Below are 110167 nucleotides of genomic sequence, written 5' to 3' on the forward strand. Positions count from 1 at the left end.
GCGACGGGCACTTCCTGCAAGGTCTGCTGGCGCTTGGTCGCGGTAACAACGATGACGTTGCCGGTTTCGGTCTCGGGCTCGGCCTCGCCGATGTCGGCGTCGTCGCCGACTTCCTGGGCGCTCGCGGCGGTCGGAACGGCAAGCGCAGCGGCACCGGCCAGCAGAGCGGTACGAACGGTCGCAACGCGGCCGAAAGTAGTGAATTTCATGAACTGTCCTCTTCTCTCAAGACGTATTCTGGTCTGCTGCGCAGTTCCCAAAATCACGCAAGCGAGGCGGCGAATATTCGTATGCACGCGCCAGCTCAAGCATTTAGCCGGTCGCGAACATACGCGATTCCGCCACTGTGCCTTTCGCGTTACACCGCATATGCTTGCCGCATTGCAGCATCTGCGCTAGGGGCGCGCCCGAATTGCCAGGCGCATGGCGCGCCTGCCGCTACGGCATTCTAAACGAAAGCATACATCCATGTCCCGCGACCTGCGCAACGTGGCGATCATCGCCCACGTCGACCACGGCAAGACCACCCTTGTCGACCAACTTTTCCGCCAGTCCGGCACCTTCCGCGAGAACCAGCGCGTCGAAGAGCGCGCGATGGATTCGAACGATCTCGAAAAGGAACGTGGCATCACGATCCTGGCGAAGTGCACCAGCGTCGAATGGAACGGCACGCGCATCAACATCGTGGATACGCCCGGACACGCCGACTTCGGCGCCGAGGTCGAGCGCATCCTTTCCATGGTCGACGGCGTCATCCTGCTGGTCGATAGTGCCGAGGGCCCGATGCCGCAGACCAAGTTCGTCACCGGCAAGGCACTGGGCCTCGGCCTGCGCCCGATCGTGGTCGTCAACAAGATCGACCGCGGCGACGCCCGCCCGCAGGAAGTGCTGGACGAAGTATTCGACCTCTTCGCCAGCCTCGATGCGAACGACGACCAGCTCGATTTCCAGAGCCTGTGGGCCTCGGGCCGCGACGGTTATGCCAGCGAGGACGAAACCGCGCGCGACGGCAATCTGGAGCCGCTGTTCAAGCTGATCGTGGACCACGTGCCGCCTCCCGGCCTCGACACCGAAGCGCCCTTCAGCTTCCTCGCCACCCTGCTCGACCGCGACAATTTCATGGGCCGCGTACTCACGGGCCGCGTCCAGTCCGGCACGATCAACATCAACGACCCGATCCATGCGCTCGACAGCGAGGGTAATGTAATCGAGGTCGGTCGCGCGACCAAGCTGATGAGCTTCGACGGGCTCGACCGCGTTCCGGTCGAAACGGCGTCTGCGGGCGACATCATCGCGCTGGCCGGTCTCGAAAAGGCCACCGTGTCGAACACTATCGCCGATCCGAGCGTGAAGACGCCGATCGAAGCGCAGCCGATCGATCCGCCGACGCTGGCAATGCAGTTCTCGGTCAACGACAGCCCGCTCGCAGGCCGCGAGGGTAGCAAGGTCACTAGCCGCATGATCCGCGACCGTCTCTACCGCGAAGCGGAAACCAATGTCGCGATCCGCATCACCGAGAGCGACGACAAGGACAGCTTCGAAGTCGCCGGCCGCGGCGAACTCCAGCTCGGCGTGCTGATCGAAACGATGCGCCGCGAAGGCTTCGAGCTCGGCATCAGCCGCCCGCGTGTGCTGTTCCGCGAAGAGAACGGCCAGCGCATGGAGCCGTTCGAGACCGTCGTCATCGACGTCGACGACGAGCACTCGGGCACGGTCGTCGAGAAGATGCAGCGCCGCAAGGCCGAGCTTACCGAAATGCGCCCCTCGGGCCAGGGCAAGACCCGCATCACCTTTTCCGCCCCGTCGCGCGGCCTGATCGGCTATCACGGTGAATTCCTGTCCGACACGCGCGGCACGGGCATCATGAACCGCCTGTTCGAGAAGTACGATACCTATCGCGGCCCCATCGAAGGCCGCCAGAACGGCGTGCTGATCTCGATGGTGCCGGGCGAAGCGGTGCCCTACGCTCTGAACGCGCTCGAGGATCGCGGCGAGCTGTTCATCCGTGGCGGCGCGAAAATTTACGAAGGCATGGTGATCGGCGAGAACGCCAAGCCCGACGATCTCGAAGTCAATCCGATGAAATCGAAGCAGCTGACGAACTTCCGTTCGACCGGCAAGGACGATGCCATCCGCCTCACTCCGCCGCGCGTGATGACGCTGGAACAGGCCATCGCCTATATCGACGATGACGAGATGGTCGAAGTGACGCCCGAGAGCATCCGCCTGCGTAAGGCGATCCTCGATCCGCACGAACGCAAGCGCGCCAAGCGCGCCGCGCAGAGCTGACGCCTAGGGTTCAGGCCGAGACATGGTATGTCTCGGCCAAGACCAGACCGGCGTAGAGCACTGCGCCGCCAAGAAATGGCAGGAAAAAGCTTTTCCGGTTTTCCGGTAGCTCTTCCTTCAGCACCAGCAGCATCACGCCACCTGCCAGGAAAGCGAACAGGCAGCCGATGGCGATCTCGGGCAGTTCGATTACCCGCCCCAGTGCCCAGCCGCCGAGCGTCGCGGCGACCAGCACCCAGCGCCCCTTCGCATCGTAAAGTTCGGGGTGGTCGCTGCGCGAGCCGAAATCGGCCGTGACGAAGTGCAACAGCATCGCAGCGAAATAGAGCACCAGCCCGAGCGGCGATGTGTCTTCACGATGCGACAGCAAGTAGGTGATCACCAAGATCAGCAGGGCAGACGCGGCGATGTGCAGCCAGAACACGCCGTGGTGCGGCCGGTCGCGGCCTTCCGTCGCTCTTCGCTCGTCGGTCGACACCGCCAGAGCCCGTTCCAGACCATAGAACAGGGCCAGACCGGCCAGCGACAAAGTATATACCAAGCCCTCGGCCAGAGTCGCGTCGAAGCCGGTCGCCATCTCGAATGTCGCGGCATGCGCGCCCAATTCGGGCAACACATGCATGAACACATAACCGACCGCCACGCCGCCCGCGAAGCTCAACCACTTGCTACGTGGGGTGCGATCGAGGAAGCGCAGTTCGCCGACGAAGATATGCGTCGCCGCAAAGGCCAGCGCCATCGCCAGCGTGACGAGGACTCCAGCGCTCACTCGTCCTGAAATGCCATGAAGTTGGGCTGCCCGTTGCTGGCCGATAAGCCTCCATCGACAGCAAGGTTCACCCCGGTGACGAACCGCGCATCATCGCTGGCGAGGAACAGCACCGGCCCGGCGACATCCTCGGGCTCTCCGGGCCTGCCGAGCGGAATGCGGCGCATGAACGCTTCCATCAGGCTGTCGTTGTCGATGATGCCCGAACTCATTTCCGACCGGGTAAGGGACGGGCAGACCGCATTCACGCGGATGCCCTGCTTGCCCAGCTGCAGCGCCAGCGCGCGCGTAAGGTTCGTCACGGCGCCCTTGGAGGCATTGTAGATCGGCAGCACCCAGTCGCCGCCGGTACCCGACACGCTCGAAGTATTCACGATCGAACCCTTGCTCTTCGCTAGGTGCGGGATCGCCTCGCGACACAGATAGAGCAGGCCCTTCACGTTGATATCGATGACCTTGTCGATGTCCTCATCGCTCGCATCGGCGAGCATGCCGAAGGCACCCACACCGGCATTGTTGACCAGCACGTCGAGGCCACCGAAGCGGTCGACGGTCTTGCCGACGATGTCCTTGGCGAAATCGCTTTTCCCGACGTCGCCTTCGACGATCAGAGTGCGGTCACCGTCCAGGTCTTTCGCGACTTTCTCCAGATCGTCACGGCTGCGCGAATTGAGGACGACATTCGCGCCCTCTTCGGCAAAGCGCCGCGCGATGCCCTCCCCGATGCCCGAGGACGATCCCGTTACGATGACTGTCTTGCCTGCAAACCTCTGCACTGCCGAGCTCCTGTGTTGAATGTTCTCAGCCTCTCAATGAGCCGATCTGGCAATTGTGCCGCCTTACCGCCCCAACGAAGTTCAGTCCGCCGATACCGTTCGCGCCGCGACCAGGATCGCTGATGCAGCGGCACCGGGAGAATAGGGCGCGACTTTCTCTGGGCACCGAAGCGCGGTCGCGCTCCGATCTGCAAAAGCATTCGCCGCTTCAGCCATGGCCTTTGCCAGCGCGCTTGCGTCGTCCGCCGGCACCACGATCCCGCAAGACGATCCGGCCACCAGTTCCGGCACGCAGCCGCATCGGTCGGACACGATGACCGGACAGCCGTGATGGAGAGCCTCGTTCACGACCAGCCCCCACGGCTCGCTGCGACTGGGCAAGACGAGTGCCGTCGCGCCAAGATATTCCTTCTGCAGGGCGTCGTCTTGCATCGCACCGGGGAAGACGACCGAACCCTCGACGCCGCGCTCTGCGGTGAGCGCCTTCAGCGCCGCCTCTTCCGGCCCCGAACCTACTATCCGCAATTGCGCCTGCGGATCGACCGACCGATATTGCGAAAAGGCGTCGATCAGCGTGTCGATCCCTTTCTCCGGCGAGAGCCGACCGACGTAGAGAAATACGCGGTTGCCCGGATCTTCATGTTTCTTTCTCTGGGCCGGTATATGGCGAGCGTCGTACCCGGCTCGGAGATAGGCAGCCTGCGGCCGAACCAGCGCACGCTCCGCCCGGATGCCAAGCGACATGGCATAAGCACGCGAAAACTCGCCGTATGATAGCGTCCACGGCACCAGCTTGAAAAACAGTCGCTTTGCCAAGCGCCGCAGCGGCCTTTGCGGACGATCGTAACGAGTGGAATCGAAGAACACGGCCCGGTTGCGGCTACGAATCGCAAGAACCAGCGCCTGCAGCCAGTATTCTGGCCGATCGACCCCAGGTATGATCGTGACATCCGCCTTGCTCCGCCAACTTTTGCGCAGGACGCGGCGATACAAAGTCAGTCGGGAGATCTCTTCGTAGCTCTCGCGAAAGAGCACTTCGTGCGGATAATCGAACCGCTCCATCGCCACGTCCGACAGGGCCGCCCGCCGGCTGTCCGTGAGCGCAATCTGGGTAACATGCACATCGACGGCCGTATCGGCTCCCTGCCGCGCTAGCGCGGTGAAGACGGCGCCCTTGTATCGCGACCACGCCAGATTGTGCCAGATGTCGAGCTTCACCCGCTTCGCTTGCCCGCTCGAAGTGGCCCGCGCAACCCGTCGCTACCGTGGTTCGGAGTGGCGGTGGACCATCCCGGTTGCGTTTGTTACCAGCGCCCGCATGGAAACAGGAACACTCGTCAGCCTCGCGCTCTATTTCGTGCTCATGATCGCCATCGGCCTGTGGGCCTGGAAGCGCTCGACCGACACTAGCGAGGGCTACCTGCTGGCCGGACGCAATTTGCCGCCGGCGGTCGCTGCGCTGTCCGCCGGTGCCTCGGACATGAGCGGTTGGCTGCTGCTCGGCCTGCCCGGTGCACTTTATGCCAGCGGGCTGGTCGAGGCATGGATCGGCATCGGCCTGTTCGTCGGCGCGCTGGTCAACTGGGTCGTCGTGGCGCCGCGCCTGCGCGCCCAGACGGAAAGCTATGGCAACGCGCTGACGATCCCCGAATTCCTCGCCAACCGGTTCCCCGACAAGGCCGTCGCCCTGCGGGTCGCGAGTGCGCTGATCGTCGTCGTGTTCTTCTCGGTCTACACCGCTGCCGGCCTCGTCGGCGGGGGCCTGTTGTTCGAAACGAGTTTCGCAGGCATCCTGCCCGATGTCGGTATGAGCGATTACATGATGGGCATCTGGATCACCGCGCTGGTCGTTCTCGCCTACACCATGGTCGGCGGCTTCCTTGCGGTCAGCCTGACCGACTTCGTACAGGGCTGCATCATGGTGGTGGCGCTGGTCCTGATGCCAATCGTGGTAATGTTCGGCGCCGGTGGCGAAGGCGGCGGCTCGCTGTCCGATGTGCCGGTGGAAGGCTTCCTAAGTCTGACGCAAGGACTCACGCTGCTCGGTTTCATCAGCGCGGTGACATGGGGGCTCGGCTATTTCGGCCAGCCGCACATCATCGTGCGCTTCATGGCGATCGACACCATCGACAAGGTGAAGACCGCGCGCAACATCGGCATGACATGGATGGGCGTCGCGCTGCTGGGCTCCATCGGCATCGGTATCGCCGGCCGCGCCTATGTGGAGCGCAACGGGCTGGCGGTCGAGAATCCGGAGACGATCTTCATCGTGCTGGCGAACCTGCTGTTCCACCCGCTGATCACCGGCTTCCTGCTGGCTGCACTGCTCGCCGCGATCATGTCGACGATCAGCTCGCAACTGCTAGTGGCCTCGTCCTCGCTGACCGAGGATTTCTACAAACTGTTTTTCCGCAAAAATGCCAGCGAGCGCGAGAGCGTGAATGTCGGCCGCATCTGCGTCGCGCTGGTGGCCCTTGCCGCGATCCTGATCGCGAGCGATCCCGAAAGCGAAGTACTCGGCCTCGTGTCCAATGCCTGGGCCGGCTTCGGGGCAGCCTTCGGTCCGCTGATCATCCTGTCGCTGACTTGGGACCGGATGACCGGCGCCGGAGCCCTCGCGGGCCTTGTCACCGGCGCGGCTGTCGTCGTGGCGTGGATCGCGCTCGGCTGGAATTCGGAGCTGCCCGGTTTCGACGGCGGACTGTACGAGATCGTACCCGGCTTCATCGCCGCGTGGCTGGCGATCGTGCTGGTCAGCAAGGCAACATACCGCGAGCCGATGCCGACCACCGCCTGACCGAAAGCGAACGGGTTAGCCTTACGTTAACCATATTTGGCGATACTCGCAGGCATGCGTTCGCAACCTGCCATTCTTTCTCCTCTCCTCCTGTTGGTGGCAGGATGCGGCGCTATTCCCGATCGCGAGGCGCCCAAGCATGTACGCACTGAAAGCTCGGTGCCTGCAATCGCCCAACCCCGGCCGGAGGCGCGCCAGTGCCATGCCGAGCTGGGCAAGACCGGATCCAGCTTCGCGCCCCTCCCCGACCGCTTCTTCGGCGCAGGTTGCAGCAATCTCAACACGGTGAAGCTCGACGGGATCGGCGGTGACCAGAACACCTTCGCGATCACCAATCTCGGCCCGCTCGCCTGCCCCGCGGCCAATACGCTGGCCGGCTGGGCCCGCTTCGGCGTCGACCGGGCAGCGCGGCAGATCCTCGGCAGTCCTCTGGCGCGTATCGAGACCTTCGGAAGTTACTCCTGCCGCAATGTCGCCGGGACGGGCCGTCGCTCGGCCCACGCAAGGGCGGAAGCGATCGACGTTTCGGGCTTCGTCCTCGCCGATGGCCGCCGTATTTCGGTGAAGGACGACTGGCACGCATCGCCGCGCGAGCGCGAGTTCCTGCGTACGGTCCATGCCAGCGCCTGCAAGCGCTTCGGCACTGTCCTCGGCCCGGACTACAACGCCGCGCACCGCGATCACCTGCATCTGGAGTTTGGTAACGGGTCTTTCTGCCGCTAAACGGCCCGAGCGACTATCCGGTCGCCATCTGACCGCCCGGGTCGAGTTGCGCCTCTAGCCGCAAGCGCACGGCCTGGCTAGGATGCTCGGCGCCCAGCTTGGTCATCATGTTGGCGCGATGAATTTCCACCGTACGCGGGCTGATCGACAACTCGCGCGCGATCATCTTGTTGCTGCACCCTTCGGCCAGCCAGTCGAGAACTTCGCGCTCGCGAGGGGACAGCGCGGCGATGCGGTTGCGGGCCTCCACCATTTTGCGTCGCGCCTGCGCATAGGCATCGGCCTCGCCGCCGATGCGTGCGATAGCGCTGTCGAGGCGCTCCTCCTGCAAGGCCAGGCGCAAATAGTCGAGCGCGCCCGCCTTGATCGCCTCGACTACGCAGGTCGGCCTAGGATCGAAAGAGGTCGCTACGACCGGCAGCCATTTGCCAATCACCGACAGCGCCCGCAGCACGCGCGCTACGCCGCCTTCAGCGGGATCGTCGAAAGCGAGGATTATGCCGCTGTCGGGCACATGCTCAATTAGTTCGCCGACATTGGCGTAGACTTCGCAGTGGTGGCCGAGCCTATAGCCGAGATGGGCCTGCTCTGCGCGGGAGCGGCTGGAACCGCCGACGATGTGGAGCGTTTGACGCTGTTTCATGCGCTTAGGCATGGCGCGATGCGGGATAATGCGTAATTCGAATCACTACCTATCCGAAGTTTTACGAATACGTATTTTCTCGAGAAAGATCCCATATATCAATCATTTGCAAGAAGGTCGCTCGTTCAATCATCTCGATAAAAGCTGTAGTCGGGTAGTGAATGAAATGCATGTTTGAGAGCATCTCCCCACCCCGCCGAGATCGTCTGGAAGTACGAATCTTCATGAGTGATCCGGTGCTGGTGTTTCGGTTCAAAGGTGTCGCGCTCAATGACTTGCAGATCCAGCGGCAGTCCGACGGACAGATTCGCCTTTAGCGTCGAGTCGAAACTGACCATCAGCAATTTGACCCCGTCCTCCAGGCTCATCTCCCGATCGTAACCACGGATGATGATCGGTCGCCCGTATTTCGTCTCACCGATCTGGAAGAAAGGCGTGTCGAGGCTGGCCTCGATGAAGTTGCCTTCGGGATAGACCATGAACAAGCGCGGCTCCATGCCCTTGATCTGGCCAGCCACGATGATGGAAGCGGTGAACTTGCCCTGCCCGCGCGCGCCATTGGCCGACTGCCGCTCTCCGATAGTAGAGCGCAGCAGCCTGCCGATTTCGGTCGCGACATTGAACATGGTCGGCGCTTCGAACAGGATGTTCTCGCGCTCCCCCGGCTCCTTCATCCGCTCCTCGAGTTGGCTGACGACAGCCTGCGTCGAAGCGAGATTGCCGGCGGTCATCACGGTAATGATCCGCTCGCCGGGTTCCTGCCAGGTGAACATCTTGCGGAACACGGAGATATTGTCGACGCCCGAATTTGTCCGGGTGTCGCTCATCAGGACAAGGCCCTTGTCGAGCATCATGCCTACGCAATAGGTCATCGAAAATTACCCTCGGCAGCTATTGCTGCGGTATCTGCTGTTGTTCGACCGCGACATCGACTTCGAGCACGGTCGATGTCGTGCCGAAACTGATCCCTGTTACCGGCGCTGCATCGCGATAATCGCGGCCCGTTGCAACGCGGACATAGCGTTCGTCGGGACTTATCCCGTTGGAAATATCGAAGCCGACCCAGCCCAGCCCTTCGACATGCGCTTCGGTCCAGGCATGACTTGCTTCCTGTTCGATCCGGTCATTCATCATCAGATATCCGCTGACGTAGCGGGCGGGAATGCCCAGCGCGCGGGCGCAGCCGATGAAGATATGCGCATGGTCCTGGCAAACGCCGTGGGCCGAGGCGAAGGATTCCTCCGCGCTGGTGCGCGAATGGGTGGTCCCGGTTTGATACTCCACCCGCTCCAGGATCGTTGCCGACAACCGGTGGAGGCGATCGAGGCCGCTGTCCTCGCTCTTCTCGATCTCCTTGAGCAGCTTCTTCATGCCCGGCCCCGGACGCGTGAGATCCGTCTGTCCCTGAAAACTCCAGAGCGGAAGATGGCCTGCATGGCGCCCGATGACACCCGCATGATCATGCGTATCGACTTTGCCATGGCAGGTCACGCGCACTTCCTGCGATCCGCTTTCGACCGAGACGAGCGTCGTCGTATTGTGATGCTGGTCTTCGTAGGTCAGCTCGGAATGGGCGTTCTCATATTCCATTTCCCATTCGAGGATTTCCTGCCCCTGCGTTTCCTTCGGCGTCAGGCGCAAGCGCTGCAGAGCGTGCACGACGGGAGTGTCGAAGCGATAGCGGGTGGTATGGCGGATGGAGAGACGCACTAGGACCTGCCTGTGCCATTCTCATCGAGCAAGATCGCCCGCAAAAGGTCAGGGGGAAGGAGTGAGACGCAAGTCGGGCTTACCGCCCGGCCAAGCCGAAAGACGCGCCCGCTGGATTTTTGCGGGCGACCGCGAAGCGGCGGGCCAATTTTGACGCGATCCGGCGTCACTTGTCGATTTCGATGAATTGTCATCGATCCTCTCCTCGTTCCTTGGCTAGCGTCAAAATTGGCTCCGTCTTGTCGATGAGAATGGCACAGGCAGGTCCTTAGGCAAGGAACCGGTAATCTTGCGCGATCGCCTGGCCGATCGCTGCGTTGCTGGACATGAATTCGAGCAGGAATTCGTGCAGTCCTTGGTCGAAAACCTCATCGATGGTGAGGTCGGTGATGCGCGTATCCGCTTCGCGCATCAGCTCGTTGCTCTGGCCCTCTCGCCCATGGAGGCGGGCGAGCGCGGCAAGATTGGCGCGAAGTTCGGAATGGCAGAAGGCCAGGCTGCGCGGGAAGGCATCGTCGAGGATCAGGAACTCGCAAATACCCTTCGCGTCGATCTGTCCGGCGTTGAGCCAGCGATAGGCGCGGTCCCCGGACACCGAGCGCAACACTTGGTCCCACTGCCCGGTATCGAGGCTCGACCCGACATAGGACAGCGAGGGCAGCAGCAGGTAATATTTGATGTCGAGGATGCGCGCGATGCTGTCGGCGCGCTCGATGAATGTACCGGCCTGGGCGAAATGATAGCCTTCGTCGCGCAACATGGAGCCTTCCATCGCGCCGTGCGCCAGCGTCCCGGCGCGGCGGATGGTGGCCACCGTGTCGAGCACGCGGTTCTCGCCCACCGGCTTGCCCAGCTGTTTCTCCACGACCAGCCAGTTCTCGTTGATCGCTTCCCACAGCTCGCCGCTGATGGCGTTGCGGGCGAGGCGGGCATTCTGGCGGACCTGCCCGAACATCGACAGGATCGAGGCCGGATTGTCCTTGTCCCGCAGCATGTAGTTCCAGGCCTGCATACCGGTGTAGGTGCCGTGCTTGGCCTCGTAACCTTGCTTCTGCCCGGCCGTGGCCATGACCGAACGCCATTCCTCTTCGGCAGTCACTAGGTCGCGGGTCAACGCCATGCGCAGGCCCGCATCGAGCAAGCGCGCGGTGTTCTCGGCCCGCTCGAGGTAGCGGAACATCCAGAACAGTCCGTTGGCCGTTCTTCCCAGCATCAGTCTTTAAGCACCCAGGTATCCTTGGTGCCGCCACCCTGACTGGAATTCACGACCAGCGACCCTTCCTTCAGCGCCACGCGCGTCAGGCCGCCGGGTGTGATGTCGACCTTGTCGGGCGACACAAGCACGAAGGGTCGCAAGTCGACATGGCGCGGCGCCAAGCCCTTCTTGGTGAAGATCGGGCAGGTCGACAGCGAAAGCGTGGGCTGCGCGATGTAATTCTCGGGCTTTTCCACCAGCTTCTTGCGGAACTCGTCGATCTCTTTCTTCGAGGCGGCAGGACCGATCAGCATGCCATAGCCGCCGGAGCCATGCACCTCCTTGACGACCAGCTCCTCCAGATTGTCGAGGACGTATTTCAGGGTTTCTTCATCGGCGCAGCGATGCGTCTCCACATTGGGAAGCAGTGGCTTCTCGCCAGTATAGAACTCGACGATCTCCGGCATGAAGGAATAGATCGCCTTATCGTCGGCGACACCCGTTCCAGGCGCATTGGCAATGGTGACGCCGCCCGCGCGGTAGACATCCATGATACCCGGCACGCCCAGCACGCTGTCCTCGTTGAAGGTCAGCGGATCGAGAAATTCGTCGTCCACCCGGCGATAGATCACATCGACCGGCTGGAACCCGTGCGTGGTCCGCATGGCGACGCGCCCGTCGATGACCCTCAGATCGCTACCTTCGATCAGTTCCGCGCCCATCTGGTCGGCGAGGAAGGCGTGTTCGAAATAGGCAGAGTTATAGATCCCCGGCGTGAGGACTGCGACGGTCGGCTTACCCTCGGTGCAATCGGGCGCGCAGGCGGCGAGACTCTTGGCCAGCCGGCGCGGATAGTCGGAGACCTGCTCCACCGGCACGCGCATGAAAAGCTCGGGGAACATCGCCATCATGGTTTCGCGATTTTCCAGCATGTAGCTGACGCCCGACGGCGTGCGGGCATTGTCTTCCAGCACGTAGAATTCGTCCGGCCCGGTGCGGACCAGGTCGATGCCGACGATATGCGTGTAGACCCCGCCGGGCGGGGTGAAGCCGACCATGTTCGGCAGCCAGGCGGCGTTGTCACGGAACAAGCGTTCGGGAATGCGCCCGGCGCGGATGATTTCCTGCCGGTGATAAAGATCGTGCATGAAGGCATTGAGCGCCGAGACGCGTTGCTCGATCCCGCGGGTCAGCTTGCGCCACTCGGCCGCTGTGATCACGCGGGGCACCATGTCGAACGGGATCAGCCGTTCTTCGGCCTCGTCCTCGCCATAGACATTGAAGGTGATGCCGGTCTTGCGGAAGTTCGTCTCCGCCTCGGCATGCTTGCGCTTGAGCAGGCCGGTCTTCTGTTCGTCGAACCAGTCGCAGTATCGTTCATAGGCATCACGCACGCTGCCATCGGCACCATGCATCTCGTCGAAGAATTCGGCGTTGCCCGTCATTGTCCCCCGGGGATGTTCACGGCACAGAACATGCCGTGATCCTACAGGAACACAAGCTTTCAGGCGCTATCAAGTTCCGCGAGAAGCGCCGCCATCGCCTCATTGGTCATGACGAGGCCCATGTGCGAGCAGCGCACGGGAATGGCGCGGTCTCGTTCGCCGGGGCGGCCGCAGGCCGATTTCGGATGGACGACGCCGTCGCACGGGCTCCAGATAGCGACTGTCTCCACGGGCGGCTTCTCCGCGACGACGGTGTCGATTTCCGGCTCGTCGACACGGTGTCCCGCGATCGCCTGATAGGCCCGCCAGCCATTGTTCGCGCGCGGACTGCCGGAGAAGGGCGAGCCCATGGTGACGACCTTTGCGACCTTGTCGGGATGCTGCTTGGCAAGTTCGCGCGCCATCACCCCGCCGAGGCTCCAGCCGACCAGCACGATCGGTTCGCCATGCCGCTCATGCAGGGCGAGCAAGCGCTTCTCGACGCGCGCGAAGCGGTCGGCCGTGGCGCCAAGGTTGTAACCGAGGCCCCAGCGCTTGGCGGTATGCCCGGCCTCTTCCAGCCGCCGCGCCATCCAGCGCATGCGGATCGGATGGGCGCCAAAACCCGGCAGCAGCATGATGTGCTTGGGATCGGCAGCCGGAGCGATTTCCAGAGCGTCGCCAAGCCGTCTACGCAGCGGCTCAAACGGCCAGAGAAATTCGCGGAGCAGCAATTGCCAGCGCGGCCCACGGGCATCGTCGGGGCACGGCTCTTTCGCGAGCGCCCAGCGGCGCGCGAGTTCCTCGCCATGCTGGAGTGCGCTGTCTTTGAACGGTAACGTTGCCATCACCGCGTCATAATGCACGGGCGCGATTAACGGGTCCCGAATTTCAAACTGTCACCGAGATGTCATCAGCCCTCGGCCGGACAATCGCCGATACGTTCGTGGCTGGTATTCATGACCATCCTGCCTTCGCCTTGGCCCGGAATATTGCCTTCCATGGTCATGGTCATTTCGGAACTCGTCCGTCCGCCGCTGCCCTGCATGGTCATGCGCATCGTGCCCTCGCCCTGGCCGGAGCAGGTCATGACAGCGTCTATATCGCCACCATCGACATCGAACTTCTCGAACGAGCAATTCTCGTCCTGCGACTCGCGCGCCATTTCCTCGAAGCCCCGGTCGGCTTCTTCCTGGGTGAGGCAGTATTCGAAATTGCGGCTCATCATGCCGCGCATCATCTCGACCGCTTCCGGCGGTGCGCCGGGCGCCTCGAGTTCGACCAGTTCAGTGGTGGCGCGATACTGGCCGGCCTCGGGCTTGACCATTTCGTCGGCCATCTCGGCGACCTCTGCACCGGTGATCTCGCCATCGCCGTCCGCATCGGCACTGGTGTTTCCGCCGCATGCCGCGAGGCCGAGCGCCGCAACGCTTGCGAATAGATATCTGTGCATGGCCAATTCTCCCCTGATGAGCACCGCAAGCTAGCAGCCATGACGCCTCGCGCAACCGGGCGTTGATCGCCGCGCCGCCGTTCCCCATATGTGCGCGCATGGCCGAACTCGTTATCAGGCGCGGACTCGAAGAACCGGACACCACCGGCGAATTCACTCCGCACAAACCCGCCCGCCCCGAGAAATCGATGCCGGGCAAGAAGTTCAAGCTCGTCAGCGATTATACGCCGTCGGGTGACCAGCCGACCGCCATCGCCGAGCTGACCTCGGCAGCCAGGGACGAGGAGCAGACGCAAGTACTGCTCGGCGTGACGGGTTCGGGCAAGACCTTCACCATGGCCAAGGTGATCGAGGAATTGCAGCGCCCTGCCCTGATTCTCGCGCCCAACAAGATCCTGGCCGCGCAGCTCTATGGCGAGTTCAAAAGCTTCTTCCCGGAGAATGCGGTCGAGTATTTCGTCAGCTATTACGATTACTACCAGCCCGAAGCCTACGTCCCGCGGTCCGACACATATATCGAGAAGGAAAGCTCGGTGAACGAGGCGATCGACCGGATGCGCCACTCGGCCACGCGCGCATTGCTGGAACGGGACGATGTCATTATCGTCGCCTCGGTATCATGCCTGTACGGTATCGGTTCGGTCGAGACGTACTCGGCCATGATCTTCGACATCAAAAAGGACACCAGCGTCGACCAGCGCGAGTTGATCCGCAAGCTGGTGGCCCTGCAGTACAAGCGCAACGACGCCGCCTTCGCGCGCGGTAATTTCCGTGTGCGCGGCGACAACCTCGAAATCTTCCCCTCGCACTATGAAGACATGGCGTGGCGCGTCAGCTTCTTCGGCGACGAGATCGAGGACATCAGCGAGTTCGACCCGCTCACCGGCAAGAAGGGCGCCAGCCTCGACAAGGTCCGCATTTACGCCAATTCGCACTACGTCACGCCCGGCCCAACGATGAAACAGGCTTCGGAAGCCATCAAGTTCGAGCTGACCGAGCGCCTCAAGGAACTGCACGAGGAAGGCCGCCTGCTCGAAGCCCAGCGACTGGAGCAGCGCACCAATTTCGACCTCGAGATGATCGCCGCCACCGGCAGCTGCGCGGGGATCGAGAATTACAGCCGCTTCCTCACCGGCCGTCTCCCCGGCGAACCGCCGCCGACGCTGTTCGAGTACCTCCCCGAAAACGCGCTGCTCTTCGTCGACGAGAGCCACCAGACCGTGCCGCAGATCGGCGCGATGGCGAAGGGCGACCACCGGCGCAAGATCACACTCGCCGAATATGGCTTCCGCCTGCCCAGTTGCATCGACAACCGCCCGCTGCGCTTCAACGAGTGGGACGCGATGCGCCCGCAGACTTTCTGCGTCTCGGCCACGCCCGGCACGTGGGAGATGGAGCAGACCGGCGGCGTCTTTGCCGAACAGGTCATCCGCCCCACCGGCCTCATCGACCCGCCGGTCGAGATCAAGCCGGTCGAGGACCAGGTCCAGGACTGCATCGAGGAATGCAAGAAGACCGCGCAGAAGGGCTATCGCACGCTGGTCACTACGCTGACCAAGCGCATGGCGGAGGACCTCACCGAGTTCATGCACGAAGCGGGCGTGAAGGTTCGCTACATGCACTCCGACGTGGAGACGCTGGAGCGTATCGAACTCATCCGCGACCTGCGCCTCGGCGTCTACGACGTTCTAGTGGGCATCAACCTGCTGCGCGAGGGTCTCGACATTCCCGAGTGTGGGCTGGTCTGCATTCTCGACGCCGACAAGGAAGGCTTCCTGCGTTCGGAAACGAGCCTCGTCCAGACGATCGGCCGCGCCGCGCGCAATGTCGAAGGCCGCGTAATCCTCTATGCCGACCGCATCACCGGCAGCATGGAACGTGCGATCGCGGAAACCGATCGCCGCCGCGAAAAGCAGCAGGCCTATAACGAAGAGCACGGCATCACGCCCAAGACGATCAAGCGCAATATCGCCGACATCGTCGCGCATACGGCGGCGCAGGACGGCGTCACCGTCGACACGGGCGACGACGAGCGCAACAATCTCGTCGGCCACAACCTTCGCGCCTATATCGAAGACCTCGAAAAACGCATGCGCGCCGCCGCCGCCGACCTCGAATTCGAGGAAGCCGGACGCCTGCGCGACGAAATCCGCAGGCTGGAGAACGACGAACTCGGCCTCGGCGAGGGAGAAAAGAAAGCGCCTCGCGTCGGGCGCAGCGATGCCGGCCGTCCGGGCACGCGCAAGACCCGCTACGGCAAGACGCGCTACAAGCGGATGGGTGGTAAGCCTTAAGGTAAATACCTGATTAACCATCGTTTTTGGAACCCGAAGCCCTTCGCCCGAGTTTATCCGGCGAACAATTCGAAGATTACCATGCGTATCCTGCTTGCTTCCGTTGCTGTGCTGGCCCTAGCCGCCTGTGGCGATAGCGGTGAGGGCGAAGGCGATGTCAGCGAAGAAGCGGCCGCCATTGCCGAAAACCGCCCGATCGAAGGCCCGCGCTCCGGCGAGAATATCGAATTCGACGAGGAAGGCCGGCGCTGGTTCTACAAACCGTCGACCCGCACCGCGCTCTACGGCACGGCGGAAAGCGAAGGCGTGGTTTCATTCTCCTGCAACGGTGCGGTGACGGGCGAGGAGACGCTGGTCTTCCAGTGGATCGAGCAGGCGACTGCCGATGCGACCGAAACGCTCGCGATCCGCAATGGCGACGAAACTGCCGAAGTCGAAGTCGAAGGCGTTGCCAGCGTTCTCGGGCCCGACGCAATCTGGCAGGGCGATGTCCCGCAAGGCAGCGAGGCCTATGTGCTGCTGGCTGGCGCAACTACGCCGACCACGCTGACGCTGGGCGAGCGTTCGATCACCGTGCCAGCCTCGGAGCAGCTGACCGCCGCGCTCGATGCCTGCATGTCGGATTCCTGATGCAACGCCTCCTGGCGCTATGCCGAACGCATAACGCCTGAGGACATTTCTGCCACGCCGCTTGATCGTGCGATGCGCTGTGCCATAGCCGCTGCGATGGTTCGCACCCTTGCACCGCTATTCGTCCTCGCGCTGGCAGCCTGCAAGCCGCCGGCCTCGGACGAATATACCGAGCGCACGCGCATTGCGCCGCGCGCCGAGGCGCCGTCCGAACCGATCCGGTCTCCCGATACCGAAGGTGCGGTCTGGGCCGCGACGGACAATCCCGATCGATTGCTCTACGGCAAACCGGGCGAACGACCGTACTTCGCGCTCGAGTGCACCGACCAGGGCGGCCTGCCGCTGGTCGCCTACACGCGCTTTGCCAAGGCCGACGCGCATGCGAAGGCGATCCTGGCGCTGATCGGCAACGGCCACGTCTCGCGGCTCAAGATCGATGCGGTCGAGCGCGGCGACGTCTGGCGGTGGGAAGGCGCAGTCGAGGCCGAGGACCCGGCGCTCGACGTACTCACCGGCACGCGGCAGGTCGAAGCGACCGTTCCGGGTGCGGGAAGCCTCATCCTCAACCCAAGTGCATTGCCGGGAGAGCTGGTCGAGCGTTGTCGTTTACAAGACGACGCCCAACCCGAGAAAACTAGCGCGGAGCCTGCGCCTTCCGAACCAGAAGGTCCGGCGTAAGCACTTGCGGCAACTGCTCGGCATCGGCGCCGGGTTCGTACCACAAGTAAAGCGGCACGCCCGCCGCGCCCTGCCGCGTCAGGATGCGCGAGATTTCCTCGTCGCGCCGGGTCCAGTCGGCCCGGATGGCGACAACGCCTGCGTCCTCGAACGCAGCGCGTGTTGTCTCCCGTTCGATGGCGACGCTTTCGTTGACCTTGCAGGTGACGCACCAGTCGGCGGTGAACCAGACGAATACCGGCCGTCCGCTCGCCCGCGCTTCGGCGAGCGCGGCTTCGGAAAACGCGACGGGATCGAGGAGGCTTTCGGAACTGTTCGCCTGAGCTTGCGGAGCCGGCAAAAGCGCAGTCCCTAGCGCGAGAACTGCGACGAGAGCGACAGCGACGAAGCCCGCTCCGCTCCGCCCACGGCGCTGGAACAGGCCGACCAGCGCCAACCCGAGCACCGCGAAGATGCCGACAGCCCCGACCACCGCGAGGTATTCCGACCCACCTATGCGCCAGAGCAACCAGCCCAGTGCGAGCGCCGTCAGACCCATCGGTAGCGCCATCCAGCGGCGAAAGCGCTCCATCCAGTGGCCGGGCTTCGGCAAGCGCCTGCGGAGCGCAGGGACGAACCCGATGAGGAGGAACGGCAGCGCGAGTCCCACGCCGAGCGCCGTGAAGACAAGCAGCCCGTCGAGTGGCGGGATCACCAAGGCTGCGCCCAGCGCCAGCGCCATGAACGGCCCGGTGCAGGGAGTCGCGACGAAGGCTGCGAGCAGGCCTGTTGCGAAAGAGCCGCCGCGCGACGGGCCATGGCCCGATACGGCAAGACCGGGCACGTCGAACAGGCCGAGGAAATTGGCGGTTATCGCTAGAGCGAGCAGGAACAGCCCGACCAGAACGACCGGCTCCTGCAACTGGAAGGCCCAGCCGACCTGCTCGCCCGCCGACCGCAAGGCGAGGATCAGCAAGCCCAGCCCAGCGCAGGCCAGCACGACCCCCGCAGTATAGGCCAGAGCATCGGAGCGCGCCGAAGCTTGCTTCCCGCCTGCCTTGGCCAGCGCAAGCGCCTTCAGGCTGAGGATCGGGAACACGCAGGGCATGATGTTGAGCAGCAGTCCACCGGCCAGCGCGGCGAGCAACAATTGCCAAAGCTCCGGCGTGGCCGCGCTGCTGCGGATCGGCTTAACGCCTTCGAGCGGTACATCCGATGGTGTCGCCGTAAAGCTTACGCCGCGCCCGTTTCCGAGATCGAGGATGCCTTCGACGCGGCTCGGTGCGCCGTTTTCCTCGGCGAGCGGTGTTTGCTGCAAGGGAATTTCGGCAACCAGCAGATCGCCGTCGCGCACGAAGGTCTGGATTGCGGCGTAACGAGGCCGCTTGCCGCTGCCGAGATCGCTTGTCGCGAGGAACACGTGCACATCGCCAAGCTCGCTGTCTGCGGGAAGCGGTATGCCGATCCGCAGTCGATCCCCGGCGATCTCGAACCCGGCCTCGCTGCCGAGCGGCGGGACGACATCGGCGCGCCAGCGGTCGAGCGAGGCACCAATCCGCTCCGCCGTCAGCCGCACCTGCGCGGTCTGCGGCACGCAGATCACATCGGTGCAGGCAAGGTAGTCGACCGTCGCCTCGAGGGGGCCGAGATCGTCCAAGGCTACATCGGCCGGGATCGTTACCGGGTAGAGAACCGCATACTCGCCCTCGTAAACGTGGTTCATGAGGTCGGCGATGACGAGGCGCTTTGGCAGCGGATATTGCGCTTCGCCGAACCATTCCTCGGGCCAGGACCACTCGACCTGCATGCCGAGCCCGGCATCGCCCGGATTGGACCAATAGCCATGCCATTCCTCGGAGCGCGGCGTGAAGCGCAGCGCGACGGTCATCTGTACGGTTCCGTCTTCGGCGCGCTGCTGTCGGTCGGAGAATATCTCGACCGCAATATCGTTCGGTCCACCAGGCTGCGATTGCGCTGCGGCAGGCATGGCGAAAAGCGCCAGGACAGCTAAAAGCAGGGCAGCCAGAAAGGCGCGCAAACCGGTCATTGTCCTTGCTTCGTCCACGGATGCGCATCTAGGGCCATGACAGGCTATTCGCAACGAGGCGCTGAAACGTGACACAGGCAAACGACACTCGCGATCTGCTGATCCTCGGCGGGGGTCTGGTCGGGATGACGCTGGCGCTGGCCGCGGCGAGCAAGGGCATTTCGAGCCATCTCGTCGACCGCGCCGATCCGGCATCGCTGACGGCGGAGGGTTTCGACGGGCGGGCCTCTGCCATATCGACGGCCAGCTGGCGCCTGTTCCGCAAGATCGGGCTGGAGGACGTGCTCGAACCGCATGGCTGTGACATCGCCTCCATTGCAGTGGTCGACCAGATGAAGCCCGGCCAGCTCGATTTTCGGCCCGAACCGCATGAAGGCACATTGGGCCGCATGTTCGCCAATCGCCAGCTGCGCCTCGCGCTGCATGAGGCGGCCGCGAAGGAACCGCTCATTTCCTGGCACGCCCCGGTCGATGTCGTCGCGCGGGATCGCGGCGAGTTCGGCGTTTCGGCGACGCTGGGCGACGGGACGGTGCTGAAGGCCGCGCTGATGGTCGGCGCAGAAGGCCGCGGTTCGCCCTCGCGCGAAGATGCCGGGCTCAAGATGGCGAGCTGGGATTACAGCCACCGCGCGATCATTGCCGGGCTGGATCACACCAAGCCGCACGACAATGTCGCGTGGGAAATCTTCTATCCCGAAGGCCCCTTCGCGCTCCTCCCCATGCTCGACGGCCCCGACGGCACGCACCGCAGCGCGTTGGTGTGGACGGTGGACGAGAAGGATGCCGCAGGCGTCCTCAAACTGTCCGATCGCGCCTTCCTCGCGGAAACCCGCAAGCGCATGGGCGATCTGCTGGGCGAGCTCACGCTCAACAGCGGGCGTTCGTCCTATCCGCTCAGCTTCCAGCACACGGCGCGCATCGTCGACGACCGGCTGGCGCTGGTGGGCGACAGCGCCCATGGCATGCATCCGATCGCCGGACAGGGCCTCAATCTCGGCCTGCGAGACGTGGGAGCGCTCGTCGAGGTACTGGACGAGGCGCTGCGGCTCGGCCTCGATCTCGGCGATGCGCAGGTCCTGAAGAAATACGAGGAGTGGCGCGCGCTCGATTCGCTGATGGTCATGGGCGCAACCGACAGCCTTACGCGCCTGTTCGGCGTGCCCGGCAAGGCGGCGAGCGCGCTGCGCCGCTTCGGCATGGCCGGGGTCCAGCGGTCGAGCTGGCTCAAGCGCTTCTTCATGGACGAGGCGCGCGGGGTCTCCGGCGACCTGCCGGAAATGCTGAAGGCCTAGGGAAGGCTAGTCCTCGACCGGACTCGGCTGTTCGATCCGGTTGCCCGCCCCGTCACGCAGGCGGCGCGGCTCTAGCACGGCGGCCGTTTCGATCAGGTCGAGCGCTTGCTGCATGGCCGCGAACCGCTCCGCATCGCGGATCCAGCTGCGCGCATTCTGCGCTCCCGGCAAATTGCGCACCTCGGCGATGGCCGCCTCCGTCCGTCCGCTCTCGAGAAACAGTCGCGCGCGTTCTAGCCGCCGCTCGGGTTGCGGCGACGGGGCGCTTTCGCTGCGGATGATGAACAGCTGCGAGAGCTCTTCCTGAAACCGCTCGAAGCCGCTTGTTTGTGACGGTTCGGCAAGGCGCGGCGCGAGGCCTTCGAGCCGCGCGATCAAAACGTCGAGCGTTATTGGGCTGCGGCTGGTGCGGATCAGCGTGTCGACCGCATTGGGCATGGCATCGCCGAAACGCAGCCGCAGCTGGTCGGCAAGGAAACCAAGTTCCGCGCCTTTCTCCAGTGCGCGCCTCGTGGCGAATGCGATGAGCAGGCCCTCGGCGCGCGCGGCGTTGCCCGCCGCAGCCTGCGCCTGCAGGTCGAGCCGCGAAAGTCTTTGCTCCGCCGCGGCTAGCCGCTGGTCGATCCCGCCTTGTTGCTCTTCCACACGGGCGACGGCCCGCTCCGCCGCCTGGCTGGCCGTGGCAGACGGTGTGGGGGTCGGAGAGGCCGATGGAGCGGCGGAAGGTTCGCCGGCATTCGAGGGCGGAGGCAGCTGCACCACCTCTGGCTCGCGGTCCTGCATCTTGTAGACGGCGTATCCCGCCACGGCGCCGCCAAGCAGGAAAGAGGCAAGGACCGCTGCGAGCACGGGCCGTACGGACGGCCCCTTGCGCGAGCTGCTGGTGAATTCTTTCATCGACTTCCGTTCTACGACCCGATGCCCGGTGTTCCGGACCTATCCATCCCCGTCCGAGGATTCTTGGCACAAAGATTTCGCCAAGGCCAGCATTGCGCCATCGTCGGGCGTCCAGGCGACGTGGACCGAGGCCCAGCCGTCGCCGACCATTTCGGCAACGCGCGAACCGATCGCGACGACTATAAACTTCGTGCGATCGACCTTCAGCCGGTCGCATTCTTGCGTGAAACGTTCGGCAGCGGCACCCGAATGAAGGGCAACGACCGTCCCGCGCAGCAAGGGCTTGGGCAATTCCAGCGATTGCGGGACGGCGCGATAGACCACCCGCGCCTCGACACGCACCCCCTCGGGAGCCTTGAGCGGAACCCCATCTTCTCCCGCCAGCCGCAGCAGGCGCAGTTTGCGGCCCGCGAGCCGGTCGAGTACGGATTGAAGGCCGCCCTTGCCCACCTGCCCGACCATCAGTCCGGCCCTGCGTGCAGCATCGGCAGTCGCCTGTCCGACGACGTGAACCGGCAGCTTCGCATAACGCTTCAGGCTGTCGCCGGCATGGCGAAAGGCATTGGCGCTGCCGATCAGAAGTCCGTCGAACTGGTCCCGCTCCGGTGGGTCCCAGGCTACCGTCTCGATGTCGAACAGCGGCGCGCCGACCACCTCCATGCCCATATCGCGAGCGGTCTTCGCCGACACCGTCCAGCCCGGTTCCGGTCGCAAAAGAAGGAGTGGCTTCACGCCCCGCCCTCGAAGAGCGCGCGCACCGTAGGCGACGCCCGACCGAGCAAACGCGCCGCCAGCTCGCGCGGCGCATCGGCATCGCCTCTGGCAAAGCTGGCGCTGTACTCGATCAGCTCGCGTCCGTCGGCGCTGAAGATCGCCGCTCGCAGGACCAGCGTGTCGCCTTCGGTCGTGGTCAGCGCCGCGATCGGGCTGCTGCAGCCGCCGCCGAGCCCCTCCAGTAGGCGACGCTCGGCGAGGATTTCCGCATGGCTGGGCCCGTGGTCGATGGCTGCGAGATAGTCGCGAGCCTGCGCATTGTCGGTACGGCATTCGATCCCGATCGCCGCCTGTGCCGGTGCGGGCAGCCAGTCCTCGGGCTCGAGCCGATTGCCCACCTGCTCCTTGCCGAGGCGTTGCAGACCCGCTGCCGCAAGGAAGGTCACATCGACCTCGCCGCCCTCGAGCTTGGCCATGCGTGTCGCCACGTTGCCGCGAATGCCGACCACGCGGAGATCGGGCCGTCTGTGTAGCAACTGAGCCGCGCGGCGCGGCGCGCTCGTCCCCACCCGCGCGCTTTCGGGAATGGCATCGAGCGAAGCTGCGCCGAGCAGCACGTCCGCCTTGTCCGCGCGCGGAAGGATCGCGGCGATCGTCAGCGTTTCGGGCCGCAGCGTTTCCACATCCTTCATCGAATGCACCGCCGCGTCGATCCGGCCCTCCGCCAGCCAGATATCGAGTTCGCGCGTCCACAGGGCCTTGCCACCGATTTCGGCCAGCGGACGGTCCTGGATGCGGTCGCCGCTGGCGATCACCGGCACAAGCTCGACCGCCGCCTCGTCCCAGCCATGCGCTGCGCACAAGCGCGCGCGGGTTTCATGCGCCTGCGCCATGGCAAGCGGCGACTGGCGGGTTCCGAGGCGGATGAGCGGTGTGTCGGCCATAGAGGTTCGCTTGCCCTAGCGAGCGATACCGCTAAGGGAAAGCGCGATGGTACTCGTGCTCGGCATAGAAAGTTCCTGCGACGAAACCGCCGCCGCTCTGGTCGATGGCGAGGGCGGCATCGTGGCGCAGCGTATCGCCTCGCAGGACGCGGAACATGCGCCCTATGGCGGCGTGGTGCCGGAGATCGCGGCGCGCGCCCATGCCGAGCGGCTGGCCCCGATGATCGAAGGCGTGCTGGCGGATGCCGGTGTAAGTCTGACCGATTGCGATGCCATTGCAGCCACAGCGGGTCCGGGACTGATCGGGGGCGTTATGGTCGGGCTGGTCAGCGCGAAGGCGCTTGCGATGGCGAGCGACACGCCGCTGATCGCGGTGAACCATCTAGAAGGCCATGCGCTGAGTCCGCGCCTTGCGGATAGCTCGATCGAGTTTCCCTACGCCCTTCTGCTCGTCTCGGGCGGACACTGCCAGATCCTGCGCGTCGACGGCGTGGGCCAATACAAGCGCCTAGCCACCACCATCGACGATGCGCTGGGCGAGGCCTTCGATAAGACCGCCAAGATCCTCGGCTTGGGCTTCCCCGGCGGTCCGGCGGTGGAGCGCGTGGCGAAAGAGGGCGACCCCACCGCGGTGCCCCTGCCCCGCCCCATGGTCGGCAGCGGCGAACCGCATTTCTCCTTCGCGGGTCTCAAGAGCGCGGTGCTGCGCGCCCATGAGAGCGGTAAGCACACCGCCCCAGATCTCGCCGCGAGCTTCCAGCAAGCGGCCGTCGACTGCGTGGTCGACCGGCTGCGGATCGCGCTCGAGAGCATGGATGATGTCGAGACGCTGGTAGTGGCCGGCGGCGTGGCGGCCAATGCGACCGTTCGAGCGGCCCTCGAAAGGCTCGCCGCAGACCACGGCATGCGCTTTGCCGCGCCGCCGCCCGCGCTGTGCACCGACAATGCGGCGATGATCGCCTGGGCGGGTGTCGAGCGCCTCGGGCAGTCCGACCCGCTCGACATTGCCGCTCGCCCGCGCTGGCCGCTCGACCCGGATGCGGAGCCCGTCCGCGGCGCGGGAGTGAAGGCATGACCAGCGTCGGCGTCCTCGGAGCGGGTGCTTGGGGCACGGCGCTCGCCCAAATGCTCGCCAGCGACGGGCGCGACGTGCTGATCTGGGCGCGCGAACCGGAACTGGTCGGGGAAATCAACACGCACCACACAAACACGTTGTTCCTGCCATCGGCAACGCTGGCGAAGACCGTGCGGGCGACTGGCGATCTGGCCGAAATGGCACAACTCGACGTCCTGCTCGTCGTCACGCCCGCACAGCATATGGGCAGCGTACTGGCCGACATGCCTGCGCACCCTGCCGACCTGCTGCTCTGCTCTAAGGGGATCGAGGCGAGCAGCGGTCGCTTGATGAACGATGTCGCGCGCGACGCGGCACCGGGAAGCGCGGTTGCGGTCCTCTCCGGCCCGACCTTCGCGCATGAGGTCGCGGCAGGTTTGCCGACCGCCGTGACTCTCGCCTGTTCTGGCGGTGAGGCGCAGTGGGATCGCATTTCGCCGGTCGTCGCGCGGCACACCTTCCGGCCATATTATTCCGACGACGTCACCGGCGCCGAGATCGGCGGGGCGGTGAAGAACGTGCTCGCCATCGCTTGCGGCGTGGTCGACGGGCTCGGCCTTGGCCAGAACGCCCGCGCAGCGCTGATCGCGCGCGGCTATGCCGAGATGCTGCGCTTCGGCGAGGCGCTGGGCGCGCGGGCGGAGACATTGGCAGGCCTGTGCGGCCTCGGGGACCTCGTGCTGACCTGCTCCTCTACCTCGAGCCGCAATTTCTCGCTCGGCAAGGCGCTGGGCGAAGGGCAAAAGGCTGAAGAGCTGATGGCCGACCGCCGCACGGTGGCGGAGGGCGCGCATACCGCACCCGTCCTCGTCGAACTGGCCGCGCGGCACGGCGTCGCCATGCCGATCGTCACTGCGGTCTACGGCCTCATCAAAGGCGACGATCCGCGCACAACCGTGTCTGGGCTGCTCGCTCGTCCGCTCAAGGCCGAACAGGGCAGCGCCGGGTGACAGCCGGACAAGCCGATGAGGACATGACCGCCCTCGCCAAGGGCGGACGGCAGAACTTCTTCGGGTTCCTGCTGCGCCTGCTGGCGCGCCTGCCCTTCCTGTTCATCGCGGGCCGCCTCTACGGGCCGGAAGCGCTGGGCGTGTTCGCATCCGCGCTGGTGGTGGTCGAACTGGTCGCGCTGGTCTGCGCGATGGGCGAGAAGCGCGGGCTGGCGCAACGCATGTCCGACGGTGAGGGCATTCATCCGGCCAACCTCGCATTCGACGGCATGTTGCTGGCGCTGTTCTTCTCGACCCTCGCCGCGATCTTCTTCTGGTTCGTCCCCGCGCCGCTTTTCCCGAGCGGGCAGTATTCCGAACTCGACCGGCTCATCGTCCTCGCCATCCCCGGCTATGCGCTGACCGAGGTGGTGCTCGCAGCGCAGGCCTACAAATACGATATCGCCACCACCGTGCGCGCCCGCGCTGTGGTCGAACCCTGGACGATCTCGATCATGGCGGGCGTGTTCTGGTTCGTGCCTTCCTTGCGAGAGGCGGGGCTGTCGCTGGCTTACCTCATTTCGATCTATGCGGGACTTGCGACGGGGCTGTGGACCTTCCTGCGCACCTATGGCCTACCGCGCCAGTGGCGGATCGAGCTGCCCTATATGGCCCGCACGACCGCCCGCGCGCTGCCGCTGGCGACCGCCGATGCGATCGAGTGGGGAACCCGGCGCGTCGACATCTTCATCCTCGGCCTGTTTGCAGCGCCCAGTGCGGTGGGTGTCTATTATGTCGCGCAACAGGTCGCGAGCCTGCCGCAAAAGCTCAAGACCAGTTTCGAGCCCATTCTCGGCCCGGTCATCACCAAGAACCTCAAAACGAAGAACTACGAGGCGATCGCCAGACAGGTTTGCCAGGTCGGCTTCTGGATCATCGCCATGCAGGCCGGCATCGCGCTGGCGCTCGGCGTGCCGGGCGAGGCGGTGATGGGACTCGTCGGGCCGGAATTCGTCGGCGGGACCGGGGCCCTCGCTCTATTGCTCGCTGCCGAAGTGGTGGCAGCGACGGCAGTGGTATCGGAAGCCGTGCTGATCTACGTCGCGCGCGTCCGCAATTTGTGGATTTCCATCGGCACGATTGCGTTCCAGGCCGTACTGACCGTCGTGTTGATCGAGGTCGTCGTCGCAGCGGACTATGGTGAGCCGTACAAGGCGGCTGCCGCTGCCCTCGCCCTCGCCATCGCGCTCGGCACGGCAAGCCTGATCAAGGCCGTTTTGCTGTCGAAAATTCTCGGCCATTCGATCAACAATTTCCGCTGGGCACTGGTCTACGCCGTCGCGCCTGCAGTGGTGGTCGGTTGGCTGGCCACGCAGTTGCCGGAATGGGCCGAGCTCGCATTCGGCGTGCCCGCGATCCTGCTGGTCTATGGCTGGATCATCTGGAAACGCGGCTTCGGTCCGGAGGATCGCGTGCTGTTCCGGCGCAATTTGGACGAGCCTTCTGACAAGCAAGCCTGAGGCAGCTCGTCGCTATAAATGAACGTTCAGTCGGCATTCACGCGCCGGCCATGTAATGTTATCTCTTGAGAAAAAGGGAGGACTGCCGATGCGTTTGAGGAACCTGTTCGCCACTTGCGCCGCCGCTGCACTGCTTGCCGGATGCGCCTCGCAGCAAGGGGGCGAGGAGATCGTCCTTACCGGTTCGAAAGCGTCCCCGAGTGCGGACCGGTCGGCACCGCCTCCGCCACCGCCGCCACCTCCTCCGCCCCCACCGACTGCTGGCTATGTCCAGTCCGCGCCGATCACGGTTACGGCTTCGCGGGTTGGTGCTCCTGCTGCGGAAGCGGCCGACGCAGCGACGACTACGAGCTCAGCGGACAGCAGCTACCGATATTTCCCGCCCGTCTTCGTTCCGACAGTGCCCCACCGTGACCAGTACGACGGCGAAGAAGTCTCGCCGGTGAAGCTCGTCGCGAACGAGCCGGTGTCCACCTTCTCGGTCGATGTCGACACCGGCGCCTATGCCAATGCGCGGCGCTTCATTTCCGAAGGCGAGATGCCGCCCAAGGCCGCAATGCGCACCGAGGAGTTCGTCAATTACTTCCGCTACGATTACGATCGCCCGGCGGACCGCTCGCAGCCGTTCACGGTCAATACCGATGTCGCAGTGTCGCCGTGGAACCCGGAGACGCGCCTCGTCCGGATCGGGCTCGCGGGCTACGAGATGCCCGAGGAAACGCGCCCGGCCGCCAACCTCGTCTTCCTGCTCGACGTATCGGGATCGATGTACAGCGCGGACAAGCTGCCGCTGGTGAAGACGGCCATGCGCCAGCTCGCCGGCCAGCTCACTGAACGCGACCGGGTCTCCATCGTCGTCTATGCGGGGGCCGCGGGCCTTGTGCTGGAGCCGACGAATGACGAGCGCAAGATGAAGGACGCGATCGAGCAACTGCAGGCTGGCGGATCGACGGCAGGCGGGGCCGGTATCGAGCTTGCTTACCGCGTCGCCGAAGCGAACCGGATCGAGGGCGGCATCAACCGCGTGATCCTGGCGACCGACGGCGATTTCAACGTCGGCACGTCGGACCGCGACGCGCTGGTCGAGCTGATCGAGGAAAAGCGCGAAACCGGCGTGACGCTGTCGGTGCTCGGCTTCGGACGCGGCAATCTGAACGATGCGATGATGGAGCAGATCGCCAACAACGGGAACGGCAACTATTCCTATATCGACAGCGCGCTGGAAGCCCGCAAGGTGCTCGGTGACGAGATGGGCGCGACGCTGTTCACCATCGCCAAGGACGTGAAAATCCAAGTCGAGTTCAATCCCGCCGTGGTCAGCCAGTACCGGCTCGTCGGCTACGAGAACCGCATCCTGCGCGAGGAAGATTTCGACAACGACGCCGTCGATGCGGGCGATATCGGCGCAGGCCACCAGGTGACGGCGCTCTACGAAGTCGTGCCGGTCGGCGCCAAGGGCTGGATCGGGCAGCGCCGCTACGAGGACCAGATCGACACGCGCGCTCGCGATCTTGCTGCCGAAGCGGCCTACATCAAGTTGCGCTACAAGATGCCCGATGGCGAGAAGAGCTCGCTCATCACCTATACGCTTCCGGCCCGCGCCCTGCAGACCGGCAGCCTGCCCGGCGGCGATTTCGCCTTCGCCAGCGCGGTGGCGGCGTTCGGGCAGAAGCTGCGCGGCGACCCGATGCTCGAAAGCTTCGGCTACGGGCAGATTGCAGGGCTGGCAGGCAATCCGCGCGATTTCTGGCGGCAGGAATTCGTCCAGCTGGTGAAGACCGCCGACTCGCTCGACTAGCGGCCTTGGCAGGCAGGGCGCATGGCGGCTAAGAGCCGCTCCATGTCGATCCGTCCCGCCCTCGCCATCGTCGCCGGAGCCGCGCTCGTTGCGGCGGCCGGCTATGGCTATGCCGCCAAGACCGACGAGGCCTTCGTCGTGCCGCTCGAAGAGAGTGCAGCGCAGGCGATCGCGGACAACGGCGGAGGCGGCGTGATCGCGCGCTTTACCGGGGCAAACGGCTCCCCGACGCGCCATCCGTTGCTAAGCAATGGCGAGGACCTGCCCGAACAGACCCGCGCCCGCGTGGCGCAGGCCGTGGCCGGGATGCCCGGCGTCGGCGGCGTGGTCTGGAGCGACGGGACCGCGCGCGCGGAAACCGACGCGCCTACTTTCGAGCCGCTGCATTGCCAGGAGGATGTCGATGACCTGCTGCGCAGCCGCTCGATCCGCTTCGAGGAAGCGTCGAGCGCGCTGCTGCCGGCCAGCCGCATCCTGCTCGACGAGGTGGCCCAAGCGTTGCAGCCCTGCCTTGGCGCGATTATTTCGATCACCGGCCACACCGACAAGTCGGGTACCGAGCCGGGCAATCTTGCACTGAGCATGGAACGCGCGCGGGCGGTGCGCGAAGCGCTGGTCAGCCGCGGCATCCCGCGCGACGGCCTCCGGGCGCGCGGGATGGGTTCGTCCGAGCCGGTCGAGGGCCTGGCCCCCGGCGATCCCGCCAACCGCCGCATCGAATTTGCCGTGATCCGCACCGAGCCACTCCGTCCCACCCCCGTCGATACGCCGGGAGCGCGCTGATGCCGATCTGGTTCGAAGTCGTGGTGTTGATGCTGGTCGGCTATTTCGCCGGCATCGGGATCGGCTGGGGCCTGTGGGGCCGCACGGAACGGGGCGATATCGAAACCGACGGAACCATGAAGGATCCCCAATGATCGAACTGCTCGAGGCCTATTGGCCCGCCATCGTGATCGCGCTCGTCATCGGGCTGGTCATCGCCTGGTACATTTTCCACGCCTCCCGCCGGACGCGCGTCACGGGAACGAGCAGGGACGTGCTCGACGAAGGCGCAGCCCCCGCGGAACGCAACAAGGCGCTGATCGACAGCGCGCCTGCCGCCACCCCGATGCAGCCGGCCGCCGCCGTGCCGCCGACTGCAGCCCAGGCGACCGGCGGTGACGATCTCACCCGCATTAAGGGCGTCGGCCCGAAGCTGGCCGCGCTGCTCCGCGAACAGGGGATCACCGGTTTCGCGCAGATCGCGGCGTGGACCGAAGAGGACATCGACCGGATCGACCCGACCCTGGGCCGTTTCGAAGGCCGCATCCGGCGTGACGACTGGGTCGGCCAGGCGCGCCTTCTCGCCGATGGCGACGAAAGCGGCTTTGCGAGCAGATATGGCAAGATCTCCTGATCGGGGAACGAATCCAAACCGGGCCTGTTGATCGAATGGGTCGATGGCTTGGGAGAGTTTCCTATGGGACAGCAAATGCGCATCCTCGTTGCCGAAGACGAGACGATTATCGGTGAGGATCTTTGCCAGACCGTCGCCGAGGCGGGATATATCGTTGAAGGTCCTTTCGTTGACATCCAGTCGACCATGCTGGCCTATCAGAAGCACAAGCCCGACCTTGCAATTCTCGATGTGCAGTTGGGCGATGGCATCGTCTATCCGCTCGCAGAGCAGATGATAGCCGAGGACGTCCCTGTAATCTTCCACTCGGGGCAATTGACGCCGGACGATGTCGCCAGCCGCTTTCCAAAAGCGCTGGCCGTCCAGAAACCCAGCCCACCGGCCGAGATGATCGCCAACGTGCAGCGCGCCCTCGCCCAAGGCTGACGCCAACACCATTAATACCCAAACCATTCGCCCATGCTATAGTGCGGACATGGGCAAACTCGGCACTCTCCTGGCGCTCGACCGCCACGATCGCGTAGCCACGTTCGAAGCGCTGTTTGCCTTGACCGTCGCGCAAGTCCTCGTGCGAATTGTGCCGCCCCGCAAATGGCGTGACAGGTTCGGCCCTTCCAGCTCCCTGTCGGCCAGCGGTGCCATCGGCAGGGACCAGCTAGAACCCGTGCGCCGCGTCCGCTTTGCCATAGCCCGCGCTGCCCGCAATCTGCCGACCGAACCCAACTGCCTGCCACAGGCCCTCGCAGCACGCCGAATGCTGGGGCGCCGCGGGATCGAGTCGACCCTGTTCATCGGCGCCGAACGCGACGAACAAGGGAAGGCCCACTTTCATGCCTGGCTGAAAGTCGGTTCCGAATGGGTGACCGGACTATGCGACGAGGAGCGCTACGCCCTGCTCTTGCCGGACGGTAGCGAAGCGGCCTGACGCCCCCTTGCAGAGCGCCCGCAAGCCTGCCATCGCACATCGGCAACTAAGGAGACCACATGGCCGGTATGGTGCCTTTCGCCTGGGACGATCCCTTCAATCTCGACGAGCAACTGACCGAGGAAGAGCGGATGATCCGCGACGCCGCGCACGCCTTCGCCCAAGGCGAGCTCCAGCCGCGCGTGACCGATGCCTATCGCGAGGAAACCGACGCACCCGAGCTCTTCCCCCTGATGGGCGAGGCGGGCTTGCTCGGAGCGACCGTGCCGGAAGAATATGGCGGCGCGGGCGCAAGCTATGTCGCCTACGGCCTGATCGCGCGCGAGATCGAGCGGGTCGATAGCGGCTATCGTTCGATGGCGTCGGTGCAATCCAGCCTCGTGATGTATCCGATCCACGCATACGGATCGGAAGATCAGCGCAAGAAATACCTTCCCGGCCTCGCCAGCGGGCAGCTGATCGGCTGCTTCGGCCTCACCGAACCCGATGCCGGCAGCGATCCGGCGGGCATGAAGACGACCGCGAAGAAGGTCGACGGCGGCTATGTGATCTCCGGCTCCAAGACGTGGATTTCCAACTCGCCCTTCGCCGATGTCTTCGTCGTCTGGGCCAAGAGCGAAGAGCACGGCGGCGGCATCCGCGGCTTCATCCTCGAGAAAGGCATGAAGGGCCTCTCCGCCCCGAAGATCGCGGGCAAGCTCAGCCTGCGCGCCAGCACGACGGGCATGATCGTGATGGACGAGGTCGAGGTAGGCGAAGACGCGCTGCTACCCGACGTTCAGGGCCTCAAGGGGCCCTTCGGCTGCCTTAACCGGGCACGCTACGGCATCAGCTGGGGTGCTTTGGGGGCGGCGGAATTCTGCATGCACGCCGCGCGCCAGTACGGCCTCGACCGCGAGCAGTTCGGCGTGCCGCTCGCCAGCAAGCAGCTGTTCCAGCTCAAGCTGGCCGACATGATGACCGACATCGCGCTGGGCCTGCAGGGCTCCTTGCGCGTCGGGCGACTGATGGACGAAGGCAAGTTCGCCCCGGACATGATTTCGATCGTCAAGCGCAACAATGTCGGCAAGGCGCTCGATATCGCGCGCAAGGCCCGCGACATGCACGGCGGCAACGGGATTTCGGAAGAATACCAGGTCATCCGACACATGGTGAACCTCGAGACGGTCAACACCTATGAGGGCACGCATGACGTCCATGCGCTGATCCTGGGCCGCGCGATCACGGGCATTGCCGCGTTCTGATGGTCCTGCTCGACCGCGTTCTGTCCTACATGGGTCAGTTGTGCGATAGGGTCCGGATGATCAGCACCCGCGCCCTTTCCGATGTCACTTTTGCCGCTTCTATCGGCAGTCGGGCTTTTTTGCGCCTGGACCGTGTAACATGCGGTCCATGTCGTGAACTCGCCCTCGGTAACTCCAACAGGAAGATGGTCGCGCCATGATTCGCCTTCACGGCTACTACCGCAGCTCCACCAGCTATCGCCTGCGCATCGCGCTGGAGCTTAAGGGACTGGACTTCGAATACATCCCGGTGAACCTGCTGGAGAGCGAACAGAAGGGTGTTGCTTTCACAAGCCGCAATCCCTTCGGATCGGTTCCGCTGCTGGAAGTCGACGGCAAGGATTACGTGCAGTCGATGGCGCAGATCGAGTGGCTGGACGAGGCCTATGCCGAGTGCCCGCTGCTGCCCTCCGACACCCACGATCGCTATATCGCACGCGAGCTGGCCTATGCCATCGCGACCGAGCTGCACGCGCCGCTCAACCTGCCGGTGCTGAAGTATCTCGCCAACGAATATGGCAAGTCGCAGGACGAGATCGGCGAGTGGTATCGCCACTGGCTCGCCCGCACGCTCGACCCGCTGGAAGCCCGGCTGGCGCAGCTCGGCACGGGCGATTTCCTGTTCGACCGCCCCGGCTTCTTCGAGGTCTGTCTGCTGCCCCAGGTCTACAATGCGCAGCGCTTCGGCTTCGATTTCAGCGACAAGCCGCAGATAGCGCGGATCGAACAGGCCTGCCTTGCATTGCCAGAATTCCAGCGCGCCCATCCGGATGCGCAACCAGACAATCCCGAACGCAAATAAGAGAGGACCACCCATGAAACTCGCCACGCTCAAGGACGGAACCCGCGACGGCAAGCTGGTGGTCGTGTCCAAGGATCTTACCCGCTACTGCGCCGCCGACAATATCGCGCCGACGCTGCAGGCCGCGCTCGACAATTGGGACGAGATCGCGCCGAAGCTCGAGGCGCTTTACACCGACGTCCAGCACGAAGCCGTGCCGTGCGAGCGGTTCCACGAACGCGAGGCGCATTCGCCGCTTCCCCGCGCCTATCAGTGGGCCGACGGTTCGGCCTACATCAATCACGTCGAACTGGTCCGCAAGGCGCGCGGTGCGGAGGTGCCGGAGAGCTTCTATCACGATCCGCTGATGTATCAGGGCGGCAGCGACGGCTTCCTCGCGCCGCGTGACAACATTCCGCTGAAGGACACCAAGTGGGGCTGCGACATGGAGGGTGAGATTGCGGTCGTCACCGACGATGTGCCGATGGGCGTGTCCAGTGACCAGGCCGCCGATCACATCAAGCTGGTGATGCTGGTCAACGACGTCAGCTTGCGCGGCCTCATCCCGGGCGAGCTTGCCAAGGGGTTCGGCTTCTTCCAGTCCAAGCCTGCCAGCGCTTTTAGCCCCGTGGCCGTGACCCCCGACGAACTGGGGGATGCGTGGAAGGGCAGCGTCATTCACCTGCCACTGATGGTCGATTACAATGGCGAAGCCTTCGGCCGCGCGAATGCGGGCGTCGATGCCACGTTCAGCCTGGCCGACCTCGTCGCCCATGCCGCCAAGACCCGCGATCTCGGCGCAGGCACGATCATCGGTTCCGGCACGGTCTCCAACCAGGGGCCGGACGGCGATCCGGGCAAGCCGGTGGCAGAGGGCGGCCTCGGCTACAGCTGCATCGCCGAAATCCGCATGATCGAGACAATCGCCGATGGCGAGGCCAAGACACGCTTCATGGCGCCAGGAGACACCGTCCGGGTCGAGATGAAGGACGAAGACGGACACTCGATCTTCGGCGCGATCGAACAGAGAGTCGTCGAGGCCTGACCATGGCCGCGCTGGCCGGCAAGCGGATCGGCCTGCTGACAGCCCGCGCCAGCCGCGCAAATGGCGGCGTGTTCGAAGCAGTCGTCGGGCAGGTCGGCTTGCTGAAGCGGCTGGGTGCCGTGCCGGTCGTAATTGCTGTGTAGGACGAAGCGCATGCCGCCGATGCCTGGCGGCTCGACGATGCCGAGGTGAGGCTTGCGAAGCAGGTCGGGCCGGACCAGCCCGGCTTCGCGCCGCAGCTTGCGATTCAGCTTAAGGAAGCAAAGCTCGACCTGCTCCACCTTCACGGCATCTGGACTTATGCCAGCCGTGCGGCGGCCCACTGGGCGAACAATAGCGGCGGCCCCTTGGTCATCAGCCCGCACGGCATGCTCGACCCGTGGATTACCGAACGCAATCGCTGGAAGAAGAACCTCGCGCGGTTCGCGTGGGAGAGAGATGCCTGGAAGAGCGCGACGGCCTTCCACGCCTTGACTTCGGCCGAGGCAGAGGACATCCGCCGCGAAGCCGGCGGGGCAGAGATCGGCGTCATCCCTAATCCCGCGCCAAAGCCATCGCCCCCGCGCGAGCGGATCGCGCCGCCCATGGCGCTCTATCTCGGCCGCATTCACGAGAAGAAGAACCTGATCGCGCTGATGGAAGGCTGGCTGGCAGCCCTGCCCGACTTACCGCCCGATGCGAGCCTGACCATCGCCGGCTGGGGCGACGAGGAGGGCGTTGCAGCACTCGAACGCTTCCTCGAGCCCGCCGGTCCGACGATCCAGTTCGTCGGTGCCGCGTTCGGATCGCAGAAGGCGGCGCTGTTCGATGTGGCACGGTTCACCGTGCTGCCCTCACTGAGCGAGGGCCTGCCGATGGCGATACTCGACAGCTGGGCGGCGGGCGTGCCGACTGTGATGAGCGACGCTTGCCATCTTTCCGAAGGCTACGAAGCCGGCGCTGCTCTCCGTTGCGGAAGCGACAAGGCAAGCATCGCCCGCTCACTGGTCAGCGGGTTCGCACTGGATGAGCTGGAATGGATATCGATGTCGCAATCCGCGCAGGCGCTGGCTTCCGGCCCGTTCGGCCCGGAAGAGGTCGCCAGGCAATGGGAGCAGCTTTACGGAAATTGCCTCAAGGGCTGACTCGTTCGAGTTCGACCCGATCGATCACCACCCTACCGCCGCCGGGCCGCAGCCAGAGGCTGAGAATCGCATCGTCGCAGTCGGGAGCGCGAACACGCTGTCCCTCGCGATCGATCCGCTGGCGGCTTGCCCGCGGGCGTGACGGCGTCATGCAATCGATCGTGGCCAGCACCCTCTGCCCGCCCGGCCCATCGACCTTGGTTTTGACGAGATAGCTTCCCGCGTCGACAGCCAGCGGCTGCGAGATCACCAGGCGCGTCACACTGGAGCGGTTTTCGATCTCGATACGCGCTTCGTCGCCCGACAGGCGGGTGACGCGCAAATCACCGGTTCGGTAACGCCGCCAGCCGATTGCCGCTGCCGGTCCCTCAGACCCGAAATTCTCGAACTCCGCATCTGCGAGAACGCCTCCGGGATCGGCCTCGGGACAGTGGCGCGTCGCGATGGCTTCTGCATCGGAACGGAAATTGCGGCGCGCCAGCTCGACGATCATGGGTAGCGTGGCCTCGCAGCCCAGCACGGCGATACCCCCGTCGGCGCGACCGAGGATTTGCGCGCGTGCCCGCAAGTCCGCTGTAGGCGCGCCGCTTCGGCGTAGATAGGCATCCGCCCAGCGTGGACTATCGGAAAGGCGGAGGGCGAGAGCTGAACGCCCTTCGGCGCTCCGTTCGAGCAAGGACAGCATGGCCTGCGTGACCGCATTCTCCTTGCCAGCCCGCAGCACCGCGTCCAGCCGGCCGGCAGCTCCAGTATAGTCGCCGCTGGCCAGCTCTCGTTCGAAGAAGTGGATTTGCGCCATCGGTTCTCGGCGGCTGATCCGCTCGGTCACGGAAAAGATCGCATCGGCGCGCGGCCCCTCACCCTGCAATGTGGCTGCTACACCGAGGAAGGAGAGTCCGCGGGGATCGAGCGGATCATGCGCTACCGCAAGTCGGGCAAAACGTGCAGCCGTTTCAGCGTTTCCCTCGCTCAGCTTCGCTGCCGCCGACCGCTTCGCTGCCCCGACCTGAAGCGAGGCCGGCACGAAGCGCGCAAAGGACTGGCGCGTCTCGCTCACGCGATCGAAGCCGCTGAGTAGAACGAGCGCGACGAAGAGAACGATACCTAAGGTCGCGGCGACCTGCAGGCGAGCGGCATTCATGCCTTGCTGCGGCGCTCGCCGCTCGAATACTGGTAGTAATCGTAGCCGTAATAGGCCGAGTATCGATTACCCGACCGCGTCGGATCGAACTTCGCAAGTACGGCGCCAAGCAATACCGGCTTCATCGAGCGCAACCGGCGCAGCGCTGCCTTCAGCGAACCACTCCGGCCACGCTCCGCCTCGACTACGAATACGGTGCCGTCGGCGATGGCAGCGAGCATCGGCGCATCGGCCAGGCCAAGTACCGGCGGGCTATCGACGATGACGACATCGTGGCTCTGCGCGAAATGTTCGAGCAGTTGCGCCATGCGCGGCGATGAGAGCAGCTCGGAGGGGCTCGGTGGAAGCGGACCGGCAGGAAGCAAGTCGATCTTGCGGCCCTTGACCTTCACCACAGCGCTCTTCGGGTCATCCTGCGATACCAGCAGGTCGGTCAACCCGCGCTCGCCTGCGATCCCCAGCACCTTATGCAGCGCCGGACGGCGCAGGTCGGCGTCGATCAGCAGCGGACGCATGCCGATGCGGGCGAAGCCGGTTGCGATGGCGAGGCTGGTGGTGCTCTTGCCCTCATGCGCTTGCGCGCTGGTCACCGCTATGATCTTAGGCAAGCCCTGCGGCGTCGAGTAGAGTAGTGCCCCGCGGAGCGAGTTATAGGCTTCCGAGATCGGCGATTTCGGCTCTTCCAGCGCCTCGAGCGGGGTCATGTCTTCGGCCCGCGGAACGACACCCAGCAGCGCAAGATCGAGCTTGTCTTCGACGTCTTCGGGCGTGTGGATCACATCGTCGAGCTGGTCGCGCAGGAACACCGCCATGCCCGCCAGGCCGAGACCGATCAGCAGCCCCAGCGCCAGATTGCGCGGGACATTCGGCGACGACGGTGAGGTCGGCGTTTCGGCGCGGTCGATAATCGCGATATTGCTCGACGCGATCCCCGCCGAGGCGTTGAGCTCGCGATAGCGCTGGAGCAGCCCGTCGTAGATCGAACGCGCCGTATCCGCCTGCCGGGCAAGCACGTTGTAGCGGACCTACTGGTCCTGTTCCGCCAGCGAATTCCCGCGGGCGCGGTCGACCTGACTGTCGAGCTGACTTTCCGCCGATTGCGCCGCGCGATATTCCGCGCGGATCGATTCGCGGACCTGTCGCGCAGTGGTCTCAAGCTGGCGGTTGATCGCTGCGGAGTCCGCTTCCAGCCAATTGATGGCAGGGTGATTGTCGAGATAGCGATCGCGCGCAGTCTGCAATTCGCTCTGCAATTCGGCGCGGCGCGTCATCAGCGCCTGAACGGTGGGGTTGTTGAGCACCGGTTGCGAGGCGAGCAGCGGCGTCCCCTGAATGGCCTCCCACCGCGACTGCGCGGCAATCCGGTCCGCCCGCGCGGCGATTGCGGCATCGTTGAGCTGCACGAGGCTGGACGCCGTTACCGTCCCGGTCAGCCGATCTCGCCCATCAGTGGTAAGCGCATCGTAGGTCCGGATAAGGCCGGCACTCTTGGCGTAATCATTGAGTTCGCGCTCGGAGTCTTCGAGATCGACACGGGCTTCCTCAAGCTGCTCGGCCACGAAGTCGCGCGCATAGGACGTGCTGTCGAAACGGCGCTGAAGATTCGCCTGGATAAACTCCTCGGCAAAGGCATTGGCGATGTTTGCCGACAGCGCCGCATCGGTCGAGGTGAAGCTGATCGTTGCGACACGCGTCGCCCGCGGCAGGTCTATTTCGAGATTCGACCGCAGGAGGTCCACTGCGAGGGAGCGATCCTGTGCCTGGTCACCGGCAAGCGCCGATGTCGGCACTTCCATCGCGCTGAAGAAGCGTTCGCTCGTGCCCAGTTCCAGCCGGTCTGCGACCCGTTCCGCAAGGCCGCGACTCTGCAGCACGTCGAGTTGTGTGTTGAGAAAGCGGTCGATGTCCCAGTCGGACGGGCCGGTGGCATTCGCGCCTTCGAACTGGCTGCCGAGCACTTCGTCGCTCTGGTCGTTGATCTGGACGCTGGTGTCGGCGGTGTAACGCGGGGTGTCGAGCAGCGTGGAAATCAGGGCGAGCACTACTACCGCCCCGACGATCGCCAGCGCCATCCACAGATGGCGGCGGACCGCGGCAATGGCCTGACGGATATTGGCACTGATCGGATTCTCGCCAACCGCGAGATAGGCCGCTTGGTAGCGCCCTTGTGCATTCATGCCGGTTTGCGGCTGGAAGGCTGGCTCGGTATTCATCAGAACGGCCGGAACACGCCGAGCACCGGAAGCGCCCGCACTGCATCCAGGAAGGCTGCACGGCTGCTGGAGAAGCCGACGACAACAGTGTCACCAGGAAGCAGCGCCACATCGGGCATGCGTCCGCCTCTGATCGCCAGCGCATCGAAGCGGCCGGCCATGCGCTGTCCGCCAATCATGCGGAAAATCATGATCTCGTCGAGCTTGGCTTTTTCGGTGGGGCTGCGGGCAAGCGCCAGCGCGGTAAGCAAGGTCTGGCCCTCCGCGAACGGGTAGACACCGGGAAGTTCGACTTCACCTTCGACCGCGATGGTGCGGGTCTGCGCTTTCTTGACGAGGACGCTCACACGCGGATCGCGCAGATACTCGGCAGCGTAAGCCGCCTCGACCGTGCGGGCCAGCTCGGTCGCGGTAAGACCGCGCGCCGTCACATCGCCGATCAGGGGCAGGCTGACGGATCCCGGCGTTGTCGACCGCGATTTCCTCGACGCTCAGCTCAGGTTCGTCGTAGACGCGCACGGACAGGATATCGCCGGGCTGGAAGGTGTAGCGTTGCGTCTGCATCGCGCCGCTGGGCATCGCGATCGCATCGTAACCGGCCTGCCCCGCAGGCACGACAGGATCGGCACCGCGCTGGCAAGCCGACAGGGCAAGTGCGGCGCACACGGCGACCGTGGCCGCAGGGCATCTACCGGTCCATGCTGGCATCATTGCTTCCCGTCCATTGCGCGACCATCCGGTTCTTCTCGTGCCAGTCCGCCGAGCAGACCGGCGGCCACCCCTGCCAGGCACGCTAATGCCATGGTCCGCAGGGGATAATCAACAAGGCTGTGCAGGCCGATCACCATCAAAATGCCTAGCGCAAAAACGGTCGTCGGCCGCCGCTCGGGGCTTGTTTGCCAAGCCTTGCGTGCCAAGATCGACAGCAGGGTCGCTGCAGCAAGCAGGATGGCCGCTCCGAACAGACCCGCCTCAAGCAGGAACTCGAGATAGTCGTTGTGTGCGCGGTTCGGGAATCTTTCGTCGATAACGGCAAACCGTTCGGACGGGAGAAAGGCTCTGGAGAAGCTGCCAAGACCGCTGCCGACCGGCCAGAAATCTCCAATCGCGGTCAGCGTGTCTTGCCACAGATCGAAGCGCGTATCGCCGCTCGCATCGAACCGCGCGAGTACCGCTCCGATCCGTGCATTGCCGGCGAAAGCCAAAGCGCCTGCGGCGACGAGCGCCACCAGCCCCCCGACAGCCGCGATGCCGTTCGACAGCTCTCGCGCTACACCAGCGACGCGCAATATCGCGAATTGCATCAGGAGAGCGAGGGGCAACAAAGCGATGCCGGCGCGCGATCCCGTGAGAACGACGGCGAGCAAAAGAAAGACCTGAAGGATTGCGAAAATGCCAATGTCGGACCGAACGAGCGGTCGCCGGCGCGCAACGCTCGTCAGCCATACTGTCAGCGCCATCATCCCGATCAGAAGGAAGTCGACCGCCGCGTTCCGGTTCGCATAAAAGGCTGTCAGCCAGTAATCGTGGCTGATCTCGTAGAGCCGGAAAGCACCGGGACCGCTCGCCATCTGGATGACGCCAAGCGCCGCACCGGCCAGAGCAAGAGCGGCGATCAGGGCGATCAGGAAGCGCTGGTCCTTGCGGTCCAGCGTGCTCACCGCAAGCATGGTCCCGACTGCGGTGAGCATTGCCAGTAAGGCCGCGAGCGTCGCGAACGGCGCCACTGACAATGCCCGCCAGCTCTGCGCCTCATCGACTTGCGCGAGAGCGTCGGCAACAAGGTCCCGGCCCGGAAGCGACTGCCACAACGATGGCGGTAAGGGGATCAGCTGAAGGATGGGCAGGACGATGATGAGACCAGCGAGCGCGATGAGCAATCGCGGGACGCGTCGAACTCCGGCGCCGCTATCCCGTGCCCACCAGATCCATAGGATTATTGCCCCGGCAAAAGCGAGCTGCACGACGATCTCGGCGATTGCGCTCGGCGTGCCCCCGCCCCCGAGAACCAGCGCAACCGCAACGAAGGCCGCGACCAGCAGCCCGCGACGCGTTTCGGGCAGGCGATGCTTCAGGCCACGCATGATCCTCCCTTCCCGATCCTCGTCGGGACCGGCTTAGGCAGATCGACCTACCCAGGGGAAGCGCACCATACGCGCCTTCCCCGATATCGTGCCTACATCGAGCGGGAGATCACCATCTTCATGACTTCGTTCGACCCGCCGAAGATGCGGGTGATCCGGCTGTCGCGATACATGCGCGCAATCGGGTAGTCGTTGATGAAGCCTGCGCCGCCATGGAACTGGAGGCATTTGTCGACGACCTCGCCCTGCAGCTCGGTGACCCAATATTTGGCCATGCAGGCGGTCGGCACGTCGAGCTCGCCCTTCAGGTGCTTCGCGATGCAATCGTTCACGAACACCCGCGCCGCCGTACCGCGCGCCTTGAGGTCGGCCATGACGAATTGTGTGTTCTGGAAGTCCCAGATCGTCTGCCCGAACGCCTTGCGCCCCTTGACGAATTCCATCGTGGTTTCGAGTGCCTTCTCGATCCCAGTCATCGCGCCCATCGCGATAATGAGGCGCTCCTGCGGCAATTCGCCCATCAACTGATAGAAGCCCTTGCCTTCCTCTCCGCCGAGCACGTTTTCCGCGGGGACGAAAACATCGTCGAAGAACAGTTCCGACGTATCCGCCGCATCAAGTCCGACCTTGTCGAGCTTCTTGCCGCGCTGGAACCCCTCCGCGCCCTCGGTTTCCAGCAGCATGAGCGAAATGCCCTTGGCCCGCTCCTTGGGATCGGTCTTGGCGACGACGATGATGAAGTCGGCGGTTTGGCCATTGGAAATGTAGGTCTTGGCCCCGTTGATGCGATAGCCGTTGCCGTCCTTGAGGGCCGTCGTCGTTATGCTCTGGAGGTCGGAGCCGACGCCCGGCTCGGTCATGGCGATTGCGCTGACGAGTTCGCCGGTGACCAGCTTGGGGAGGTATTTCTTCTTCTGCTCCTCGGTACCGTGGCGCACGAGGTATGGCAGGATCACCGTATTGTGCAGGCTGGCCGCGAAACCTTCGACATTGTGCTTCGCTTGCTGGTCGATCACGACCATGTCGTGGCGGAAATCCCCGCCATGGCCGCCGTATTCTTCCGGTACCGACACGCCGAGCAGACCGGCTTCGCCCGCCTCATTCCAGAACTCGCGCTCGACCTGGCCGTTCTCGCGCCATTTCAGCACGCGCTTTTCCGGCGCGTGCTGCTGGTAGAATTTGCCGACGGCATCGGCGAAGATCGAGATTTCCTCGTCTTCCATGAACTCGGGCGGGGCTACGTCGATAACGGGCATTGTCTGGGTCCTCTCCGGTAAGTCTGTGTGCTGGCGGGCTTACTTGCCCTTCCAGTTCGGCGCGCGCTTCTCGGCGAAAGCGGCGGCGCCTTCACGCGCATCCTCGCTGACGAAAACGGGCGCGATAAGCTGGGTCTGGCGCTCGTAGCGCTCGTCCATCGGCCAGCCGCGCGATTCCTTGATAACGGCCTTCGAAACCTTTACGGCGAGCGGACCGTTGGCCACGATCTTGGCGGCCAGTTCCTTCGCCCCATCGAGCGCCGAGCCATTCGTCACGCGGTTGATCAGGCCGAGTTCGTAAGCGCGCGCGGCATCGATGAAGTCTCCGGTCAGCGCGAGTTCCATCGCGATCCGCTCGGGGATCTGGTCGGGCAGCATCATCACCCCGCCCGCCGCGGCAACGAGGCCGCGCTTCACTTCGGGAATGCCGAATTTCGCGCCGTCATTGGCCACCACCAAGTCGCACGCGATCATGAGTTCGAGGCCGCCTGCCAGCGCATAGCCATCAACCGCTGCAATCAGCGGCTTCTTGGGCGGAGCCTGCACAACGCCGCCGAAACCGCGCCCTTCGACCACCGGGCTTTCACCGCGCAGGAAGCCCTTGAGATCCATTCCGGAGCAGAATGTGCCGCCCGCGCCGGTCAAAATGCCGACCCGCAAATCGTCCTCGCTGTCGAGCCGGTCCATCGCCGCGGCAATGCCTTCGGCAGCGGCCTTCGTCATCGCGTTCTTCGCATCGGGCCGGTTGATCGTGACGACCAGAATGCCGTCGTCAACGCTCGTGAGGACTTCCTCGGACATCGGGTTCTCTCTCCAATTGCAAAATGAAACTTGCCTTGCGCCATTGCTGGGGTACGCTTACGCAAACGTCAACCGTTATCAGAGCTGAGAGGAAAAACCATGGCCGAAGCCTATATCATCGATGCAGTCCGCACGCCCCGCGGGATCGGCAAACAAGGCAAGGGCGCGCTGGCGCACATGCATCCGCAGCATCTTGCCGCAACGTGTCTTAAGGCGATTAAGGAGCGGAACGACCTCGACACCAGCACAGTGGACGACGTAATCTGGTCGGTCAGCACGCAGGACGGCATGCAGGCAGGCGACATGGGCCGCATGGCGGCGCTCGACGCCGGCTTCGACGTCACTTCGTCGGGCACCACGCTGGACCGCTTCTGCGGCGGCGGCATCACATCTGTCGCCCTGGCTGCAGCGCAGGTGATGAGCGGCATGGAAGATTGCGTTGTCGCGGGCGGCACCGAGATGATGAGCCTGACCGCGCAGATGTCCAAGGACAAGATGGCTGCCGGGCTCAAGCCGCCGATGATGGGCAGCTACAACCAGCGCTTGCAGGCGAGCCATCCGCAAAGCCATCAGGGCGTGTGCGGCGATGCCATCGCCACGATGGAAGGCTTTACCCGCGAAGAGCTGGACGAGGTCGGCTATCGCAGCCAACAGCGCGCGGCCAAGGCGATCGAGGAAGGCCGGTTCGACAAATCGGTGGTGCCGGTAAAGGACGACGAGGGCAATGTCGTGCTCGACAAGGAGGAATATCCGCGCCCCCAGACCACGCGCGAAGGGCTGGCCGAATTGGAGCCCGCCTTCGCCAAGATCGCCAATGTCCCGCTCGACAAGGACGGGACGATTTTCGCCGGACTGGTGAATGCTAAATACCCCGATCTCGAGATCAAGCACTTCCACCATGCGGGCAACAGCTCCGGCGTAGTCGATGGTGCGGCGGCCGTGCTGGTGGCCAGCAAGGACTATGCACAAAAGCATGGCCTGAAGCCGCGCGCACGCATCGTGGCAACGGCGAACATGGGCGACGATCCGACGCTGATGCTCAATGCACCCGTTCCGGCAGCGAAGAAGGTCCTGGAAAAGGCCGGAATGTCCAAGGACGATATCGATCTCTACGAGATCAACGAAGCCTTTGCGGTCGTCGCTGCAAAGTTCGTCAAGGACCTCGAGCTCGACTGGGACAAGGTCAATGTCAACGGCGGCTCGATCGCGCTCGGCCATCCCATCGGCGCGACCGGATCGATCCTTATCGGCACGATGGTCGACGAGTTGGAACGGCAGGACAAGCGCTACGGCCTCGTCACCATGTGCGCGGCGGGCGGCATGGCGCCTGCCATCATCATCGAGCGGGTCGACGATTTCGTCGACTGAGGAACTTGCAGGGCGGCAGCGTTATTATTCGCTGCGGCTCGCGAACAGGCGCCAGCCCCAGGCAGGCAATTCGATCGACTCGCCTTCGCCGATCGTCACTTCGCGGCGGAGCGGGAATTCGGCATAGGTCCCCACCGGCAAGCCGCTGGTCAGCGTCGCGCTGACCGGCTTGTCGCTCATGTTGAACAAGCCGAGGACCTTATTGCCGTCCTTCTGCCTCACCCATGCGAGCAGTTGCTCGGGCGCGGAATTCTCGACCTTCTGCATTCGGGCGCCCCATTGCCCGTTGTCGAGTGCGGGGTTCGACTTGCGGAACTCGATCAGCTGTTCGAGCAGCAGGCCATAGATGCAGCCGCGCCCTTGGCTCCAGTCGATCGCGTCCTTTTCGAAGAACTCAAGCCGCTTGGCGTTGCAGGCTTCCATGCCATTGTGGATCAGCGGCAGGCCCTCGCCCGTGAAAGACAGCCCGGTCATCGCGTAGAGCGCATTGCCGTAATTTTCGGCCATGGTGCCTTCCCACGCATTGCTGTCATGGTTCTCGATATAGGTCATGCGCATGGCCTCTTCGGGCCACAGGCTCTCGTTCTCGGCATAATAGCCGTAGAAGCTGGTCGCATTCCCCTTGCCCTGCGCGACGTTTTTGGTCGTGTTATGCCAATCCCAGGCATAGGTCGCATCGAACGCCTTCTGGTGGAACGCGGTTTCCTGCACCTCGCCCAGCATGAACACCGGGCGGATCGCGGTCAGCCGGTCGCGCATGGTGTTCCAGAAATCGAGCGGGACATATCCGGCCACGTCGGCGCGGTATCCATCGACACCGAACTCGCGGACCCAGTATTCCATTGCTTCGCCGACATGCTGGCGAACGCCGGGCTTCGTCCAGTCGAGGTCGATGATGTCCGACCAGTCCCACCACGGCGTCGGGCGGAAATCGCCCTTCCAGTCCTTTTCGTACCAGTCGGGATGCTGCTGCGCGAGCTCGTTGTCCCACGCCGTGTGATTGGCGACAAGATCGAGGATAACCTTGAAACCTTGCGCGTGCGCGGCATCGACGAAGGTGCGAAAGTCCTCCTTCGTGCCGAACTCGGGGTTTACGTCGTAATAGTCCTTTACCGAATAAGGGCTGCCAAGACCGCCCTTGCGATTGGCCTCTCCGATCGGGTGGATCGGCATCAGCCAGAGGATGTCGACGCCGAGCGCCTTCAGCCGGGGCAACTGCTTCTGCGCGGCGGCGAAGGTGCCTTCCTCGGTGAACTGCCGGGTGTTGATCTGGTAGAGCACCGCCTTGCGTGACCACTCGGGATGTTCAATCTCCACCACGCTTTGCGGCTGCCAGGGCGAAGCGACATGATCGTCGGCAAGAGCGGGCGACGAGATGATGCCGGTAGCGAGAAGGCTGAGCGCAGCTGCGCTCGCGAAAAGCTTAGGCATTGGCAATCTCCTGGAAATTTTCGCCGGGCACTTCGACCCGGAGCATGGCAAAGGCGGCGAGCGCCCAGGCGGCGGCGGCAAACAGCATCGTCCAGATCGGATCGCCGGGGAAGAGCGCCTTCATCACGCTACCCATGACGGTCGCAACCAGCAGCTGCGGCACGACGATGAAGATGTTGAACAGGCCCATATAGATGCCGAGCTTCGCCTGCGGCAGGCTGCTGGCGAGGATGGCGTAAGGCATCGCCAAGATCGAGGCCCAGGCGATACCCTTCAATATCTCGCAGACGATCAGCAGCGCCGGATCGCGCAGCACGAAATAGCCGAGGAAGCCTGCCGCACCGAGCAGCAGGCAGGTCATGTGCGTTTTCGCCTTGCCGAGTTTGCGGCTCATCACGGGCAGCAGCGCGAGCGCGGCGATGGCAGCCACACCGTTCTGCACGGTGTAGATCAGGTTCCACCAGTTCGCGCCCTCGTTATAAGCGGCGGTGGTCGGATCGGCACTGCCGTAGAAATATTGCGACACGATCGGGCCGGAATAGATCCACATGATGAAGAGCGCGGACCAGCTGAAGAACTGCACCAGCGCGAGCCGCTTCATCGTATCCGGCATACCCGAGAAATCGCCGACGATGCTCGACAGCATGTTTGCCGAACGACCCTGCTTGGCCATGGAAATGGCGATGAGGCTGAGCACGCCATAGGTCGCCAGCAGGCCGCCGAGCAGGTAGATTTCCTTCTCCAGCCCGAGCGGTGCGACCAGCAACGCGACGACCACACCCGCTGCAATCCAGAGCAGTGCGCTGCCGTAGCTCTTGGCGGCAAGCGCGCGCACTGGGGCTCCGGCCTCCACCGCGCGCTCCGCTTCGAAGCGGGCCATTTCCTCAGGAGAATATTCGCGCGTCGTCACCACCGTCCAGCCGATGGCGCAAAACAGCGCGACCGCGCCCGCCCAGAAGCTCCAGCGAACCGTGTCAGGGATCTGCCCAGCAGGGGCTACATTGCTGACGCCGAACTGTTCTAGCAGCCACGGAAAGATAGCCGCGACCACCGCGCCTGCGCCGATAAACGCCGTCTGCACCGCATAACCGGTCGCATGCTGCGACCTGTCGAGCATATCGCCCACGAAGGCGCGGAACGGCTCCATCGCGATGTTGAGGCTCGCATCAAGCACCCACAATAGCGCGGCAGCGAACAGCAAAGGCGCGGCGAAGGCTGGCGCAAGCGGCATGAGGAAGAGCGAGACCGCGGCCAGCAAAGCGCCGGTCATGAAATAGGGCCGCCGCCTGCCGAAGCGGTTCCAGGTCTTGTCCGATAGATGCCCGATGATCGGCTGCACGATCAGCCCGGTCAGCGGCGCTGCGACCCATAGCGCGGGCAGGTCGTCGAGCGAGGCACCGACCGTCTGGAAGATGCGGCTCATGTTCGAATTCTGCAGCACGAAGCCGATCTGGATGCCGAAAAAGCCGAAGCTGATGTTGGCGAGCCCGCCCCAGCCCATATGCGGCTTGCGTGCGGCGTCTACCGCCGGTGTCGTGGCCATCGATACGTATCCTCAGTCCCATGCGCGCGGATCTTGGCGTCCGCTCGACAATTCAAGGTGCTACGCTGGCATGGCGGCCCCTCCCCGCCAAGCACGTATACGAATACGTAGAGGGCCTTAGCGGGCGGCGCTGGAGCCGCGGACGATTAGTTTGCCCGGCAGCTTGCGCGGCGGCAGGTCCCGATCCTCGATCTGCGCGATCAGCGTCTCGACAAGTGCTTGCCCGGCACCGCGAATGTCTTGCATCACAGTGGTCAACGGCGGTGTGGTGAGGCTTGCGGCGGGAATATCGTCGAACCCCACTACGGCGACATCGCCCGGCACGCTGCGACCCGCCTCCGCCAGCGCGCGCATGGCTCCGATCGCGATAAGGTCGCTGGCGGCGAAGACCGCATCGAAGGCTTTGCCGCTCGCCAGCAGCGCCTCGGCTGCCGCATGACCAGCTTCCTCGGTCGTGATCGCGTCGAACTGCAGCGCGCGATCCGCCTCGATGCCCGCCTCGCGAAGGCCTTCGCACAAGCCCGCATAGCGCCCCGCGAATTCGGGATAGTGCTCGTCCGCATGGCCGAGAAAGGCGACCGCCTTGCGCCCGCTTTCCGCGAGGTGCCGTCCGGCTATCACGCCTGCAGCATGGTTGTCCGTTCCCACCGTCACGCCGCTACTGTCGGAGGAAACCGAGCCCCAGCGCGCGAAATGGGTGCCCTGCGCCTCGAGCTGGTCCAGCCGCTTACGATAAACCGTGTAGTCGCCGTAGCCGAGCAGGATCAGCCCGTCGGCGCGGTGGCTGTCCTGATACTGGACGTGCCAATCGTCCTCCATCCGCTGGAAGGAAATCAGCAGATCCAGGCCGCGATCGGCGCAAGCCCGGGTGATCGATCCCAGCATGGCGAGGAAGAAAGGATTGATCATGCTCTCGTCGGGCGTCGGGTCCTCGAAGAACAGCAACGCGATGGTGTTCGACCGTTGCGAGCGAAGGGACGAGGCATTCTTGTCGACGGTGTAGTTCAGGTCGCGAGCGATCTGCTGGATGCGCTCGCGAGTCTTGGCGCTGACCGCACGGTCGCCCCGCAAAGCACGACTGACCGTGGGCTGCGAGACCCCCGCCGCATAGGCGATGTCGAAGCTGGTCGGCCGACCTGTCGGCTTGCGACCCATCTCTCTCCTCCCGGCCTGTCCTGACAAGCCTTCGCCGCCGACCTTAGCAGGAGGCAGAGCGGAGGCAATCGCGACGCAGTTCCATTCGCCAGCTTTTTGCTTGTATGGCGGGCCGCGATGACCAGTCCACTTGCCCTTAACGCCAATGCGCGGATCGCCACGCGCCATTTCGGCGAGGAACGGCAGCCCCTGATCGAAGTGGACGATGCGCTGATCGACGCAGACCTCGTGATCGATATCGCCGCGCGTCATCGCTTCGCACGTCACGGAGAGTTCTATCCAGGAATTCGCGCGCCGGTTTCCGAAGCGATCTCAATGCCATTGGTCGAGCCGTTGTTACCACGCATTGTAGAGGAGTTCGCCCTCGCCCGCCCGCCCCGCTATCGCGAGTGCTATCTCAGCCTCGTAACCAGGGCCCCATCCAGTCTCGCACCGATCCAGCGCCTGCCGCATTTCGACGGAGTCGAACAAGATCGCATAGCAGTGCTGCTCTATCTCGACCGGGCGGAACGCGGGGGAACGAGGTTCTATCGCCAGCGGGCCACGGGCTTCGAGAGCGTCGATGCGACGCGGTTCGAAACCTATCGATCGAAGCTGGAGGACGGCATCGACAAGTCCGGCCTGCCAGCTGCGAACTACATTTCCGGCGACACCGAACTTTTCGAGAAGATCAACCGCATCGACGGGCGGTTCAACTCCATAGCGATCTACCGCGGCAACACCCTGCATTGCGCCGATCTGCCGGGCGATTTTACGCCCGATCCCGACCCGCGCACCGGCCGTCTGACGCTCAACCTATTCCTCTCCTGACCGGCGCGCAAAGTTGTGACATTTCCGCGACGCACCGACCCTGCCGCCGCATTGCGTATACGTATGCTCTCTAGCTGACCGCCCGATTTGCGACCTATCCAGACGATGAACAGGCTGCCGCTGAGCCGCCTGTCAAGATTAGGATTCGGTCCGGGACTGCACGAAAAACCGGGCCATTGGGAGAGAAATCATGGCATTTCGCAAGTCTCTTGCCGGGGGCATCAGTACCGGCGCCATTTCGATCGCGCTCGCAGCAATCGCTTCGCCCGCCATTGCGCAGGAAGCGACTATCGAGCCGGGTCAGGAATCGCAGCCCGAAGACGATGCAGTCGCCGCCGACAACGTCATCGTCGTCGAAGGCTATCGCCAGTCGCTGGAAACCGCGGTCGGCCTGAAGCGTAACACGCCGGTCATCGCGGAAGCGTTCAGCTCGGAAGATATCGGCAAGCTGCCGGACGTCTCGATCGCGGAAACGCTGGGCCGCCTGCCCGGTCTCGCCGTCCAGCGTGTCGACGGTCGCGCCCAGAGCCTTTCGGTTCGCGGCCTGGGTCCCGACTATTCGAATTCGCTGCTCAACGGTCGCCAGCTGGTTTCCTCGGGCGACAACCGCGCCGTCGAATACGACCAGTATCCGGCCGAGCTGATCGACCAGGGCGTCATCTACAAGGTGCCCTATGCCGGCCTCATCGGTCAGGGCCTGGCCGGTACCGTCGACCTGCGCACCATCCGCCCGCTGTCCAAGGGCGAGCGGATCATCTCGGTTTCGGGGCGCCTCGAATTCAACGAAGGCGGCTCGCTCAATCCCGATGTCGACGGCTGGGGCTATCGCGCCACCGGCACCTATGTCGACCAGTTCGCCGATGGCACGCTGGGTCTCGCCCTGGGCGCGGCCTACCAGTCCAGCCCGAGCCAGGTGAAGCGCTTCAACGGCTGGGGCTATCCGCAGATCAGCGAATCCGAAGCCACCGGCGATCCCGACGCCGACCCTGCAGTTCTTCCGGTTGCTCCGGAAGGCAGCGCCGGCACGACCGTGCTCGGCGGTATGAAGCCCTATGCGCGCTCGGTCGATCTCGATCGTCTCGGCCTGTTCGGAACGCTGGAATGGCAGCCGACCGCCGAATGGAGCGCCACGCTGGACGTGTTCTATGCCGATTATCGCGAACGCATTCCGCAGCGCGGCATCGAATTCCCGCTCTATCCGGGCTGGGGTGCTACGACCAACATCACCGACGTCAGCAATCCGGGCGAATTCTCGGACAGCGTGACGTTCGAAAACGTCCAGCCCGTCGTCCGTAACGACTACGATCGCAAGGACGTGGAAACCTTTGCCGTCGGCTACAATGCGAAATACGAGAACGACGATGTTATCCTGATGGCCGACATCGCCTATTCGCGCGCCGATCGCCGCTTGCAGCAGATCGAGACCAATTCCGGCCTCAACTTCGCTGCCCAGACCGGCGAAGGGTACAATCTGGGCGATGTCGTCACCTATACCCGCAACAGGGGTGGCTTCCCGTTCCAGTTCAGCAACCGCATCGATTATTCGGACACCAGCCTGATCCAGCTCACCGACCCGCGTGGCTGGGGCGGTGGCCGCGGCATCGTGCAGGCCGGCTTCATCAACGACACCAGCACGGACGACGAACTGTGGACCATGCGCGGCGAAGTCGTCGGCAAGGTGGACGATGAAACGATCAAGAGCCTTGTCGCCGGTTTCTCCTACGATCGCCGCGAGAAATCGCGCGACATCACGCAGAACTTCCTTAGCCTGGCCGGTCCGAACGGTGCCTTCATCGCCGATGGCGCGACGACCATCGCCCCGATCCCGGAGAGCGCCCTGCTCGATCCGATCGCCAGCCTCGATTTCCTCGGCTTCGGACCGCAGGTGGCATACGATCCGTTCGCGCTGCTGAACGACGGCACTTATGTGCTGACGAACATCGAAAGCTCCGACCTGCCTTATCCGGGCGACTGGACGGTGACGGAAGATGTCTACACCGGCTATCTGCGGATGGACCTCGACACCTATCTCGGATCGCTGCCGGTCACCGGTAACATTGGCGTCCAGACGGTCTTTACCACGCAAAGCTCGGACGGGTTCGATTCGCAGGGCGGTGTCGGCGCGGTTGCCGTGCCGGTTTCGATCGAGGAATCCTATTCGCACGTCCTGCCCAGCATGACGCTGAACTTCGAAATCGCGCCCGACATGAAGCTGCGCTTCGGTGCAGCCCGCACGCTGGCGCGGGCACGGATGGACTATCTCAGTGCTTCGTCCAACGCAGGCGTCAGCGACGTGATCGACACCGTGACCGGATCGATCTTCGGCGGCGGCGGCGGCAACCCGCGCCTGCGGCCCTATATCGCCAACGGGCTCGACCTGTCGTACGAATGGTATTTCGGCGGCGCGGGCTATTTCGCCATCGCGGGCTATTACAAATGGCTCGACGATTTCGTGAACCCGAATGCCTCGGTCGTGCGCGACTTCAGCTATCTGCGCCCGGTGATCTCGCCCCAGCAGCGTGCCCTGGCGGACGCCACGACCTATCTCGGCCTGGTCAGCGCACCGGACAACCGCGCCGACGGTTACATCCGCGGCGTGGAAGCCAGCCTGTCGCTGCCGTTCTCGAACTTCACGAGCGGCCTTGCCTCCGGCTTCGGTTTCCAGACCAGCGTATCGTTCACCGATAGCGAGCTGACGATCTATCCGCAGGAAGCCGATCCGTTCGTCAGCGACGTTCCCGGCCTGTCGAAATGGGTCGTCAACTCGACGGTCTATTACGAGAACAGTGGTTTCGAGGCACGCCTCAGCCATCGCTATCGCACGGAGTTCCTCGCGGAATTCCCCGGCATTTCGGCCAGCCGCGCGCAGCGCCTGACCTATCCGGAATCGATCTTCGATGCCCAGATCGGCTACCGCTTCGAGGACGGTTCTTCGCTGGAGGGCTTGTCGGTCACGCTGCAAGCGCTGAACCTCACCAACGAGCCGTTCATCAACTACACCGACGGCGACCGCCAGTTCATCATCGATTACGAAGAATACGGTCGCACCTATCTGGTCGGGGCGTCCTACCGCTTCTGACCAGCTGACTTGCGGGGCGGCCACCTCCTCCCGGCCGCCCCGCCCCCATTTGCCTGCCGCGTCATCGCTGCTGCTATGACCCGGCAATTGCATCACCCGAGGGGACCCAAGTCTTTCATGCCTGACGCCACGTCTGATCCACGCGCCATCAAGCGCTTCGTCATCGCCGGCGGCGGGACTGCCGGGTGGATGACGGCTGCCGCGCTCGCGCGCTTCGCACCGCCGGGCACATCGGTTGCGCTGGTCGAAAGCGAAGCGATCGGCACCGTCGGCGTAGGCGAGGCGACCATCCCGCAAATCCATCTGTTCAACGGGGCTCTGGGTTTCGACGAGGCCGACTTCGTCCGCGAGACGAAGGCCAGCTTCAAGCTCGGCATCGAATTCGACGGCTGGCACCGCGAGGGCGAAAGCTACATGCACGCCTTCGGTGCGGTGGGTCGCGGCGTCGGCCTGCTGCCGTTCCAGCACTACTGGCTACGCGCGAAGCAACTCGGCTTCGCCAAGCCGCTGACGCGCTATTCCATGAACGAGCTGGCAGCGCGAACGATGCGTATGCAGCGCGGGCGACGGGCGCAAGGCGCGCCCGAAATGCCCTATGCCTACCACTTCGATGCCGGACTCTATGCCGCCTACCTGCGCCGCTTCGCGGAAGAGCGCGGCGTGGTGCGGCACGAGGGCCTGATCGAGCGCGTCGCGCAGGATAGCGAAAACGGCGCGATCACAGCGCTCCATCTCGACGACGATCGCACGGTCGAAGGCGATTTCTTCATCGACTGCACCGGCTTTCGCGGCCTGCTGATCGAACAGGCGCTCGACACCGGTTACGAAAAATGGACGCAGTGGCTGCGCTGCGATCGGGCGATGGCGGTGCCTTGTGCCAATGGCGGCGACTTTACGCCCTACACCAAGGCGATCGCGCGCAAGGCCGGCTGGCAATGGCGTATCCCGCTGCAGCATCGTATCGGCAACGGCCTCGTCTATTCGACCGCGCATATGAACGACGAGGAGGCAGCAGATGCGCTGCTTGCCAATCTCGACGGCGAACCGCTGGCCGAGCCTCGCGCGATCCCGTTCACCACGGGAATTAGGCGGAATATGTGGCACAAGAACTGCCTCGCCGTGGGTCTCTCGGCAGGGTTTCTCGAGCCGATGGAATCGACCTCGATCCACCTCATCCAGTCGACCATCAGCCGCTTCCTCAGCGTGCTTCCCGGCGCCGAGCCCGATCCCGCAATCGTCGATTGGTTCAACGGCCAGTGCGAATTCGAATGGACCCGCATCCGCGATTTCCTGGTCCTGCACTACACCGCCAATTCGCGGGAGGGTCAGCCGTTCTGGGATGAGGTCCGCACAATGGATTTGCCCGATACGCTCCGCGCCAAGCTCGACCAGTGGCGCGCCACCGGCCTTATCCATCGCGAACATGAGGAGCTGTTCACCGATGTCGGCTGGTTCCAGGTGCTCGTCGGCCAGGGCGTGGAGGCACGGGAATACAACCCGCTGGCCGATGCCCTGCCCGAAAGCGACCTGCGCGCCCTGCTCGATGGCACGGAAGCCGCGCTGGTCGAGGAGGTGCGGCAGATGCCGCGCCATCTCGATTTCCTGCAGTCCATGATGATCTCCGCACCGACACCGGGAGTGCCCGCATGATCCGCCTTGCCCTGCCCCTACTCGCTCTCGGCCTGAGCGCCTGCGTCCATGCGCAAACGCCGACACCTACAGACACGCGAGATTTCCGCGAGCGCGAACCCTCCGAGGAAATCGTCTATTTCGTCCTCCCCGACCGGTTCGAGAATGGCGATCCGTCCAACGACACCGGCGATTTCACCGGTGGCAGGCTCGAAACCGGCTTCGACCCGACAGCCAAGGGCTTCTTCCACGGCGGAGACCTCAAGGGCCTCACCCAGCGCCTCGACTATCTCGAGAGGCTGGGTGTCACGGCGATCTGGTTTGCGCCGATCTTCCAGAACAAGCCCGTCCAGGGCCCGCCGGGCGAGGAAAGCGCAGGCTACCACGGCTATTGGGTCACGGACTTCACGCGCCCCGATGGCCATTTCGGCACGCGGGAGGAGTTCAAGACCTTCGTCGACGCAGCGCATGCGCGCGGGATGAAGGTTTATATGGACATCATCACCAACCACACCGCCGACGTCATCACCTATGCCGACGGGCCGGCGACCAACTTCGAATATCGCAGCAAGGGTGACTATCCCTATTCGACCGTCGGCGATGTGTCGGGCGCGCGGATCAACCCGGGCTTCACCGGCGACGCGGACAGCAGCGAGGCGAACTTCGCCAAGCTGGTCAACCCGAACTTCGCCTATCAGCCGGTCGTTCCCGATGCCGAGAAGGACGTGAAAGTCCCCGCCTGGCTGAACGATCCGATCTACTACCACAATCGCGGCAACAGCAGCTTTACCGGAGAGGACAGCCGCTTCGGCGATTTCGCCGGCCTCGACGACCTCTTCACCGAGCACCCGCGCGTGCGTGAGGGGATGATCGAGATCTTCTCCGGCTGGGTCCGCGATTTCGGTGTCGACGGATTCCGCATCGATACCGCCCGCCATGTCGATCCCGGCTTCTGGCAGGGATTTGTGCCCGCGCTGGGAAAGGTCGCGGAGGAAGAAGGCATCCCCAACTTCCACATGTTCGGAGAGGTTTACAAGGACATTCCCCAGAACGGCTACATCGCCGAATATACCCGCCGCGACAAACTGCCCGCGGTGCTCGATTTCGCCTTCCAGGCCGCCATGCGCGAGCTGCTCGGGCGCGACCAGGGCACGGTGGTACTCGCCCACATGTTCGACGGCGACGTGCTTTACGAAGGCGGCGAGGAAACCGCGCTCGGCCTGCCGACCTTCCTCGGCAATCACGACATGGGGCGGTTCTCGACGCTGATCAAATGGGACAAACCCGAGATTTCGCAGGACGAGCTCCTGGCTCGTGTCATGCTCGGTCATGCGATGATGCTGAGCCTGCGCGGCAGCCCCGTGATCTATTACGGCGACGAGCAGGGCTTTGTCGGAGACGGCAACGACCAGCTGGCGCGCGAGGACATGTTCCCCTCGCAAACGGCGGTCTACAACGACAACGACCTCATCGGCACCGATGCGACGACGGCGACGAGCAATTTCGACGAGAGCCACCCGCTGTTCCGCCTGATCTCCGAATTCTCCGCGATCCGTAAGGCGCACCCTGCCCTCACCCGCGGCAAGCAGGTCGTGCGGCATTACGAGCAGGAGGCGGGCATCTTCGCCGTCAGCCGCTTCGATCCCGATGACGGCACCGAATATCTTGCAGTCTTCAACACCACCGGAGCGGAACGCAGCGCGAATGTCGTGCTCGACTACGGGGCCCGCGAACTGGCGACGCTCGCCGGAAGCTGCCCCGCTGCCGTGACCGCCCCCGGGAGCGCAGCTTTCACGTTGCCCGCCTTCGGCTGGGCTCTGTGCCGTGTGTCGGAGAGCGCCGAGTGAACCGCCACGATCCCTCGATGCAGGCCGCTGCCGCCAGCGCTGCCATGCCGTGGTGGAAAGGCGCGGCGATCTACCAGATCTATCCGCGCAGCTTCCAGGATTCGAACGGCGACGGGATCGGCGACCTGCCTGGGATTACCCGGCGCCTGCCCTATGTAGCCTCGCTCGGCGTGGATGCGATCTGGATCTCGCCCTTCTTCGTCTCGCCGATGAAAGACTTCGGCTACGATGTCGCCGATTACTGCGATGTCGATCCGATCTTCGGCACACTCTCCGATTTCGACGCGCTGGTCGCCCGCGCCCACGAACTCGGCCTCAAGGTCCTCATCGACCAGGTCTATTCGCACACTTCGGACGAGCATCCGTGGTTTGCCGAAAGTCGCTCGGACAGAACCAATCCGAAAAACGATTGGTATGTCTGGGCCGACGCCAAGCCCGACGGGTCGCCTCCGTCGAACTGGCAATCCGTCTTCGGGGGCCCCGCGTGGACGTGGGACGCCCGACGCGGACAGTATTACCTGCACAATTTCCTGAGCAGCCAGCCGCAGCTGAACCTGCATAATCCGCAAGCGCAGCAGGCGATCCTCGACGTTATGCGCTTCTGGCTTGACCGCGGGGTGGACGGGTTCCGCATCGATGCGCTGAATTTCGCGATGCACGACCCGCAATTGCGCGACAATCCGCCCGCGCCTGCGACCGACAAACCGCGCACGCGCCCGTTCGATTTCCAGCTCAAGACCTACAATCAGAGCCATGCGGACATTCCCGCCTTCATCGAACGCATTCGCGCGCTGACCGACAGTTACGATGGCATCTTCACCGTTGCCGAAGTCGGCGGGGACGAGGCAGAGAGCGAGATGAAGGCCTTCACCCAAGGCGAAACGCATCTCAATTCGGCCTACGGCTTCAACTTCCTTTATGCCGAGAAGCTGACGCCCGGAGCCATCTGCGCCGCGCTGGCGCAATGGCCGGACGAAGAAGGCATGGGCTGGCCGAGCTGGGCCTTCGAGAACCACGATGCCCCACGCGCGATCAGCCGCTGGTGGAGCGAAAGCGACCGCGACGCCGCAGCGCGAATGAAGGCGTTTTTGCTGGCATCGCTGCGCGGCAACATCATCCTCTATTACGGCGAGGAACTGGGTCTCTCTCAGGTCGATATCCCCTTCGAGCAGCTGCACGATCCCGAGGCGATCGCGAACTGGCCGCTGACGTTGAGCCGCGACGGCGCGCGCACACCAATGCCTTGGAGCGCGGACCAACCGAACTGCGGGTTCTCGGAGGGCGAGCCTTGGCTGCCCGTGGGCGAGGACAATGTCGCGAGAGCCGTCGCAGCTCAGGACGAAGACGAGAATTCGCTGCTCAACCATACCCGCGCGATGCTCGCTTTGCGCAACGCCAATCCGGCGCTGCATCACGGGTCGGTTGAGCGATGCGAAACGCAGGTTGACATTTTCGTGATCGAGAGGCTCGCCGATGGGCAACACATTCGCTGCCTGTTCAATCTCGACCGCAAAGCTGCTTGCGTGCCACAGGACCTCGCGCGGGGCAGTGTCCTCGCTGCAGTCAACTCAGCCACCCTCCACGAACTTCCGCCCTTTGGCGCAATGGTGATCGAGCTATGAAACCCTTCGCAATCCTCTCCGGCCTCGCCCTACTCTTCGCCGCGCCCGCCGCGCTCGCAGAAGAGGTGGTCACATCCCCCGATGGCACCATCAGCGTCACCGTGGACGTGAATGGCGAAGGGCGCCCCTTCTACCGCGTCGCGAAGGGCGGCGAACCGGTGCTGACCGACAGCCGCCTGGGCTTCCTGCTGGCCGATCAGGACAAGCTGGAGCGCCGCCTTGCCGTGGTCAATGCCACTCGCGCCAGTCACGACGATACCTGGGAGCAGCCTTGGGGCGAGCAGCGCTTCGTACGCGATCATCACAACGAGCTGACCGTTCGCTTCGAGGAGGACAGCAACGAAAAGCGCAAATTCGGCGTCGTCTTCCGCGTCTTCGACGATGCAGTCGCCTTCCGCTATCTGTTCGACGACACCAGCGTCGGCAAGACGCTGCACGTTGCGGAAGAGCTGACCGAGTTCAATATCGCGCAGGACGGCACCGCCTGGTGGATCCCCGGCGGAGAGTGGAACCGCTACGAATATCTCTACGAAAAGACGCCGATTTCCGCTGTGTCGGTCGCGCATACGCCGCTGACTTTCCGCATGGAAAACGGCACGCATGTCGCGCTACACGAGGCGGCGCTGGTCGACTTCGCAGGCATGTGGATGAAGCGGACCACGGGCACGAATTTCCGCGCAACGCTCGCCCCGACCGGCAGCACACCGGCACGTGCCGTGCGCGATGTGCCTTTCGCAACCCCGTGGCGCACGCTCCGCATTTCGGACGATGCAGCCGGCCTCGCCGAGAGCCTGGTCGAGCTCAACCTCAACGAACCAAATAAGCTGGGCGACGTCAGCTGGTTCACGCCGCACAAATATGTCGGCGTCTGGTGGTCGCTCCATCTCGACGAAGAGACGTGGGGCTCCGGCCCGAAACACGGCGCGACGACCGCGAATGTCAAACGCTATATCGATTTCGCCGCCGAGCATGGGTTCGAGGGCGTTCTTGTCGAAGGCTGGAACGTCGGATGGGACGGCAACTGGTTCTTCAACGGGGGCGATTTCAGCTTCACCGAAGCCTATCCCGACTATGACTTTGAAGAGCTGGCCCGCTATGCCGCCGAGAAAGGCGTCCCGATCGTCGGCCACCACGAGACCAGTGGCGATGTCGGAAATTACGAAAGCCAGCTTGCTGCCGGTCTCGACCTGATGGCGGCGCGCGGGGTGAAGACGATCAAGAGCGGCTACGTCACCGATGCGTGCAATTTGCGCTACGTCCATCCCGATGGCCGCGAGACGCGCGAATGCACCGAGAGCCAAGTGATGCAGCGCCATCACCTCAAAGTCGTGACCGAGGCGGCCAAGCGGCAGATCGCCGTGAACCCGCATGAGCCGGTCAAGGATACCGGCCTGCGCCGCACCTATCCCAATTGGGTCAGTCGCGAGGGCGCACGCGGTATGGAATTCGCCGCCTGGGGCGTACCGACCAATGGGCCGAGCCACGTACCGACTTTGGTGTTTACGCGCATGCTGTCCGGCCCGATGGACTATACCCCGGGTGTCCTCAGCCTGCAGGGACGCGGCCAGCCGCTCGAGATGACGATGGCGCGGGCGTTGGCCGAATATGTGCTGATCTATTCGCCGATCCAGATGGTGGCCGACCTGCCCGAACATTATGCCGAGCATCCCGAGCCCTTCCAGTTCATCAAGGACGTGCCCGCCGACTGGTCCGAGAGCCGCATTCTCGACGCTGCCGTCGGCGAATATGTCGTCACGGCGCGCAAGGACCGGAACAGCGAGGAATGGTTCGTCGGCGGCGGCGCGGATGAGCAAGGTCGCGATGTACGGGTTTCGCTCGACTTCCTTGATGCCGGGAAGTCCTATCGGGCCGAAATTTATCGCGACGGTCCGACCTCGGACTATCGCAGCGATGCGCGGTTCGAGATTGTGATCGAAGACCGGACAGTCACCGCCGCCGATACGCTGGACCTGCGAATGGCGCCCGGTGGCGGCTTCGCGATCAGGCTGATACCCGTCGGCGGGTGAGCACGCCCACCCCTCCCCGCGTCGTCGTCCTCGGCGGCGGCAGCGCCGGCTGGATTATTGCCTGCCTGCTCCATCACGAATGGGGTCCACGCGGCGGATCGGTGACCGTGGTCGAAAGCCCCGAGATCGGGATCATCGGCGTCGGCAAGGGTTCGACGCCGCAGCTCAAAGCCTTCTTCGACCATCTCGGCATCGACGAAGCCGAGTGGATGACGGCCTGCGATGCGACCTACAAGCTCGGCATCCGCTTCACCGGCTGGAGCGAGCGGCCCGGTTTCGAAAGCTATTTCCACCCCTTCCCCGCACCCACAGACCTGCACAGCGAGCCGGGCTTCCTGCACAATTGCATGCTCACGCGCCGGGGGTTCACCGTACCGGCCCATACCGGCCCATCCCGACGACTGGTTCATCGCGGAGACGCTCGCAGATGCACGTAAAGCACCGCAGCCTAACGGGAATTTTCCTTTCCCGCCGAGCTACGGCTACCATTTCGACGCCCACAAGCTGGGCGTATTCCTGCGCGACTGAGCGGTAAATCAAGGGGTAGACCACAAGCCTCTTCGTGTAGACGAGGTAGAGCTTGCTGCAGACGGCGACGTGGCTGCGCTGCTCTGCGAAGGCGGCGCGCGTATCGAAGGGGACATCTTCGTCGACTGCTCGGGCTTCCACTCGCTGATCGCGCAGCAGGCGCTCGGTGCAGCAGGCGCTCGGTGCCGAATTCATTTCTTTCGCCGACAACCTCTTTAATGACCGCGCCGTTGTCATGCCGACCAAGCGTGGCGAACCGGTCAAGCCGCAAACCGATGCCGTCGCGATGAGCAATGGCTGGCGCTGGTCGATCCCGCTGACGAGCCGTGTCGGCAATGGCTACGTCTACTCGTCGAGATACATCTCGGACGAAGAGGCCGAGGCCGAGCTGCGGCGGGCCATCGGTATGGAGCACCAAGGCGAGGCCCGCGTCCTGCAGATGCGCGTCGGGCGAGTGGGGGATACTTGGACGAGGAACTGCCTCGCCGCCGGACTCTCGCAAGGTTTCATCGAACCGCTCGAGGCGACCGCGCTGCACATCGTGATTGTGACCGCGCTCGACTTCGCACGCGCTTTCGAAAGCGGCGGCTTCACTGCGCAAAATCGCGAGGCATTCAATCGCCGCATCGCCGACAAATACGAGGGCATTCGCGACTACATCGTGGCGCATTACCGGCTCAACCAGCGCAGCGACACGCAATACTGGCGCGACAATGCGGCCAACCACGCTCTGTCGGCTAATCTAAAGGACATGATGTCGGCCTGGTTCACGCATGAGGACATTGGCCAGCTCAACGCGCGCCAGCATGACGGCTATCCGCATTACGCGAACATGAGCTGGCACTGCCTTTTCGCGGGCTACGGCACCTTTCCGCCTTCAGCCAAGATGCAAGCTCCGCCCCCCGGCCTCGCTGTGGACGATGTGGAGCGGACCCGGGCCATGCTGGCCGCATGCGCGCGTAACTTTCCAGATTACGCGCCGGTGTGACTGGCACGGTAGCGTCCGCGGAGCCGATCCAAACTGACGAACCCTGCAAATACACGTATGACAACCAATCGCTTGACTAATCAAATTTCCTTTTGAAATGTTCGTTTCAATCAAGGAGAGATGATGGTCGATTACAGCGCACTTCCCGCCAACACCCCGGTTCTCGTCGGTGCCGGTCAGATCACCGACCACTGGTATGGCGATGATGCGGCCAGCGCGCCCTCGCCGCAGGATTTGCGCCGCGATGCTGCCCGGATCGCTCTCGAAGACAGTGGTGCGCCAAAGGCCGTGCGAGATGCAATCGACCGGATCGTCGCCGTGCGCACGACGCCGGATTCCATACCCGGCGCGCCGCAACCCTTCGGTCGGTGCGCAAATCCGCCCGCCACCGTCGCGACCGACCTCGCTATTGCGGACACCGAGAACATCTATTCCGAACTCGGCGGCAACCAGCCGCAGGAACTGGTCAACGAACTTGCAGCTGCTTTGCACGCTGGCGAATGCCGTGCCGCGCTGCTCGTGGGGGCGGAGGCGACACGCGCGCTCAAGGCGGCGGTGCGGGCCGGGATGACGCTCGACTGGAGCCGCTCTGCCGCCGGTCCGCAGACCGACCGCGGCTATGGCGGCGCGCTGCTCTCGCCTTACGAAATCCGCAACGGGCTGGGAGCGCCGACGCAGACCTATCCTGCCTTCGAACACGCGCTGCGCCGTCGCCTCGGCAACAGCCGTGAAGAGCATATGGCGCTGATGAGCGAGCTGTGGGCAGCCTTCTCGCAGGTCGCTGCGGACAATCCGCACGCCCAGTTTCCCACCGCGCGCAGCGAGGAGTTTCTCTCGACGCCCAGTGCGGAAAATTACCCCGTCGCCGACCCCTATCTCAAATGGCATGTCGCGCAGGATGCAGTGAACCAGGCCGCCGCCGTCGTGATGACCACCGTGGCCGAAGCCGAGCGAATGGGCATCGACCGCGCAAAATGGATCTTCCTCCACGGCCATGCAGAGGCGAAGGACGGCTTCGTAACCCGGCGGCAAGACTTGTCGCGCTCTCTGCCGATCGAAAAGACGCTGCACCAGGCGCTGCGCACCAGCGGCAAGCAGGCTAGCGACATCGCGCTGTTCGACATCTACAGCTGCTTTCCCTGCGCCGTGCTGCTCGCGACCGAAGCGCTCGGCATCGACTGGCGCGAGACACCGGCAACCTTGACCGGCGGCCTTCCGTTCTTCGGCGGACCGGGTAATAATTACTCGCTGCACGCCATCGCGACCATGACCGAGCGGCTGCGCGAACAACCGGGCGACTTCGGCCTGATACTGGCCAATGGCGGCTTTCTGACAAAGGAAGCGGTCGGCGTCTATTCAACCACGCCGCCTGAGAATTGGGCCCCGGTCTCCAGCGAAACCATCCAGCGCGAAATCAATGCCCAGCTGCTGCCCAAGCCGGAACAGGCCGATGGCGAAATCACCGTCTCGACTTACACCGTGGTCTTCCAGAAGGGCGTGCCGACCCGCGGATACATCATAGGCGACGGTGCGACGGGCCGTGTCCTCGCCCGGATTGCCAAGGGCGACGATGCGACGTTGAAGGCTCTTCTCACTGAAGATCCCATCGGAAAACGTGCCAACATCGAGGTGCGCGACGATACCAATATCATCGCAGGATTCGCCTGATCGTGGTGGGCGCCGGGGACAATCGACCGATGCTCGAAGGCATCAGGGTGGTCGATCTTACCAGCGTCGTCTTCGGTCCCTATTGCACGCAAATGCTCGCCGATCTTGGCGCCGAGGTGACCAAGATCGAGGCTCCCGGTATCGGCGACGCCTATCGTTGGGCAGGCAAGCCGGCGGCGAGCAAGGGGATGGGACCGGGTTTCTTCGCGATCAATCGCGGCAAGCGGTCGCTCGCGCTCGATCTCAAGCAGAACGATGATCGTGAGAGGATGCTCGACCTGCTGCGCGACGCCGACCTGTTCGTCGTCAATGTGCGCGGCAAGGCGCTGGAGCGGCTCGGCCTCGATTACGAAAGCCTCACAGCAATCAATCCGGAGCTGATCTACATCCATTGCGTCGGCTTCGGGCAGGACGGTCCCTACGCCGATCTCCAAGCCTATGACGATGTGATACAGGCCGCGAGCGGCGCCGCGAGCTTGCTGCCGAGGGTCGATGGCGACCCGCGAGCGCGCTATCTGCCGTCGCTCATCGCCGACAAGGTCGCGGGGCTTCACGCCGCCCACGCTGCCTTGGCAGCCATCGTCCACAAATTGCGTACCGGCCGCGGCCAGCATGTCGAAGTGCCGATGTTCGAAGCCTTCACCGGCTTCATCCTGCTCGAACACCTCGGCGGGCTCACCTACGATCCGCCGAATGCACCCGCGGGTTACGAGCGGCAGGTCGATCCCGACCGCCAGCCCTTCCCGACCAGCGACGGTTACATCAGCATCGTCCCCTATACCGATGCCAGCTGGCCCAAGGTGTTCGCCGTGCTCGGTGCGCCCGAAGTGCTCGACGACGAGCGTTTTTCCGACCCCGCGAGCCGCTTTGCCAATATCGGCGGGCTGTATTACGAAATGGCACGATTGACCCGCGACTTCACGACGCAGGAGTTGCTCGAGAAATGTCACGCCGCCCAACTCCCGGCACAGGCCGTGCGCGATCTCGACGACATGCTGGAAGAACCGCACTTCGCCGCGACCGGGTTCTTCCGTAGTCGGACCCACCCGACCGAAGGCGGCTACCGCGAGATGCGGTCGCCCTTCACGTTCGGCGATTACGAAATGCCCGAACTCGCGCCGCCACCGGCGCTTGGCGAGGCCAATGGCGAGGAAACGGAGGCGTGAGCGAACCGCGATCTAAAATACCGACCCGGCAGAAGATTATCGACGCCGCGCGCGAATTGATGGTGGAGCAGGACAGCCTGGAAATCTCGATCTCCGAGATCACCCGCAAGGCAAGCACCAACATCGCATCGGTCAGCTATCATTTCGGCGGGCGCGAGGGGCTGATGGTATCGATCGCCCGCGCCGATGCGGATTTCGCGATCGGCGAGCTCGACAGGCTGCTGGCCTCAGGCATGAGCCCGCCCGACAAGATCGCGCACCACGTCACCGGCATGGTGCGCGCCTATTTCCGCCGACCCTACCTCCACCGGCTGCTGCAAAAGCTGATCCGCGAAGGATCGCGCGAGGCGGCCACGCTGGTCACCGGGTTCTTCAGCATCCCCGTGGCCGATGCCCGCCGGACGATCATCGAAAAAGGCGTGGCGCAAGGGCTCTTCCGGCCCGTCGACACCAATCTGGTCGGCTATGCAATAGAAGGGGCATGTGCGAACATCTTCACCTCTGCCGCCTCGCGCCGCGCCTTGCTGGGCTCGGGCGAGCTAGATCGGGCGCTGGTCGAGCGTTTCGCCGTCAGCACCGCCGAACTCGTCGTGCGCGGCTTGCTTGCGCCTGGAGTCGAACGCCCGCTCAGTTGAAGCGAGCGCTTTCTCTCTAGAAGCCGACGCGCACCCCGGCCCAGACAGTGCGAGGTGCGCCAAGATCGATCGAGCCGCCCTGGTCGCGCGTGACAATGGTTTTGTCGGTCAGGTTCTCTCCGCGCAATACTACCGAGATACCGTCCGCCAACGGGATTTGCGCGAAAGCACCCAGCGTGGTCGCGGCAGGCAGCAGGTCAGTCTCGAGATCGTCCTCGAATTGCGCGCCGACATGGCGCAGTGTGGCCGACAGCAGCCAGTCCCGAGCCGGACACCAGGACAGCGTTGCACCTGCGACCCAGCGCGGCGTCTGCGCGGGGTTATTGCCGTCGAGCGCGGCCGCAGCGCCCGATCCTCGAGCCTCTGCATCGGTGTAAGCAAGGCCGCCATCGAAGCTCACCTCGCCCAGCGAAAGCTTCGCGTTCGCCTCGATCCCGCGCGCGCGGACCGCGTCGATATTGCGGCGCTGGCGCAGGTTCTCGGCGATCGTCACATTCGCGACCGCGTCCTTTACGCGGTTGTCGAAAGCCGTGAAGCCCAGCGCGATACGATCGGATGGCGCGAAATCGACACCCACCTCGAAACCTTCGAGCAGCTCGTTTTCGAGCGCGGCGTTCGCCTGCGTGACCACCGGAAAGACCACGAAGGGCCGGTAGAGTTCATTGAGCGTCGGCAGGCGAAGACCGGTGTAGGCCGCCGCGCGCAAGCTTGCACCGCCGCCGAGACGATAGAGCGCTCCGGCGCGGAAAGACGCCTCCCAGCCCGCGCGATCCGCGAACCGGTCGTCGATCTGGATCGCGCCCGAGGGATCGCGTTCGGTGAAGAAGCCGTTGCGGATCGTGTAGCGATCGAGCCGCGCTCCGCCGGTCAGCGTCAGCGCGCCCAGCGTCAGGTCGTTCTCCACGAACAGGCCGAGATCGGTGGTCGTCCCGCCCGCATTGCGCCGGGCGGTGACTTGCCCGCTGAAGGCGCTGATCGCTGTCTCGAACAGTTCGCCGTCGCTGCGGCGATAGTCGAGGCCGAGGCGCAGGACATTGCGCTCGCCCGTCGGTGGGCGGACTTCGATCTTGCCGCCGATGCCGGTCGAGGGCGTATTGCGCTGGTCGAGGACCGGCACGAAGCGGGTCGAGCTGATCACCCGGTTGGCGAAATTGCGCGCCTGGACATAGCCGAGCACGTCGAATTCCCAGGTCCCGCGACCGATCAGGCGCAGGCTCGCATCCTGCCCCTCGATCCGGCTGTCGCCTCCTTCGAAGCGCAAGGTCCGCTCGTCCTGGAAGATCAGGCCGCGTGCCTGCAATTCGATCGTCTCGGTCAGCGGAGCGACGCCGCGAACTTGCAGCGAATAGCCATCGAATGCTGCGCGCGCGGTGGCAGGCACGCGGTCGCCGACGGGCGTGGTGAAGAAGCCCTTCCCCCGGTCCCAGCGACCGGAAATCACACCGAAGCCAGCCCCGAGGCGCGACGCCAGGCTGGCGCTTGCCCCGGTTTCGCCGCGATCGTTGGCGAGCAGTTGCGCATCGAGCGTGCCGAGCGTGTCGATCCCCGCGCTCTGCAATTCGATCGTGCCGGCCAGCGCGCCCGCGCCGAACGGGCCGGATCCGCCGCCGCGCGTCACCCGGATGGCGGCGAGCCGTTCGGGGGCAAGCGCGCTGAAGGGGATGAAGCCGAAGAAGGGATCGGCCATCGGCACGCCGTCGAGCAGTACCAGCGCGCGGCTGGTCGCATTGCCGCCTAGTGCACGCAAAGTCGCTCCCTGCGCCGAGGGGTTCGCAGAACGACTGTCCGAACGGCGGAATTGCTGGAAGCCCGGCACGGCTGCCAGCGCATCCTCGATCCGGCCCGACGAGGTCGAGACCAGCGTCTCGCGCTCGATCACCTGGACAGCGTAAGCTGGTGCGGCGGGCGTTTCGGCAAGGCCTTCGCCGGTCACGACGATGACCGGTCCATCGTCGCTCTCCTGCGCTGCGGCAGGGGCTGCAAGCACAGCGGCAAGGGAGACGGTCGAAGCAAATATCGGCGATCGGATCACGGCGCGGCCTCTCGTTTCGGAGCGGCGCGATTGAGACATCGGCTGCGCGCGGTCAACCGCTGAAGCCGTCGGCGCGATCAGAAAGCGAGAGCCGAGACGATCGCTCCTGCTTGCTCGGCACCCGAGCCGGGAGGGCGGCGGATGAGCCAACGGGCATCCAGCAGGGGCGCCTGTGCACCGCTCTGCTGGTTTCTGAGCGGCAACAGGCCGTCAGCCCCGGAGGCAGCCCGAACGAAGGTTTCGCGCGAGCCTGTTTCCCCGAAATCGGCACCCAGCACCATCGGCATGAACGCCAGCTCCGAAGCTGCCGACCCCCCTTGCAGGCAGGCTAGCAGGGGCCGGAGAAACAAGCGCGCTGTGACCATGGCCGATGTCGGATTGCCCGGCAGGCCGAGCACCAGCTTGCCCTGCGCCATGCCGAACCACACCGGACGCCCGGGCCGGATCGGCAGGCGCGCGAAGACTTCTTCCAGACCGTGGTTCGCAAACATCGGCCGAGCGAGGTCGTAGTCCCCCACCGACGCTCCGCCGGTGACGACGACGCAGTCCGCCGTGTCCAGAGCCGCGCCTGCCAATTGCGACAGTTGTTCGAGATCGTCGCCGCCGCGCGCGGTGTACGTCACTTCGCCACCTGCAGCTCTCGCCATGGCAGCAACGCCATAGCTCGCACTGTCGGCCAGCGTAGCTTCATCCGCATAAGCATCGCCGGGCGCGACGAGTTCGTCACCCGTCGCAATGATCGCCACCCGTGGGCGGTGCCGAACCTCGACCTCTGCCCGATCGGTCGCAGCCGCAGCCACCATCGCTTGCGGAGTTAGCCGTGCACCCGCAGGAACCAGCAGGTCCCCGCGTCGGAAATCGCTCCCGGCTTCGCGCACATGGCGTGCCGGTCCGAAGCCCTCGCGAAACCGTATCCGGTCGCCGTCGCGCTCGGCATATTCCTGCATGATGACGCAGTCCGCGCCCTCCGGCAGGAAGGCGCCGGTGAAGATGCGCATGGCCTGTCCGGGCTCAAGTGCTTGCTCGGGCAATTGGCCGGCCCGCACCTCGCCGATGCAGCCGAGCCAGTCGCCAGCCTGCGTGCTCGCTCCCACTACGGCATAGCCATCCATGACCGAGCAAGCGCGGCGCGGCGCATCGCTACGCGCGGTCAGACTTTCGGCAAGGTAGCGTCCCGCCACGTGCTTAAGCGATAAGGTTTCCGTTTCGAGCGGCGAAACGGCTGCCTCCAGAAACGCTATGGCCTCGTCGAAATCCGGCACCGGCCCCTCGCCTATCCGCCGATCGATGCGAGATGCGGGGTCGCGCCGCTATCGCCTTCGCGCAGCCGGTGGCCCGCGGCCTTGTCCGGCATTGCGCGGCGAATGGCTGCGATCAGCTCCTCATGCTGGTCATCATGCTGGAGCAGCTGACGCAGGTCTAAACCGCCCTCCCCGAACAGGCAGAGGTGCAACTTGCCGCGGCTCGAGAGGCGCAGGCGGTTGCAACTGTCGCAAAACCCATGGGCGTAGGGCGCAATCAGGCCGATAGTCCCGGCGTAATCGGGATGCGCGTAATCGACCGCTGGACCGGCGCCTGCCTTACGCGGCATTGCAATCCACCCCTCGCGGGCCAGCCGCGTGCGGACCAGATCGCCCGACTGAGCTTCGCCCGCCTGCCACTCTGCATTGTCGTTGGTTCGCATTAGTTCGATGAAGCGCCATGCGACCGGGCGATCGGCCACGAAGGCGCGAATGCGGTCCCATTCGGCGTCGTCCAGACCGCTCATCAGCACGGTGTTGACCTTCACCGCGTCGAAACCGACTTCGAGAGCCTGATCAATTCCGCGCACAACGTCGGCTAGCCGGTCGTGCCCGGTGATGCGTGCGAACCCCGCCGGGTCGAGCGTGTCGATGCTGACATTGACCGCGTCGAGCCCCGCGTCCCGCCATTCCTGCGCTCTTTCGGCGAGTCGATAACCATTCGTGGTCATCGCCAGTCGGTGAATGCCCGGCACTTCCGCCAATGTGCGCGTGATCGCGGTAAAGTCGTGGCGCACCGTCGGCTCGCCCCCGGTCAGGCGCAGCTTCCACAGGCCGAGGTTCGCGAATGCGCGTACAGCGCGGGCCATCTCCTCCACCGTAAGCTCCGGTGCGAGACCTGCCTGCTTCTTGAAGCCGTTCGGCAAGCAATAGGTGCAGCGGAAATTGCAGCGATCGGTCACGGACAGTCGCAGATAGGAGAAACGCCGACCATGGCCGTCTGCCAATCCGGCGTGCTGAGTCGCAGGCACAGGCAGCGGGTTTTTCACAGGTTCGAGCGGCGGCATCACTTGGCGATACGCGGCCCAGCACACAAAAGCTACAGCGGGTCTGCCGCAACCTCCGCGTCGGTCACGGGGCCTTACGAGCGACGCGGGGCCGATATCGGTTACAGATCCGGTGCAGCCACCCGCCCAACGCATGGGTGGGCGGATGATACCTTAGTCGTGAAGAACAACTCCATTCGAAACATTCCGTCCCTTTCGCACGTTCACATGCGAACGGAGATTTTTGATGGCTGCACGAGCTTATTGGCAAGGACAGATACGGCTGGCCCTGGTTTCGATCCCGGTCGAAATCTATTCGGCGTCCAAATCCGGCTCGAGGATCAGCTTCAACCAGATCCACGAGCCGAGCGGCAAACGCATCTCTTACGAAAAGGTCGTGCCGGGTATCGGACCCATCGACCGCGACGAGATCATCCGCGGTTACGAGATTTCAAAGGGCAATTACGTCCTGCTCGAGGACGAGGAAATCGAGGCCGTCAAGATCGAGAGCAAGCGCACGCTCGAACTGGTCCAGTTCGTCGATGCCTGCGAGATCGATCCGCTCTATTTCGAGAAGCCCTATTACGTCGCGCCGCAGGACGAGCTGGCCGAAGAGGCGTTCATCGTGCTGCGTGAGGCGCTGCGAAAAGCCAAGAAGGTCGCGCTGGGCCAGCTATCGGTGCGCGGGCGGGAAAAGCTGGTCGCAATCAAGCCGTGCGGCAAGGGGCTGCTGCTCGAAACTCTGCGCTATGCCGATGAAGTGCGCGCGGGCCAGAGCTTTTTCGACGATATCGACGATGCCAAGCCGAAGAAGGAATTGCTCGACCTGGCCAATACGCTGATCGAACAGAAGAGCGCCCCCTTCGATGCAGGCGAGTTCGAAGATCGCTATGCCGAAGCGCTGAAGAAGCTGATCGACAAGAAGGCCAAATCGAAGAGCAATAAAGCAGTCATCGAGGATGTGGACGATCCGGACGCCCCGCCGGGTTCCAACGTCATCGACCTGATGGCCGCTCTCAAGAAATCGGTCGAGGGCGACAAGGCGAAGAAACCTGCAAAGCGCAAGAAATCCGCCTGATCTATGGCCGAACGCAAGGATCCTCTGACCGAGTACAACGCAAAGCGGGACTTCAAGCAAACGCCCGAGCCTGCGGGCAAGCCCGAGGCCAGCAAATCGGGCGACCTCTTCATCGTTCAGAAGCATGACGCGACCCGGCTGCATTGGGACCTGCGGCTCGAAGTGGATGGTGTGCTGAAGAGCTGGGCGGTGACCAAGGGACCTTCCCCCGATCCGGACATCAAGCGACTGGCGGTCCGGACCGAGGACCATCCCATGTCCTACGCGGAGTTCGAAGGCGTCATTCCCAAGGGGGAATATGGCGGCGGGACGGTCATGCTGTGGGACCGGGGAAGCTGGGCGCCTGTCGAGGGCAAGAGCGCGAAGGACCTCGAAAAAGGGCATCTCCACTTCACGTTGCAAGGCGAGCGGATGCGCGGTGAGTGGCTGCTGGTCCGCCTGAAGCAAAAGTCGGGCGAGAAGCGCGAGAACTGGCTTTTGCGCAAGCTGCAGGATGAGCACGCGGAAGCGGGCGATGCGCTGGTGCAACGCGAATTGACCAGCGTTGCGACCGGTCGTTCGATGGCGGAAATCGCAGCCAGGAAAGATGGCGCGCGGGCCATCACAGGCACTAAGAAATCCCGCAAGACGAAAACCGCTGCGCTGCCGAAGTATCGGAAACCCCAACTTGCCACGCTGGTCGACGATGTGCCGACGGGCAATCGCTGGATGCACGAGATCAAGTTCGATGGCTATCGCGCGCTGGTGGCGGCGCGCGGCAAGGATGTGCGCATCTATACGCGAAACGGCAAGGACTGGACGGACAAGTTCGGACCTCTGGTCGATGCCATTGCTGCGCTGGACCTGCCTTCGGCCCTGATCGACAGCGAAATCGTAGCCTATGATGACAAGGGCAATCCGGACTTCTCGACCCTGCAAAAGGTCTTGAAGCGAGGCTCCGGATCACAGCAGCCGTCCGATAAACTGGCAGTGCACACTTTCGACTTGCTGGAACTGGAAGGAGACGATTTAAGCGACCTTCCGAATATCGAGCGCAAGGAACGGCTCGAAGCCTTGCTCGCGAATGCGGAGGCGCCGATTCATGTAGCCGAACACGTCCTAGGGGCAGGCGAGACCCTGTACCGGGCGATGTGCGACGCGAAACAGGAAGGTATCATCTCCAAAACCGTGGACGGGAAATATTCCGGCCGCCGGTCGAAAGCCTGGGTGAAGGTGAAGTGCACCCGCAGGCAGGAATTCGTCGTCATCGGCTGGAAAGCTTCGAGCGCGAAGGGGCGCCCCTTTGCGTCTCTCCTGCTCGCCCAGCATGAGGGCGGCGAGCTTGTCTACAAGGGCAATGTCGGCACCGGTTTTTCTTCCGACGATCTCGATGAGCTCGCGGCGAAACTGAAGCGGCTGGAGCGCAAGACCCCGCCCGCGGAGGTGGAGAAGGCGTCGTCGCGCAACGTGACGTGGGTGACCCCGAAGCTCGTGGCGGAAATCGCCTTTGCCGAGTTCACCGCCGACGGGAACGTGCGCCACGGCAGTTTCCTCGGCCTGCGTGGCGATAAACCGGCGAAGATGGTCGTTCCCGAAAAACCCGCATCTGCCCCCGCGGAAGAGGAGGTCGCGATCTCCAGCCGCGACCGTGTCATTTTTCCAGACAGCGGTCAGACGAAGGGGGAATTGGCCGACTATTACGCAGCAATCGCACCGGTAATGCTCCCATTCGCCGCGCGGCGCCCCGTCAGCCTGGTCCGTTGTCCGCAAGGGAGGGCGAAGAAGTGTTTTTTCCAGAAGCATGACAGCGGTGCCCTCGGCGATGCCGTCCACCATGTTCCGATCCGCGAGAAAGACGGCGGGCACGAGGACTACCTCTATGTCGAGGACCAGCGCGGCCTCCTGCAGTGCGTCCAGATGGGCACGATTGAGTTTCACGGCTGGGGCGCGCGCTCTGACGATGTCGAGCAGCCCGATCGGATGATCTTCGATCTCGACCCCGACAAGGGGCTTGGTTTTACCGAAGTGAAGACAGCCGCGCGCGACATTCACGACCGGCTTGCCGACCTCGGGCTGACCAGCTTCGCCATGCTGTCGGGCGGCAAGGGCGTCCATGTCGTGGTGCCGCTCACGCCGGGCCACGGCTGGGGCGAGCACAAGGATTTCGCCCGGCGGTTCTCCGAAGCGCTGAGCCTTGCCGAACCCGACCGCTTCACCGCGAACATGAGCAAGGCAAAGCGGAGGGGCCGCATCTTCATCGACTGGCTGCGCAACCAACGGGGCGCGACGGCAGTGCTGCCCTACTCGGCGCGTGCACGGTCCGGCGCGCCAGTCGCGGTTCCTGTTACATGGAACGAACTCAAGGGGATGGATGATGCCAAGCCATTTTCCATCGATCAGGCGGACACGCTGTTGCGGCGTGCTTCATCGAAAGCGTTGCATGGGTGGGGTTTCGCCGACCAGCGCCTTCCAAACCTCTAAAAATTGATTTTCGGACACCTTTTGACCCGCGATGGTTCTACAGGGACAGGAGGTGCGCTTGGCTGATACAATTACCGTAAACGGAACCGCTTATCCCATTCCCGACGATCCGCGTGTCAGTCTTCTCGACTTCCTGCGCCAGCACATCGGCCTGACCGGCACGAAGAAGGGCTGCGACCATGGCCAGTGCGGCGCTTGCACGGTGTTGGTCAACGGCGTCCGGATCAACAGCTGCCTGACGCTCGCGACCATGCACGATGGCGACGATGTGACGACCATCGAGGGTCTTGGCACACCCGAGGAGCCTTCCGCCCTGCAGCGCGCATTCGTCGAACACGATGGCTATCAATGCGGCTATTGCACCCCCGGCCAGATCTGTTCGGCCACTGCCATGCTGGAGGAAATTGCCGCCGGTTGGCCCAGCGATGCGAGCGAAACATTGAACGGCAAGGTCCGCTTGTCCAGCGAGGAAATCCGCGAGCGGATGAGCGGAAACCTGTGTCGCTGCGGCGCTTATGCGAATATCGTGGCTGCGATCGAGGACGTGGCAGCGGGAGACCGCTCATGAGGCCGTTCCAATACACCCGAGCGCCTTCGCTGGCCGAAGCTTCGAATTTAACCGCGGGCGAAAATACGCTGGCCATCGCCGGCGGGACCAACCTGCTCGACCTCATGAAGCTGCAGGTGGAAACGCCGGGCCAGCTGGCCGACATCAATCGGCTGGGGTACGCGGATATCGAGGACACGGATGACGGCGGCCTGCGGCTCGGCGCGCTCGCCACGAATACCGAGACCGCCGTCCATCCGCGCGTGCGTTCCGATTATCCGGTACTCTCACGCGCGATCCTGGCCGGAGCGACGCAGCAATTGCGTAACAAGGCCACCAACGGCGGCAATTTGTGTCAGCGCACGCGGTGCTTCTACTTCACCAATATCGACCAGCCCTGTAACAAGCGCGAGCCCGGCAGCGGTTGCGGCGCGATCGACGGGATCGCGAAATTGCACGCGATCCTTGGCACGAGCGACCAGTGCATCGCCACCTATCCGGGCGACATGGCAGTGGCTCTGAGCGCGCTCGGCGCAACGGTCGAGATTTCCGGCGACAAGGGCGAGCGCAGTGTTCCGGTACGCGACTTCCATTGCTTGCCCGGCGATACGCCATGGATCGAAAACATCCTTGAGCGTGGCGAAATCATTACCGGCATCGTCCTTCCTGCTCCCGTGGGCGGTACGCAAATCTATCGCAAGGTGCGCGAGCGTTCGTCCTATGCCTTTGCGCTGGTTTCCGTAGCCGCCATCATAGAGCTGACCGACGGCAAGTTTTCGCGCGCGGACCTCGCTTTCGGCGGGCTGGCGCACAAACCGTGGCACGATCCGCGCGTCGGAGAATGCCTGCTGGGCCAGGTTCCTTCGGATGCACTGTTCGACAAGGCTGCCGACATCCTGCTGGAAGATGCGCGCGGGTTTGGCGAGAACGACTTCAAGATACCGCTGACACGGCGCACGCTTCACGCCGTCCTTTCACAGGCGACGGAGGACGCAGCATGACGGTCCATTTCAAACAGGACGAACCCGACAATTCCAACCGCCTCGACGGCATGAAGCAGGGTGTGCTGGGCAAGCCCATGCCGCGCATCGAGGGGCTGGCAAAAGTCACCGGAACCGCGCCCTACGCGGCCGAATATCCGGTCGAGAATTGCGCCGAAGGTGTCTTGGTCACAGCCACGATTACACGCGGCGAGGTCACGTCCATCGATCGTAAGAGCGTGCTTTCCATGCCCGGCGTGATCGCGGTGATCGACGACGAGAAGCTCTGCACCCGCGCGGCACAGGGAACGGCCAACGAAGCGCCCATGCAGGGACCGGCGCAGGTCTGCTACTGGGGCCAGCCGATCGCTCTGGTGGTGGCCAAAACCTTCGAACAGGCGCGCGATGCCGCCAAGCACCTCAATGTCGAGTATCGCGTGGAAGAGGGCGCCCCCCTCGATCCCGGCGAGGTCGAACCGGAGGAGCAGGAGGACGAGACGGTTCACCAGGGCGATCTCGCGCACGCGATGGCCGAGGCCGCGCACAGCATCGACGTGACCTACACCACCAAGGGCCACGCGTCCGCCGCCATGGAGCCGCACGCTGCAATCGCCGAGTGGGACGGCCACAAGCTGACCGTCCATGCTTCGCTTCAGATGCTCAACTACAACATCACCGAACTGGCCGATGCGCTCGATATGGAAGAGGACGATGTCCGCCTCATATCCCGCTATGTTGGGGGCGGGTTCGGTTCCAAACTGGGGATCAGCGAGGAAGTAGTCGCAGCTGCGCTGGCGGCGAAACAGGTTGGCCGCCCGGTTCGCGTCGTGCAGTCGCGCCAGCAGGTTTTCCAGACGGTCATGCGCCGGTCCGAAACCACGCAACGTCTGCGTCTGGCGGCCGACGACAATGGAAAGCTTGTCGGATTCGGTCACGAGGCCTTGGTCTCAAACCTCCCCGGCGAGAGCTTCGCCGAGCCTGTGCTGCAATCGTCGCACTTCCTCTATGGCGGCGAAAACCGCGAACTGATGCTCAATGTCGCCCGCATCCACCGCATGACGGCGGGGTCGGTGCGCGCTCCAGGCGAGGCGGTGGGCATGCCGGCTCTCGAAAGCGCGATGGATGTATTAGCGGAAAAGGTCGGGATCGATCCGGTCGAGCTGCGCCTGCGGAACATACCCGAAGACGATCCTGAAGAAGGTCTGCCGTTTTCCTCTCACAAACTCGCCGAATGCCTGAAACAGGGTGCCCAGGCTTTTGGTTGGGAGAATGGCCCGCGCAAACCGCGCCAGCGGCGCGAGGGCGAATGGTGGATCGGCATCGGCATGGCCAGTGCCGCCCGCGTGCACAATGTCTCAGAGGCGAAGGCGCGCGTGACGCTGAAAGCCGATGGGACGGCACTCGTCGAAACCGACATGACGGATATCGGCACCGGGACCTATACCATCCTCGCACAGATCGCCGGAGAGATGCTCGGACTCGATCCGAAGCGGGTTCTTGTCGAACTGGGCGACACGCGCCACCCGCGCGGGCCCGGCTCAGGCGGAAGCTGGGGAGCGGCTTCGATCGGCTCGGCGGTTTACGTCGCATGCAAGGCGATCCGCGAGGAACTGGCCACAAAGATCGGCACGAGCGAGGACAAACTCGAGCTAAACGAAGGCAGAACCCCTACCGGTGAATCCCTGACAGACCTTCTCGAAGGCAAGGACCTCGCCCGCGAGGGCCACTACGAGCCGGGCGATATCGAGGATGATTACACTGCCTCCGGCTTCGGTGCGTTCTTCGCCGAAGTGCGCGTCAACCACTACACCGGCGAAACCCGTGTTGACCGCATGCTCGGCGCATTCGGCTTCGGGCGCGTGCTCAACGCCAAGACTGCCCGCTCGCAATGCATCGGCGGCATCACCTGGAGCATCGGCCTCGCGCTGACGGAGGCACTGGAGTTCGATCCGCGCGACGGGCACCTCGTCAACTGCGACCTTGCCGAATATCACGTGCCCGTTCATCGCGACGTCCCCGATTTGGACGTGGTGCTGGTCGAGGAACGTGATGGCGCGGCCAGCCCGATCCAGGCCAAGGGCATCGGCGAACTCGGCATGTGCGGCGGAGCGGCAGCCATCGCCAACGCGATCTACAACGCCTGCGGGGCGCGGCTATACGATTACCCGATGACGCCGGATCGCGTTCTCGCAGGGATGCCCGATTGATGCTCGCCGAATATGCCGGTGAGACCGTGCGGGACGAGGATCACGTGGCGCTCACTGCAGCCAGTGAGCCGGGGGTCGGACTCTGCACTATCGTCGGGATCGAAGGTAGTTTCTCGCGGCAGAAGGGTGCGCAGCTTGCTGTGCGACCGGACGGTTCGACGGTAGGCGATCTGGCCGACACTTGCCTTGAGCGGCAATTGGCCTCCGACATCGAGGTTTGCAAAGACCGGCAAGTTGTCCGCTACGGACGTGGCTCTTCCACAATCGACTTCCGACTCCCCTGTGGCGGCGGTCTGGATATCTTGCTCGATCCCGCGCCGGATCGTGCGGAAATTCGTAAAACGTTGGAAACGCTGCGACAGCGCCTACCCGCCCGAATCCGCTATGCCTGTGATGACTATACGCTTCAGCGGACATACTATCCTTCGCTCAAGATCATTGCCATCGGTGAGGGCCCTGAGATCGAAGCCGTAGCCTCTCTGTGCGAAGCCATGGCGATAGAGACCGAAATCGTTCGAAAGGATGATCTGACGCTAGGTCGGATGCCGGACACCCTCTCTTACGATGCGTGGACTGCCTGCCTCTTGCTGTTTCATGATCACGAATGGGAATTGGCCCTGCTCAAGCAGGCTCTGACGAGCGCGGCCTTCTACATCGGTGCGCAGGGCGGAGAGATGGCGCGCGCGAATCGCCATCTGGCGCTCGTCGTACGCGGGCTTGGCGAAGAATGCGTCGCGCGGCTGACAAGTCCGGTGGGGCTCATCCCCAACTGCAAGTCGCCGCGGTCACTGGCGCTTTCGGCAGTCTCCGAAATCGTCGCCGGTTACGAGCAACTGCGTGCGTCGCCTTGAAAAAAAGACCGCCGCCGTGCTGCTCGCGGCCGGCCGGGGAGAGAGGTTCGGGGGCGGCAAGCTGACGGCCGATTTACGGGGACGCCGCCTGTGGGAGTGGGCAGCGGAAGCCGCCGAAGCGATCGACTTTGCGGAACGCATCCTCGTAGTCGCGCCGGAAAGCGCTCTACGCGCTCGTCCCGGCTGGATGAAGGTCGAAAACTCCGATGCAGCAACGGGAATGGGCAGCTCGATCGCGACGGGCGTGGCTGCAGTATCCGCATGCAAGCAGGTTGTCATAATGCTGGCCGATATGCCGTTCGTTACGCCAGATCACCTCGCGCGCCTGGCGGGTGCAGGCGGGCCTGCATTTTCCAGCTATGAGGGAGGCATGCCGGGCTGCCCTGCAGCTTTCCCACGATCGGCTTTCGCGCAGCTTCGAGGACTGAAGGGCGAGCGGGGTGCGCGCAGTCTCGAGCTTGGTGAGATCAGTCTCATCTCACCGTCGGACGGTCGCGAACTAGCCGATATCGACACGGTTCGAGACCTCGAGAAATTGGCCTCGGACACATAGGCTGTCGCGCCGACGCCGCTGTGCGATCCTTCCCACCTCGGCAACCATCGCTCGTAACTGGATAAAAGGTCTGCGCGGCAAGGCGACATGGCGGAGAGGGAGGGATTCGAACCCTCGATAGGCTTGCACCTATACTGCATTTCGAGTGCAGCGCATTCGACCACTCTGCCACCTCTCCGCATGTCGGGTGCGCTTCCGGGCGAAGGCCCGCGGTCGAAGCGAGGCGCGCCGATTAGCGGAGCCGCCCGGCCTTGCCAAGCCCTTTCGGGTGCGAATTTGGGGGATGGGCGGCCTCGCCCACCTTGTTTACTTGCCGCAGCGCACCATATTCTGCGGAGATATGGAACGCGCACAATTCTTCTCCGCCCAGGCCGGTCGCACGATCGAGGCACCGCGCCGCGCCAAGACCCGCTTTGCTATCGGCGATGTGGTCAAGCACAAGGTGTTCGATTTTCGCGGAGTGATCTTCGATATCGATCCGGTCTTCGCCAATTCCGAGGAATGGTACGCGGCGATCCCGGAGGATATCCGGCCCGACCGCGACCAGCCGTTCTACCACCTGCTCGCGGAGAGCGACGAGAACAGCTACGTCGCTTATGTCAGCCAGCAGAACCTGCTGAACGATGCGGTTAGCGGCCCGGTCGAGCATCCGGACGTGCACGTCTATTTCCAGCAGTTCGAAAGCGGTCGCTACCGCATGCGGCGCAGCCTGACGCACTGATCGCGACCGGGCGCGCAGCGCGCTTAATCAGCTTTTGATCTTCCAGCCGGATTTGAGCAGTTTGTAGGCGACTACCGCCAGCACGGCGTTCAGCGCCAAGAGACCCAAAGCCGCCCATGCGACGTGCGTTGCATCGCCGATATCGCTCTGGCCGAGAAATCCGTAACGGAAGCCCGAGATCACATAGAAGAACGGGTTAGCGCGGCTGACCGCCTGAAATGCAGGCGCGAGACGGTCGATGATGTAGAACGTGCCGGACAGCATCGCGAGCGGCGTGATGACGAAATTCGTGACTGCTGCGTTGTGATCGAACTTCTCCGCCCAGATCGATGCGATAAGGCCGAGTATCGCCAGCATCGCGGCTCCCATCAGGCCGAACCAGACCACCGCCCAGGGATGCGCCATGGCGAGGCTGACGCCGGGATAGAGCGCCATGGCTGCGGCCACGACGAAGCCTACCGCGATCGCGCGCGTGACGGCAGCGCCGACGATGCCGATCATCAGCTCGCCTTCGGAGAGCGGCGGCATCAGCAGGTCGATAATCGTGCCCTGAATCTTGCCCGACAGCAGCGAAAAGCTCGAATTGGCGAAGGAATTCTGCATCATTGCCATGGCGATCAGGCCGGGGGCGACGAAGGTCGGGAAGTTGACGCCCAGCACCTCGCGCCCGCCGCGCCCCAGGGCGACCGAGAAAATGACGAGAAACAGCAGCGTCGTGATCGCAGGAGCCCAGATTGTCTGGGTCTGCACCTTGAGAAACCGCCGGACCTCCTTAATATAGAGGCTCCACAAACCCACGCGGTTGATGCCGGTGATGACCGGCTTGCCACGTTCGGCGAACCGGCCTTTCGCAGCGCCGCCATCCTCGACGAAATTTGCGTCGGGTTGCTCGGCGCCCGCGGGGGCAGGATTGACTTGATCGGCCATGGCTGCGCGCCTAGGGCCACGTACCCCGTCTTGGCAAGCTCCGGACGGCCAGGACTATACAGGATTCACGAATGAGCTGGACCGACGAACGGATCGCAACACTCAAGAAGATGTGGGAAGGCGGATCGACTGCCAGCCAGATCGCGGAGGAACTCGGCGGCGTCAGTCGCAATGCGGTCATCGGCAAAGCGCACCGCCTCGGCCTGAAATCACGCCCCTCGCCGGTGAAAGCTAACGAGAAGAAGAAGCCAGCGCCCAAGGCGAAGGCCCCGCCAAAGCCGGCCCCCAAGGCCGCGCCCAAGCAGCCCGCCCCGAAGGCAGCTGCACCGGCAAAGCCCGCCGCTGCGCCGGCACCTGCGCCCAGCGCGGCGGTCCCGTCGCAACCGCTGCCCGACAAGCGGCCCGACTTGCCCAAGATCGTCTCCGTCGGACCCGGCGGCTTCCTGCGCCAGGGGCCGGGCGATCAGCAGCCGCCGATCCCGCCGGCTCCGCCGCGCCGCCTGGTGCCAGCAAAGCCCGATCCGTCCATCGCCGACAAGACCAGCCTGCTCGATCTGTCCGACAAGGTCTGCCGCTGGCCGATGGGCCATCCGGGCGAGCCCGATTTCCATTTCTGCGGAGAAGCCGTGAACCCCGGTTTCCCCTATTGCGTCGAACATTGCGGCCGCGCGTACCAAGCACAGCTTCCGCGCGGTGCGCGCCGTCCGCCTCCGCCGCTGCCGTTCGGCGGCCCGCGGGTCCGCTAAAATCCATTTTCCGATAGGCCCGGCAGTCACGCGACCGCCGGGCCTTTTCTTCAGACCGACCGGAGTTTGCCATGCCTCTTTCGCTTCACGCCGCCTATGTCCCAAATGCGCTGCAAATGTTGGGCACCGCGCGACACCTCGTCGACACGGCAGAGAAATGGTGCGGCGAGAACGGCGTTTCGGAAGCCGAGATCATCGGCGCGCGGATCATCGAGGACATGCTGCCGTGGTGCTATCAGGTGAAATGCGTTGCCGAGCATACGCAGGGCGCGATCGAAGGCGTACGCGCAGGCGTCTATTCCCCCGATCTCAATCCGCCGCCGACGACGTTCGATGCTCTGCGGGAGAAGCTGTCGCGGGCGAAGGACGCGATGGAAGCTCTGTCCGAGGACGATATGGAAGCCTTCATGGGCCAACCGATGCGGTTCGAGTTCAAGGATCGCCGCATGGACTTCGATGCCGAGGATTTCCTGCTCAGCTTCAGCCAGCCGAACATCTATTTCCACTGCGCGACCGCTTACGACATCCTGCGCATGAAGGGGGTCCCCGTCGGCAAGGGCGATTTCATGGGCCGCGTGCGGATCAAGGCCTAGCGCTTGCGGGCGAACCAGATCGTGTGGCGCGGCCCCTTGTTATTCGGTCGCGCGCGCACTTCGCGCACCTCCACATCGAAGCCGCTTTCTTTCAGGCGCACAGTAAACTTGTGGTCGGGCGCGGCGGACCAAACCGCCAGAATGCCACCCGGCCGCAGCGCGTCGCGCGCCTTGCCGAGCCCGGTCTTGCTGTAGATACGATAGTTGGCATCGCGCACGATCCCGTCGGGTCCGTTGTCGACGTCGAGCAAGATGGCATCGTACTTTTCGCTGGTGCCGTCATTGGCATCGTCGATCAGCGCGGCGACATCGCACAGTACCACTTCTCCGCGCGGATCCGCGAGACTCTCACCGGTAAGATGCGCCAGCGGTCCCTTCGCCCAGTCGAGAATTTCCGGCACGATCTCCGCCACAGTTACTGATCCACCTTCCGGCAGCCGGTCGAGCGCCGCGCGGTAGGTGAAGCCCATGCCGTAGCCCCCGATCAAGACGCGCGGTTTCGCCGCATCGAGCTCGGCCAGTGTCAGCACCGCCAATTGCTCTTCGGAGAACTGCATCCGCGTGCCCATCAGCTCGTCGCGGCCGAGCATGATGATGAAGTCACGGCCATGGCTGACAAGCGTCAGTGTTTCGCCGTCGGGCACTTCGGCGGTCGCCAGGGTTTCACGCGGCAGCATCGATGATCCCTTCGGATTGGGGAATGACCAGGCGCGCGATGGCACCCTTGCCATCTTCCCGGTTGGACAGAGTGAATTCGCCCTTCAGGCTACGGGCGAGGCTTGTGGCGATACGCAGACCGAGGCTGTCCGCCTTGTCCAGCGCAAAGCCGGGCGGCAGGCCGGTGCCTTCGTCCTGAATGCAAATGATGTAGCACGGCTCATCATCGGCTCGGTCCACGACCGTTACTTCAAGCGACCCACCTGCGTCGGCATAGCCATGCTCCACGGAATTGCTGATCGCCTCGGCTACGACCAGCGCGGTCGAAACCGCATGTTCGGTCGCAAGCTTACCGCTCGCCCGGGCATCGAAGAGATAGTGGATGTCATTGCGGCCCGAGGCGTCCAGCGTATCACGCGCGATACGGTCGATATAGCTGGCCAGCGACAGCTGCGCGCCATCGGCGCTGTAGAGAGTACGTTGCAGCCGCCCCACAAGGCCAAGCCGCCGGGCCGCGTCGGTCAGGGCCTGCTTGCCGTCGCCATCACTCAGTCCGCGCTGCTGCAGATTGAGTAGCGATGAGATCATCTGGATGTTGTTGCCGACCCGGTGCTGCAACTCGTTGAACAGCATCTCGCGCGTTTCCGCGAGCTGGCTGGTGAGTTGCTGCTCCAGCGCCAGCCGCGCATTGGCGATCTGCATCCAATGGACGAGCGCGATATCGACAACGACGATCCCGATGAAAAAGAGCAGCGCCACCACGGCGCGATAGTCGAGCGCAAAACTATCCAGCGGCGGGATGAAAAAATACCAGCTCAACAGTCCGCACAGGACTGCAGCGAGCGCCCCAGGGCCAACGCCGAAGAAGAAGGCAGTCAGAATGACCGGGGGGAAGAAAGTGATGTAGGGAAAGCCTTCGGGCAAGGCTCCACCAACCGCCCAGCGGACCAGCAATCCTGCGAAGCTGGCGACGATCGCGACGCCATAGCATATCCACGGGCGGCGCTTGGCGAGCGGCAATCTCTGCAGGAAGGTGAGACTGTCCGGTGGCAAGTCCCGCAGCGCCCTGAACATCGACCCTGGTATCTCCTCGCCCAAAAAATCAGGCCGCTAACGGAAGGGCCGCGAAGGTCTATACCCTCGCGGCCCCACATTGCCAAAAAGGCGTTGCAGATCAGTCCTTCAGGAAGTCCGGCACGTGGGCTTCGCCGCCCCCGTCCTTGTTCCCACCGCCGTCGCGATCGCGACGCGGGCCACCGCGACCGCCGCGACGATCGCCGCCACGGCCGCCGCCGCCACCGCGCGGACCGCGATCACCGCGCGGTTCGCGCGGCGGGCGGGTGTCTTCCAGCTCTTCGCCGGTTTCCTGGTCGACCACGCGCATCGACAGGCGGACCTTGCCGCGGTTGTCGATCTCGAGGACCTTGACCTTTACTTCCTGGCCTTCGCTGACAACGTCGGTCGGCTTTTCGACACGCTCGTTCTTCATTTCGCTGACGTGGACGAGACCGTCCTTGCCGCCCATGAAGTTCACGAATGCACCGAAGTCGACGATGTTGACGACCTTGCCGGTGTAGATCTTGCCGACTTCCGCCTCTTCGACGATGCCCTCGATCCACTTCTTCGCAGCTTCGATCTCATCGGCGTTGCTCGACGAAATCTTGATCACGCCTTCGTCGTCGATGTCGACCTTGGCACCGGTTTCGGCGACGATCTCGCGGATCACCTTGCCGCCCGTGCCGATCACGTCGCGGATCTTCGACTTGTCGATCTGCATCGTTTCGATACGCGGAGCATGCTTGGACACTTCGCCGCGCGAGGAACCGAGCGCCTCGGTCATCTTGCCGAGGATATGCGCACGACCGGCCTTCGCCTGCTCAAGCGCGGTCTGCATGATCTCCTGCGTGATGCCGGCGACCTTGATGTCCATCTGCAGGGACGTGATGCCCTTTTCCGAACCTGCCACCTTGAAGTCCATGTCGCCCAGGTGATCTTCGTCACCGAGGATGTCGGACAGCACGGTGAAGTCGCTGCCTTCGAGGATCAGGCCCATGGCGATGCCGGAAACCGGCCGCGCCAGCGGCACGCCGGCGTCCATCATGGACAGGCTTCCGCCGCACACCGTCGCCATCGAGCTCGAGCCGTTGGACTCGGTGATGTCGGACAGGACGCGGATGGTGTAAGGAAACTCCTCGTGATCGGGCAGGACCGGACGCAGCGCGCGGAATGCGAGCTTGCCGTGGCCGGTCTCGCGGCGGCTGGTGAAGCCGAAGCGGCCCACTTCGCCGACCGAATAGGGCGGGAAGTTATAGTGCAGCATGAAATTGCTGTACGACAGGCCTTCCAGACCATCGATCATCTGCTCGGCATCCTTGGTGCCAAGCGTGGTGGTGCAGATCGCCTGCGTTTCGCCGCGGGTGAACAGCGCCGAACCGTGCGTGCGCGGCAGCAGGCCGACCATCGCCTCGATCGGGCGAACTTCGTCGGTCTTGCGGCCGTCGATACGCTGGCCGTCCTTCAGGATCGCCTTGCGCACGATGTCGCTTTCCAGCTTCTTCACGAGCTTCAGGCGGCCCATGTATTCGGCCGGATCGCTCTCTTCCAGATCGGCGTAATGCTCGCGCGCCTTGGCACGGGCATCGTTGACCGCGTCCTGACGCTCGGCCTTGTTGGTGATCTTGTAAGCCTTCGCCAGATCGTCGCCGATGACGCCGCGCAGCTCTTCGAGCTTGGCGGTCTTGTCTTCGACCGGAGCGAGTTCCCACGGATCCTTGGCGGCCTGTTCAGCGAGATCGATGATCGCGTCGATGACCTTGCGGCTTTCCTCATGCGCGAACATGACGGCGCCGAGCATCTGCTCTTCGGTCAGTTCCTTCGCTTCGGATTCGACCATCATCACCGCGTCCTGCGTCGCAGCGACGACGAGGTCGAGATTGCCGTTTTCGCCCAGGGCATCGGCAACGGTCGGGTTGAGAACGTAATTGCCATCATTGTCGAAGCCGACGCGCGCGGCGCCGATCGGACCCATGAAGGGCAGCCCGCTGATGGTCAGCGCAGCCGATGCCGCGATCATCGCGACGATATCCGGCTCGGTCTCGCCGTCATAGGACAGGACCTGCGCGATGACGTTGATTTCGTTGTAGAAGCCTTCCGGGAAGAGCGGCCGCACGGGGCGGTCGATCAGGCGGGAGGTAAGCGTTTCCTTCTCCGTGGCGCGGCCTTCGCGCTTGAAGAAGCCGCCCGGGATACGGCCCGCAGCGGAGAATTTTTCCTGGTAGTGGACGGTAAGCGGGAAGAAATCCTGCCCTTCCTTCACACTACGCGCGGCGGTCACGGCGCACAGCACCACGGTTTCGCCATAGGTGGCCAGCACGGCGCCGTCTGCCTGACGGGCGATCTGGCCGGTTTCGAGGGTGAGGGTCTTTCCGCCCCACTCGATCGATACGGTTTTCTTGTCGAACATGTATTTTCCTAAATGACCCGCCGCGCCTGATTGCATCGGCGGGGCCTACTGTGCCGGGGATACCGTCCCGGTCCGGTTCGGGGCGCTGTTTCGGCCCCATTGTCCGCTCCGGAGCCGAATTGCCCAAGAGCCGGATAGCAAGAGGGGCAGCCCTTCCGAGCCGCCCCTCCCGAAACTCTTATTTACGAAGACCCAGCTTCTGGATCAGCGCGTTGTACCGCTCGACGTCTTTCTTCTTGAGATAGGCGAGCAGGTTGCGACGCTTGTTGACCATCATCAGGAGGCCGCGACGCGAGTGGTTGTCCTTGTGGTTGGACTTGAAGTGCTCGGTCAGGTTCTTGATGCGCTCGGTCAGGATGGCGACCTGGACTTCCGGCGAACCGGTGTCGCCCTTGCCCTGCGCATTGTCCTTGATGATCTTCTGTTTGTTCTCGGCGGTAACCGACATGCATTTTACTCCGCGACATCCGGTAGGTTGAAGCCCCGCACGACCTTGGCCGAGCCTCCGCTGAGTTCCATCAGCGCCACCGGCACATCGTGCAGTGTGGCGAGGTGGAGCCCGTCGGTATGGGGCAAGTCCGACAATACCCGGCCCTGGCGGACCGCCTGCGCGCTTGTCGGGTCGAGGGTGAGGACCGGGATGTCGTCCAGTCCGGCCTCCAGCGGCAGGAGAAGGTTTTCAAGGCCTGCGCCCTTAGCGTTTTTCTCCAGCGTGTCCAGCGAAATCGCCTGATCTTCGCGGAACGGACCGGCCTTGATCCGCCTGAGATAAGTCACATGCCCCAGCGTTCCAAGGGCGCGTGCGATGTCCCGTGCCAGCGAGCGGATGTATGTGCCTTTGGATACATGCGCCACAAGGGTCACGCTGTCGGCCAGTTCGAGTGGGGCTTGCGGATCGTAGGGATCGGGTCGACCGGCCGTGGTCGCGAAGACGGAGCGCAGCGGCGCGTCCTCCCGCTCGCCATCGAAGCCGAGTTTGTAGATCGTGACGCGGCGCGTTTTCATCTCCACATCCTCGCCCGCCCGCGCGCGGTCGTAAGCGCGTTTGCCGTCCACCTTCACCGCGGAATAGGCGGGCGGAACCTGCTCGATCTCACCGGTAAAATGCTCCAGCACGGCAGCGATGGCCGCCATCGGCGGGCGGCGATCGGTTCGCTCGGTGACCTCGCCTTCGGTGTCGAGCGTGTCGGTCTCCTCGCCGAACTGGATCGTGAAGGCATAGATCTTGTCGCTATCGAGCATGCGCCCGGCAAGCTTGGTCGCCTCGCCCAGCGCGATCGGCAGCACGCCTCCGGCCAGCGGATCGAGCGTGCCGCCATGGCCGACCTTGGTCTTGGCATAGCCGCCCTGCCGCAACAGTCGTTTGACCGCACCCACGGCCTGCGTCGAACCGAGGCCGCGCGGCTTGTCGAGCACTAACCACCCGTGCGGCGCAGGTTTAAGATCGCTCATCCGCCGACGATCCGGGCGATGCCGTCCGCAACCGAATAGAAGAGGCCACTGATCCATTCGACCGGCGGCAGGATCGTGTTCTCGATCCAGCGCGCATTGGGGAAAGCCCACGTCGCCGCGATCAGGACGACGAACACCAGCATGCCCATCGCTTGCAGCTTTTGCCACTGGTTCGCCCAACGCCGCGGCATGAGCCCGCCGACGATATGCGAACCGTCGAAAGGCGGGATCGGGAGGAGGTTGAAGAACGCGAGAAACGCATTGATTATCACGAAGGCACCGAACGCCGTCATGGCCCATTCGGGCAGCGCCGTTCCCCAGCTCGTCGCCAAGCCGGAAGCAAGGCCGATCACGATGGCACCGGCGAGCGCGAGCAGGAGATTGGTCCCCGGTCCCGCTGCCGCCACCGCCATCATCCCGAAACGCGGATTGTCCAGCCGCCTTGCATTGACCGGCACCGGCTTGGCCCAGCCGAAAATCGGCCCGCCGAACAATGCCAGTGCGCCGGGCACGATGATCGTCCCGATCGGATCGACATGGCGGATCGGGTTGAGGCTGAGCCGGCGCTGCTCTTTCGCAGTCGGATCGCCCAGCATCAGCGCCACCCAGCCATGCGCCACCTCGTGAAACACGATGGCGACGATAAGGCACGGTACGAGCACCGCCGCGAGGATGAGAGTGTCGATCATGCGGGTTAGATAGGGAGGCCGAGACTAACCCGCCAGCGCTTCGACGAAGTGTCTCCGACACATGGCAATATAGCGATCGTTGCCGCCGATCTCGGTCTGCGCGCCCTGACTTACGGCCTTACCGTTTTCATCGACGCGCAGGTTCATCGTCGCCTTCCGGCCGCAATCGCAGACGGCCTTCATCTCCACCAGCGCGTCCGCAATGCCTAGCAGCGCCGCGGAGCCGGAGAAAAGCTCGCCCTGGAAATCGGTCCGCAAGCCGTAACACAATACAGGAATGCCGCCATCGTCCGCCAAGCGCGCGAGCTGCCAGACCTGCTCGCGCGTTAGGAATTGCGCCTCGTCCACCAGCACGCAGGCGATGGGATTCTCGGAATGGTCGGCAAGCACGCGCGCTTCGATATCGGTATCGGCCTCGAACCGGTGCGCGTCGCTAGCCAGCCCGATCCGGCTGGAGATCGCGCCAAAGCCCGGCCGGTCGTCCAGCGCTGCGGTCCACAGCGAGACTCGCATGCCCCGCTCGCCATAATTGAACGCGGTCTGCAGCAGGGTCGAACTCTTCCCCGCGTTCATGCTCGCATAATAGAAATAGAGCTTGGCCATCGCCCCGCTCTAGCCTCGGGCGCGCAAGGTGTTAAGGAGGGCGTCAGACAGGATCGGGGATGACGCCCCGACGAAACAGAACAAGACGACAGGGATCTTTATGGCAAGCGCGGCAGCGACGGCGGGAAACACCCAGAGCGGTTTTCTGGGATGGATCGAGCGGACGGGCAACAAACTGCCGGACCCGGTCTTCATCTTCTTTTACCTGATCCTCGCCCTTGTTGCGATCTCGATGATAGCAGCGCTGGGCGGTGTGTCAGCGTTTCACCCCACTGCCATCGACGAGGCTACCGGCAGCGCCCAGCGGATCGAGGCGGTCAGCCTGCTCTCGCCGGAGAATATCCAGCGCCTGTGGGTCGAAATGCCCGCGACGTTCACGCACTTCCACCCGCTTGGCTACGTGCTGGTGGTGATGCTGGGCGCGGGCGTGGCAGAGCGCTCCGGCTTCTTCGCCGCGGGGATGTCCAAGACGGTCAAGGCTGCGCCGAAATCGCTGCTGACGCCCGTCGTGGCGCTGGTGGCGATGATCGGCAACCACGCGGCTGACGCGGGCTATGTCGTGCTGATCCCGCTCGCAGGCATTCTGTTCGCCGCTGCCGGACGCCATCCGCTGGCCGGTATCGCGGCGGCCTTTGCCGGGGTGTCGGGCGGCTTTTCGGCCAACATCTCGCCCGGCCAGCTCGACGCGCTGCTGTTCGGCATTACCGAGGAAGCGGTCAACGCAAGCGCGCTTGACCCCGCCTGGACCGCCAATATCGCGGGCAACTGGTATTTCATCGCTGCGATGACTGTCATCTTTCTGCCGATTATCTGGTACGTCACCGACAAGGTGATCGAGCCGCGGCTGGGCGCGTGGACCGGCGGCGCGCAGGCGGGGGCGGCCACCGCGAATGCGGATCACGTGACCGGCACGGCCAGCGTTACCGAAGACCTGAGCGACGAAGCGGCGACACACCATGCCTCCGACGGAGACGATCTCAGCCCCGACCCGAGCGATCACGAAGGCGCTCTGGCATCGAAGGGATTGCGCGCCGCCGGCCTCGCCGCTTTGTTCGTGGTGGCACTGTGGGCGGTCATGGTGTTCGCGCCCGGCACCCCGCTGGTCAACGAAGCCGCCTGCGAGGGCATTCCCGCCGCAGACTGCTCGATCCACGCCGAACTCGATCCGTTTTACAAGTCGCTGGTCGCGGCGTTCTTCCTGCTCTTCCTGTTGACGGGCTGGGCCTATGGCCGCGCGGTGGGCACGATCAAGAACCACCGCGATCTCGTCGAAATGATGGCCGAGAGCATGAAGGACATGGGTTATTACCTCGTCCTCGCCTTCGCCGCGGCGCATTTCGTGGCGATGTTCGGGTGGTCGAACCTTGGCCTGATCAGCGCGGTGCATGGCGCGGCGGCGATCCAGTCGACCGGCCTTCCCCTGCCGCTGGTGCTCGGTCTGATGGTGCTGTTCACCGGCCTGCTGAACCTGTTCGTGGGCTCGGCAAGCGCGAAGTGGGCGCTGCTCGCCCCGATCCTGGTGCCGATGCTGATGCTGCTCAATATCAGCCCGGAAGGCGCGACCGCCGCCTATCGCGTCGGCGACAGCGCGACCAATATCATCACTCCGCTGATGGTCTATTTCCCGCTGATCCTGGTATTCGCCCAGCGCTGGCAGAAGGACTTCGGTCTCGGCAGCCTGACCGCGATGATGATCCCCTATTCGATCTGGCTGCTGGTATCGGGCACGGTGCTGATCGTGCTGTGGTTCTACCTCGGCATCCCGCTGGGGCCGGACGCGCCGGTGGGATACGCGCTGCCCGAGATGGCAGCACCCGCAGCCCCGGCGATTATGGAGTAGAGCTTACTCGTCGTCGTCGAGGTCGCGGGCGACCTTGGGGTCGTTCAGCAGTTGCTCGATCCGGTCGGCCTCGTCGAAGCTTTCGTCCGGCTGGAACGACAGTTTCGGCGCGAATTTCAGGCCCAGCCGCTTGGCGACTTCCTTTTGGAAGAAGGCGGTGTTCGTGCGCAGTGCCTTCAGCACCTGCGCCTCGTCCTGGCCCAGCAGCGGCTTCACATAGGCTTTCGCATTGCGCAAATCGGGCGTCATCCGCACTTCGGTGACGGAGATATTCGAGGCGCGCAGCACATCGTCATGCGCCTCCCCACGCGCGAGCAATTCGGACAGGATATGCCGCACCCGCTCGCCCACCTTGAGGACGCGGACCGATTGCTGTTCGGGGGTGGAATGCTGGTGCTTGGCCATCAGGCGAACTCTTCCATTTTCGCAAGGATACGTTTGAGCGAGGTCATATTGCGCGCCGTGCCCCGGCAGCCGAGGCGTTTTTCGATGAAGCGCCCGGTCAGGTCCGACACGCCGACCCCATGGACGTAGTCGAGATAGAGCACGCGGTCGCCCAATGCGAGCCGCTCGGCGCCGCGATCGCGATGTGCGTGCAGCAGGGCTTCGAAGCCGCCCTCGTCCGGCTCGCGCGGCAGGAAGATGGTGTGGACCATCTTGTCCGACCCGTCGCCGTGGAAGGGGTTGTCCTGAATCGCCGAGCGCACCTCGGCGACGGTCCTGACGACGACGAAGCCTGCGATGCCGAACTCGCGCTCGATAAGGGTCGCGATGCGGGCGGCGAGATCGGCTTCACTGTCATCGCTCGACAGGATGACGTTTCCGCTCGCCGCCACAGTCTCGACCCGGCCGAAGCCATCCGCCGCCAGACGCTCGCGGAGATCGGCCATCTTGATACGATTGCCGCCGATATTGATGCTACCGAGCAGCGCGAGCCGCGTCGTCACGTCTCGCTTCCCGGCCTCAGCGTGGGAATCGCGGTGCTGGTCGATCGCGCCAGCAGATTGCCAGCTTCGTCGAACAATTCGCCTTCGAGGAAGATCACCCGCCGCCCGCGCCGGATGACGCGGCCCTTGCCGATCAGCGGCCCGGCCATCACCGGGCGGAGCAGCGTCATGGTGATGTCGAGGTTGAGCGGGGCCTCGCGCTGTTCCGTCGCCCAGACATGCGCCCAGCCCATCACCTCGTCGAGGAAGCCCGCGACCAGACCGCCCTGCACGCCCCCGCGCGGCGTGATGAAGCTGTCGGGTGCGGTGAAGCGGAGCGTGATTTCCTCACGCTCCGCATCGAAATGATCGAACTCGACGCCCATGAGATCGGCATGCGCCGCCCCATGGTTATGCGGTCTATCGGTATTCGCGTTCACAGCGTGCGTTCACGCTCCTCGACCTCGAACACCTCGAGTTGGTCGCCAGCCTGGATGTCGTTGGTATCGGCAAGCACAACACCGCATTCGAGACCGGCGCGGACTTCGTCCACGTCGTCCTTGAAGCGGCGGAGCGAGGCGATGGTCGTGGCCGAGACGATGACATCGTCGCGCGTGAGGCGTGCGTGCAGCCCCTTGCGGATGACGCCCTCTTCGACCAGCAGACCGGCCGCCTTGTCCTTCTTGCCCGAGCGGAACACTTCCTTGACCGCGGCACGGCCGACGACGTTCTCGATCCGCTCCGGACCAAGCTCGCCTGCCATCTCCTTCGCGATTTCCTCGGTCAGGTGGTAGATGACGTCGTAATACTTCATCTCCACGCCGTCGCGCTTCACCAGCTCGCGGGCCTTGGCGTTCGGACGCACGTTGAAGCCGATGATCGGCGCATTGGACGCTGCTGCCAGCTGGACGTCGCTCTCGGTGATCGCACCCACGCCTGCATGCAGCACGCGAACCTTGATGAGGTCGTTGCCGAGATTGTGCAGCGCGGTCGTGATCGCCTCGACCGAACCCTGCACATCGGCTTTCACCAGCACGGGGAATTCGACAAGGTTCGATGCGAGGTTGTTGAACATCGTATCGAAGCTGGTCGGGGCGAGCGCGGTGCGCTTCTCGGTCGCCTTTTCCTGACGATATTCGGCCACTTCGCGAGCCCGCTGTTCGTTCTCAACCACAGTCAGCACATCGCCTGCGCTCGGCACGCCGCCGAGGCCAAGGACCTCGACCGGCATCGAGGGCCCGGCCTTCTTAATCTGCTTGCCATGATCGTCGACGATCGCGCGGACACGGCCGCTCTGCGTCCCGACGACGAAGGTGTTACCACGCTCCAGCGTGCCGCGCGTGATGAGCACGGTCGCTACGGGGCCACGGCCCTTGTCCAGCTGAGCCTCGATCACGGTCGCCTCGGCCATGCGGTCGGGGCGGGCCTTCAGTTCGAGCAGTTCGGCCTGCAGTGCGATCTTTTCAAGCAGTTCGTCCAGTCCGGTCTTCTCCTTGGCGGAGATTTCCACGTCCTGCACATCGCCCGACATCTTCTCCACGATGACCTCGTGTTCGAGCAGGCGGTTGCGGATGTTGTCCGGATTGGCCTCCGGCTTGTCCATCTTGTTGATCGCCACGATCATCGGGACGCCGGCGGCCTTGGTGTGATTGATGGCCTCGATCGTCTGCGGCATGATGCCGTCGTCGGCAGCCACGACCAGCACCACGATGTCGGTCACATTGGCACCGCGCTGGCGCATTTCGGTGAAGGCTGCGTGGCCCGGCGTGTCGAGGAAGGTTACGGCATCGCCGCCCTTCGTCTTCACCTGGTAGCTGCCGATATGCTGGGTGATGCCGCCGGCTTCGCCCTTCACGACATTTGCGCCGCGAAGCGCGTCGAGCAGGCTGGTCTTGCCGTGGTCGACATGGCCCATGATGGTGACGACCGGCGGACGCGGCTTCAGCGTCTCTTCCGGATCGACGTCCTCTTCGGCCTGAATGTCGACGTCGGCCTCGGAGACCTTCTCGATATTGTGACCGAACTGCTCGACCAGCAATTCCGCCGTATCTTGGTCGATCGTCTGGTTGACGGTGACCATCATGTCGAGATTGAAGAGCTCCTTCACCAGATCGGCGCCCTTTTCGCCCATGCGCTTGGCGAGTTCGCCGACGGTAATCGCCTCGGGGACCACCACGTCGCGAACCTGCTTCTCGCGCGGCTTGTTGGAGCCGCCGCCCTGCATGCGGCGCTCCTTTTCGCGCGCACGCTTGAGCGCGGCGAGGCTGCGGGCGCGGCGGCCTTCGTCCTCGTTGAGCGCTTTCTTGACGGTGAGCTTGCCGGAGCGACGCTTGTCAGGCGTTTCCGCGCTGCGAGCAGGCTTGTCGTCCTTCTTTTTGCGCTCGGGTTTCTTGATTTCCGGGCGTTTGACGGGTGTGAATTTGCGCGGCGCAGGCGCGGGCGTGCCGCCCTCGGCGGGTGCCGCCTCTGCCTCGGCGGCCGCTTCCTCGGCTGGCGCGTCCTTCGGTGCCTTGGCCTCTTCCTTCGCCTTCTTCGCGGCTTCAGCCTCGGCCTTCTTGTTGTCTTCGGCGCGCTGCTTTTCTACCTCGGCAGCCTGCTTGGCTTCCTGGTCTTCGCGCTTGCGGGCCTCTTCGGCCAGACGCAGGCGCTCTTCCTCGGCCTCGCGCTGGAGGCGCGCGACGCGTTCCTGCGGCGTTTCGCCGGCCGGGGCTTTCTTGGGCGCAGGCTTCTTCGCTGCCGGGGCAGGCGCGGGAGCCGGTGCAGGCGCAGGCGCGGGGGCGGGAGCCGCCTCGGGCGCCGGGGTTTCGCCCGGTTTCACGAGCTTGCGGCGGCGCTTGACCTCGACCGCCACCTTGTTGGTGCGGCCGTGGCTGAAGGTCTGCTTGACCTCGCCCGGTTGCGCACCCTTCAGGGTCAGCGGTTTACGGGCCGGTTTCTTGTCGTCGTCGCTCATTCTTGCTCGTTTCTCTTCGATCTAATCGTTCAATTCGTCATCCGGCGTGCGCAGCCCGGTCAGGCCTCGGCGCGCCTGTATTCGGCGGGCACATCGTGCCCCATGTAAAGCATGAGGCGCACAAGGGGCTTGAGCACTCGCGCGGCCGCAGCATCATCGGCCAGCGCCAGATGGACGACATTGTCGCGGCCCAATGCCACAGACAATGCGTCGCGGTCCAGTGTCAGGATCAGCCCCCGCTTCCCCGAACCTTCCATAGCGCGCCCTACGCGCCAGGCCTGGTCCAGCTTCTTGCGCCCGTCCTCGCTCGCGTCGCTGGCGTGACACAGCAGCGCCACGCCCCCCGCCCGCGCCGTCTCGGCGATGCGTTGGGTGCCCAACATAAGGTGCCCGACGCGCATTTCGAGGCCCAGCCGGTCGAGGACGACGCGGGTCAGCGCATCTTCGACCATTTGCGGCAGCTCTTCGGGGATCTCGAGGTCGCCGGTCTTGAACGCGCGCGACAGTCCGGCCTTCAGCTTGCCGTTGCCTTGCGCGGCCTCGATCGCCGCGCGTTCGCTGCATACCCAGGCCCCGCGTCCGGGCGCCTTCTCCTGCGCATCGGGCAGGACGAGGCCGGAAGGGGAGACCGCCAGCCGCAGCAGTGAGGCGCGCGGCTGGGTCTCGCCGGTCAGGATGCAACGGCGTTCCGGACAGGTCCTACCGGGCTCGGAAGCGTTCCGTGCCTTGGGCGTGTCGGCGATGTCGGACGTCAGGCGCTCATTGGGTGGAGTCCGCATCGGCGGCCTCCTGGGTTGCGGTGTCCTCGACAGGAGCCTCTGCAGGTTCCTCGTCCTCGAACCAGTGCGCGCGGGCAGCCATGATGATCTCGTTGCCCTGCTCTTCGTTCAGGCCATACTCGCCCAGCACGCCGCCCTTGTCCTGCTCGCGCTGCGGACGGTCGCGCCGCATCGGCGGGCCATCGGCATTATTGCGGCGACGCGGAGCTTCGCGCTTCTTCTGGATGAGTTCGTCCGTGGCGAGATCCGCCAGATCGTCGAGCGTCTTGATGCCCGCCTTACCCAGCGTGACAAGCATGGCCTCGGTCAGGTGCGGCAGCTCGGCAAGATCGTCCTCGACGCCCAGCTCGCGGCGCGTTTCGCGGTGCGCGGCTTCCTGGCGCTCGATCGCTTCCTGAGCGCGGCTCTGAAGTTCCTCGGCGAGGTCTTCGTCGAAGCCCTCGATCGAGGCAAGTTCCTCGAGTTCCACATAAGCAACTTCCTCGAGCTCGACGAAGCCTTCGGCGACGAGCAGCTGCGAGAGCGTTTCGTCGACGTCGAGTTCTTCCTCGAACATCTTGGAGCGCTCGGCGAATTCCTTGCTGCGCTTCTCCGAGGCTTCTTCCTCGGTCATGATGTCGATCTGGTTGCCGGTCAGCTGGCTGGCGAGACGCACGTTCTGGCCGCGGCGGCCGATGGCGAGCGACAGCTGGTCATCGGGTACGACGACCTCGATGCGGCCCTCTTCCTCGTCCAGCACGACGCGGCTGACGGTGGCCGGCTGCAGTGCATTGACGATGAAGGTCGCACCGTCTTCGGACCAAGGGATGATGTCGATCTTTTCGCCCTGCAGTTCCTGCACGACGGCTTGGACGCGGCTGCCTTTCATGCCGACGCACGCGCCGACCGGGTCGATGCTGCTGTCGTGGCTGATGACGCCGATCTTCGCGCGGCTGCCCGGGTCTCGGGCGGCGGCCTTGATCTCGATGATGCCATCGTAGATTTCGGGCACTTCCTGCGCGAACAGCTTGCGCATGAAATCGGGATGCGCGCGGCTGAGGAAGATCTGCGGGCCGCGATTGTTACGCTCCACCTTGGTAATCAGCGCGCGGACACGCTCGCCGACACGGGCGGCTTCGCGCGGGATCTGCTGGTCGCGGCGAATGACGCCCTCGGCGCGGCCGAGGTTCACGATGACGTGGCCGAATTCGACCGACTTGATCACGCCGGTGATGACTTCGCCGGCGCGGTCCTTGAATTCCTCGAACTGGCGCTCGCGCTCGGCATCGCGGACCTTCTGGAAGATCACCTGCTTGGCGCTCTGCGCGTCGATGCGGCCGAGATCGACCGGCGGCAGCGGATCGACGATGAAGTCGCCGATCTTGGCATCGTCCTGCAGCTTCTGCGCGGCCTTCAGATCGACCTGCTTGAAGTAGTCCTCGACCTCTTCGACCACCTCGACGACGCGCCACAGGCGCAGATCGCCGGTCTGCGGATCGAGCTTGGCGCGAATGTCGTTTTCCGCGCCGTAGCGGTTGCGGGCGGACTTCTGGATCGCCTCTTCCATCGCTTCGATCACGATGGCCTTGTCGATCATCTTTTCCGATGCGACCGCATTGGCGATCGCGAGGAGTTCAGCCTTGTTGGCGGAAATGGCACTGGCCATCAGTCGTCTGCCTTTTCTTCTTCAGTTTCGACGATTTCGTCGGCACCGCTCGTATCGAGCGGCTGGGTGGCGGCAATCAGTTCGTCGGTCAAGACGAGCTTCGCCGAATGAATGAGATTGCGGGGGAAGCTGACCTCGCCCGCCTTGTAGTCCTCGATGACCACCATGTCGCCGTCCAGGCCCCGGAGCTCGCCCTTGAGGTTGCGATGCCCGTGGACTTTCTCGGTCAGCGATATTTTCGCCTCGTGCCCCGCCCAGTTCGCAAAATCCTTCGCGCGGGTCAGCGGACGGTCGATGCCGGGGCTGGAGACTTCGAGATGGTAGGCGCCCGGAACGAGGACCGTACCCTCTTCCTCGAGCGCATCGAGCCGGTCGGAGACGCGACGCGAAAGGGCGGCGCATTGTTCAATCACCAGCTGCCCAGTCTCCGGGTCTTCCGCCATGATCTGCAGGGCCTGCCCGCCATCGCCGGCTTCCGACGGCATCATCTTCACGCGCACGAGCTCGAATCCCAGGGCCTCGGCCTCGGGTTCGATCACTTCTGTCAGTCGCGCGATATCAGCCATCTGGTCTCCGGTACGATAGACATTGCGGCAACGACCTTTGGTGCCGGCCCCTCGCGGCGCCAGCCCGTCAGTGTCGCGACAATGTCGGGATGACGGCCATTTAGGTCGTCAGATACCGAAAAGCAATATGAGTCTTTGCCGAATGCCGAAATCGCTCCAGCCTAGGCGGCCCCCGTAGCCTAGCAGTAGCGATCCACCTGCCGCTGCAATTCGTCGATCCGTGCGGAATCGGCTTCCGTCGTGCCGTTTGCGACCGACCGATCCCACAACTCCTGCGACAGACGCGAGTATTCCGCGCACTGCATGGCATCGATCTCGGCCTTTTTTTCGGCCATGTGTTCATTGATCGACTGCCCACCAAGAGCGTCCATCTCCTGGTCCATGTAAGCGTTCGCATTGCGCGGCGCGGAGACCGAAAAGGCAACCCAGCCTGCGATGACGGCGGTGCCGACCAGCGAAAGTCCGGCTTTTACGATGTCCATGATCAATACCCCCAATGACGACGCAGTATTTGACCAGATGGCGGTAAATAATCCGCTAATCGGCTTCCTGCATCAGGCCATGCTTTTTGATGCAGTGTCTCAGCTGGTCGTAGCTTAAGCCGAGCGCTTTTGCGGTTTGACGCTGGTTCCAGCGGTGCTTGCCGAGCGCATGCTCGACAATCGCCTTTTCATGATCGTCCACCGCAGTGCGCAAGTCATCGATATGCTCGAAATCCGCACCGGCACCCTGCGCCGCATTCGCTCCGGCAGCGGCAGGGGCATCCTGAGGCGGGCGCTTGACGGGCGAGACCGGCTTCCACGGGCTGTCGAAGGGATCGAACTGCGCATGGCCGATCGGTTCGTGCCAATCGTCCCAGCGATAGACCGCGCGCTCCACGACATTGCGCAGCTCGCGCACATTGCCCGGCCAGTCGTGCGCCACCATCTGCTCCGTCACATGCGAAGCAAAGCCCGGCCAGCCCTCCCAGCCGAGCTCTGCGGCCATGCGGCGGCCGAAGTAATCCGCCAGCACCTCGACGTCGCCCTCGCGCACGCGGAGCGGCGGCAGGGTAATCACCTCGAAGCTCAGCCGGTCGAGCAAGTCGGCCCGGAATTCGCCCCGCGCGGCCTTGTCGGGCAGGTCCTCATTGGTCGCCGCGACAATCCTGACATCCACGCGGGCCGGGCGGCTCGACCCGATGCGCGTGACCTCGCCATATTCGACGGCGCGCAGCAGGCGTTCCTGTGCGCCCATAGACAGCGTGCCCAGTTCGTCGAGAAACAGCGTGCCTTTATCGGCTTCCTCGAACCTGCCGACGCGTTGCTTGGTAGCACCGGTGAAGGCTCCTGCCTCGTGACCAAACAGCTCGGCTTCGATGAGCGTTTCCGGCAAGGCGGCGCAGTTCATGGTGACGAGCGGTTCGTCCCAGCGGGTGGAGAGGCGGTGCAGGCGTTCGGCGATCAATTCCTTGCCCGTACCGCGCTCGCCGATGACGAGCACCGGCCTGCGCATCGGCGCTGCGCGACTGGCGCGCTCGACTGCGTCGAGGAAGGCGCCGGACTGGCCGATGAACTGGTTTTCCCGCTCCATGGCCAAGATATAGGAAATTACACCAAGGCTTGGCAATTAAAACCAACATGATGCTCGCAAAACGGTGAAAAACCCCAGATCTCCAGCCACTTTCGCGTTTTGGCACGGCCCTTGCTCAATATATCACAACAGCAATTTCGGTCCCCGGATCAGCTGGACGACCCCAAGGGAGGCACACCGCCATGTTCGATCGCAGCTTCTTCCGCACCCAATTGGGCCAGGCAGCGCTCGCCAGCATCGTCGCCATGTCGGCATTCGTAATGCTCAGCTCGCATATCACGGTCACGACGCCGGTCGCGGCGATCGCAACCTACGAGCAGGTCGAGATCGCATGACCCTGCCGCCCGACCACGATCCCCTTGGCCCGGAGCGCAACTCCCCCGACAGTCCCCAAGACGCTCCGGGCCGCCCCCGCACGAATTTGTCGCGGCTCGAGGAAGAGGTAGAACGGCTGCGCCGCTCGCCCACCCCGACTCGCGAAGGCGGACGCGCCAAGGATTCCCGGTTCGGATCGGACTTTTTTTCCACTGGAGCACCATTGATGGGCATTTTCAGCCGCACCCGCGATATCATCGCCGCCAATTTCAACGACATGCTGGACAAGGCAGACGACCCCCAGAAGATGATCCGCATGATCATCCTCGAGATGGAGGAAACGCTGGTCGAAGTCCGTGCGAGTGCCGCGCGCACCATCGCCGACCAGAAGGAAATGCATCGCCACACGGTCAAGCTGGACAAGCTGCAGGCCGACTGGGGCGAGAAGGCCCAGCTGGCCCTGTCGAAGGATCGCGAAGATCTCGCCCGCGCCGCTCTGGTAGAGCGCAAGAAGGCATCGGACATGTCCGACCAGCTGAAGCAGGAAATTGCGGTGCTCGACGATGCCCTGCGCGCCTATGAGCAGGACATTCAGAAACTGCAGAACCGCCTGCGCGAAGCGCGCAGCCGCCAGACCGCCATCGCGGCCCGGCTGGAAAGCGCGGAGAACCGCGTCAAGTTGCGCAGCCTGATGACCAACGAGCGGGTGGACGATGCGCTGAGCCGCTTCGACCAGCTCGAACGCCGCGTCGATTACGCCGAAGGGCGTGCCGATGCACTGCAGATTGCCGATGGCAACAACAGCCCGAACCTCGCGGACGAAATCGCCGCGCTGGAAGGGGCCGATGCCATCGACGACGAACTCGAACAGATGAAAAAGGCGCTGGGTAAAGGCAGCGATCCGAAGGAGGACTGATCAATGGACGAAATATTTGCAATCGTGGCGATCTTCATCGCCCTGCCGTGGATCGTCCTTCACTACATCACAAAGTGGAAGACCTCCGCTACCATCACCACCGACGACGAAGCCTTGCTGGAGGAACTCTACAGCCTCGCCAAGCGGCTCGACGACCGGATGGACACGGTCGAGCGCCTGGTCGCCAGCGACAATCCCGACTTCAAGCCGGCCCGCCTCGTGCATGACAGCGAAGTCGACAATCAGCAGCTGCGCGAACTCGAACAGCTGATGGCCGAGAAAAAAGGAGCATCCCAGTGAACAGCCCCCGCACCACCCTCTATCGCGACAAGCAGAACGCGAAGTTCATGGGCGTGCTGTCCGGCATCGCCGACTACACCGGGGTCAATGCCCTGTGGGTCCGACTGGGCTTCCTGATCCTGGCCATCAGCATGGGCTGGCCGATCCTTGCCTATTTCGCCGCCGGCATCCTGCTCAACAAGAAGCCGCCGCATCTCTACACCGATCAGGACGAGAGCAAATACTGGCAGCGCGTGCGGCAGAACCCGAAGCGCACGGCGCGCGAAATCCGCGCCAAGATGAAGGATGTCGATCGCCGCCTGGCCGAAGTCGAAACCTTTTACGTCAGCAGCAATCCGCGCCTCAACGCCGAAATCGAACGGCTTCGGTAAGCACCAGACAACAGGGGAAGATTTATGGAAGGCATTCTCGCACTCATGATCCCGCTGGCGCCCTTCATCATGGTCGTCGCCATCGTGTGGATTGCCAACCAGCGCAAGCTGGAGGAGAAGCGCCTCAACGCCACCGCCTCTCAGAGCGCCGAGGAAGCCGCTCGCCACGCGACCCAGGTCGCCGAGCTGGAGCAGCGCGTCCAGGTGCTGGAACGGATCGTGACCGACAAGGGCTACGACGTGGCCGCCCAGATCGAGGCGCTGCGCGACACTAAGAGCCATGAAGACGGCGCGGGCGTCCCGCTCGACATCAAGCGACAGGAGAAGGCGTGATGGATTGGGGTGGACCGACCTTCGTAGTCCTGCTGGTCGCGATCAGCACCGTGGGCTGGCTCGTCAACAACTGGATCCGCGCCAAGCATGGCTATTCGCTCGAAGACGAATGGGGCGGCAAGACCGAGCGCGGCGATACCGTCGAAACGAAAGCGCTCAAGGCAGAGAACCGCCAGCTTCACGACAAGCTCGACGCCATGCAGGACCGCATGATCGTGCTCGAGAAGATCGTCACCGATCGCGGCTACTCGCTCCATGACGAGATCGAAGCGCTGCGCGACCGCGACGAAGGCACCGGTGTGCCGCTGTCGCTGAAGAAAGGGGAGAAAGCGTAATGGAATTCCTGAGCGAAACGGCGATCATCGTCGGCGTTGCCATCATAACCGGTGGCTGGATCGTGAACAGCTGGATGCGCATGAAGATGGGCTACCCGCTGGAGAACAGCTGGGGCAAGGCGATCTATCCGAAGAACGACCAAGCGGTCGAGCGGGTGAAGCTGCTCACGCAGGAGAACGCCGAACTACGCGCCGAGCTCGGTTCGATGAAGGACCGGATGGCCAATGTCGAACGCATCGTGACCGATAGCGGTTATCACCTGACCAGCGAAATCGAACAGCTGCGCGACAAGCGGGAGGCCAATTGATGGACCCCGACCTGCTCCTGATCTTCGGCTTCATCCTTGTCGTCCTATCGATCGTCTTTCCCTTCGCTTACGCCATCAACAAGCGCGAGCACGAACACAAGGAGCGCAAGCTGGAGCTGCAGGCGCGCGCCGAAGAAGCGAAGGCTGACCAGGCCCGCTTCCAGAACGGCGATTACAGCAGGATGGAAGAACGCGTCCGTGTGCTCGAACGCATCGCCACCGACAGCAATCATGCACTCGCCTCGCAGATCGAGGAGCTGCGCACGCTCGACCGGATCGAAACCGGCAATCGGGAGATGAGCAAATGACCTGGCCGCTTGCAGTTGTCATCATCGTCATGATGGTGGTCGTGGGTAAGGTGATGTCTTCCCGTTACCGCGCCCAAGCCGGGATCATCGAAGATAAGCAAGGCAATCAGCAATGGGTCGGTAACAGCAACGATGCCGAGACCCAACGCGAGGTCGAGGACCTGCGCGAGCGCATCAAGGTGCTCGAGCGGATCGCCACCGAAGGCAACTCGCTCGACGCCGCCGAAACCAAGAGAATTTCCGCCGAGATCGAAGCGCTGCGCGACAAGCAGGCCGACTGAGGCGGCAGGATCAACACCGGTTCAAGGAGGACATGAGGGAACAATGTTCGAACCATCCATCATCATCGCCAGCGCGAGCCTGCTCGGCCTGGCCATCGTCGCCACCGCAATGCTGCGCGGCTGGCACGGCTGGCTTGAGCTGAAGCGCCGCGAACTCGAACAGGACGCTGCGCCGCGCCAGGACGGTTCGCCCATGGGCGCCGCCCGGATCGAGATCGCCGACCTGAAGGAGCGCATCCGCAAGCTGGAAGCGATCGCCAGCGGCGTGGACTTGTGAACCATTCCGCTCGTCGTTCGTCCTGAGCTTGTCGAAGGGCCGCATTTTCTTCTAGCGCCGCGCCGCGAAAGAAGGGCGACCCTTCGACAAGCTCAGGGTGAACGGAGTTCTAGTGCGAAACCTCGACGACATTGCCGAAGAATACGAGTTTCTCGAAGGCGACGAACGCTATCGCCTGCTGATCGAGCTTGGCCGCGAACTGGAGCCGATGCCCGATGCCCTCAAGACGGATGCAACGCTGGTGCGCGGCTGTTCTGCGGCAGTGTGGGTTTATCCTACGGGCGAAGCCGAAAAGCTCCATTTCCTTGCCGACAGCAATGCCGCGATCACCAAGGGCATCGTCGCGCTGGTCATCAGCGCGGTTCAGGACAAGCCGGCCGAAGAGGTCGCGCAAATGGACGTCACGGCCGCGCTCGAACCCTTCGACTTGAAGAACCAGCTGTCCAGCAATCGTACGCAGGGCGTGCCGAACATGATCTCGCTGGTTAAGGAACACGCGGCGCGGATCGCGGCGGGATGAAATGAAACGCCCGATCTATCGCGGGCTCGGCCTGCTGAGCGTCAGCCTCGCTGCGGTCGGTGCATTCCTGCCGATCATGCCGACCGTGCCGTTCCTGCTGCTGGCGGTCTATTTCTTCGCCCGCAGCAATCCCGAATGGGAGCAGAAGATCCTCGATCACCCGCACTGGGGTCCGCAGGTGAAAGACTGGCGCGAACGGCGCGCTATCAGTCGGCGCGCAAAGACCATGGCCATCGGTGCGATGAGTGTGGGCGCGGTCTTCACATGGTATACGCTGGGCCATCCATGGTACTGGATCTCGATCGCCATCCTCGTGATTTGCGGCGGCTGGATTGCGACCCGCAACGAGTGATACCGGGAACTGCGAGAGGGACGACCCGTTGATCGATCATACGACGGGAGGGTGAACGAAAGGACACTCTCAATGGCAATTCTGATTCTGATCGCGACCATTCTGCTGCCCCCGCTCGGCGTTGCGGCGAAGCATGGTCTGGGCACGACGACGCTGATCAACCTCGTGCTGACGCTGCTCGGCTTCATTCCCGGCCTGATCCATGGCCTTTATGTGAATTACGCCAGGTAAGTCACGCTACAGCAATTGAACCGGAAGCGCCGGGGCCTCTAGGCTCCGGCGCTTTCGCGTACGACGGCCTCGCCGGCCTCGCGCTGGCGTCGTAATTCCGCCTTGAGCTTCGCCGGGTCGCGCGCGAACACGAATCCGAAACTGACGCCGCCTTCCTTGCCGATCGTCGCGTGGTGCAGCCTGTGCGCCTGCACCAGCCGCTTGGCATAGCCGCGCTTGGGCACCCAGCGCCAATACCGCTGGTGGACCAATCCGTCATGCACCAGCGTGTAGATCACACCGTAGCAGGTGATCCCGAAGGCCACCCACCACAGCACGTCCCAACCCATGGCATAGCCGATGGCGAACATGCCGAACACGATCGTGCCGAAAGTGACGGCATAGAGATCGTTCTTCTCGAACACCTTGTCATGCGGCTCGTGATGGTCGCGGTGCCAGCCCCAGCCCCAGCCGTGCATGATGTATTTGTGCGCCCACCACGCGAACAGCTCCATGCCGAGGATCGACAGTAAGACGGTCAGGAGGATTGCACCAATACTCATGCTTTGGTCTCTTCGAGGGCCATGGCCTTGCGTGCGGCCGGTAGCTTCCACCACGGCACATGCGGCGCGCGGTGGTGTTCGTGATGATAGCCGAAATGAAAGCAGCTGGCGAGAGAGACCAGCGTGCCGAAATCGTCACTGCGTGCATTGTGCCTGTCGGCGAAACCGGCAGCGTCGTGCCGATGCGGGCGATAGGTCCCGAAATAGAACAGCTGCATTGAGGAAGCGATTGCGGGGGCGCCGTAGAGCAGGACGATCTTCTCTACCGGCACGCCGAAGAGCAGCCAATATGCAGTCACGACCGTGCTTACGAAGGCGATCGACTGCCATCCGAAATAGCGCTTCAGGAAGGTGCCGTACCACGGCCAGAACCGTGTCGGATGATCGACGCTAAAGTCCGGGTCGTCAGCTGTGCCCGGCGCCTTGTGATGCGCGAAATGCGCTTTGCGCATCCGCCTCCAGGCGAACCCTGCGTATACGAACAGCAGGAACCCGCCGACCACATCGTTGATGCGCTCGCCGCCGGGAACGAGCGAGCCATGCATCGCATCGTGGCTGGCGATGAACATGCCCACGGAAAGCCAGCACTGGACGATCGCCATCGCGAGAGCCAGCGGCAAGCTCGTCCAGGTCAGGTCGAACGCGAACATGGCGAAAAGATGGATCGTCAGCCACGTTGCAAAGATTGCGGCCGTCAGCGCAAGGCCCGTCAAAGCCTGGCGTATTCCGCCCGCTGCGGTTTCAGTACTGACCGAGGGTCGACCCATGTCTGCTATATAGGGTTGCGCAGCCCTCGGCGCAAAACCCTATTCCCCGGAAAAGGGCTGGCGGGTCTTAAGGCCGAAGAATTTCTCGGCGACTTCGCTGCTGATGCGCGCGGGGCGATGCGTTTCGCTATCGAGGCAGCACCACATGCTCTGCACCTCGGCGAGCACCTCCTCGCCGCGCTTGATCACAGTGTTGTAGAAGGAGCGCGCGCCCTTGATTTTTTCGAGCACCGTTTCGGCGATCACATCGTCATGGAGAAAGGCGGGCTTGCGATAGGTGATCTCGTGCTTGAGCGCGACCCAGGCCTTGCTCGCCACTTCTTCGGCCGGCGCGAGCTTCTGCCAATGCGCCAGCACCGTATCCTGCACCCAGTTCAGGTAACGCGCGTTGTTTACGTGCCCCATGAAATCGATGTCCGAGGGAATCACTTTGATCGGAAAGGCGAATGGCTTTGCTGACATAAGTGTCAGTAGAGCAGAGAAAGGTTAAGTTTGGAAGACTCTGGAATTGCCTTTTTGCGCTCGTGACATTCGTGCCGCAATTTCGCGCCATGGCCAGCAAACCGCGCACGCTTTACGAAAAAATCTGGGACGCCCATGTGGTCGAGCGCCGCGACGACGGCACCTGCATCCTCTATATCGACCGGCATCTGGTGCACGAAGTCACCAGTCCGCAGGCCTTCGAGGCGCTACGGCTGGCGGGACGTAAAGTGCGCCGCCCCGACCTGACACTTGCCGTTCCCGACCACAATCTGCCGACCACCCCGCGCATCGATGCGGCCGGGAACCGACTGCCGATCGAGGATCCACAGAGTGCCGCACAGCTCGCCGCGCTGGAAGCGAACGCCCCCGCCTTCGGTATCGATTATATCGACGCGGTCGCGCCCGAACAGGGCATCGTCCACGTGGTCGGGCCGGAGCAGGGCTTCTCGCTCCCCGGTGCGACGATCGTCTGCGGGGACAGCCACACCGCCGCGCATGGCGGCATCGGCGCGCTCGCCTTCGGCATCGGCACTAGCGAGGTCGAACATGTGCTGGCGACGCAGACGCTGCAATTGCGCCCGTCGAAATCGATGGAAGTGAGAGTCGAAGGCGAACTCGGACCGGGTGTCACGCCGAAAGACCTGATCCTGCACATCATCGGCGTGATCGGCACCGCAGGCGGCACGGGTCATGTGATCGAGTATCGCGGGGCCGTGTTCGAGCGCATGAGCGTCGAGGGCCGCCTTACCGTCTGCAACATGAGCATCGAAGGCGGCGCGCGCGCCGGGTTGATCGCGCCGGACGAAGCCGTGTTCACTTATCTGAAGGGGCGCCCCTATGCTCCGCGAGGCGAGGCATGGGACAAGGCGGTCGCGTGGTGGAAGACGCTGCACTCCGACCCCGATGCCGTATTCGACAAGACCGTCGTGATCGATGCCGCAGATGTCGAGCCGACCGTAAGCTGGGGCACCAGCCCCGAAGACGTCGTGGCAGTCGGCGGCAATGTGCCAGCCCCTGAAAGCTTCGCCGACCCCTCCAAGCAATCTGCCGCCCGCAAGAGCCTCGATTATATGGGTCTCGAACCGGGCCAGCGGATCGAGAATATCGCGATCGAGAACGTCTTCATCGGCAGTTGCACCAACAGCCGCATCGAGGATCTGCGCGCCGCCGCGGACGTGCTGAAAGGTCGCACGAAAGCTGCGAACGTGCGCTGGGCGATCGTCGTGCCCGGTTCCGGCCTCGTCAAGCGGCAGGCGGAAGCCGAGGGGCTGGACCGGATTTTCACCGCGGCCGGTTTCGAGTGGCGCGAGCCTGGCTGTTCGGCCTGCCTCGCAATGAATCCCGACAAGGTCCCGCCCGGCGAACGCTGCGCTTCCACCAGCAATCGCAACTTCGTCGGTCGCCAGGGCCCCGGAGCGCGCACTCACCTGGTCAGTCCGGCGATGGCCGCTGCCGCCGCTGTCACCGGTCGCCTTGCCGATGTCCGCACCCTCGCCCCTTGCCAAGCGGTCGATGCCTGACCATTGAATGGGGCATGACGAACAAGCTCAAGATCGCCGGGGCCATCGGCTCTGCCGCCATCGCCGCCGCGCTGCTCTATGCAGGCAAGCGTACCACCGACAAAAACAAGCCAGAGCAGCCCGGCAAAATCCCCTCGGGCGAGAAACCGGAGACCGATTGATGGACAAGGTATCGACGATCGAAGGCCGCGCGATTCCGCTGGGCCTCAAGAATGTCGATACCGACGTCATCATCCCGGCGCATTGGCTCAAGACGGTCAGCCGCGAAGGCCTCGGCAGGGGTGCATTCGAGACTATCCGCGAAGCGCCCAGCAATCCCTTCGACGTAGAGGATTTCGCCGGTGCCCCGATCCTGATCGCGGGCGACAATTTCGGCTGCGGATCAAGCCGCGAACATGCTGCATGGGCGCTTCTCGATCTCGGCATCACAGCGGTCATCGCGCCGAGTTTTTCGGACATCTTTTCGGGCAACGCGTTCAAGAACGGCATTCTGACGGTCGAACTGCCGCAAGATCAGGTCGACCGCCTGCTGGAAATCGCCGCGGACCACCCCATCACGATCGATCTCGAGAACCAAACCGTTACCACGCCCTTTCAAGACCGTTTCGCTTTCGAAGTCGATCCGTTCCGCAAGCATTGCCTGCTGGAAGGGCTGGACGAAATCGGGCTGACGCTGGAACGCAGCGCAGCCATTGAAACCCATGAACAACAGCGCGCGCAGGCCCTTCCCTGGCTCGACGCGCCGCAAAGGAGAGACGCAGCATGAAAGCAGTCCTGTCGAAGGAAACCGGCGGCCCCGAAACCCTGGTGGTCGAAGATATCGCCGAGCCCACCCCCGGCAAGGGCCAGGTGCTGATCAAGGTCGCCGCATGCGCGATCAACTTCCCCGACACGCTGATCATCCGCGACATGTACCAGTTCAAGCCGCCCCGCCCCTTCGCGCCGGGTGGCGAAATCTCCGGCACGATCGAGGCGCTGGGCGATGGCGTCGAAGACTTCGCAGTCGGTGACAGGGTGATTTGCGGCGTCGGCAATGGTGGCCTGCAGGAAAAGGTAGTCGTCGATGCCGCGCGCCTGTTCAAGGTGCCCGAAGGCGTCGACCTCGTGCAGGCCAGCGCCCTGCTCATGACCTATGGCACGACCATCCACGGCCTGAAGGATCGCGGCGACATCAAGGAGGGCGAAACCGTCCTCGTGCTAGGCGCAGCAGGCGGGGTCGGCCTCTCTGCCGTGGAACTTGCCAAGGCCTATGGCTGCCGCGTGGTCGCAGCCGTCTCGACCGAAGAGAAAGGTGAAACCGCCCGAAAGGCCGGCGCGGATGAAGTGGTGATCTATCCCCGCTCGCCCTTCGACAAGGACACTTCCAAGCAGCTCGCCAACGACTTCAAGGCCGCTGTCGGCGAAGGCGGCGCGGATATCGTCTACGACATCGTCGGCGGCGATTATTCGGAGCCGGCCTTGCGTTCGATCGCGTGGGAGGGTCGCTTCCTGGTGATCGGCTTCCCCGCCGGGATCGCCAAGATGCCGCTCAACCTGACGCTGCTGAAAAGCTGCGACATCCGCGGTGTGTTCTGGGGCGCGTTCACCGCTCGCGAGCCGGAGAAGAACAAGGCCCACATCGCCGAACTGTTCGACCTATGGAAAGCAGGCAAAATCAGCCCGCTGGTCAGCGAGACCTATCCGATCGAACGCGCCCACGAGGCAATTGCCAAGCTGGAAAACCGCGGCGCGATTGGAAAACTCGTCGTCACCATGGACTAGCGCCCTTGCGGGTGTGATTGGCCGCGCCTATCCCCCCCCGCTAGAGCTTTTCATTCCCGAGGGACACGACATGACCGACTTCAAGGATCGCGAACGCGGCGAGGAATCCAAATTCGCCTTCGACCAGGAAACCGCCTTCAAGATCGCGGCACGCCGCAATCGCCTTGTCGGCGAGTGGGCCGCCGGTCTGATGGGCCTGACCGAAGAAGAGACCGACGCCTACAAGAAAGCGGTCGTACAGGCCGATTTCGAGGAAGCGGGCGACGAGGACGTGATCCGCAAGCTGCTGGGCGACCTGACCGCAGCCGATTGCGATGTCAGCGAAGCCGACATTCGTGCCAAGCTGGAAGAGTGCGCCATTGAGGCCCGCCGCCAGTATATGAGCGAGAGCTGATCCGATGCCGATGGCGGCAGACGATATCGTCGAGGCGATCACATCGGCGCTTCCCGGCGCCGAGGTGGAGATGCGCGATCTGGCAGGCGACAACGATCATTGGGCAGCCAAGGTCACTGCCCCGCAGTTCGCGGGCAAGAGCCGCGTGCAGCAGCACAAGATGGTGTACGACGCGCTAGGCGGGCGCATGGGCGGCGAACTGCACGCCTTGCAACTGACCACCCAAGCCCCCAACTGATCCCCATCAAGTTTCTCAGATAAAGGACGGACCGCTATGTCCGACACCAATACCCGCATCGCCGACGTTGTCGGCTCCAACGATGTAGTCCTGTTCATGAAGGGCACGCCGCTGTTCCCCCAGTGTGGCTTCTCGAGCCGCGCAGTCGCGATCCTCGACCATTGCGGCGTTGCCTACGAGAGCGTCGATGTTCTGCAGGACATGGAAATCCGGCAGGGCATTAAGACCTATTCCGACTGGCCGACCATTCCCCAGCTCTATGTGAAGGGCGAATTCGTGGGCGGCAGCGACATCATGATGGAAATGTTCGAAGCCGGTGAACTTCAGACCATGATGGACGAAAAGCAGGTCGCCAAAGCCTCATAGTTTTCCGCGCCGACATCGGTCGGCTCATCCTTGCTGTACGTGCAGCAAGCTGCACCCGCTGCGGGCGGGCGGTCGCCCTTGCCGGGCCTCGGTCGGTCCGGTGCTCTAAGAGGGGTCGGCCCGGTGCTCTAAGAGGGGCAGACCCGCATATACCTATCTTCTCCTAGAGAACCGAGCCGAAGGCGAGGCAAGCGCGACCGCGCACCCGCAGCGAGGCGACCGCAGGTCGCATGAGCGACGATAGCCAAGGCGGCGGATGCAGCCGCCGGCGCTTGAGGCAAGACTAAACGGGAAAGGCCCGCCCGGGAGACAACCGGGCGGGCCTTTTTGTTCACGTCGAGGCGCTGCTAAAGAACCAGGGAGCGCGCGCCCCGCGGAAGACTGTGTCGGGACATCCATCGCATTGCACAGAGCATGCCAAACTAGACATTCTCAGCATTTGCAGCAGTTTCGATGGTTAATGCCGGGTCTTGACCCGAAGCATCTGTAAACTTCTCCGACACCGCTTCGGCGATTGCACTTGGCAAGCTGCACACTGCAAGCCACACATACCAACATGAACGCACCATCCGACCCATCTGCCGAAGGGATTCCCGCCGCCACTGTCGTGATCTTCCGCCGCGGTGCGGAAGATGGTCCGCCGGAAATCCTCATGACGATCCGGTCGCGCGAGATGGTCTTCGCTGGCGGAATGGCCGTGTTTCCGGGCGGGCGGGTCGATCCGGCAGATTTCGATCTCGGCGCGCGGATCGGCGGGCCGCTGGACCCGGACGAGGCTGCGCACCAGATTGCAGTCGTAAGGGAGACTCTGGAAGAGACCGGGCTCGCTATCGGGCTCTCGGGCGATATCGACGCTGCCAAGGCCCGCGCGGCGCGGGACTATCTGCAACAGACCGGCGAGCTCGCGCCAGTGCTCGATCATTTCGGCTGGGACCTCGATCTTGACCAGCTGACGCCCTTCGCCCGCTGGTTCCCGAAGAACGAGCGCATCCCGCGCGTCTACGACACGCGCTTCTACCTCGCCGACCTCGGTACGGGGGCAGTAGAGATCGAAGCCGATCTGTCCGAGAACACCCATTTGTTCTGGACGACCGCACAGGGCGCGCTGGATGCGGCAGAGCGCGGCGAGATCAAGGTCATCTTTCCGACCCGCCGCAATCTCGAACGGCTGGCCCTGTTCGGCAGCTACGCGGAAGCGAAAGCGCAGGCAGAGGCGATCCCGGTGCGCACGATCACGCCCTATATGGGTGATCGCGACGGCCAGACCTGGCTCGAGATCGGTGAGGATCTAGGCTATCCCGTGACCGGCGAACCACTGGACACGGTGGCGCGGGGATAGTCGCTTCCTCCCTCGGACAAGAAAATCGTGACCCTAGTTAGAACGGAAATCCGCGATCCGGGCCCAATCTCTATAAGTCCAATATAAGCACAAGCTGACCGTGGTCACGTAAACAAGAAGCAGTGACCGTGCACCATCAAAAAAATATCGGCTGGCTTTCGTAAGCCTGCCGATAATCAGTTTGTCGTTAGATTGCTACGGCTCAAGCAGCGAATTTCATTCTCGAATACTTCGCCCCGCTCCCAACCAAATGCAATTCGCTGGATGTCGTAATTTTTCATCATGGACCGTACCCTACGCGGATCAATCCGGTGCAACTCAGCAATCTCAGATGTTGCGATCAGACGTTTTGCAACACGTAAAACGGAGTGCCGGTTGGCGCGTAAACTGACGCCAGAGTTCTTGAACTCAATCAGGTTTTCCGCTCGCACACTTCGCATCTGCGGTGCGTCGATATTGAGAATATCTTCTGCGTCTTTCTGCGTGACATCGTTTGAGAACGGGAAGTCCGGGTAGTCTGTCTCTTGGAAGACTGACTCATCGAATTTTGCTCTGCCACCTGAATTTTGGACCGTTTCGGGTTAGAGTTTTCTGCCGTAAGTATCCTTGGCTGGGCGAGGAGT

The 110167-nt window shown here is 63.8% G+C and carries 112 protein-coding genes, 1 tRNA gene and 2 pseudogenes (1 of these 115 cut by a window edge); 66 read left to right on the forward strand and 49 right to left on the reverse strand.

Going from position 1 to position 110167, the window contains the following annotated elements; translation table 11 throughout:
• On the reverse strand, nt 1–209 hold the 5' portion of the coding sequence (locus ACSH0F_RS08990) for a TonB-dependent receptor (RefSeq protein WP_435201956.1). It extends 2470 nt beyond the left edge of the window; the window shows 209 of its 2679 coding nt (coding positions 1–209); the start codon lies at nt 207–209; its stop codon lies beyond the left edge, outside the window.
• Between the two features lie 259 nt (nt 210–468).
• Here ACSH0F_RS08990 and typA point away from each other — a divergent pair, with 259 nt between their 5' ends.
• Nucleotides 469–2289, forward strand: coding sequence for a translational GTPase TypA (gene typA, locus ACSH0F_RS08995; RefSeq protein WP_435201958.1), 1821 nt, complete (start codon nt 469–471; stop codon nt 2287–2289).
• A gap of 10 nt (nt 2290–2299) precedes the next feature.
• Here the strand turns inward: typA and ACSH0F_RS09000 are convergent, their stop codons facing one another.
• The 3 genes from ACSH0F_RS09000 to ACSH0F_RS09010 form a co-directional block, all read right to left on the reverse strand.
• A complete protein-coding gene (locus ACSH0F_RS09000) occupies nt 2300–3058 on the reverse strand; it encodes a hypothetical protein (protein WP_435201960.1) in 759 nt (252 codons plus the stop codon).
• The gene (locus ACSH0F_RS09005) at nt 3055–3834 is read right to left on the reverse strand and encodes an SDR family NAD(P)-dependent oxidoreductase (RefSeq protein ID WP_435201962.1); all 780 of its coding nucleotides are present in this window, start codon (nt 3832–3834) and stop codon (nt 3055–3057) included. Before ACSH0F_RS09005 ends, ACSH0F_RS09000 begins: the two co-directional genes overlap by 4 nt.
• A gap of 81 nt (nt 3835–3915) precedes the next feature.
• On the reverse strand, nt 3916–5052 hold the full coding sequence (locus tag ACSH0F_RS09010) for a glycosyltransferase (RefSeq protein WP_435201964.1): 1137 nt from the start codon (nt 5050–5052) through the stop codon (nt 3916–3918).
• Nucleotides 5053–5152: 100 nt separating this feature from the next.
• Here ACSH0F_RS09010 and putP point away from each other — a divergent pair, with 100 nt between their 5' ends.
• A complete protein-coding gene (gene putP, locus ACSH0F_RS09015; RefSeq protein WP_435201966.1) occupies nt 5153–6631 on the forward strand; it encodes a sodium/proline symporter PutP in 1479 nt (492 codons plus the stop codon).
• 54 nt (nt 6632–6685) lie between these two features.
• A complete protein-coding gene (locus ACSH0F_RS09020; protein WP_435201968.1) occupies nt 6686–7354 on the forward strand; it encodes an extensin-like domain-containing protein in 669 nt (222 codons plus the stop codon).
• Between the two features lie 13 nt (nt 7355–7367).
• Here the strand turns inward: ACSH0F_RS09020 and ACSH0F_RS09025 are convergent, their stop codons facing one another.
• From ACSH0F_RS09025 to ACSH0F_RS09055, 7 genes are all read right to left on the reverse strand, one after another.
• Nucleotides 7368–7997 carry a response regulator transcription factor gene (locus ACSH0F_RS09025; protein ID WP_435201970.1) on the reverse strand — a complete coding sequence of 210 codons (630 nt, stop codon included), beginning with the start codon at nt 7995–7997 and terminating at the stop codon, nt 7368–7370.
• 125 nt (nt 7998–8122) lie between these two features.
• Nucleotides 8123–8869 carry a peptidase gene (locus ACSH0F_RS09030; RefSeq protein WP_435201972.1) on the reverse strand — a complete coding sequence of 249 codons (747 nt, stop codon included), beginning with the start codon at nt 8867–8869 and terminating at the stop codon, nt 8123–8125.
• A gap of 19 nt (nt 8870–8888) precedes the next feature.
• Nucleotides 8889–9707 carry a transglutaminase family protein gene (locus ACSH0F_RS09035; RefSeq protein WP_435201974.1) on the reverse strand — a complete coding sequence of 273 codons (819 nt, stop codon included), beginning with the start codon at nt 9705–9707 and terminating at the stop codon, nt 8889–8891.
• A 268-nt stretch (nt 9708–9975) separates the two neighbouring features.
• On the reverse strand, nt 9976–10920 hold the full coding sequence (locus ACSH0F_RS09040; RefSeq protein WP_435201976.1) for an alpha-E domain-containing protein: 945 nt from the start codon (nt 10918–10920) through the stop codon (nt 9976–9978).
• Nucleotides 10920–12347 carry a circularly permuted type 2 ATP-grasp protein gene (locus ACSH0F_RS09045; RefSeq protein WP_305933103.1) on the reverse strand — a complete coding sequence of 476 codons (1428 nt, stop codon included), beginning with the start codon at nt 12345–12347 and terminating at the stop codon, nt 10920–10922. Before ACSH0F_RS09045 ends, ACSH0F_RS09040 begins: the two co-directional genes overlap by 1 nt.
• Before the next feature lie 59 nt (nt 12348–12406).
• Nucleotides 12407–13174 (reverse strand): esterase/lipase family protein, encoded by a 768-nt coding sequence (locus ACSH0F_RS09050; protein WP_435201978.1) that lies wholly within the window; start codon nt 13172–13174, stop codon nt 12407–12409.
• A gap of 65 nt (nt 13175–13239) precedes the next feature.
• Nucleotides 13240–13779 (reverse strand): DUF3617 family protein, encoded by a 540-nt coding sequence (locus tag ACSH0F_RS09055; RefSeq protein ID WP_435201980.1) that lies wholly within the window; start codon nt 13777–13779, stop codon nt 13240–13242.
• Nucleotides 13780–13877: 98 nt separating this feature from the next.
• Between ACSH0F_RS09055 and uvrB the strand changes: the two genes are divergently transcribed.
• The 3 genes from uvrB (at nt 13878) to ACSH0F_RS09070 (ending at nt 17381) form a co-directional block, all read left to right on the forward strand.
• Nucleotides 13878–16073, forward strand: coding sequence for an excinuclease ABC subunit UvrB (gene uvrB / locus ACSH0F_RS09060; protein WP_435201982.1), 2196 nt, complete (start codon nt 13878–13880; stop codon nt 16071–16073).
• Nucleotides 16074–16154: 81 nt separating this feature from the next.
• A complete protein-coding gene (locus ACSH0F_RS09065; protein ID WP_435201984.1) occupies nt 16155–16703 on the forward strand; it encodes a hypothetical protein in 549 nt (182 codons plus the stop codon).
• Nucleotides 16704–16799: 96 nt separating this feature from the next.
• Nucleotides 16800–17381, forward strand: a complete 582-nt coding sequence (locus ACSH0F_RS09070; protein WP_435201986.1) for a hypothetical protein — start codon at nt 16800–16802, stop codon at nt 17379–17381.
• Here ACSH0F_RS09070 and ACSH0F_RS09075 read toward each other — a convergent pair.
• Nucleotides 17338–19407: a protein-disulfide reductase DsbD family protein gene (locus ACSH0F_RS09075; protein ID WP_435201988.1), complete on the reverse strand. Its 2070-nt coding sequence runs from the start codon at nt 19405–19407 to the stop codon at nt 17338–17340. The two genes, ACSH0F_RS09070 and ACSH0F_RS09075, sit on opposite strands and share 44 nt — an antisense overlap.
• Nucleotides 19408–19475: 68 nt before the next feature.
• On the opposite strand from ACSH0F_RS09075, the gene ACSH0F_RS09080 reads away from it, so the two are divergent.
• Nucleotides 19476–20699 carry an FAD-dependent monooxygenase gene (locus ACSH0F_RS09080; protein WP_435201990.1) on the forward strand — a complete coding sequence of 408 codons (1224 nt, stop codon included), beginning with the start codon at nt 19476–19478 and terminating at the stop codon, nt 20697–20699.
• Between the two features lie 6 nt (nt 20700–20705).
• On the opposite strand, the gene ACSH0F_RS09085 is transcribed toward ACSH0F_RS09080, so the two are convergent.
• Genes ACSH0F_RS09085 through hemC form a run of 3 tightly spaced genes read right to left on the reverse strand, consistent with a single transcriptional unit; the run spans nt 20706 to nt 23254 of the window.
• Nucleotides 20706–21596, reverse strand: coding sequence for a hypothetical protein (locus ACSH0F_RS09085; RefSeq protein WP_435201992.1), 891 nt, complete (start codon nt 21594–21596; stop codon nt 20706–20708).
• Nucleotides 21597–21635: 39 nt separating this feature from the next.
• The gene (locus ACSH0F_RS09090; RefSeq protein WP_435201994.1) at nt 21636–22328 is read right to left on the reverse strand and encodes a uroporphyrinogen-III synthase; all 693 of its coding nucleotides are present in this window, start codon (nt 22326–22328) and stop codon (nt 21636–21638) included.
• Entirely contained in the window at nt 22325–23254 is a 930-nt protein-coding gene (gene hemC / locus ACSH0F_RS09095; protein ID WP_435201996.1) for a hydroxymethylbilane synthase, read from the reverse strand. The genes ACSH0F_RS09090 and hemC overlap by 4 nt, the downstream gene beginning before the upstream one ends.
• A 46-nt stretch (nt 23255–23300) precedes the next feature.
• Between hemC and tsaD the strand changes: the two genes are divergently transcribed.
• The 14 genes and pseudogenes from tsaD to ACSH0F_RS09165 all read left to right on the forward strand — a co-directional run.
• Nucleotides 23301–24329 (forward strand): tRNA (adenosine(37)-N6)-threonylcarbamoyltransferase complex transferase subunit TsaD, encoded by a 1029-nt coding sequence (tsaD, locus tag ACSH0F_RS09100; protein WP_435201998.1) that lies wholly within the window; start codon nt 23301–23303, stop codon nt 24327–24329.
• Nucleotides 24326–25318, forward strand: a complete 993-nt coding sequence (locus ACSH0F_RS09105; protein WP_435202000.1) for an NAD(P)H-dependent glycerol-3-phosphate dehydrogenase — start codon at nt 24326–24328, stop codon at nt 25316–25318. Before tsaD ends, ACSH0F_RS09105 begins: the two co-directional genes overlap by 4 nt.
• Before the next feature lie 23 nt (nt 25319–25341).
• Nucleotides 25342–26817 (forward strand): lipopolysaccharide biosynthesis protein, encoded by a 1476-nt coding sequence (locus ACSH0F_RS09110; protein WP_435202208.1) that lies wholly within the window; start codon nt 25342–25344, stop codon nt 26815–26817.
• 88 nt (nt 26818–26905) lie between these two features.
• Nucleotides 26906–28615 (forward strand): vWA domain-containing protein, encoded by a 1710-nt coding sequence (locus tag ACSH0F_RS09115; RefSeq protein ID WP_435202002.1) that lies wholly within the window; start codon nt 26906–26908, stop codon nt 28613–28615.
• A 21-nt stretch (nt 28616–28636) separates the two neighbouring features.
• On the forward strand, nt 28637–29398 hold the full coding sequence (locus tag ACSH0F_RS09120) for an OmpA family protein (RefSeq protein ID WP_435202004.1): 762 nt from the start codon (nt 28637–28639) through the stop codon (nt 29396–29398).
• Nucleotides 29398–29532, forward strand: a complete 135-nt coding sequence (locus tag ACSH0F_RS09125; protein WP_305933119.1) for a hypothetical protein — start codon at nt 29398–29400, stop codon at nt 29530–29532. The genes ACSH0F_RS09120 and ACSH0F_RS09125 overlap by 1 nt, the downstream gene beginning before the upstream one ends.
• A complete protein-coding gene (locus ACSH0F_RS09130) occupies nt 29529–30011 on the forward strand; it encodes a hypothetical protein (protein ID WP_435202006.1) in 483 nt (160 codons plus the stop codon). The genes ACSH0F_RS09125 and ACSH0F_RS09130 overlap by 4 nt, the downstream gene beginning before the upstream one ends.
• 63 nt (nt 30012–30074) lie before the next feature.
• Nucleotides 30075–30437, forward strand: a complete 363-nt coding sequence (locus tag ACSH0F_RS09135) for a response regulator (protein WP_435202008.1) — start codon at nt 30075–30077, stop codon at nt 30435–30437.
• 49 nt (nt 30438–30486) lie between these two features.
• Entirely contained in the window at nt 30487–30936 is a 450-nt protein-coding gene (locus tag ACSH0F_RS09140; RefSeq protein WP_435202010.1) for a lasso peptide biosynthesis B2 protein, read from the forward strand.
• Between the two features lie 59 nt (nt 30937–30995).
• Nucleotides 30996–32180, forward strand: a complete 1185-nt coding sequence (locus ACSH0F_RS09145; RefSeq protein ID WP_435202012.1) for an acyl-CoA dehydrogenase — start codon at nt 30996–30998, stop codon at nt 32178–32180.
• A 199-nt stretch (nt 32181–32379) separates the two neighbouring features.
• Entirely contained in the window at nt 32380–33021 is a 642-nt protein-coding gene (gene maiA, locus ACSH0F_RS09150; protein ID WP_435202210.1) for a maleylacetoacetate isomerase, read from the forward strand.
• Nucleotides 33022–33034: 13 nt separating this feature from the next.
• Complete coding sequence (locus tag ACSH0F_RS09155) at nt 33035–34045, forward strand: fumarylacetoacetate hydrolase family protein (protein ID WP_435202014.1); 1011 nt, start codon at nt 33035–33037, stop codon at nt 34043–34045.
• Between the two features lie 2 nt (nt 34046–34047).
• Entirely contained in the window at nt 34048–34188 is a 141-nt protein-coding gene (locus ACSH0F_RS09160) for a hypothetical protein (RefSeq protein WP_435202016.1), read from the forward strand.
• A gap of 33 nt (nt 34189–34221) precedes the next feature.
• Nucleotides 34222–35169: pseudogene (locus ACSH0F_RS09165) on the forward strand (glycosyltransferase); the annotation flags it as partial.
• Here the strand turns inward: ACSH0F_RS09165 and ACSH0F_RS09170 are convergent.
• The 7 genes from ACSH0F_RS09170 to ACSH0F_RS09200 all read right to left on the reverse strand — a co-directional run bounded on the left by ACSH0F_RS09170 (nt 35159) and on the right by ACSH0F_RS09200 (nt 42664).
• The gene (locus tag ACSH0F_RS09170) at nt 35159–36310 is read right to left on the reverse strand and encodes a hypothetical protein (protein WP_435202018.1); all 1152 of its coding nucleotides are present in this window, start codon (nt 36308–36310) and stop codon (nt 35159–35161) included. The pseudogene ACSH0F_RS09165 and the gene ACSH0F_RS09170 sit on opposite strands and share 11 nt — an antisense overlap.
• On the reverse strand, nt 36307–37323 hold the full coding sequence (locus ACSH0F_RS09175) for a polysaccharide biosynthesis tyrosine autokinase (protein ID WP_435202020.1): 1017 nt from the start codon (nt 37321–37323) through the stop codon (nt 36307–36309). The genes ACSH0F_RS09170 and ACSH0F_RS09175 overlap by 4 nt, the downstream gene beginning before the upstream one ends.
• Before the next feature lie 12 nt (nt 37324–37335).
• Nucleotides 37336–38523: a GumC family protein gene (locus tag ACSH0F_RS09180; protein ID WP_435202022.1), complete on the reverse strand. Its 1188-nt coding sequence runs from the start codon at nt 38521–38523 to the stop codon at nt 37336–37338.
• Nucleotides 38523–38972, reverse strand: coding sequence for a polysaccharide biosynthesis/export family protein (locus tag ACSH0F_RS09185; RefSeq protein WP_435202212.1), 450 nt, complete (start codon nt 38970–38972; stop codon nt 38523–38525). The genes ACSH0F_RS09180 and ACSH0F_RS09185 overlap by 1 nt, the downstream gene beginning before the upstream one ends.
• A 258-nt stretch (nt 38973–39230) precedes the next feature.
• Nucleotides 39231–40607, reverse strand: a complete 1377-nt coding sequence (locus tag ACSH0F_RS09190) for an O-antigen ligase family protein (protein ID WP_435202024.1) — start codon at nt 40605–40607, stop codon at nt 39231–39233.
• A 92-nt stretch (nt 40608–40699) separates the two neighbouring features.
• Nucleotides 40700–41863, reverse strand: coding sequence for an acyl-CoA dehydrogenase family protein (locus ACSH0F_RS09195; protein ID WP_305933125.1), 1164 nt, complete (start codon nt 41861–41863; stop codon nt 40700–40702).
• 39 nt (nt 41864–41902) lie between these two features.
• A complete protein-coding gene (locus tag ACSH0F_RS09200) occupies nt 41903–42664 on the reverse strand; it encodes a crotonase/enoyl-CoA hydratase family protein (protein WP_435202026.1) in 762 nt (253 codons plus the stop codon).
• A 99-nt stretch (nt 42665–42763) separates the two neighbouring features.
• On the opposite strand from ACSH0F_RS09200, the gene ACSH0F_RS09205 reads away from it, so the two are divergent.
• Nucleotides 42764–44032 (forward strand): acetyl-CoA C-acetyltransferase, encoded by a 1269-nt coding sequence (locus ACSH0F_RS09205; RefSeq protein WP_435202028.1) that lies wholly within the window; start codon nt 42764–42766, stop codon nt 44030–44032.
• A 24-nt stretch (nt 44033–44056) separates the two neighbouring features.
• On the opposite strand, the gene ACSH0F_RS09210 is transcribed toward ACSH0F_RS09205, so the two are convergent.
• The 3 genes from ACSH0F_RS09210 to ACSH0F_RS09220 all read right to left on the reverse strand — a co-directional run bounded on the left by ACSH0F_RS09210 (nt 44057) and on the right by ACSH0F_RS09220 (nt 48161).
• On the reverse strand, nt 44057–45463 hold the full coding sequence (locus ACSH0F_RS09210) for an alpha-amylase family glycosyl hydrolase (protein WP_435202030.1): 1407 nt from the start codon (nt 45461–45463) through the stop codon (nt 44057–44059).
• Nucleotides 45456–47006, reverse strand: a complete 1551-nt coding sequence (locus ACSH0F_RS09215; protein ID WP_435202032.1) for an MFS transporter — start codon at nt 47004–47006, stop codon at nt 45456–45458. The genes ACSH0F_RS09210 and ACSH0F_RS09215 overlap by 8 nt, the downstream gene beginning before the upstream one ends.
• Before the next feature lie 117 nt (nt 47007–47123).
• Nucleotides 47124–48161 (reverse strand): LacI family DNA-binding transcriptional regulator, encoded by a 1038-nt coding sequence (locus tag ACSH0F_RS09220; protein WP_435202034.1) that lies wholly within the window; start codon nt 48159–48161, stop codon nt 47124–47126.
• Nucleotides 48162–48278: 117 nt separating this feature from the next.
• Here ACSH0F_RS09220 and ACSH0F_RS09225 point away from each other — a divergent pair, with 117 nt between their 5' ends.
• The 12 genes and pseudogenes from ACSH0F_RS09225 to ACSH0F_RS09280 all read left to right on the forward strand — a co-directional run bounded on the left by ACSH0F_RS09225 (nt 48279) and on the right by ACSH0F_RS09280 (nt 64160).
• On the forward strand, nt 48279–48971 hold the full coding sequence (locus tag ACSH0F_RS09225; protein WP_435202036.1) for a DUF6445 family protein: 693 nt from the start codon (nt 48279–48281) through the stop codon (nt 48969–48971).
• A gap of 190 nt (nt 48972–49161) precedes the next feature.
• Nucleotides 49162–52050, forward strand: coding sequence for a TonB-dependent receptor (locus ACSH0F_RS09230; protein ID WP_435202038.1), 2889 nt, complete (start codon nt 49162–49164; stop codon nt 52048–52050).
• A 117-nt stretch (nt 52051–52167) separates the two neighbouring features.
• On the forward strand, nt 52168–53700 hold the full coding sequence (locus ACSH0F_RS09235) for a tryptophan halogenase family protein (protein ID WP_435202040.1): 1533 nt from the start codon (nt 52168–52170) through the stop codon (nt 53698–53700).
• Nucleotides 53697–55526 carry an alpha-amylase family glycosyl hydrolase gene (locus ACSH0F_RS09240; protein ID WP_435202042.1) on the forward strand — a complete coding sequence of 610 codons (1830 nt, stop codon included), beginning with the start codon at nt 53697–53699 and terminating at the stop codon, nt 55524–55526. The genes ACSH0F_RS09235 and ACSH0F_RS09240 overlap by 4 nt, the downstream gene beginning before the upstream one ends.
• 17 nt (nt 55527–55543) lie before the next feature.
• Entirely contained in the window at nt 55544–57148 is a 1605-nt protein-coding gene (locus ACSH0F_RS09245; protein ID WP_435202214.1) for an alpha-amylase family glycosyl hydrolase, read from the forward strand.
• The gene (locus ACSH0F_RS09250) at nt 57145–59175 is read left to right on the forward strand and encodes a glycoside hydrolase family 97 protein (RefSeq protein ID WP_435202044.1); all 2031 of its coding nucleotides are present in this window, start codon (nt 57145–57147) and stop codon (nt 59173–59175) included. Before ACSH0F_RS09245 ends, ACSH0F_RS09250 begins: the two co-directional genes overlap by 4 nt.
• Nucleotides 59172–59612 (forward strand): tryptophan 7-halogenase, encoded by a 441-nt coding sequence (locus tag ACSH0F_RS09255; RefSeq protein ID WP_435202046.1) that lies wholly within the window; start codon nt 59172–59174, stop codon nt 59610–59612. The genes ACSH0F_RS09250 and ACSH0F_RS09255 overlap by 4 nt, the downstream gene beginning before the upstream one ends.
• A gap of 151 nt (nt 59613–59763) precedes the next feature.
• Nucleotides 59764–59922 (forward strand): annotated as a pseudogene (locus ACSH0F_RS09260) (tryptophan 7-halogenase); the annotation flags it as partial.
• Nucleotides 59870–60691: a tryptophan 7-halogenase gene (locus ACSH0F_RS09265; protein WP_435202048.1), complete on the forward strand. Its 822-nt coding sequence runs from the start codon at nt 59870–59872 to the stop codon at nt 60689–60691. The pseudogene ACSH0F_RS09260 and the gene ACSH0F_RS09265, both read left to right, overlap by 53 nt.
• 123 nt (nt 60692–60814) lie before the next feature.
• Entirely contained in the window at nt 60815–62359 is a 1545-nt protein-coding gene (locus ACSH0F_RS09270) for a hypothetical protein (RefSeq protein ID WP_435202050.1), read from the forward strand.
• Between the two features lie 29 nt (nt 62360–62388).
• Nucleotides 62389–63525 carry a CaiB/BaiF CoA transferase family protein gene (locus ACSH0F_RS09275; protein ID WP_435202052.1) on the forward strand — a complete coding sequence of 379 codons (1137 nt, stop codon included), beginning with the start codon at nt 62389–62391 and terminating at the stop codon, nt 63523–63525.
• A complete protein-coding gene (locus ACSH0F_RS09280; RefSeq protein ID WP_435202054.1) occupies nt 63522–64160 on the forward strand; it encodes a TetR family transcriptional regulator in 639 nt (212 codons plus the stop codon). The genes ACSH0F_RS09275 and ACSH0F_RS09280 overlap by 4 nt, the downstream gene beginning before the upstream one ends.
• Nucleotides 64161–64176: 16 nt before the next feature.
• Here ACSH0F_RS09280 and ACSH0F_RS09285 read toward each other — a convergent pair whose 3' ends face one another.
• From ACSH0F_RS09285 to moaA, 3 genes are read right to left on the reverse strand one after another with little or no spacing between them, the layout of a single operon-like run.
• Nucleotides 64177–66231, reverse strand: coding sequence for a TonB-dependent receptor (locus ACSH0F_RS09285; protein WP_435202056.1), 2055 nt, complete (start codon nt 66229–66231; stop codon nt 64177–64179).
• A 38-nt stretch (nt 66232–66269) separates the two neighbouring features.
• Nucleotides 66270–67454, reverse strand: a complete 1185-nt coding sequence (locus ACSH0F_RS09290) for a molybdopterin molybdotransferase MoeA (RefSeq protein WP_435202058.1) — start codon at nt 67452–67454, stop codon at nt 66270–66272.
• 11 nt (nt 67455–67465) lie between these two features.
• On the reverse strand, nt 67466–68464 hold the full coding sequence (moaA, locus tag ACSH0F_RS09295) for a GTP 3',8-cyclase MoaA (RefSeq protein ID WP_435202060.1): 999 nt from the start codon (nt 68462–68464) through the stop codon (nt 67466–67468).
• Between the two features lie 262 nt (nt 68465–68726).
• On the opposite strand from moaA, the gene ACSH0F_RS09300 reads away from it, so the two are divergent.
• From ACSH0F_RS09300 to ACSH0F_RS09330, 7 genes are read left to right on the forward strand one after another with little or no spacing between them, the layout of a single operon-like run.
• The gene (locus ACSH0F_RS09300) at nt 68727–69557 is read left to right on the forward strand and encodes a Ku protein (protein WP_435202062.1); all 831 of its coding nucleotides are present in this window, start codon (nt 68727–68729) and stop codon (nt 69555–69557) included.
• Between the two features lie 3 nt (nt 69558–69560).
• Nucleotides 69561–72017 (forward strand): DNA ligase D, encoded by a 2457-nt coding sequence (ligD, locus tag ACSH0F_RS09305; RefSeq protein WP_435202064.1) that lies wholly within the window; start codon nt 69561–69563, stop codon nt 72015–72017.
• 31 nt (nt 72018–72048) lie between these two features.
• Nucleotides 72049–72585 (forward strand): 2Fe-2S iron-sulfur cluster-binding protein, encoded by a 537-nt coding sequence (locus tag ACSH0F_RS09310; RefSeq protein WP_435202066.1) that lies wholly within the window; start codon nt 72049–72051, stop codon nt 72583–72585.
• On the forward strand, nt 72582–73565 hold the full coding sequence (locus tag ACSH0F_RS09315; protein WP_435202068.1) for an FAD binding domain-containing protein: 984 nt from the start codon (nt 72582–72584) through the stop codon (nt 73563–73565). The genes ACSH0F_RS09310 and ACSH0F_RS09315 overlap by 4 nt, the downstream gene beginning before the upstream one ends.
• Nucleotides 73562–75751 carry a xanthine dehydrogenase family protein molybdopterin-binding subunit gene (locus ACSH0F_RS09320; protein WP_435202070.1) on the forward strand — a complete coding sequence of 730 codons (2190 nt, stop codon included), beginning with the start codon at nt 73562–73564 and terminating at the stop codon, nt 75749–75751. The genes ACSH0F_RS09315 and ACSH0F_RS09320 overlap by 4 nt, the downstream gene beginning before the upstream one ends.
• Nucleotides 75751–76602, forward strand: a complete 852-nt coding sequence (locus tag ACSH0F_RS09325) for an XdhC family protein (RefSeq protein ID WP_435202216.1) — start codon at nt 75751–75753, stop codon at nt 76600–76602. Before ACSH0F_RS09320 ends, ACSH0F_RS09325 begins: the two co-directional genes overlap by 1 nt.
• Complete coding sequence (locus tag ACSH0F_RS09330; RefSeq protein WP_435202072.1) at nt 76589–77155, forward strand: nucleotidyltransferase family protein; 567 nt, start codon at nt 76589–76591, stop codon at nt 77153–77155. Before ACSH0F_RS09325 ends, ACSH0F_RS09330 begins: the two co-directional genes overlap by 14 nt.
• Nucleotides 77156–77243: 88 nt before the next feature.
• Here the strand turns inward: ACSH0F_RS09330 and ACSH0F_RS09335 are convergent.
• A tRNA-Ser gene (locus ACSH0F_RS09335) sits at nt 77244–77333 on the reverse strand.
• A 162-nt stretch (nt 77334–77495) separates the two neighbouring features.
• Here ACSH0F_RS09335 and hspQ point away from each other — a divergent pair.
• The gene (gene hspQ, locus ACSH0F_RS09340; protein WP_305933147.1) at nt 77496–77876 is read left to right on the forward strand and encodes a heat shock protein HspQ; all 381 of its coding nucleotides are present in this window, start codon (nt 77496–77498) and stop codon (nt 77874–77876) included.
• A 27-nt stretch (nt 77877–77903) separates the two neighbouring features.
• Here hspQ and ACSH0F_RS09345 read toward each other — a convergent pair whose 3' ends face one another.
• A complete protein-coding gene (locus ACSH0F_RS09345) occupies nt 77904–78803 on the reverse strand; it encodes an ABC transporter permease (protein WP_435202074.1) in 900 nt (299 codons plus the stop codon).
• 71 nt (nt 78804–78874) lie between these two features.
• Here ACSH0F_RS09345 and ACSH0F_RS09350 point away from each other — a divergent pair, with 71 nt between their 5' ends.
• Together ACSH0F_RS09350 and ACSH0F_RS09355 are read left to right on the forward strand one after the other, a co-directional pair.
• Nucleotides 78875–79549 (forward strand): GcrA family cell cycle regulator, encoded by a 675-nt coding sequence (locus ACSH0F_RS09350; protein WP_435202076.1) that lies wholly within the window; start codon nt 78875–78877, stop codon nt 79547–79549.
• 71 nt (nt 79550–79620) lie between these two features.
• Nucleotides 79621–80142 carry a DUF1993 domain-containing protein gene (locus ACSH0F_RS09355; RefSeq protein ID WP_435202078.1) on the forward strand — a complete coding sequence of 174 codons (522 nt, stop codon included), beginning with the start codon at nt 79621–79623 and terminating at the stop codon, nt 80140–80142.
• Here ACSH0F_RS09355 and ACSH0F_RS09360 read toward each other — a convergent pair.
• The 7 genes from ACSH0F_RS09360 to ACSH0F_RS09390 form a co-directional block, all read right to left on the reverse strand.
• Nucleotides 80139–80819 (reverse strand): spermidine synthase, encoded by a 681-nt coding sequence (locus tag ACSH0F_RS09360; protein WP_435202080.1) that lies wholly within the window; start codon nt 80817–80819, stop codon nt 80139–80141. The two genes, ACSH0F_RS09355 and ACSH0F_RS09360, sit on opposite strands and share 4 nt — an antisense overlap.
• Nucleotides 80806–81873: a sensor histidine kinase gene (locus ACSH0F_RS09365; protein WP_435202082.1), complete on the reverse strand. Its 1068-nt coding sequence runs from the start codon at nt 81871–81873 to the stop codon at nt 80806–80808. Before ACSH0F_RS09365 ends, ACSH0F_RS09360 begins: the two co-directional genes overlap by 14 nt.
• Before the next feature lie 100 nt (nt 81874–81973).
• Complete coding sequence (gene pnp / locus ACSH0F_RS09370; RefSeq protein ID WP_435202084.1) at nt 81974–84262, reverse strand: polyribonucleotide nucleotidyltransferase; 2289 nt, start codon at nt 84260–84262, stop codon at nt 81974–81976.
• Nucleotides 84263–84440: 178 nt separating this feature from the next.
• Nucleotides 84441–84710: a 30S ribosomal protein S15 gene (gene rpsO / locus ACSH0F_RS09375; protein ID WP_278328052.1), complete on the reverse strand. Its 270-nt coding sequence runs from the start codon at nt 84708–84710 to the stop codon at nt 84441–84443.
• 5 nt (nt 84711–84715) lie between these two features.
• Nucleotides 84716–85714: a tRNA pseudouridine(55) synthase TruB gene (gene truB / locus ACSH0F_RS09380; protein ID WP_435202086.1), complete on the reverse strand. Its 999-nt coding sequence runs from the start codon at nt 85712–85714 to the stop codon at nt 84716–84718.
• Nucleotides 85711–86403 carry a site-2 protease family protein gene (locus tag ACSH0F_RS09385; protein ID WP_435202088.1) on the reverse strand — a complete coding sequence of 231 codons (693 nt, stop codon included), beginning with the start codon at nt 86401–86403 and terminating at the stop codon, nt 85711–85713. Before ACSH0F_RS09385 ends, truB begins: the two co-directional genes overlap by 4 nt.
• Before the next feature lie 24 nt (nt 86404–86427).
• The gene (locus tag ACSH0F_RS09390; protein ID WP_435202090.1) at nt 86428–87006 is read right to left on the reverse strand and encodes a thymidine kinase; all 579 of its coding nucleotides are present in this window, start codon (nt 87004–87006) and stop codon (nt 86428–86430) included.
• Between the two features lie 100 nt (nt 87007–87106).
• Between ACSH0F_RS09390 and ACSH0F_RS09395 the strand changes: the two genes are divergently transcribed.
• Complete coding sequence (locus tag ACSH0F_RS09395; protein ID WP_435202092.1) at nt 87107–88846, forward strand: AbgT family transporter; 1740 nt, start codon at nt 87107–87109, stop codon at nt 88844–88846.
• A gap of 3 nt (nt 88847–88849) precedes the next feature.
• Here ACSH0F_RS09395 and rbfA read toward each other — a convergent pair whose 3' ends face one another.
• From rbfA to pspF, 9 genes are all read right to left on the reverse strand, one after another.
• Complete coding sequence (gene rbfA / locus ACSH0F_RS09400) at nt 88850–89251, reverse strand: 30S ribosome-binding factor RbfA (protein ID WP_435202094.1); 402 nt, start codon at nt 89249–89251, stop codon at nt 88850–88852.
• Nucleotides 89251–89793 carry a DUF1697 domain-containing protein gene (locus tag ACSH0F_RS09405; RefSeq protein WP_435202096.1) on the reverse strand — a complete coding sequence of 181 codons (543 nt, stop codon included), beginning with the start codon at nt 89791–89793 and terminating at the stop codon, nt 89251–89253. Before ACSH0F_RS09405 ends, rbfA begins: the two co-directional genes overlap by 1 nt.
• Nucleotides 89790–90212 carry a PaaI family thioesterase gene (locus tag ACSH0F_RS09410; RefSeq protein ID WP_435202098.1) on the reverse strand — a complete coding sequence of 141 codons (423 nt, stop codon included), beginning with the start codon at nt 90210–90212 and terminating at the stop codon, nt 89790–89792. Before ACSH0F_RS09410 ends, ACSH0F_RS09405 begins: the two co-directional genes overlap by 4 nt.
• Nucleotides 90209–92725, reverse strand: a complete 2517-nt coding sequence (gene infB, locus ACSH0F_RS09415) for a translation initiation factor IF-2 (RefSeq protein ID WP_435202100.1) — start codon at nt 92723–92725, stop codon at nt 90209–90211. The genes ACSH0F_RS09410 and infB overlap by 4 nt, the downstream gene beginning before the upstream one ends.
• Before the next feature lie 59 nt (nt 92726–92784).
• The gene (locus ACSH0F_RS09420) at nt 92785–93504 is read right to left on the reverse strand and encodes a DUF448 domain-containing protein (protein ID WP_435202102.1); all 720 of its coding nucleotides are present in this window, start codon (nt 93502–93504) and stop codon (nt 92785–92787) included.
• The gene (gene nusA / locus ACSH0F_RS09425) at nt 93485–95149 is read right to left on the reverse strand and encodes a transcription termination factor NusA (protein ID WP_435202104.1); all 1665 of its coding nucleotides are present in this window, start codon (nt 95147–95149) and stop codon (nt 93485–93487) included. Before nusA ends, ACSH0F_RS09420 begins: the two co-directional genes overlap by 20 nt.
• Nucleotides 95149–95715 (reverse strand): ribosome maturation protein RimP, encoded by a 567-nt coding sequence (rimP, locus tag ACSH0F_RS09430; RefSeq protein ID WP_435202106.1) that lies wholly within the window; start codon nt 95713–95715, stop codon nt 95149–95151. Before rimP ends, nusA begins: the two co-directional genes overlap by 1 nt.
• A gap of 179 nt (nt 95716–95894) precedes the next feature.
• Nucleotides 95895–96197 (reverse strand): hypothetical protein, encoded by a 303-nt coding sequence (locus ACSH0F_RS09435; RefSeq protein WP_435202108.1) that lies wholly within the window; start codon nt 96195–96197, stop codon nt 95895–95897.
• A 55-nt stretch (nt 96198–96252) separates the two neighbouring features.
• Nucleotides 96253–97287 carry a phage shock protein operon transcriptional activator gene (pspF, locus tag ACSH0F_RS09440; RefSeq protein WP_435202110.1) on the reverse strand — a complete coding sequence of 345 codons (1035 nt, stop codon included), beginning with the start codon at nt 97285–97287 and terminating at the stop codon, nt 96253–96255.
• Between the two features lie 182 nt (nt 97288–97469).
• Here pspF and ACSH0F_RS09445 point away from each other — a divergent pair, with 182 nt between their 5' ends.
• From ACSH0F_RS09445 to ACSH0F_RS09505, 13 genes are all read left to right on the forward strand, one after another.
• Nucleotides 97470–97622: a hypothetical protein gene (locus tag ACSH0F_RS09445; RefSeq protein WP_435202112.1), complete on the forward strand. Its 153-nt coding sequence runs from the start codon at nt 97470–97472 to the stop codon at nt 97620–97622.
• Nucleotides 97619–98518 carry a phage shock protein PspA gene (gene pspA, locus ACSH0F_RS09450; RefSeq protein WP_435202114.1) on the forward strand — a complete coding sequence of 300 codons (900 nt, stop codon included), beginning with the start codon at nt 97619–97621 and terminating at the stop codon, nt 98516–98518. The genes ACSH0F_RS09445 and pspA overlap by 4 nt, the downstream gene beginning before the upstream one ends.
• A 3-nt stretch (nt 98519–98521) precedes the next feature.
• Nucleotides 98522–98818 carry an envelope stress response membrane protein PspB gene (gene pspB / locus ACSH0F_RS09455; protein WP_278328038.1) on the forward strand — a complete coding sequence of 99 codons (297 nt, stop codon included), beginning with the start codon at nt 98522–98524 and terminating at the stop codon, nt 98816–98818.
• Nucleotides 98815–99189 (forward strand): envelope stress response membrane protein PspC, encoded by a 375-nt coding sequence (pspC, locus tag ACSH0F_RS09460; RefSeq protein WP_278328037.1) that lies wholly within the window; start codon nt 98815–98817, stop codon nt 99187–99189. The genes pspB and pspC overlap by 4 nt, the downstream gene beginning before the upstream one ends.
• A gap of 24 nt (nt 99190–99213) precedes the next feature.
• Nucleotides 99214–99522 (forward strand): hypothetical protein, encoded by a 309-nt coding sequence (locus ACSH0F_RS09465; protein ID WP_435202117.1) that lies wholly within the window; start codon nt 99214–99216, stop codon nt 99520–99522.
• On the forward strand, nt 99522–99857 hold the full coding sequence (locus ACSH0F_RS09470) for a hypothetical protein (protein WP_435202119.1): 336 nt from the start codon (nt 99522–99524) through the stop codon (nt 99855–99857). Before ACSH0F_RS09465 ends, ACSH0F_RS09470 begins: the two co-directional genes overlap by 1 nt.
• Nucleotides 99857–100165, forward strand: a complete 309-nt coding sequence (locus ACSH0F_RS09475; RefSeq protein WP_435202121.1) for a hypothetical protein — start codon at nt 99857–99859, stop codon at nt 100163–100165. Before ACSH0F_RS09470 ends, ACSH0F_RS09475 begins: the two co-directional genes overlap by 1 nt.
• Nucleotides 100165–100473 (forward strand): hypothetical protein, encoded by a 309-nt coding sequence (locus ACSH0F_RS09480; protein WP_435202123.1) that lies wholly within the window; start codon nt 100165–100167, stop codon nt 100471–100473. Before ACSH0F_RS09475 ends, ACSH0F_RS09480 begins: the two co-directional genes overlap by 1 nt.
• Nucleotides 100470–100754, forward strand: a complete 285-nt coding sequence (locus ACSH0F_RS09485) for a hypothetical protein (RefSeq protein WP_435202125.1) — start codon at nt 100470–100472, stop codon at nt 100752–100754. Before ACSH0F_RS09480 ends, ACSH0F_RS09485 begins: the two co-directional genes overlap by 4 nt.
• Before the next feature lie 43 nt (nt 100755–100797).
• Entirely contained in the window at nt 100798–101031 is a 234-nt protein-coding gene (locus ACSH0F_RS09490; RefSeq protein WP_435202127.1) for a hypothetical protein, read from the forward strand.
• 112 nt (nt 101032–101143) lie between these two features.
• Nucleotides 101144–101551 carry a SufE family protein gene (locus ACSH0F_RS09495; RefSeq protein WP_435202129.1) on the forward strand — a complete coding sequence of 136 codons (408 nt, stop codon included), beginning with the start codon at nt 101144–101146 and terminating at the stop codon, nt 101549–101551.
• A gap of 1 nt (nt 101552) precedes the next feature.
• Nucleotides 101553–101903 (forward strand): YbaN family protein, encoded by a 351-nt coding sequence (locus ACSH0F_RS09500; protein WP_435202131.1) that lies wholly within the window; start codon nt 101553–101555, stop codon nt 101901–101903.
• A 72-nt stretch (nt 101904–101975) separates the two neighbouring features.
• Complete coding sequence (locus ACSH0F_RS09505; RefSeq protein WP_067788628.1) at nt 101976–102134, forward strand: YqaE/Pmp3 family membrane protein; 159 nt, start codon at nt 101976–101978, stop codon at nt 102132–102134.
• A 38-nt stretch (nt 102135–102172) separates the two neighbouring features.
• Here the strand turns inward: ACSH0F_RS09505 and ACSH0F_RS09510 are convergent, their stop codons facing one another.
• Genes ACSH0F_RS09510 through ACSH0F_RS09520 form a run of 3 tightly spaced genes read right to left on the reverse strand, consistent with a single transcriptional unit; the run spans nt 102173 to nt 103905 of the window.
• Nucleotides 102173–102676, reverse strand: a complete 504-nt coding sequence (locus ACSH0F_RS09510; protein ID WP_435202133.1) for a sterol desaturase family protein — start codon at nt 102674–102676, stop codon at nt 102173–102175.
• Nucleotides 102673–103443 (reverse strand): fatty acid desaturase, encoded by a 771-nt coding sequence (locus ACSH0F_RS09515; protein ID WP_435202135.1) that lies wholly within the window; start codon nt 103441–103443, stop codon nt 102673–102675. The genes ACSH0F_RS09510 and ACSH0F_RS09515 overlap by 4 nt, the downstream gene beginning before the upstream one ends.
• 39 nt (nt 103444–103482) lie before the next feature.
• On the reverse strand, nt 103483–103905 hold the full coding sequence (locus ACSH0F_RS09520) for an acyl-CoA thioesterase (protein WP_435202137.1): 423 nt from the start codon (nt 103903–103905) through the stop codon (nt 103483–103485).
• Between the two features lie 89 nt (nt 103906–103994).
• On the opposite strand from ACSH0F_RS09520, the gene leuC reads away from it, so the two are divergent.
• From leuC to ACSH0F_RS09560, 8 genes are all read left to right on the forward strand, one after another.
• Nucleotides 103995–105446 (forward strand): 3-isopropylmalate dehydratase large subunit, encoded by a 1452-nt coding sequence (leuC, locus tag ACSH0F_RS09525; protein ID WP_435202139.1) that lies wholly within the window; start codon nt 103995–103997, stop codon nt 105444–105446.
• 14 nt (nt 105447–105460) lie between these two features.
• Nucleotides 105461–105607, forward strand: a complete 147-nt coding sequence (locus ACSH0F_RS09530; protein ID WP_278328023.1) for an isopropylmalate isomerase — start codon at nt 105461–105463, stop codon at nt 105605–105607.
• Nucleotides 105607–106212, forward strand: a complete 606-nt coding sequence (gene leuD / locus ACSH0F_RS09535; protein WP_435202142.1) for a 3-isopropylmalate dehydratase small subunit — start codon at nt 105607–105609, stop codon at nt 106210–106212. The genes ACSH0F_RS09530 and leuD overlap by 1 nt, the downstream gene beginning before the upstream one ends.
• Nucleotides 106209–107207: an NADPH:quinone oxidoreductase family protein gene (locus tag ACSH0F_RS09540; protein ID WP_435202144.1), complete on the forward strand. Its 999-nt coding sequence runs from the start codon at nt 106209–106211 to the stop codon at nt 107205–107207. The genes leuD and ACSH0F_RS09540 overlap by 4 nt, the downstream gene beginning before the upstream one ends.
• A gap of 70 nt (nt 107208–107277) precedes the next feature.
• On the forward strand, nt 107278–107601 hold the full coding sequence (locus tag ACSH0F_RS09545; protein ID WP_435202146.1) for a DUF1476 domain-containing protein: 324 nt from the start codon (nt 107278–107280) through the stop codon (nt 107599–107601).
• Between the two features lie 4 nt (nt 107602–107605).
• Nucleotides 107606–107839: a BolA/IbaG family iron-sulfur metabolism protein gene (locus ACSH0F_RS09550; protein WP_435202148.1), complete on the forward strand. Its 234-nt coding sequence runs from the start codon at nt 107606–107608 to the stop codon at nt 107837–107839.
• A gap of 36 nt (nt 107840–107875) precedes the next feature.
• Entirely contained in the window at nt 107876–108205 is a 330-nt protein-coding gene (gene grxD / locus ACSH0F_RS09555) for a Grx4 family monothiol glutaredoxin (protein ID WP_435202150.1), read from the forward strand.
• Nucleotides 108206–108761: 556 nt separating this feature from the next.
• Nucleotides 108762–109544 (forward strand): NUDIX hydrolase, encoded by a 783-nt coding sequence (locus tag ACSH0F_RS09560; protein WP_435202152.1) that lies wholly within the window; start codon nt 108762–108764, stop codon nt 109542–109544.
• Nucleotides 109545–110167 lie beyond the last annotated feature (623 nt).

This window comes from Qipengyuania sp. 902 (genome assembly GCF_051195295.1).
Taxonomy (GTDB): domain Bacteria; phylum Pseudomonadota; class Alphaproteobacteria; order Sphingomonadales; family Sphingomonadaceae; genus Qipengyuania.

Excerpts from the sequence above, each read along its gene's own strand:
- typA (WP_435201958.1), top strand. The coding sequence starts at position 469 with ATGTCCCGCGACCTGCGCAACGTGGCGATCATCGCCCACGTCGACCAC.
- putP (WP_435201966.1), top strand. The coding sequence starts at position 5,153 with ATGGAAACAGGAACACTCGTCAGCCTCGCGCTCTATTTCGTGCTCATG.
- ACSH0F_RS09020 (WP_435201968.1), top strand. The coding sequence starts at position 6,686 with ATGCGTTCGCAACCTGCCATTCTTTCTCCTCTCCTCCTGTTGGTGGCA.
- ACSH0F_RS09025 (WP_435201970.1), bottom strand. The coding sequence starts at position 7,997 with ATGAAACAGCGTCAAACGCTCCACATCGTCGGCGGTTCCAGCCGCTCC.
- ACSH0F_RS09030 (WP_435201972.1), bottom strand. The coding sequence starts at position 8,869 with ATGACCTATTGCGTAGGCATGATGCTCGACAAGGGCCTTGTCCTGATG.
- ACSH0F_RS09040 (WP_435201976.1), bottom strand. The coding sequence starts at position 10,920 with ATGCTGGGAAGAACGGCCAACGGACTGTTCTGGATGTTCCGCTACCTC.
- ACSH0F_RS09045 (WP_305933103.1), bottom strand. The coding sequence starts at position 12,347 with ATGACGGGCAACGCCGAATTCTTCGACGAGATGCATGGTGCCGATGGC.
- ACSH0F_RS09050 (WP_435201978.1), bottom strand. The coding sequence starts at position 13,174 with ATGGCAACGTTACCGTTCAAAGACAGCGCACTCCAGCATGGCGAGGAA.
- ACSH0F_RS09055 (WP_435201980.1), bottom strand. The coding sequence starts at position 13,779 with ATGCACAGATATCTATTCGCAAGCGTTGCGGCGCTCGGCCTCGCGGCA.
- uvrB (WP_435201982.1), top strand. The coding sequence starts at position 13,878 with ATGGCCGAACTCGTTATCAGGCGCGGACTCGAAGAACCGGACACCACC.
- ACSH0F_RS09065 (WP_435201984.1), top strand. The coding sequence starts at position 16,155 with ATGCGTATCCTGCTTGCTTCCGTTGCTGTGCTGGCCCTAGCCGCCTGT.
- ACSH0F_RS09070 (WP_435201986.1), top strand. The coding sequence starts at position 16,800 with ATGGTTCGCACCCTTGCACCGCTATTCGTCCTCGCGCTGGCAGCCTGC.
- ACSH0F_RS09075 (WP_435201988.1), bottom strand. The coding sequence starts at position 19,407 with ATGACCGGTTTGCGCGCCTTTCTGGCTGCCCTGCTTTTAGCTGTCCTG.
- ACSH0F_RS09085 (WP_435201992.1), bottom strand. The coding sequence starts at position 21,596 with ATGAAAGAATTCACCAGCAGCTCGCGCAAGGGGCCGTCCGTACGGCCC.
- hemC (WP_435201996.1), bottom strand. The coding sequence starts at position 23,254 with ATGGCCGACACACCGCTCATCCGCCTCGGAACCCGCCAGTCGCCGCTT.
- tsaD (WP_435201998.1), top strand. The coding sequence starts at position 23,301 with ATGGTACTCGTGCTCGGCATAGAAAGTTCCTGCGACGAAACCGCCGCC.
- ACSH0F_RS09105 (WP_435202000.1), top strand. The coding sequence starts at position 24,326 with ATGACCAGCGTCGGCGTCCTCGGAGCGGGTGCTTGGGGCACGGCGCTC.
- ACSH0F_RS09110 (WP_435202208.1), top strand. The coding sequence starts at position 25,342 with ATGACCGCCCTCGCCAAGGGCGGACGGCAGAACTTCTTCGGGTTCCTG.
- ACSH0F_RS09115 (WP_435202002.1), top strand. The coding sequence starts at position 26,906 with ATGCGTTTGAGGAACCTGTTCGCCACTTGCGCCGCCGCTGCACTGCTT.
- ACSH0F_RS09120 (WP_435202004.1), top strand. The coding sequence starts at position 28,637 with ATGGCGGCTAAGAGCCGCTCCATGTCGATCCGTCCCGCCCTCGCCATC.
- ACSH0F_RS09125 (WP_305933119.1), top strand. The coding sequence starts at position 29,398 with ATGCCGATCTGGTTCGAAGTCGTGGTGTTGATGCTGGTCGGCTATTTC.
- ACSH0F_RS09130 (WP_435202006.1), top strand. The coding sequence starts at position 29,529 with ATGATCGAACTGCTCGAGGCCTATTGGCCCGCCATCGTGATCGCGCTC.
- ACSH0F_RS09135 (WP_435202008.1), top strand. The coding sequence starts at position 30,075 with ATGGGACAGCAAATGCGCATCCTCGTTGCCGAAGACGAGACGATTATC.
- ACSH0F_RS09140 (WP_435202010.1), top strand. The coding sequence starts at position 30,487 with ATGGGCAAACTCGGCACTCTCCTGGCGCTCGACCGCCACGATCGCGTA.
- ACSH0F_RS09145 (WP_435202012.1), top strand. The coding sequence starts at position 30,996 with ATGGCCGGTATGGTGCCTTTCGCCTGGGACGATCCCTTCAATCTCGAC.
- ACSH0F_RS09155 (WP_435202014.1), top strand. The coding sequence starts at position 33,035 with ATGAAACTCGCCACGCTCAAGGACGGAACCCGCGACGGCAAGCTGGTG.
- ACSH0F_RS09160 (WP_435202016.1), top strand. The coding sequence starts at position 34,048 with ATGGCCGCGCTGGCCGGCAAGCGGATCGGCCTGCTGACAGCCCGCGCC.
- ACSH0F_RS09170 (WP_435202018.1), bottom strand. The coding sequence starts at position 36,310 with ATGAATGCCGCTCGCCTGCAGGTCGCCGCGACCTTAGGTATCGTTCTC.
- ACSH0F_RS09180 (WP_435202022.1), bottom strand. The coding sequence starts at position 38,523 with ATGAATACCGAGCCAGCCTTCCAGCCGCAAACCGGCATGAATGCACAA.
- ACSH0F_RS09190 (WP_435202024.1), bottom strand. The coding sequence starts at position 40,607 with ATGCGTGGCCTGAAGCATCGCCTGCCCGAAACGCGTCGCGGGCTGCTG.
- ACSH0F_RS09195 (WP_305933125.1), bottom strand. The coding sequence starts at position 41,863 with ATGCCCGTTATCGACGTAGCCCCGCCCGAGTTCATGGAAGACGAGGAA.
- ACSH0F_RS09200 (WP_435202026.1), bottom strand. The coding sequence starts at position 42,664 with ATGTCCGAGGAAGTCCTCACGAGCGTTGACGACGGCATTCTGGTCGTC.
- ACSH0F_RS09205 (WP_435202028.1), top strand. The coding sequence starts at position 42,764 with ATGGCCGAAGCCTATATCATCGATGCAGTCCGCACGCCCCGCGGGATC.
- ACSH0F_RS09210 (WP_435202030.1), bottom strand. The coding sequence starts at position 45,463 with ATGCCTAAGCTTTTCGCGAGCGCAGCTGCGCTCAGCCTTCTCGCTACC.
- ACSH0F_RS09215 (WP_435202032.1), bottom strand. The coding sequence starts at position 47,006 with ATGGCCACGACACCGGCGGTAGACGCCGCACGCAAGCCGCATATGGGC.
- ACSH0F_RS09220 (WP_435202034.1), bottom strand. The coding sequence starts at position 48,161 with ATGGGTCGCAAGCCGACAGGTCGGCCGACCAGCTTCGACATCGCCTAT.
- ACSH0F_RS09225 (WP_435202036.1), top strand. The coding sequence starts at position 48,279 with ATGACCAGTCCACTTGCCCTTAACGCCAATGCGCGGATCGCCACGCGC.
- ACSH0F_RS09230 (WP_435202038.1), top strand. The coding sequence starts at position 49,162 with ATGGCATTTCGCAAGTCTCTTGCCGGGGGCATCAGTACCGGCGCCATT.
- ACSH0F_RS09235 (WP_435202040.1), top strand. The coding sequence starts at position 52,168 with ATGCCTGACGCCACGTCTGATCCACGCGCCATCAAGCGCTTCGTCATC.
- ACSH0F_RS09240 (WP_435202042.1), top strand. The coding sequence starts at position 53,697 with ATGATCCGCCTTGCCCTGCCCCTACTCGCTCTCGGCCTGAGCGCCTGC.
- ACSH0F_RS09245 (WP_435202214.1), top strand. The coding sequence starts at position 55,544 with ATGCAGGCCGCTGCCGCCAGCGCTGCCATGCCGTGGTGGAAAGGCGCG.
- ACSH0F_RS09250 (WP_435202044.1), top strand. The coding sequence starts at position 57,145 with ATGAAACCCTTCGCAATCCTCTCCGGCCTCGCCCTACTCTTCGCCGCG.
- ACSH0F_RS09270 (WP_435202050.1), top strand. The coding sequence starts at position 60,815 with ATGGTCGATTACAGCGCACTTCCCGCCAACACCCCGGTTCTCGTCGGT.
- ACSH0F_RS09275 (WP_435202052.1), top strand. The coding sequence starts at position 62,389 with ATGCTCGAAGGCATCAGGGTGGTCGATCTTACCAGCGTCGTCTTCGGT.
- ACSH0F_RS09285 (WP_435202056.1), bottom strand. The coding sequence starts at position 66,231 with ATGTCTCAATCGCGCCGCTCCGAAACGAGAGGCCGCGCCGTGATCCGA.
- ACSH0F_RS09300 (WP_435202062.1), top strand. The coding sequence starts at position 68,727 with ATGGCTGCACGAGCTTATTGGCAAGGACAGATACGGCTGGCCCTGGTT.
- ligD (WP_435202064.1), top strand. The coding sequence starts at position 69,561 with ATGGCCGAACGCAAGGATCCTCTGACCGAGTACAACGCAAAGCGGGAC.
- ACSH0F_RS09310 (WP_435202066.1), top strand. The coding sequence starts at position 72,049 with ATGGTTCTACAGGGACAGGAGGTGCGCTTGGCTGATACAATTACCGTA.
- ACSH0F_RS09315 (WP_435202068.1), top strand. The coding sequence starts at position 72,582 with ATGAGGCCGTTCCAATACACCCGAGCGCCTTCGCTGGCCGAAGCTTCG.
- ACSH0F_RS09320 (WP_435202070.1), top strand. The coding sequence starts at position 73,562 with ATGACGGTCCATTTCAAACAGGACGAACCCGACAATTCCAACCGCCTC.
- ACSH0F_RS09325 (WP_435202216.1), top strand. The coding sequence starts at position 75,751 with ATGCTCGCCGAATATGCCGGTGAGACCGTGCGGGACGAGGATCACGTG.
- hspQ (WP_305933147.1), top strand. The coding sequence starts at position 77,496 with ATGGAACGCGCACAATTCTTCTCCGCCCAGGCCGGTCGCACGATCGAG.
- ACSH0F_RS09345 (WP_435202074.1), bottom strand. The coding sequence starts at position 78,803 with ATGGCCGATCAAGTCAATCCTGCCCCCGCGGGCGCCGAGCAACCCGAC.
- ACSH0F_RS09350 (WP_435202076.1), top strand. The coding sequence starts at position 78,875 with ATGAGCTGGACCGACGAACGGATCGCAACACTCAAGAAGATGTGGGAA.
- ACSH0F_RS09355 (WP_435202078.1), top strand. The coding sequence starts at position 79,621 with ATGCCTCTTTCGCTTCACGCCGCCTATGTCCCAAATGCGCTGCAAATG.
- ACSH0F_RS09360 (WP_435202080.1), bottom strand. The coding sequence starts at position 80,819 with ATGCTGCCGCGTGAAACCCTGGCGACCGCCGAAGTGCCCGACGGCGAA.
- ACSH0F_RS09365 (WP_435202082.1), bottom strand. The coding sequence starts at position 81,873 with ATGTTCAGGGCGCTGCGGGACTTGCCACCGGACAGTCTCACCTTCCTG.
- pnp (WP_435202084.1), bottom strand. The coding sequence starts at position 84,262 with ATGTTCGACAAGAAAACCGTATCGATCGAGTGGGGCGGAAAGACCCTC.
- rpsO (WP_278328052.1), bottom strand. The coding sequence starts at position 84,710 with ATGTCGGTTACCGCCGAGAACAAACAGAAGATCATCAAGGACAATGCG.
- truB (WP_435202086.1), bottom strand. The coding sequence starts at position 85,714 with ATGAGCGATCTTAAACCTGCGCCGCACGGGTGGTTAGTGCTCGACAAG.
- ACSH0F_RS09385 (WP_435202088.1), bottom strand. The coding sequence starts at position 86,403 with ATGATCGACACTCTCATCCTCGCGGCGGTGCTCGTACCGTGCCTTATC.
- ACSH0F_RS09390 (WP_435202090.1), bottom strand. The coding sequence starts at position 87,006 with ATGGCCAAGCTCTATTTCTATTATGCGAGCATGAACGCGGGGAAGAGT.
- ACSH0F_RS09395 (WP_435202092.1), top strand. The coding sequence starts at position 87,107 with ATGGCAAGCGCGGCAGCGACGGCGGGAAACACCCAGAGCGGTTTTCTG.
- rbfA (WP_435202094.1), bottom strand. The coding sequence starts at position 89,251 with ATGGCCAAGCACCAGCATTCCACCCCCGAACAGCAATCGGTCCGCGTC.
- infB (WP_435202100.1), bottom strand. The coding sequence starts at position 92,725 with ATGAGCGACGACGACAAGAAACCGGCCCGTAAACCGCTGACCCTGAAG.
- ACSH0F_RS09420 (WP_435202102.1), bottom strand. The coding sequence starts at position 93,504 with ATGCGGACTCCACCCAATGAGCGCCTGACGTCCGACATCGCCGACACG.
- nusA (WP_435202104.1), bottom strand. The coding sequence starts at position 95,149 with ATGGCCAGTGCCATTTCCGCCAACAAGGCTGAACTCCTCGCGATCGCC.
- rimP (WP_435202106.1), bottom strand. The coding sequence starts at position 95,715 with ATGGCTGATATCGCGCGACTGACAGAAGTGATCGAACCCGAGGCCGAG.
- ACSH0F_RS09435 (WP_435202108.1), bottom strand. The coding sequence starts at position 96,197 with ATGGACATCGTAAAAGCCGGACTTTCGCTGGTCGGCACCGCCGTCATC.
- pspF (WP_435202110.1), bottom strand. The coding sequence starts at position 97,287 with ATGGAGCGGGAAAACCAGTTCATCGGCCAGTCCGGCGCCTTCCTCGAC.
- ACSH0F_RS09445 (WP_435202112.1), top strand. The coding sequence starts at position 97,470 with ATGTTCGATCGCAGCTTCTTCCGCACCCAATTGGGCCAGGCAGCGCTC.
- pspA (WP_435202114.1), top strand. The coding sequence starts at position 97,619 with ATGACCCTGCCGCCCGACCACGATCCCCTTGGCCCGGAGCGCAACTCC.
- pspB (WP_278328038.1), top strand. The coding sequence starts at position 98,522 with ATGGACGAAATATTTGCAATCGTGGCGATCTTCATCGCCCTGCCGTGG.
- ACSH0F_RS09465 (WP_435202117.1), top strand. The coding sequence starts at position 99,214 with ATGGAAGGCATTCTCGCACTCATGATCCCGCTGGCGCCCTTCATCATG.
- ACSH0F_RS09470 (WP_435202119.1), top strand. The coding sequence starts at position 99,522 with ATGGATTGGGGTGGACCGACCTTCGTAGTCCTGCTGGTCGCGATCAGC.
- ACSH0F_RS09475 (WP_435202121.1), top strand. The coding sequence starts at position 99,857 with ATGGAATTCCTGAGCGAAACGGCGATCATCGTCGGCGTTGCCATCATA.
- ACSH0F_RS09480 (WP_435202123.1), top strand. The coding sequence starts at position 100,165 with ATGGACCCCGACCTGCTCCTGATCTTCGGCTTCATCCTTGTCGTCCTA.
- ACSH0F_RS09485 (WP_435202125.1), top strand. The coding sequence starts at position 100,470 with ATGACCTGGCCGCTTGCAGTTGTCATCATCGTCATGATGGTGGTCGTG.
- ACSH0F_RS09490 (WP_435202127.1), top strand. The coding sequence starts at position 100,798 with ATGTTCGAACCATCCATCATCATCGCCAGCGCGAGCCTGCTCGGCCTG.
- ACSH0F_RS09500 (WP_435202131.1), top strand. The coding sequence starts at position 101,553 with ATGAAACGCCCGATCTATCGCGGGCTCGGCCTGCTGAGCGTCAGCCTC.
- ACSH0F_RS09505 (WP_067788628.1), top strand. The coding sequence starts at position 101,976 with ATGGCAATTCTGATTCTGATCGCGACCATTCTGCTGCCCCCGCTCGGC.
- ACSH0F_RS09510 (WP_435202133.1), bottom strand. The coding sequence starts at position 102,676 with ATGAGTATTGGTGCAATCCTCCTGACCGTCTTACTGTCGATCCTCGGC.
- ACSH0F_RS09515 (WP_435202135.1), bottom strand. The coding sequence starts at position 103,443 with ATGGGTCGACCCTCGGTCAGTACTGAAACCGCAGCGGGCGGAATACGC.
- ACSH0F_RS09520 (WP_435202137.1), bottom strand. The coding sequence starts at position 103,905 with ATGTCAGCAAAGCCATTCGCCTTTCCGATCAAAGTGATTCCCTCGGAC.
- leuC (WP_435202139.1), top strand. The coding sequence starts at position 103,995 with ATGGCCAGCAAACCGCGCACGCTTTACGAAAAAATCTGGGACGCCCAT.
- ACSH0F_RS09530 (WP_278328023.1), top strand. The coding sequence starts at position 105,461 with ATGACGAACAAGCTCAAGATCGCCGGGGCCATCGGCTCTGCCGCCATC.
- leuD (WP_435202142.1), top strand. The coding sequence starts at position 105,607 with ATGGACAAGGTATCGACGATCGAAGGCCGCGCGATTCCGCTGGGCCTC.
- ACSH0F_RS09540 (WP_435202144.1), top strand. The coding sequence starts at position 106,209 with ATGAAAGCAGTCCTGTCGAAGGAAACCGGCGGCCCCGAAACCCTGGTG.
- ACSH0F_RS09545 (WP_435202146.1), top strand. The coding sequence starts at position 107,278 with ATGACCGACTTCAAGGATCGCGAACGCGGCGAGGAATCCAAATTCGCC.
- ACSH0F_RS09550 (WP_435202148.1), top strand. The coding sequence starts at position 107,606 with ATGCCGATGGCGGCAGACGATATCGTCGAGGCGATCACATCGGCGCTT.
- grxD (WP_435202150.1), top strand. The coding sequence starts at position 107,876 with ATGTCCGACACCAATACCCGCATCGCCGACGTTGTCGGCTCCAACGAT.
- ACSH0F_RS09560 (WP_435202152.1), top strand. The coding sequence starts at position 108,762 with ATGAACGCACCATCCGACCCATCTGCCGAAGGGATTCCCGCCGCCACT.